The 115,343-nt window shown below is 53.9% G+C and carries 111 protein-coding genes, 3 tRNA genes and 1 riboswitch (1 of these 115 running past the window's edge); of the genes, 57 read left to right on the top strand and 57 right to left on the bottom strand.

Translation table 11 applies throughout. The annotated features are described in order from the left end of the window. The 3 genes in view from hisF to hisE are tightly spaced (at most 2 nt apart) and all read left to right on the top strand, a layout consistent with a single transcriptional unit that may run on beyond the window. A protein-coding gene (hisF, locus tag M1136_03340) for an imidazole glycerol phosphate synthase subunit HisF (protein ID MCL5074673.1) crosses the window boundary here: on the top strand, positions 1 to 199 show its 3' portion. It extends 587 nt beyond the left edge of the window; 199 of the gene's 786 nt are visible here — the last part of the coding sequence; its start codon lies beyond the left edge, outside the window; its stop codon occupies positions 197 to 199. Between the two features lie 2 nt (positions 200 to 201). Then, positions 202 to 549 carry a phosphoribosyl-AMP cyclohydrolase gene (gene hisI, locus M1136_03335; protein MCL5074672.1) on the top strand — a complete coding sequence of 116 codons (348 nt, stop codon included), beginning with the start codon at positions 202 to 204 and terminating at the stop codon, positions 547 to 549. A 2-nt stretch (positions 550 to 551) separates the two neighbouring features. Continuing rightward, positions 552 to 842: a phosphoribosyl-ATP diphosphatase gene (hisE, locus tag M1136_03330; GenBank protein MCL5074671.1), complete on the top strand. Its 291-nt coding sequence runs from the start codon at positions 552 to 554 to the stop codon at positions 840 to 842. 2 nt (positions 843 to 844) lie between these two features. Here hisE and M1136_03325 read toward each other — a convergent pair whose 3' ends face one another. Next, on the bottom strand, positions 845 to 1,837 hold the full coding sequence (locus M1136_03325; protein ID MCL5074670.1) for a hypothetical protein: 993 nt from the start codon (positions 1,835 to 1,837) through the stop codon (positions 845 to 847). A gap of 120 nt (positions 1,838 to 1,957) precedes the next feature. On the opposite strand from M1136_03325, the gene M1136_03320 reads away from it, so the two are divergent. From M1136_03320 to lgt, 14 genes are all read left to right on the top strand, one after another. Next, complete coding sequence (locus tag M1136_03320) at positions 1,958 to 3,106, top strand: glycosyltransferase family 9 protein (protein ID MCL5074669.1); 1,149 nt, start codon at positions 1,958 to 1,960, stop codon at positions 3,104 to 3,106. An 84-nt stretch (positions 3,107 to 3,190) separates the two neighbouring features. Continuing rightward, positions 3,191 to 3,865 (top strand): response regulator transcription factor, encoded by a 675-nt coding sequence (locus M1136_03315; GenBank protein MCL5074668.1) that lies wholly within the window; start codon positions 3,191 to 3,193, stop codon positions 3,863 to 3,865. 6 nt (positions 3,866 to 3,871) lie between these two features. Continuing rightward, complete coding sequence (locus tag M1136_03310; GenBank protein ID MCL5074667.1) at positions 3,872 to 5,254, top strand: ATP-binding protein; 1,383 nt, start codon at positions 3,872 to 3,874, stop codon at positions 5,252 to 5,254. Between the two features lie 378 nt (positions 5,255 to 5,632). Then, on the top strand, positions 5,633 to 6,061 hold the full coding sequence (locus M1136_03305) for a cupredoxin domain-containing protein (protein ID MCL5074666.1): 429 nt from the start codon (positions 5,633 to 5,635) through the stop codon (positions 6,059 to 6,061). Next, positions 6,054 to 6,692: a DUF1295 domain-containing protein gene (locus M1136_03300; protein MCL5074665.1), complete on the top strand. Its 639-nt coding sequence runs from the start codon at positions 6,054 to 6,056 to the stop codon at positions 6,690 to 6,692. The genes M1136_03305 and M1136_03300 overlap by 8 nt, the downstream gene beginning before the upstream one ends. A 68-nt stretch (positions 6,693 to 6,760) precedes the next feature. Further along, positions 6,761 to 6,961, top strand: coding sequence for a hypothetical protein (locus M1136_03295; GenBank protein ID MCL5074664.1), 201 nt, complete (start codon positions 6,761 to 6,763; stop codon positions 6,959 to 6,961). Between the two features lie 68 nt (positions 6,962 to 7,029). Next, a complete protein-coding gene (locus M1136_03290; protein MCL5074663.1) occupies positions 7,030 to 9,627 on the top strand; it encodes a heavy metal translocating P-type ATPase in 2,598 nt (865 codons plus the stop codon). Continuing rightward, positions 9,624 to 9,830, top strand: a complete 207-nt coding sequence (locus M1136_03285; protein ID MCL5074662.1) for a hypothetical protein — start codon at positions 9,624 to 9,626, stop codon at positions 9,828 to 9,830. Before M1136_03290 ends, M1136_03285 begins: the two co-directional genes overlap by 4 nt. Before the next feature lie 204 nt (positions 9,831 to 10,034). Further along, the gene (locus M1136_03280) at positions 10,035 to 10,214 is read left to right on the top strand and encodes a YHS domain-containing protein (GenBank protein MCL5074661.1); all 180 of its coding nucleotides are present in this window, start codon (positions 10,035 to 10,037) and stop codon (positions 10,212 to 10,214) included. Positions 10,215 to 10,393: 179 nt separating this feature from the next. Next, positions 10,394 to 10,663 carry a glutaredoxin family protein gene (locus M1136_03275; protein MCL5074660.1) on the top strand — a complete coding sequence of 90 codons (270 nt, stop codon included), beginning with the start codon at positions 10,394 to 10,396 and terminating at the stop codon, positions 10,661 to 10,663. After that, the gene (locus M1136_03270) at positions 10,656 to 11,201 is read left to right on the top strand and encodes a hypothetical protein (GenBank protein MCL5074659.1); all 546 of its coding nucleotides are present in this window, start codon (positions 10,656 to 10,658) and stop codon (positions 11,199 to 11,201) included. The genes M1136_03275 and M1136_03270 overlap by 8 nt, the downstream gene beginning before the upstream one ends. A 191-nt stretch (positions 11,202 to 11,392) precedes the next feature. After that, positions 11,393 to 11,740: a hypothetical protein gene (locus M1136_03265; GenBank protein ID MCL5074658.1), complete on the top strand. Its 348-nt coding sequence runs from the start codon at positions 11,393 to 11,395 to the stop codon at positions 11,738 to 11,740. A gap of 40 nt (positions 11,741 to 11,780) precedes the next feature. Continuing rightward, on the top strand, positions 11,781 to 12,326 hold the full coding sequence (locus tag M1136_03260; GenBank protein ID MCL5074657.1) for a hypothetical protein: 546 nt from the start codon (positions 11,781 to 11,783) through the stop codon (positions 12,324 to 12,326). 171 nt (positions 12,327 to 12,497) lie between these two features. After that, positions 12,498 to 13,310: a prolipoprotein diacylglyceryl transferase gene (lgt, locus tag M1136_03255; GenBank protein MCL5074656.1), complete on the top strand. Its 813-nt coding sequence runs from the start codon at positions 12,498 to 12,500 to the stop codon at positions 13,308 to 13,310. On the opposite strand, the gene M1136_03250 is transcribed toward lgt, so the two are convergent. Continuing rightward, positions 13,291 to 15,789 carry a mannose-1-phosphate guanyltransferase gene (locus tag M1136_03250; protein MCL5074655.1) on the bottom strand — a complete coding sequence of 833 codons (2,499 nt, stop codon included), beginning with the start codon at positions 15,787 to 15,789 and terminating at the stop codon, positions 13,291 to 13,293. The two genes, lgt and M1136_03250, sit on opposite strands and share 20 nt — an antisense overlap. A gap of 142 nt (positions 15,790 to 15,931) precedes the next feature. Between M1136_03250 and M1136_03245 the strand changes: the two genes are divergently transcribed. From M1136_03245 to M1136_03225, 5 genes are all read left to right on the top strand, one after another. Then, a tRNA-Ser gene (locus tag M1136_03245) sits at positions 15,932 to 16,018 on the top strand. A 30-nt stretch (positions 16,019 to 16,048) separates the two neighbouring features. Continuing rightward, positions 16,049 to 16,138: transfer RNA gene (locus tag M1136_03240), tRNA-Ser, on the top strand. 72 nt (positions 16,139 to 16,210) lie between these two features. Beyond that, the gene (locus M1136_03235) at positions 16,211 to 16,375 is read left to right on the top strand and encodes a rubredoxin (protein MCL5074654.1); all 165 of its coding nucleotides are present in this window, start codon (positions 16,211 to 16,213) and stop codon (positions 16,373 to 16,375) included. Positions 16,376 to 16,442: 67 nt separating this feature from the next. Beyond that, complete coding sequence (locus M1136_03230) at positions 16,443 to 17,003, top strand: ferritin family protein (GenBank protein ID MCL5074653.1); 561 nt, start codon at positions 16,443 to 16,445, stop codon at positions 17,001 to 17,003. Positions 17,004 to 17,041: 38 nt separating this feature from the next. After that, complete coding sequence (locus tag M1136_03225) at positions 17,042 to 17,209, top strand: hypothetical protein (protein ID MCL5074652.1); 168 nt, start codon at positions 17,042 to 17,044, stop codon at positions 17,207 to 17,209. A 40-nt stretch (positions 17,210 to 17,249) separates the two neighbouring features. On the opposite strand, the gene nuoN is transcribed toward M1136_03225, so the two are convergent. The 11 genes from nuoN to M1136_03170 form a co-directional block, all read right to left on the bottom strand. Beyond that, entirely contained in the window at positions 17,250 to 18,689 is a 1,440-nt protein-coding gene (nuoN, locus tag M1136_03220; protein MCL5074651.1) for an NADH-quinone oxidoreductase subunit NuoN, read from the bottom strand. A gap of 3 nt (positions 18,690 to 18,692) precedes the next feature. Beyond that, positions 18,693 to 20,168: an NADH-quinone oxidoreductase subunit M gene (locus M1136_03215; protein MCL5074650.1), complete on the bottom strand. Its 1,476-nt coding sequence runs from the start codon at positions 20,166 to 20,168 to the stop codon at positions 18,693 to 18,695. Positions 20,169 to 20,229: 61 nt separating this feature from the next. Then, positions 20,230 to 22,191 (bottom strand): NADH-quinone oxidoreductase subunit L, encoded by a 1,962-nt coding sequence (gene nuoL, locus M1136_03210; GenBank protein ID MCL5074649.1) that lies wholly within the window; start codon positions 22,189 to 22,191, stop codon positions 20,230 to 20,232. A 25-nt stretch (positions 22,192 to 22,216) separates the two neighbouring features. Continuing rightward, a complete protein-coding gene (nuoK, locus tag M1136_03205) occupies positions 22,217 to 22,522 on the bottom strand; it encodes an NADH-quinone oxidoreductase subunit NuoK (GenBank protein MCL5074648.1) in 306 nt (101 codons plus the stop codon). 9 nt (positions 22,523 to 22,531) lie between these two features. Next, on the bottom strand, positions 22,532 to 23,029 hold the full coding sequence (locus M1136_03200; GenBank protein MCL5074647.1) for an NADH-quinone oxidoreductase subunit J: 498 nt from the start codon (positions 23,027 to 23,029) through the stop codon (positions 22,532 to 22,534). Beyond that, positions 23,026 to 23,463 carry an NADH-quinone oxidoreductase subunit I gene (locus tag M1136_03195; protein MCL5074646.1) on the bottom strand — a complete coding sequence of 146 codons (438 nt, stop codon included), beginning with the start codon at positions 23,461 to 23,463 and terminating at the stop codon, positions 23,026 to 23,028. The genes M1136_03200 and M1136_03195 overlap by 4 nt, the downstream gene beginning before the upstream one ends. 68 nt (positions 23,464 to 23,531) lie before the next feature. After that, positions 23,532 to 24,521 (bottom strand): NADH-quinone oxidoreductase subunit NuoH, encoded by a 990-nt coding sequence (gene nuoH, locus M1136_03190; protein ID MCL5074645.1) that lies wholly within the window; start codon positions 24,519 to 24,521, stop codon positions 23,532 to 23,534. Positions 24,522 to 24,574: 53 nt separating this feature from the next. After that, complete coding sequence (locus M1136_03185) at positions 24,575 to 25,684, bottom strand: NADH-quinone oxidoreductase subunit D (GenBank protein ID MCL5074644.1); 1,110 nt, start codon at positions 25,682 to 25,684, stop codon at positions 24,575 to 24,577. A gap of 10 nt (positions 25,685 to 25,694) precedes the next feature. Further along, the gene (locus M1136_03180) at positions 25,695 to 26,114 is read right to left on the bottom strand and encodes an NADH-quinone oxidoreductase subunit C (GenBank protein ID MCL5074643.1); all 420 of its coding nucleotides are present in this window, start codon (positions 26,112 to 26,114) and stop codon (positions 25,695 to 25,697) included. 92 nt (positions 26,115 to 26,206) lie between these two features. Then, positions 26,207 to 26,773 (bottom strand): NADH-quinone oxidoreductase subunit B, encoded by a 567-nt coding sequence (locus M1136_03175; GenBank protein MCL5074642.1) that lies wholly within the window; start codon positions 26,771 to 26,773, stop codon positions 26,207 to 26,209. Beyond that, on the bottom strand, positions 26,764 to 27,120 hold the full coding sequence (locus M1136_03170; GenBank protein ID MCL5074641.1) for an NADH-quinone oxidoreductase subunit A: 357 nt from the start codon (positions 27,118 to 27,120) through the stop codon (positions 26,764 to 26,766). Before M1136_03170 ends, M1136_03175 begins: the two co-directional genes overlap by 10 nt. A gap of 187 nt (positions 27,121 to 27,307) precedes the next feature. On the opposite strand from M1136_03170, the gene hisS reads away from it, so the two are divergent. The 4 genes from hisS (at position 27,308) to M1136_03150 (ending at position 31,724) form a co-directional block, all read left to right on the top strand. Next, on the top strand, positions 27,308 to 28,669 hold the full coding sequence (gene hisS, locus M1136_03165) for a histidine--tRNA ligase (protein MCL5074640.1): 1,362 nt from the start codon (positions 27,308 to 27,310) through the stop codon (positions 28,667 to 28,669). Between the two features lie 2 nt (positions 28,670 to 28,671). Beyond that, positions 28,672 to 29,988, top strand: a complete 1,317-nt coding sequence (locus M1136_03160; protein ID MCL5074639.1) for a nodulation protein NfeD — start codon at positions 28,672 to 28,674, stop codon at positions 29,986 to 29,988. A 119-nt stretch (positions 29,989 to 30,107) separates the two neighbouring features. Next, the gene (locus tag M1136_03155) at positions 30,108 to 30,935 is read left to right on the top strand and encodes a slipin family protein (GenBank protein ID MCL5074638.1); all 828 of its coding nucleotides are present in this window, start codon (positions 30,108 to 30,110) and stop codon (positions 30,933 to 30,935) included. A 105-nt stretch (positions 30,936 to 31,040) separates the two neighbouring features. Further along, complete coding sequence (locus M1136_03150; GenBank protein ID MCL5074637.1) at positions 31,041 to 31,724, top strand: response regulator transcription factor; 684 nt, start codon at positions 31,041 to 31,043, stop codon at positions 31,722 to 31,724. Positions 31,725 to 31,834: 110 nt separating this feature from the next. Here M1136_03150 and M1136_03145 read toward each other — a convergent pair whose 3' ends face one another. Together M1136_03145 and M1136_03140 are read right to left on the bottom strand one after the other, a co-directional pair. Beyond that, positions 31,835 to 32,197, bottom strand: coding sequence for a LysM peptidoglycan-binding domain-containing protein (locus M1136_03145; protein MCL5074636.1), 363 nt, complete (start codon positions 32,195 to 32,197; stop codon positions 31,835 to 31,837). 26 nt (positions 32,198 to 32,223) lie between these two features. Beyond that, positions 32,224 to 32,673: a hypothetical protein gene (locus M1136_03140; protein MCL5074635.1), complete on the bottom strand. Its 450-nt coding sequence runs from the start codon at positions 32,671 to 32,673 to the stop codon at positions 32,224 to 32,226. Positions 32,674 to 32,734: 61 nt separating this feature from the next. Beyond that, a riboswitch (cyclic di-AMP (ydaO/yuaA leader) is annotated at positions 32,735 to 32,868 on the bottom strand. A 116-nt stretch (positions 32,869 to 32,984) separates the two neighbouring features. On the opposite strand from M1136_03140, the gene M1136_03135 reads away from it, so the two are divergent. From M1136_03135 to M1136_03110, 6 genes are all read left to right on the top strand, one after another. Further along, positions 32,985 to 33,719, top strand: a complete 735-nt coding sequence (locus tag M1136_03135; protein MCL5074634.1) for a ComF family protein — start codon at positions 32,985 to 32,987, stop codon at positions 33,717 to 33,719. Positions 33,720 to 33,761: 42 nt separating this feature from the next. After that, positions 33,762 to 34,472: a DUF72 domain-containing protein gene (locus tag M1136_03130; GenBank protein ID MCL5074633.1), complete on the top strand. Its 711-nt coding sequence runs from the start codon at positions 33,762 to 33,764 to the stop codon at positions 34,470 to 34,472. Then, a complete protein-coding gene (locus tag M1136_03125; GenBank protein ID MCL5074632.1) occupies positions 34,469 to 34,912 on the top strand; it encodes a DUF488 domain-containing protein in 444 nt (147 codons plus the stop codon). Before M1136_03130 ends, M1136_03125 begins: the two co-directional genes overlap by 4 nt. Before the next feature lie 196 nt (positions 34,913 to 35,108). After that, positions 35,109 to 35,579 (top strand): PspC domain-containing protein, encoded by a 471-nt coding sequence (locus tag M1136_03120; protein ID MCL5074631.1) that lies wholly within the window; start codon positions 35,109 to 35,111, stop codon positions 35,577 to 35,579. A 4-nt stretch (positions 35,580 to 35,583) separates the two neighbouring features. After that, on the top strand, positions 35,584 to 36,510 hold the full coding sequence (locus tag M1136_03115; GenBank protein ID MCL5074630.1) for a toast rack family protein: 927 nt from the start codon (positions 35,584 to 35,586) through the stop codon (positions 36,508 to 36,510). Positions 36,511 to 36,535: 25 nt separating this feature from the next. Next, on the top strand, positions 36,536 to 37,177 hold the full coding sequence (locus M1136_03110; GenBank protein MCL5074629.1) for a hypothetical protein: 642 nt from the start codon (positions 36,536 to 36,538) through the stop codon (positions 37,175 to 37,177). A gap of 154 nt (positions 37,178 to 37,331) precedes the next feature. On the opposite strand, the gene M1136_03105 is transcribed toward M1136_03110, so the two are convergent. From M1136_03105 to M1136_03090, 4 genes are all read right to left on the bottom strand, one after another. Beyond that, on the bottom strand, positions 37,332 to 38,354 hold the full coding sequence (locus M1136_03105; protein MCL5074628.1) for a hypothetical protein: 1,023 nt from the start codon (positions 38,352 to 38,354) through the stop codon (positions 37,332 to 37,334). Positions 38,355 to 38,364: 10 nt separating this feature from the next. Continuing rightward, positions 38,365 to 39,819: a hypothetical protein gene (locus M1136_03100; GenBank protein ID MCL5074627.1), complete on the bottom strand. Its 1,455-nt coding sequence runs from the start codon at positions 39,817 to 39,819 to the stop codon at positions 38,365 to 38,367. Positions 39,820 to 39,956: 137 nt separating this feature from the next. Next, positions 39,957 to 40,553 (bottom strand): hypothetical protein, encoded by a 597-nt coding sequence (locus M1136_03095; protein MCL5074626.1) that lies wholly within the window; start codon positions 40,551 to 40,553, stop codon positions 39,957 to 39,959. Between the two features lie 43 nt (positions 40,554 to 40,596). After that, positions 40,597 to 40,791 (bottom strand): hypothetical protein, encoded by a 195-nt coding sequence (locus M1136_03090; protein ID MCL5074625.1) that lies wholly within the window; start codon positions 40,789 to 40,791, stop codon positions 40,597 to 40,599. A gap of 199 nt (positions 40,792 to 40,990) precedes the next feature. On the opposite strand from M1136_03090, the gene M1136_03085 reads away from it, so the two are divergent. The 4 genes from M1136_03085 to M1136_03070 all read left to right on the top strand — a co-directional run bounded on the left by M1136_03085 (position 40,991) and on the right by M1136_03070 (position 46,991). Beyond that, on the top strand, positions 40,991 to 41,356 hold the full coding sequence (locus M1136_03085) for a metalloregulator ArsR/SmtB family transcription factor (protein ID MCL5074624.1): 366 nt from the start codon (positions 40,991 to 40,993) through the stop codon (positions 41,354 to 41,356). Between the two features lie 6 nt (positions 41,357 to 41,362). Next, on the top strand, positions 41,363 to 43,975 hold the full coding sequence (cadA, locus tag M1136_03080; GenBank protein MCL5074623.1) for a cadmium-translocating P-type ATPase: 2,613 nt from the start codon (positions 41,363 to 41,365) through the stop codon (positions 43,973 to 43,975). A 64-nt stretch (positions 43,976 to 44,039) separates the two neighbouring features. Beyond that, positions 44,040 to 46,070 (top strand): hypothetical protein, encoded by a 2,031-nt coding sequence (locus M1136_03075; GenBank protein MCL5074622.1) that lies wholly within the window; start codon positions 44,040 to 44,042, stop codon positions 46,068 to 46,070. 9 nt (positions 46,071 to 46,079) lie between these two features. After that, positions 46,080 to 46,991 carry a nitrilase family protein gene (locus tag M1136_03070; GenBank protein MCL5074621.1) on the top strand — a complete coding sequence of 304 codons (912 nt, stop codon included), beginning with the start codon at positions 46,080 to 46,082 and terminating at the stop codon, positions 46,989 to 46,991. 33 nt (positions 46,992 to 47,024) lie between these two features. Here the strand turns inward: M1136_03070 and M1136_03065 are convergent, their stop codons facing one another. Then, positions 47,025 to 48,245 (bottom strand): 6-phosphofructokinase, encoded by a 1,221-nt coding sequence (locus tag M1136_03065; GenBank protein ID MCL5074620.1) that lies wholly within the window; start codon positions 48,243 to 48,245, stop codon positions 47,025 to 47,027. 132 nt (positions 48,246 to 48,377) lie between these two features. Between M1136_03065 and M1136_03060 the strand changes: the two genes are divergently transcribed. Then, positions 48,378 to 49,499, top strand: a complete 1,122-nt coding sequence (locus tag M1136_03060; GenBank protein ID MCL5074619.1) for a glycosyltransferase family 4 protein — start codon at positions 48,378 to 48,380, stop codon at positions 49,497 to 49,499. A 21-nt stretch (positions 49,500 to 49,520) separates the two neighbouring features. Here M1136_03060 and M1136_03055 read toward each other — a convergent pair whose 3' ends face one another. The 22 genes from M1136_03055 to M1136_02950 form a co-directional block, all read right to left on the bottom strand. Beyond that, entirely contained in the window at positions 49,521 to 49,808 is a 288-nt protein-coding gene (locus tag M1136_03055; GenBank protein ID MCL5074618.1) for a DUF4367 domain-containing protein, read from the bottom strand. 10 nt (positions 49,809 to 49,818) lie between these two features. Then, positions 49,819 to 50,241, bottom strand: coding sequence for a hypothetical protein (locus M1136_03050; GenBank protein MCL5074617.1), 423 nt, complete (start codon positions 50,239 to 50,241; stop codon positions 49,819 to 49,821). A 93-nt stretch (positions 50,242 to 50,334) separates the two neighbouring features. Beyond that, positions 50,335 to 51,360 (bottom strand): beta-lactamase family protein, encoded by a 1,026-nt coding sequence (locus tag M1136_03045; protein MCL5074616.1) that lies wholly within the window; start codon positions 51,358 to 51,360, stop codon positions 50,335 to 50,337. Between the two features lie 160 nt (positions 51,361 to 51,520). Next, on the bottom strand, positions 51,521 to 52,393 hold the full coding sequence (locus M1136_03040; protein MCL5074615.1) for a carbohydrate ABC transporter permease: 873 nt from the start codon (positions 52,391 to 52,393) through the stop codon (positions 51,521 to 51,523). Then, a complete protein-coding gene (locus M1136_03035; protein ID MCL5074614.1) occupies positions 52,390 to 53,322 on the bottom strand; it encodes a sugar ABC transporter permease in 933 nt (310 codons plus the stop codon). The genes M1136_03040 and M1136_03035 overlap by 4 nt, the downstream gene beginning before the upstream one ends. A gap of 181 nt (positions 53,323 to 53,503) precedes the next feature. Next, entirely contained in the window at positions 53,504 to 54,871 is a 1,368-nt protein-coding gene (locus M1136_03030) for a sugar ABC transporter substrate-binding protein (GenBank protein ID MCL5074613.1), read from the bottom strand. Positions 54,872 to 55,005: 134 nt separating this feature from the next. Next, positions 55,006 to 56,118, bottom strand: a complete 1,113-nt coding sequence (locus tag M1136_03025; protein ID MCL5074612.1) for a C45 family peptidase — start codon at positions 56,116 to 56,118, stop codon at positions 55,006 to 55,008. Positions 56,119 to 56,210: 92 nt separating this feature from the next. Beyond that, on the bottom strand, positions 56,211 to 57,050 hold the full coding sequence (locus tag M1136_03020) for a carbohydrate ABC transporter permease (protein ID MCL5074611.1): 840 nt from the start codon (positions 57,048 to 57,050) through the stop codon (positions 56,211 to 56,213). A gap of 28 nt (positions 57,051 to 57,078) precedes the next feature. Beyond that, complete coding sequence (locus M1136_03015) at positions 57,079 to 57,984, bottom strand: sugar ABC transporter permease (GenBank protein ID MCL5074610.1); 906 nt, start codon at positions 57,982 to 57,984, stop codon at positions 57,079 to 57,081. A gap of 215 nt (positions 57,985 to 58,199) precedes the next feature. Further along, entirely contained in the window at positions 58,200 to 59,594 is a 1,395-nt protein-coding gene (locus M1136_03010; protein ID MCL5074609.1) for a sugar ABC transporter substrate-binding protein, read from the bottom strand. A gap of 76 nt (positions 59,595 to 59,670) precedes the next feature. Further along, on the bottom strand, positions 59,671 to 60,885 hold the full coding sequence (locus M1136_03005; protein MCL5074608.1) for an acetate kinase: 1,215 nt from the start codon (positions 60,883 to 60,885) through the stop codon (positions 59,671 to 59,673). Next, positions 60,882 to 62,150, bottom strand: coding sequence for a DUF1116 domain-containing protein (locus M1136_03000; GenBank protein ID MCL5074607.1), 1,269 nt, complete (start codon positions 62,148 to 62,150; stop codon positions 60,882 to 60,884). Before M1136_03000 ends, M1136_03005 begins: the two co-directional genes overlap by 4 nt. After that, positions 62,151 to 62,372 carry a fdrA domain protein gene (locus tag M1136_02995; protein MCL5074606.1) on the bottom strand — a complete coding sequence of 74 codons (222 nt, stop codon included), beginning with the start codon at positions 62,370 to 62,372 and terminating at the stop codon, positions 62,151 to 62,153. 13 nt (positions 62,373 to 62,385) lie between these two features. After that, positions 62,386 to 63,945, bottom strand: coding sequence for an acyl-CoA synthetase FdrA (fdrA, locus tag M1136_02990; GenBank protein MCL5074605.1), 1,560 nt, complete (start codon positions 63,943 to 63,945; stop codon positions 62,386 to 62,388). Positions 63,946 to 63,955: 10 nt separating this feature from the next. Further along, positions 63,956 to 65,620 carry an FAD-dependent oxidoreductase gene (locus M1136_02985; protein MCL5074604.1) on the bottom strand — a complete coding sequence of 555 codons (1,665 nt, stop codon included), beginning with the start codon at positions 65,618 to 65,620 and terminating at the stop codon, positions 63,956 to 63,958. A 34-nt stretch (positions 65,621 to 65,654) separates the two neighbouring features. Continuing rightward, the gene (locus M1136_02980) at positions 65,655 to 66,758 is read right to left on the bottom strand and encodes a C45 family peptidase (GenBank protein ID MCL5074603.1); all 1,104 of its coding nucleotides are present in this window, start codon (positions 66,756 to 66,758) and stop codon (positions 65,655 to 65,657) included. 129 nt (positions 66,759 to 66,887) lie between these two features. After that, complete coding sequence (locus M1136_02975; protein ID MCL5074602.1) at positions 66,888 to 68,558, bottom strand: dihydroxy-acid dehydratase; 1,671 nt, start codon at positions 68,556 to 68,558, stop codon at positions 66,888 to 66,890. Between the two features lie 17 nt (positions 68,559 to 68,575). Beyond that, a complete protein-coding gene (locus M1136_02970; protein ID MCL5074601.1) occupies positions 68,576 to 69,610 on the bottom strand; it encodes a zinc-binding dehydrogenase in 1,035 nt (344 codons plus the stop codon). A gap of 24 nt (positions 69,611 to 69,634) precedes the next feature. Continuing rightward, positions 69,635 to 70,609: a transketolase family protein gene (locus M1136_02965; protein MCL5074600.1), complete on the bottom strand. Its 975-nt coding sequence runs from the start codon at positions 70,607 to 70,609 to the stop codon at positions 69,635 to 69,637. A 1-nt stretch (position 70,610) separates the two neighbouring features. Next, a complete protein-coding gene (locus M1136_02960) occupies positions 70,611 to 71,471 on the bottom strand; it encodes a transketolase (protein ID MCL5074599.1) in 861 nt (286 codons plus the stop codon). Next, complete coding sequence (locus tag M1136_02955; GenBank protein ID MCL5074598.1) at positions 71,459 to 72,490, bottom strand: LacI family transcriptional regulator; 1,032 nt, start codon at positions 72,488 to 72,490, stop codon at positions 71,459 to 71,461. Before M1136_02955 ends, M1136_02960 begins: the two co-directional genes overlap by 13 nt. 9 nt (positions 72,491 to 72,499) lie before the next feature. After that, the gene (locus M1136_02950; GenBank protein MCL5074597.1) at positions 72,500 to 73,249 is read right to left on the bottom strand and encodes a 3-oxoacyl-ACP reductase FabG; all 750 of its coding nucleotides are present in this window, start codon (positions 73,247 to 73,249) and stop codon (positions 72,500 to 72,502) included. Between the two features lie 496 nt (positions 73,250 to 73,745). Here M1136_02950 and M1136_02945 point away from each other — a divergent pair. Beyond that, positions 73,746 to 73,820, top strand: a tRNA-Ile gene (locus tag M1136_02945). 76 nt (positions 73,821 to 73,896) lie between these two features. Here the strand turns inward: M1136_02945 and M1136_02940 are convergent. From M1136_02940 to M1136_02930, 3 genes are all read right to left on the bottom strand, one after another. Beyond that, positions 73,897 to 75,813, bottom strand: coding sequence for an aldehyde ferredoxin oxidoreductase family protein (locus M1136_02940; protein MCL5074596.1), 1,917 nt, complete (start codon positions 75,811 to 75,813; stop codon positions 73,897 to 73,899). A gap of 301 nt (positions 75,814 to 76,114) precedes the next feature. Then, positions 76,115 to 76,642, bottom strand: a complete 528-nt coding sequence (locus tag M1136_02935; GenBank protein ID MCL5074595.1) for a GNAT family N-acetyltransferase — start codon at positions 76,640 to 76,642, stop codon at positions 76,115 to 76,117. Continuing rightward, positions 76,614 to 77,768 carry an AI-2E family transporter gene (locus M1136_02930; protein ID MCL5074594.1) on the bottom strand — a complete coding sequence of 385 codons (1,155 nt, stop codon included), beginning with the start codon at positions 77,766 to 77,768 and terminating at the stop codon, positions 76,614 to 76,616. The genes M1136_02935 and M1136_02930 overlap by 29 nt, the downstream gene beginning before the upstream one ends. 162 nt (positions 77,769 to 77,930) lie before the next feature. Here M1136_02930 and rpsT point away from each other — a divergent pair, with 162 nt between their 5' ends. Beyond that, positions 77,931 to 78,212, top strand: a complete 282-nt coding sequence (gene rpsT / locus M1136_02925; protein ID MCL5074593.1) for a 30S ribosomal protein S20 — start codon at positions 77,931 to 77,933, stop codon at positions 78,210 to 78,212. 119 nt (positions 78,213 to 78,331) lie between these two features. Further along, positions 78,332 to 78,769, top strand: coding sequence for a cyclic nucleotide-binding domain-containing protein (locus M1136_02920; GenBank protein ID MCL5074592.1), 438 nt, complete (start codon positions 78,332 to 78,334; stop codon positions 78,767 to 78,769). A gap of 56 nt (positions 78,770 to 78,825) precedes the next feature. Here the strand turns inward: M1136_02920 and M1136_02915 are convergent, their stop codons facing one another. The 12 genes from M1136_02915 to M1136_02860 form a co-directional block, all read right to left on the bottom strand. Continuing rightward, on the bottom strand, positions 78,826 to 81,087 hold the full coding sequence (locus M1136_02915) for a DNA translocase FtsK (protein ID MCL5074591.1): 2,262 nt from the start codon (positions 81,085 to 81,087) through the stop codon (positions 78,826 to 78,828). Between the two features lie 116 nt (positions 81,088 to 81,203). Beyond that, complete coding sequence (locus M1136_02910) at positions 81,204 to 82,862, bottom strand: ribonuclease J (protein ID MCL5074590.1); 1,659 nt, start codon at positions 82,860 to 82,862, stop codon at positions 81,204 to 81,206. Between the two features lie 69 nt (positions 82,863 to 82,931). Then, positions 82,932 to 83,552, bottom strand: coding sequence for a uracil-DNA glycosylase (locus M1136_02905; protein MCL5074589.1), 621 nt, complete (start codon positions 83,550 to 83,552; stop codon positions 82,932 to 82,934). 66 nt (positions 83,553 to 83,618) lie between these two features. After that, positions 83,619 to 84,815 carry a peptidylprolyl isomerase gene (locus M1136_02900; protein ID MCL5074588.1) on the bottom strand — a complete coding sequence of 399 codons (1,197 nt, stop codon included), beginning with the start codon at positions 84,813 to 84,815 and terminating at the stop codon, positions 83,619 to 83,621. Positions 84,816 to 84,945: 130 nt separating this feature from the next. Next, the gene (gene rpsR / locus M1136_02895) at positions 84,946 to 85,206 is read right to left on the bottom strand and encodes a 30S ribosomal protein S18 (protein MCL5074587.1); all 261 of its coding nucleotides are present in this window, start codon (positions 85,204 to 85,206) and stop codon (positions 84,946 to 84,948) included. A 152-nt stretch (positions 85,207 to 85,358) separates the two neighbouring features. After that, positions 85,359 to 85,760: a single-stranded DNA-binding protein gene (locus M1136_02890; protein ID MCL5074586.1), complete on the bottom strand. Its 402-nt coding sequence runs from the start codon at positions 85,758 to 85,760 to the stop codon at positions 85,359 to 85,361. Positions 85,761 to 85,819: 59 nt separating this feature from the next. Next, positions 85,820 to 86,128 (bottom strand): 30S ribosomal protein S6, encoded by a 309-nt coding sequence (gene rpsF / locus M1136_02885; protein MCL5074585.1) that lies wholly within the window; start codon positions 86,126 to 86,128, stop codon positions 85,820 to 85,822. Positions 86,129 to 86,385: 257 nt separating this feature from the next. After that, on the bottom strand, positions 86,386 to 87,516 hold the full coding sequence (gene ychF, locus M1136_02880) for a redox-regulated ATPase YchF (protein ID MCL5074584.1): 1,131 nt from the start codon (positions 87,514 to 87,516) through the stop codon (positions 86,386 to 86,388). Positions 87,517 to 87,521: 5 nt separating this feature from the next. Continuing rightward, positions 87,522 to 89,378: a DNA primase gene (gene dnaG, locus M1136_02875; GenBank protein MCL5074583.1), complete on the bottom strand. Its 1,857-nt coding sequence runs from the start codon at positions 89,376 to 89,378 to the stop codon at positions 87,522 to 87,524. Between the two features lie 66 nt (positions 89,379 to 89,444). After that, on the bottom strand, positions 89,445 to 90,605 hold the full coding sequence (locus M1136_02870) for a deoxyguanosinetriphosphate triphosphohydrolase (GenBank protein MCL5074582.1): 1,161 nt from the start codon (positions 90,603 to 90,605) through the stop codon (positions 89,445 to 89,447). 31 nt (positions 90,606 to 90,636) lie between these two features. Next, positions 90,637 to 93,420 (bottom strand): pyruvate, phosphate dikinase, encoded by a 2,784-nt coding sequence (gene ppdK / locus M1136_02865; protein MCL5074581.1) that lies wholly within the window; start codon positions 93,418 to 93,420, stop codon positions 90,637 to 90,639. Positions 93,421 to 93,824: 404 nt separating this feature from the next. After that, positions 93,825 to 95,219, bottom strand: coding sequence for a glycine--tRNA ligase (locus tag M1136_02860; protein MCL5074580.1), 1,395 nt, complete (start codon positions 95,217 to 95,219; stop codon positions 93,825 to 93,827). A gap of 615 nt (positions 95,220 to 95,834) precedes the next feature. On the opposite strand from M1136_02860, the gene larB reads away from it, so the two are divergent. From larB to M1136_02775, 17 genes are all read left to right on the top strand, one after another. Beyond that, complete coding sequence (larB, locus tag M1136_02855) at positions 95,835 to 96,668, top strand: nickel pincer cofactor biosynthesis protein LarB (protein ID MCL5074579.1); 834 nt, start codon at positions 95,835 to 95,837, stop codon at positions 96,666 to 96,668. A gap of 1 nt (position 96,669) precedes the next feature. Next, complete coding sequence (gene larC, locus M1136_02850; protein ID MCL5074578.1) at positions 96,670 to 97,848, top strand: nickel pincer cofactor biosynthesis protein LarC; 1,179 nt, start codon at positions 96,670 to 96,672, stop codon at positions 97,846 to 97,848. A gap of 78 nt (positions 97,849 to 97,926) precedes the next feature. Then, a complete protein-coding gene (gene alaS, locus M1136_02845) occupies positions 97,927 to 100,536 on the top strand; it encodes an alanine--tRNA ligase (GenBank protein MCL5074577.1) in 2,610 nt (869 codons plus the stop codon). A gap of 17 nt (positions 100,537 to 100,553) precedes the next feature. Further along, entirely contained in the window at positions 100,554 to 101,990 is a 1,437-nt protein-coding gene (locus tag M1136_02840) for a baseplate J/gp47 family protein (GenBank protein ID MCL5074576.1), read from the top strand. Positions 101,991 to 101,999: 9 nt separating this feature from the next. Beyond that, complete coding sequence (gene ruvX / locus M1136_02835) at positions 102,000 to 102,431, top strand: Holliday junction resolvase RuvX (protein ID MCL5074575.1); 432 nt, start codon at positions 102,000 to 102,002, stop codon at positions 102,429 to 102,431. A gap of 47 nt (positions 102,432 to 102,478) precedes the next feature. Next, positions 102,479 to 103,558, top strand: coding sequence for an endolytic transglycosylase MltG (gene mltG, locus M1136_02830; protein ID MCL5074574.1), 1,080 nt, complete (start codon positions 102,479 to 102,481; stop codon positions 103,556 to 103,558). Further along, positions 103,555 to 104,130 (top strand): ATP-dependent protease subunit HslV, encoded by a 576-nt coding sequence (gene hslV, locus M1136_02825; protein MCL5074573.1) that lies wholly within the window; start codon positions 103,555 to 103,557, stop codon positions 104,128 to 104,130. Before mltG ends, hslV begins: the two co-directional genes overlap by 4 nt. A 163-nt stretch (positions 104,131 to 104,293) precedes the next feature. Further along, positions 104,294 to 105,817: an ATP-dependent protease ATPase subunit HslU gene (gene hslU, locus M1136_02820; protein ID MCL5074572.1), complete on the top strand. Its 1,524-nt coding sequence runs from the start codon at positions 104,294 to 104,296 to the stop codon at positions 105,815 to 105,817. 285 nt (positions 105,818 to 106,102) lie between these two features. Then, complete coding sequence (gene rpsB / locus M1136_02815) at positions 106,103 to 106,948, top strand: 30S ribosomal protein S2 (protein ID MCL5074571.1); 846 nt, start codon at positions 106,103 to 106,105, stop codon at positions 106,946 to 106,948. Between the two features lie 150 nt (positions 106,949 to 107,098). Further along, positions 107,099 to 107,545, top strand: a complete 447-nt coding sequence (locus tag M1136_02810) for an elongation factor Ts (GenBank protein ID MCL5074570.1) — start codon at positions 107,099 to 107,101, stop codon at positions 107,543 to 107,545. 85 nt (positions 107,546 to 107,630) lie between these two features. After that, entirely contained in the window at positions 107,631 to 108,344 is a 714-nt protein-coding gene (pyrH, locus tag M1136_02805; GenBank protein ID MCL5074569.1) for a UMP kinase, read from the top strand. A gap of 158 nt (positions 108,345 to 108,502) precedes the next feature. Then, a complete protein-coding gene (gene frr, locus M1136_02800) occupies positions 108,503 to 109,066 on the top strand; it encodes a ribosome recycling factor (GenBank protein ID MCL5074568.1) in 564 nt (187 codons plus the stop codon). A gap of 85 nt (positions 109,067 to 109,151) precedes the next feature. Further along, a complete protein-coding gene (locus M1136_02795; protein MCL5074567.1) occupies positions 109,152 to 109,883 on the top strand; it encodes an isoprenyl transferase in 732 nt (243 codons plus the stop codon). 122 nt (positions 109,884 to 110,005) lie between these two features. After that, the gene (locus M1136_02790; GenBank protein MCL5074566.1) at positions 110,006 to 111,178 is read left to right on the top strand and encodes a 1-deoxy-D-xylulose-5-phosphate reductoisomerase; all 1,173 of its coding nucleotides are present in this window, start codon (positions 110,006 to 110,008) and stop codon (positions 111,176 to 111,178) included. A gap of 95 nt (positions 111,179 to 111,273) precedes the next feature. Beyond that, the gene (locus M1136_02785; GenBank protein MCL5074565.1) at positions 111,274 to 112,341 is read left to right on the top strand and encodes a site-2 protease family protein; all 1,068 of its coding nucleotides are present in this window, start codon (positions 111,274 to 111,276) and stop codon (positions 112,339 to 112,341) included. Continuing rightward, entirely contained in the window at positions 112,341 to 113,435 is a 1,095-nt protein-coding gene (gene ispG / locus M1136_02780) for a flavodoxin-dependent (E)-4-hydroxy-3-methylbut-2-enyl-diphosphate synthase (protein ID MCL5074564.1), read from the top strand. The genes M1136_02785 and ispG overlap by 1 nt, the downstream gene beginning before the upstream one ends. 12 nt (positions 113,436 to 113,447) lie before the next feature. Further along, complete coding sequence (locus M1136_02775; GenBank protein ID MCL5074563.1) at positions 113,448 to 115,163, top strand: proline--tRNA ligase; 1,716 nt, start codon at positions 113,448 to 113,450, stop codon at positions 115,161 to 115,163. Positions 115,164 to 115,343: the final 180 nt, after the last annotated feature.

Here is a 115,343-nt window from a genome sequence, read left to right as displayed (position 1 = left end):
CACTCGGGCCGTGGCCGAGACTGTGCGTATACCAGTTATTGCCTCGGGAGGAGCAGGATGCCTGGAGCATTTCTACGCTGTGTTTACAGAGGGAAAGGCCGATGCTGCCCTGGCCGCTTCCCTTTTCCACTACCGACAGTTGGCCATCGGACAGGTGAAAGAGTATCTGGTCGCCAAGGGCGTGCCGGTGAGGCAGTAGCAATGACTACCCCGACAACGTCATGGATCGATCAACTCCGCTGGGATAAGCACGCCTTGCTGCCAGCCGTCGTCCAGGATGCCGCCTCCGGCCAGGTGCTTATGCTGGGCTACGTGGATCGTGACGCCCTGGAGAGGACGCTTGAAACTGGTAGAGTGCACTTCTGGAGTCGTCGGCGGCGCCGTCTTTGGCTGAAGGGCGAGACCAGCGGCCACTTTTTGCATCTGCAAGAGATTTGGGTTGACTGTGATGCTGATGCCCTGTTGCTGAAGGTGCATCCAGAAGGGCCGACCTGTCACACCGGTGAGGTGAGCTGCTTCTATAGGCGAGCCTATGGTCCAGGAGAATAAGGGTGAGGGAAGGGAGTATCATCGAGCAGGTCTACGACGTAATCATGGATAGAAAGAGGAATCCGCGGCCGGATTCCTATACGAATCGTCTTTTAAGCGAGGGACAGGACCGCATCCTGCAGAAGGTTGGAGAGGAGACGATCGAGTTCATCCTGGCGGCCAAGAGTGATGGCAAGGAAAGGGTCATTGCCGAGATGGCCGATCTCGTCTATCACCTGCTTGTGGCCATGGCCTACCACGATCTCACCCTAGCTGAGGTCTCAAGCGAACTGCGACGCCGGATGAAGTCCTAGGTTCAATCCTCAACGGCCCGGCGCATGGCCCAAAGGTTGACTTCTGGCGTTTGGGTGGGCACTGAGCAGCCTGGAGCCAGCAGGAAGCGGCGTCCAGCGGTTTGTTCGATGGCCTGACGTGCCTCCTGTTTCACTACCTCTGGCAAGCCGTCTTTCAAAGTGATCTTCTCAGCGATGCCCCCCATGGCTGCCTTAGTCATCCGCCGCAGTCCATCAGCCAGGCTGGGATTCTCCGCTAGGGTGGCGGCCCAACTGATGGCCTGTACCGGATAATCGGCCAGGAGATCAAACATGATGTTGCGACCACAGTTATGCAGGACGTTGAAGACACCCTTGTCCTGGATCGCCTTCAGGACGATCAGATCGTATGGCCGCCCAAACTCACGATACTGCTCTTCGCTGAGCAGGTCGTAGCTGGCCCAACCGGTGGTGGCGAAGAAGATGCCAGCTGCGCCGCACTCCAGACAGAGCTGAGCGTAAGCGGCGAGAGTCTTGGCGATGACGGAAAGGGCGTGATGAAGATTCTGTGGATTCTCCTTCATGTGGGCGAGGATCACCTCAGGACTATTCCCGACCAGGTATTTGGTCACGGAGAGGGGTGAGAAGACGGTTTGAATGAAGAAGGCTTCGTCTTTCAGCTTGTCTCTTATCAGCTGCAGGGCTTGCAAGTGCTCGTTTAGCACCCCCTCGGTGGGATCAAGGACCGTAAGCTTATCCCAATCAGCACTGTTCTTCACCGCTGTGGTGAGACATTCGGGCCCTTTGTGGGGATCTGCAGAGGGAATGTACTGATTGCCCCAAGCCTCGGCGTAGTAGGTAGCCCTGGGGTTGACCTTAATGAAATCCAGGTTGTATTTCCAATAGCGCTCTAGGGTGGCCGTGGCCAGGTCTGCGGCCGACCATTCGCGCTGGTAGTCGTGTCCCCAGATGCTCAGGGGCACACGATCCGGCAGATTTCCTTGAAGAGCAGCTAACACTCGCTCAATTTTATTCATAAAGCGCTCCTTTAAGTCTGTGGTGAGGGTTCATTACAGGGGTTTTGCCCCTGGCTTCGCCGGACATGTTTTAGGGCTAGTATACATCTTACTTAAGTGAGGCTCAACTTTGACAAGTAGGTGGAACACCTGTTAATCTTCCCTCAAAACCGCTGTCGGCATGAGCGAGGGTATGGGGTGGAACGGTTCACCGGCCAGGAGCTACGGCCTAAGCCACATATAGCTGTCCTTTTCTATGATTCGATCGGGGACTTCGTGGTGATCACCCCTCTGCTGCGGGGGTTGCGCCAGAAGTATCCAGGCGGTACGATCGATTATTTCAGTGGCGAGCGGACGAAGGAGCTTGAGGAAGCCTTGCCGCTTATTGATTCGCGCTTCTCCATTTATGGACGGGAGGGACTCTGTCCTCGGTTGAGCGTCTACATCCGCCGCAGGCAAGCTGCGGCTGGTCCTTATGATCTGGCCATCAACTGTGAGTCTCACAAGGTGAGCAGCCTCGTCACCACCCTGTTAGGGGCGAAGTACATAGTGGGCGGCTGTTACGAACCGGAGCTACGGCGAGAGATGCCTCGCGCTGAGAGCCGCATCGAGGCCATCTACGACGAGAACTGGGCTGACCCCTCTTTTTTAAGGCGCTACAGCGATATTCTCTCCTCTAACTTCATCGGGGAGGTCTTCTGTCGGTTGGCGAGGGTAGAGACCGACTTCCAGCGGACGGAGGTGCCCCTGGCGGCTCCGTCTATCGCCATCCCACCGATCCTTATCGCCATAGGGGGACGCCGTCGGGCCAAGATGTGGCCGGTCGAATACTGGAGGGAGTTGATCTCCTGGTGCTACTCTCAGGGCTTGGAGGTGGGGCTTTTGGGCGCTCGTCTCTCCGAGCAACAGCGCTTTTATCACTCTGTTCTGGAGGAGAGATGCTTGCTGGAGCACACCCCCTTGCGTGACCTGCGGGGGAAGATGACCCTTCCCCAAGTAGCTGGGGCGTTACAGCAGGCGATGGCCTGCGTCACCATTGATAACGGTATTATGCACATGGCCACGGCCGTGGGCACGCCCACCCTGGCTTTATTTGGAGCCAGCCCCTGGCGGTTGTGGACGCCGCAAGCGGCTAATCTACAGGTAGTCCTGCCGGAGGAGGAATGTTGCCTGTGTGCGCAGAACCACTTCTCTAACGATGAGTGCTTACAGGTGAGGCATATATGTATGGAGAGTATCCAGCCCCAGGTGGTTATAGGACGCTTAGAGGCTATCCTGGGTCGGGACTGAGATGACAGACCCCAAAAATTTTTCAAAAACCTCACGCGTACGCGTGAGAACAAGGGCTAGAATATTGTAAGCAAGGGATACGCCGTGAAAGCTCGCGTTCTGGTTATTGATGATGACAAACGGATAACCGACTTGCTGCGCCGAGGACTCACCTATGAGGGGTACGTGGTTGACGTGGCGTATGAGGGGAGACAAGGCCTGGATATTGCGCGAGAAACGCCCCCTGACGTGGTCATCCTGGACATTATGATGCCCGGGATGGATGGCCTGGAGGTGTGCCGTCGACTGCGGGCTGGGGGAAATGTGCCTATCCTCATGCTTACTGCCAAAGACACCGTCTCTGACAGGGTTGTCGGACTGGAGACTGGCGCCGATGACTATCTGGTGAAGCCCTTTGCTTTCGAGGAATTGTTGGCTCGGGTGCATGCCCTGCTGCGGCGCCGGGAACCTGAAGCCCACGAAGTGTTGCGCTATTCTGACCTTACTCTGGATACAGCCAGCAGGCAGGCCAAACGCGGCGACCGCGTCATCGAATTTTCTACAACAGAATACAAGTTGCTGGTCCTATTTCTCCGTAACCCTGAGCGGGTGCTAACACGTGACATCATTATGGAAAGAGTATGGGGCTACGATTTCGGGGGTGAATCCAACGTGCTGGAGGTCTATGTCCGGTATCTTCGCAACAAACTGGAGGTTGAAGGGAGAAAACGCCTCATTCACACCGTGCGCGGCGCTGGATATGTCCTCCGGGAAGAGTGAATTGCCTTGTCCATCCGCTTGCGACTGGCCCTTTGGTATACCCTCATTCTTGGGGTGAGCCTGTTGGTCTTTGGACTAGGGCTTTACTTCTTGATGGCCCGGCACCTAAACACTATGGCTGAAAGGAGCATAAAGGACCGGGCGGAACATATAGAGGTGGCTCTGGAGATTGCCAGCTCCAGCCGCATGCCGTTCATCCTGCCTCCTCTAGATGCCTTCGAGTCGCCTGGGGTATATGTGGTGGTTCTAGACCCCCAGGGTGCCACGATGGGTAGCTCTACTAACCTGGAAGGACGGTCCCTCCCTCTCTCTGTCCAAGCGCTAACCGAAGCCCGTTCGGGCAAGGCTCTTACCTACGAAGGTGAACTCCAGGGGAGCCATCTCAAGATTTATCTCAGGCCAGTGAGTACCGATGGCCGAATAACGGCCCTGGTGCAAGTGGCCACTTCCACGGCCGTGTATGAGGAGGCCCTGGATCGTCTCCTGGTTATTGTAGTGGGGGGCGGCATTGGCGCTCTGGTACTGGCTGGGCTGACCGGCTGGGCCCTAGCGGGGAAGGCTCTCGAGCCAATCTCCGATATTACCGAGACGGCCCGGGCCATCGCCCTGTCTCAGGGCTTCAGTCGTCGACTGGAGGAGAAGGGGTCACGTGACGAGGTGGGATTGCTATCGGTTACCTTCAACGAAATGTTGGCTAGCCTGGAGTCTGCCTATGCTGCCCAGCGTCGCTTCGTGGCTGACGCCTCCCACGAACTTAGGGCACCGCTGACCACTATCCGAGGAAACTTAGATCTGCTAAAGCGCGTGGGACAAATGCCGCCTGAGGAACAGGCACGGGCCATCGACGATGCCCGCCAAGAGGTGGAGCGCCTCTCCCGCCTGGTCTCTGACCTTCTCTCCATTGCCCAGGCCGATGCCGGACAGAGGCTTGATGTCCAGCCGGTTGAGCTGGATGTCCTGGTAATGGATGTGCATCGTCAGGCCTTGTCCATGACCTCAGATGTGCAAATATCTATCAGCGATCTGGAGCCGATTATGGTTTCCGGAGACCGTGACCGGTTGAGGCAGCTTCTCTTGATATTTGTTGACAACGCGCTGCGGTATACGCCCGCCGGTGGTAGAGTGTCTATTTCCCTCTCTCGCCAGGGAGATTGGGCTGTGCTCGGCGTGCAAGATACGGGGATCGGCATTGAGGAAGAAGACCTGCCTCATATCTTCGACCGCTTCTACCGGGCAGATAGAGCACGAGCCAGAGATCCCGGCGGTAGTGGCCTTGGGCTATCAATCGCAAGGTGGATAGTTGAAGAGCATGGCGGGGAGATAGATGTATGGAGCAAGCCCGGCCAGGGTAGTACCTTTACAGCGCGACTACCCGCTTTGCCAGCCTAGCTTTGACTAGAGGGCATACCGCTCAAAACGTGTGGACTTTTTGGAGAGAGCCTCATGGGATGAGGCCCTCTTTTTTGCTAGGGAGCTAAACCACTCAAATTCTAAGCTATTTCTCAGCTAGGGCTCAGATTGGTTTAAGCCCAGTTGTTTAGCATGACGACAGGAAGGAAAGGAGGATGCTATGGTAGGTTTGATGCCAGGTTACATCGCCTTGGGCGTTCTTCTCATAGCGGCAATGAGATTAGGCCAGAAAAAGCTAACATTAAGGCTTGTAAAGGTTCGTTAAAGGCAGCACACTGTCCAGGTTCGCCGAAGGGTTTAGGAGCAAGAGATAGCCCTCTCTTGTCCGGCCAAGCGGCAGCCAAAGAGAGGAAACCTATGAGCACCTGGCTAATCCTGATGGTCCTTGTGGTAGCTAGTGTTGCCAGCGTAATCGTCCTCTTGGCGTTCCGAGGCCGTCGCCCTGCTAGAGCTAAACTCAACCAGGAATCTGTCCAGGAGATGACTATCGTGGTCAATGGTCGCTACCAGCCAGATGTTGTCCTTGTTCAGCAGGGTGTCCCTGTGAAGCTCAACTTTGCCAGAAACGAGGACAACCCATGTTCGGAGTGGGTCATTTTTTCCGAGCTCAGCGTAAGGCGTCGCTTGCCTGCCTACAAAACCACGCCAATAATGTTCACCCCAAATAAGGCTGGCCAGTTTCTCTTCACCTGCCAGTTTGGCATGTATCGGGGCAAGCTCATAGTGCAAAAGGGCAACGGCAGAAAGGCAAAGGCCACTTCGAAAAGGGAGCTTTCACATGCATGATACCTATGCTTATGGACTTTGGGGTGCAGTGATCTTTAATGTCCTTTTCTTCCTCCTGTTCGCCTTGAGCTTCCTCACACCCCGCAGAAAGTGGGAATGGCGCTCCCTGGGTCTGTTCGGTGCTTTTTTGGTGGCGCTCTTCACTGAGATGTACGGCTTTCCCCTGACCATCTATATCTTGACCTCAGTCTTGGGCAATGTCTATCCAGCATCTAATCCGTTTGCCCACGGCAGCGGTCATTTATGGGGAGTACTGCTTGGGGGCTGGAGCCTGTTGCTCTGCACCCTTGGTAGCCTACTTATGATAGCTGGGCTTGTGGTAATGGGCATCGGCTGGAAGAAGATACACCGAGCCAGGGGTGAACTGGTGACCGAGGGCATCTATAGTCTGGTGCGCCACCCTCAATACCTTGGGTTGCTCTTGATCATAGTAGGCATGCTTATTCAGTGGCCTACTATCATCACTATACTGATGGCACCCGTTTTGATGCTAACCTACTACTGGCTGGCCAGGAAAGAAGAAAAGGAGTTAGAGGAGAGATTTGGCGACAGGTACAAAATCTATAAGGAGAAGACACCAGCATTCTTGCCTGTGTTAGCTACGAACGCTAAATTCTCAGCCCATTCTTAGGCAAGACTCATAGACCTTTAAGACGGGCGTTTTAAGATGAGATTAGGAAAAAGGAGGGGAAAACCAATATGGGTGAGTTTCTGCAAGGTTACGGTATATGGATAGTCTTCGGCCTGTTCTTCCTGTTCATGATGTGGGGTCAGTCCCGTGGCCATGGGGGTATGGGGTGCGGGATGGGAGGCCACCAGCACAACCCACCACAGAATCCCGAGGTGGGTAAGGAAGAGGACCAACAGGGATCGGGCAAACATAACGCCGGGTGCCATTAGCCAAGATTGTGATGAAGTATGGCAACCTTAAACCGGAAAGTGGTAAGATTTTAGAGGGGATTTAGGAAATGACAACTAAGGGTTCGAAGAAGGTGTCCCTGTCTATCGGGGGCATGACCTGCGCCTCCTGTGTGTCCAATGTGGAGTTGGCCCTTAAGGGGGTGCGCGGCGTAAAAGCGGTGGTGGTCAACCTGGCCACGGGGAAGGCGGCGGTGGAGTACGACCCTGTCCAGGTGACCCTGGCGGCCATGAAGAAGGCAGTGGATGAGATAGGATACGAGGTGGTCTTGAACACCGCTAACCTCCAGGTCACGGGCATGACCTGTGCCTCCTGTGTGGAGAACGTTCAGAAGGCAGTGGGCGACCTGCCCGGTGTAGGAAAAGTGGTGGTCAATCTGGCCTCGGGCAGCGCCCGGGTGGACTACGTGCCGGAGATCACTTCGGTAGCGGAGATAAAGGAGGCCATCCGGGAGATAGGCTACGAGGCTGTGGAACGGGCTGAGGGGCAGGAGGCCCTGGACCGGGAGAAGGAGGCCCGCCAGCAGGAGATCCGCCGCCAGCTCATCAATATGCTTATCGCTTGGTCAATAGGCCTGCTGGTGATGATAGGCACCTTCCAGCCCTACTGGGTCCTGCCCAACATCATACCATCCTGGATGAACAACAAGATCCTTCTCTTCTTTCTGACCACGCCCATCGTCTTCGGACCGGGCCGCCAGTTCTTTATCAATAGCTGGAACGGCCTGAAGAAGGGCCTGACTGACATGAACCTCCTCTATGCTACAGGAATCGGCGCTGCTTATCTTATCGCTGTCATTAACACCTTCTGGCCTGACGCCGGCTTTGGCGGTCGAGAGGCCACTTTCTACGAGGCAGCGGCCTTGCTTACGGCCTTCATCATCCTAGGCCGCTACCTGGAGGCGATCACACGGGGCCGCACCTCTGAGGCCATCCGCCGTTTGATGAAGCTCCAGCCTAAGCGGGCGAGAGTGCTGCGCGATGGCCAGGAACTGGAGATTCCTGCCGAAGAGGTGGAACTGGACGATATACTGGCAGTCCGCCCTGGCGAAGCTATCCCGGTGGACGGGCTGGTCTTGGAAGGATACTCTTCTGTGGATCAATCCATGATCAGCGGGGAGAGCATGCCGGTGGAGAAGAAGGCTGGCGATGAGGTCATCGGCGGCACCATCAATAAGACCGGTGCCTTCAAGTTCCGTGCCACCAGGGTGGGCAAGGATACTGCTCTGGCCCAAATCATCAAGCTGGTGGAGGATGCCCAGCTCACCAAGGCTCCCATCCAGAAGCTCGCTGATCAGGTAGCTGGACACTTCATCCTGGGGGTGCATGCCCTGGCCCTGATGGTGTTCCTGTTCTGGTTCTTCGTTGGGTACGGACTGTGGTTCGCTCCTGAAAGCCGTCTTATCCTTACCCCTTACCTCCTTACTGGCATGGGGGTCTTTGGCTTCGCCCTGCTTACCTCCGTCACTGTGCTCATCATCTCCTGCCCCTGTGCCGTGGGACTGGCTACGCCCAGCGCTATCATGGCTGGAAGCGGCAAGGCAGCAGAGCACGGCATTCTCTTTAAGGGGGCTGATGCTATGGAGGCCACGGCTAAGATTCAGGTGGTGATCTTCGACAAGACCGGCACCCTGACCAGAGGGGAGCCTTCAGTGACCGATGTGGTGACATTGGGCCACCTGACTCAGGAGGAGGTGTTACATATGGCAGCGGTGGCTGAGAAGAACTCCGAGCACCCCCTGGGCGAGGCCATCGTCCGTGGTGCCCGGGGACGGGGGATGGAGCCCGAGGATGCCGACAGCTTCAACGCCATACCAGGGCATGGCGTGGAGGCTCAGCTTAATGGTCGCACTATCCTGTTGGGCAACCGGAAGCTTATGGCGGAGCGAAAGGTGTCCCCAGACAGGCTGCTGCCCGAGGCAGAGCGCTTGGAGAGCGAAGGTAAGACCGTCATGTTTGTAGCGGTGGATGGGGTACCTGCCGGCATCGTGGCCGTGGCCGATACTCTAAAAGAGACCTCAGCCCTGGCGGTAGAGGAACTCCATCGCATGGGCCTCCAGGTGGCCATGATCACCGGGGACAACCGACGCACCGCCGAGGCCATCGCCCGGCAGGTGGGCATTGACAGAGTGCTGGCCGAGGTGCTGCCGGAGGACAAGGCCAACGAGGTTAAGAAGCTCCAGGACGAGGGCTTGCGGGTGGCCATGGTAGGGGATGGTATCAATGATGCTCCTGCCCTGGCTCAGGCCGACGCCGGCATCGCCATCGGATCAGGCACCGATGTGGCCAAAGAGACTGGCCATGTTATCCTCATCAAGGATGACCTGGTGGACGTGGTGGCAGCCCTCCAGGTAGCCAGGCAGACATTGCGCCTGATAAAACAGAACCTAGGCTGGGCCTTTGGCTACAATACGCTGTCTATCCCTATTGGGGCCGGGCTCCTTTATCCCTTCTTCGCCCAGATGGTGAGCCCGGAGCTGGCAGCTTTGCTCATGGCTACTAGCTCCCTATCGGTGACCTTGAACACGTTACGGATGCGGGGCTACATCCCACCTGTAAGGCGGGTGGGACGCCCGGGGGCATTGCAGCCGGCCCAAGTGGTGGTGCCTGCCAGCCATCAGATTGAACGTAGGAAGGAACTACTATGAAGATCGGCGGTGTAGGCTTCATAAGCGCCTTAATCTATACCAGCATATCCTTGGCGGCGTCGGGACTGTTTCTGGCCATCACCCTGATTGGGGAATATGATTGGGTAACCCGCATAGGCGGTGCGGGCTGGGTGTTTCTGCTCTCCATGATTGTCCTCATACCCATCGTTACTCCGCTGGTGAAAAAGAAGCGCGGGGTGTAGGCTACCCTACTAGGGAAGAGCAAGAACAATGGGGCGAGAAGAGGTGACGATAGGAACTCCGAGGCAAGCATCTGGTGGTCTTGACAAGGAAGAATGGGATATCCTGGTGGGGAAGATAAGGTCGGGCGAGCTTAAGGCACTATGAAGAGTGCCTGCTCGGAGTCCCTGGAGGAACGAAAAAGAAACAAAAAAAGGAGGCAACAGATGGCAAAAGATCCAGTGTGTGGCATGGAAGTAGACGAGAAGACGGCGCCGGCCAAGTCCGAGCATATGGGCAAGACCTACTATTTCTGCGCCGTGGGCTGCAAGAAAGCCTTCGAGAAAAATCCAGCCAAGTACATCATGGCCAAGGGTGAGATGGAAGGTGGCAGGCACGGGCATTAGGCTACGCTACCTGTCTTAGCAGGTCATCTATGGCTAGTAGAGGATATGCCAGAGGGGGGAGATAGGCCGCAGAAAGGGTGTGAAAGAGCGAGAATCACCAAGATGGTCAAAGAGCATAACAACAGGCTATGCGAGCTAGGGCGGCATTGTAGAGGGAAGGTGATGGCGCTGAGAAGAAGATGATGGACGAAGAGCATCACATTCTGTTCTATACTAAGGAGGGGTGCTGCTTGTGCGATGAGGCCAGGGAGATACTTCATCGCCTCAGGGGCAGGTTCTCTATTACTATACAGGAAATCGACATTACAACCGACAGCGCCCTCTATGAGCGCTATAGGAACATCATTCCGGTGGTTATCATCGATGGGCAGTTCAGCCTGGGAGCTAGGATAGAAGAGGAAGACCTATGCCGCTATCTGCAAGAGGGGGCCGAAGGCTTCCATGAATAGGATTGCCAGCGTCACATCATCAAGGAGAAAGAAACAGCGTGGCCTGGTTCTATCTCAACTGTTCATTGTTGCCGGATTCCTGGCCCTGGTGTGGTTCAGCTTTGGGCAAAACGTTCTGGCACCCCGAGAGCAAGTGCGTGTGCCTGGGCGTTTTGGGCCACTGGAACTTGTAAGCAAGGTTGAAGGCTCTGAGACCCTGGCTCAAGTAAGGAGACTCCACGGCACCGATGTCAACCTGGTGACTGCCTACATTGCGGAGTATGCCCACGGTGGCGAACGGGTTACCGTATGGGTCGGTGGAGCGGAAAGTGAAAGCGTCGCGGCGGAGCTTACTAGGAGGATGATTGAGGGTATAGAAAGGGGAGGCGCAGGCTTTGGCAACCTCCAGCGGCTAACTATTGCAGGCCACGGGATTTTCCAGGTTGAGGGCCCTGGCGGGAAGCATTTCTTCTATAACTCTAAGGAGAAGGTTGTCTGGCTGACCGTAGAAGCAGCGGATGCCATGGTCGTTGTAGAGCGGGCACTCAAGACCTTCTGAAAAGGAAACAAGGAATGACCAGATCTTCCAAAGGCTTAGGCTTAGCCATCTTTGTTCTTGTTGTGGCCGTCATTATCACAGGATGCTCCTCACCTCCTGCGTCCCAACAGCCTCAGCAGGAAGAAGGCACTGCTCTCCCCTCACCCTTGGTTCCGGCTTCCCCGACTGTTCCTCAACCTTTTAGGGGGCCCATGAATGGGCTAATGCAGTCCAGCACCGGGGGAGATGTAACTATCGATGTAGAATGGATTGGGGTAAGGAGTGGTTTTTTGGTATTTGATGTGGCCATGAACACTCATTCGGTGAACCTGGACCAGTATGACCTGGGGGAATTGGCTGTGCTACGAGACGATGAAAGTAAAGAATATCGCCCCGCTGCCTGGCGCTCTGCTCCAGGAGGTCATCACCGCAGCGGCACCCTCACCTTCCCTGTTCCCGCTTCCCTGAGCCAGGGGAAGGCTAAATACCTTAATCTCATCATTCGATATGGGGCTGGGGTTAAGGAAAGGGTTCTCAAATGGGAGCTGGGAGGGGACTAGGACAAAATTTCTGAGGCGAGCAGTTGACTGGAGGTGACAAGTGAAAAGGCACATTTTAATCGGGGTAGGAGCTGCCGTCCTGCTGCTTCTGGTCTACCTGGGTATCATTATCCTGGCGCAGGGCCTGAAGCATGCCCTGGACCAGACCCTCAGGCTATGGTACTGGGTGGTGGCCCTGGCTGGCGGGTTCGGCGTTCAGGCTGGCCTGTTCTCCTTCATCAGGCAGGGCGTGCGGGAACGACGTAGTGCTGCTACGGCCTCTGTAGCCGCCTCCGGTGGCGTCTCCGCTGGTTCTATGGTAGCCTGCTGTGCCCACCACCTGAGCGATATCCTACCCCTCCTGGGCTTGTCTGGGCTGGCTGTCTTTTTGGTGAACTACCAGCTGTTCTTCATCATTGCTGGCGTCCTCTCCAACGCTGTGGGCATAACTATCATGCTGGAGATCATCCAGAGCCATGGCCTGTGCCCGCGGCTGGCGCATTGGAAATGGGACATGGGCCAGGTAAAAAGGGGGGCGATGATCTCAGCCACGCTCATCCTTGTTGCTGCCTTTTTTCTTAACTTCCTGACACCACGGGGGGCCTAAAATCGGCTTAAAGTTAGAGGCGATTTGGAAAAGAGTAAGAGATGGCTTCTCATTGCAGCGGTAGTAGTGTTGGTTGCGGAGCTGGGTTACGGGGCTTACTCGTTAGATCAAATCCTGTCTCTTTCCCACCAACCTGCCTAATAAACACTATACAGGATAGGGAGGCATCAAGTGAATGGCATTACCATAAACATCGATCCTGTTATCTTTCACCTTGGCAATTTTGCGCTGCGCTGGTATGGCCTGGCCATCGTTGCTGCTATCTCTGTGGCCATTCTGGTGGCAGTGAGGGAGGGCCAGCGTAAGGGCATCGCCGCAGACGATATCTACGCTGTAGCGATGTGGGGAGCGGTGGTGGGGATTGTTGGTGCCCGGCTTTTTCACGTGGTGGACAGGATTGGCTACTACCTTGCCAATCCGACCTCCATCCTCTCCTTTCAGCAAGGTGGACTGGCCATCTGGGGAGGGGTTGCTGGGGGCTTCGTCGCTGGAGCAGTATACGCCAGATCCAAAGGCATACCTCTAGCCCGCCTGGCCGATGTGGCCGCCATAGCACTATTATCTGGCCAGATCGTGGGCAGGCTGGGGTGTATCGTTAATGGCGATGCTTACGGGGGGCCTACCGACCTACCCTGGGGGTTCGTCTATACCCATCCCGCTGCGCTGATACCGCGCTCCCTGTGGGGCGTCCCTACTCATCCTTACCCTGTCTATGAGATGATATGGAACAGCGCGGCCTTAGCTCTGCTCTGGCAGCTGAGGACGAGATTGCGGACCGATGGCTTGCTCTTCTGTGGTTACCTGTTCCTCTACTCCCTGGGGCGTTTCTTCCTCACCTTCGTCCGGCAGGAAGAGGTGTGGTTCTGGGGACTCCAGGAGGCCCAAGTGCTGGCCCTGGTTGGCCTTTCGATCTCGGTTTTGGTTACAGGATATCTGATCAGGAAGAGGCGAGCACGCAAAACCCTCAGTGCTGCAAGCTGCTGACCAGCGCAGCATACTTCTCTGAGAGTACCTTTGCCCCCTCACTCGAAGTAGCTTCAACTATAATGTGAAAGAGGGGACGATCGGTATCCGGCAGTACTAAGACCCATTCTTCGCCCAGCTCGATCTTGATTCCATCAATCTGTCTCACACGCTGGTCCTTGTATTGCTCACTGAGCAGGCGCATGACCCGCCCCTTGTCCTCCCAGGGACAAGGCACCTTCGTCCTTGTTATGTAATAAGGGGGCAATGACCGTACCACTTCGGCCAGTTCTGTATTCTGCTTGAGCAGTAATTCGTGGATTTTAGCTATAGCATGTAGGCCATCCATAGCCGGTTGAAAGTGGGGAAAGACGAGTCCACCATTCTCATCACCAGCCAGTATACAACGTTCATGTGAAGCCGCAGTGGTAAGGCTATGCGTGCTGGCCTTCGTCCGGATGACGTTGCCACCATACATTGCCGCAAGCGCCTCAAACACATTGGGGGCTGTAACTGGCACGGCGATATTGCCTCCCGGATTCTCCTTCAGCATCAGTAGAGCGACCGCTGCCAGAAGCGTCCATCCCGGCAGCAGCTCTCCCTGGTCATCGACAACAGATACTATCTCCCCACCAGCGTCCAGGCGTGCACCAAACTTAGCCTGCAAGCTCTTGGTGATAAGCCCTAATTTCCGCATGTCCTCTTGAAACTCCTCCGCTGAGCGTGAGAGCTTATCCTCCTCGACGGCGGCATTAATGGGAACGACATTACAACCAAATTGGTTGAGTATCTGCTGTAGGATCGACGAAGCAGTGGAATTAGCATAGTCTATGACTAACAGGCACGGATGTCCAGGGTGTAGGATAGAGCTGTCGATAGACTTAACCAGGTGTTTAACATAGAGGTCCACTAACTGGGGGGCTTCGGTGATGCGGCCAATCTCATCCATATAGACGCGGCGGAAGTCTTCCCTGAAGAAGATGTTCTCTATCTTGCGCTGGGCGTTGCGATCTACATCAAACCCATGCTGATCGAAGAATTTAATATCGATGGCCCGATTATCGAAGGGTGATATACGCACATGTACCCCACCAATGGTGTCGCTCACCCTCGTAACGTAACGGGCAACGGGTATGGGCATTGATTTGATATCCAGCACATGGACACCCGCAGAAGGTAAGCCACTGATCATCGCCCTCTTAAGCATCCGGGAGCTGCGATGTGGATCGCGATTCATAGCGACCGTCGCCCCCCTGGGCAGAGTAGCCCCATAGGCAGCCCCTAACTTGGCCACAAATTCGGGGGTTAAATCGATGTTCACTAAGCCAGCAACGCCCCATCGCCCGAATAGAACTCGACGTCCCTGGGCTCCCCAAACGATGCTGGAGGAGACCCTGGTGCCAGCTTCGATCTCCTTATTTGGCCAGATCTTGATGTTGGGCTGAATGATAGCTCCCTGCCCAACCGTCGTCAGGTCTCCAATCACCACCCCTTCGAAGATCATCACCTTGCTCTTAAGACTGCACTGTTGTCCGATTATCGCTCCCTGTACCTCGCTGTGTTCCCCTATATAAGAATTGCGCCAGATAATGCAGCGATCAATATGGGCGCGCGAATCGATGATACTATAGCTATGAACAACACTAGGTCCATGGATGATTACACCCCCCTTCACCTTACTGGAGTTGCCCAACCAAACGTGGCCATAGAGCTGTGCATCGGGAGCAATCTCAACATCATCGCTCTCACACCAGACATCTCCACCCAGATGCTTACCGAGCGGTTCCAGATTGACTTTACCCATCAAAAGATCAGCGTTAGCCTGCATATACTCAGCGATATTGCCTACATCGCACCAGTAACCCGAAGCTATGTATCCGTAGAGCGCTTCTCCCTGCCTGAGAAGCTGGGGAAATACGTCCTGACTGAAATCAACCGATCGGCCACTCTCGATATAGTCAAAAATACCTGGCTCTAGTACATAGATGCCGGTGTTGACTGTGTCGGAGAAGACTTCGCCCCAGCCGGGCTTTTCCAGGAATCGTCTGATACATCCATCCTCATCGGTGACGATTACACCGTAATCTAAGGGATTAGGGACGTGATACAGCGTCAAGGTGGCCATGGCCCGCCTTTGCTTGTGGAAGTCGATGATGGCTGTGAGATCAAAATCAGTCAGGGCATCACCGCTGATCACGATAAAGGTATCATCGAGTTCTTTTTGGGCGTTTTTAACGCTTCCGGCTGTCCCCAAGGGCGTATCCTCAACTGAATAGGTGATCTTCAAGCCCAGATCGCTGCCGTCGCCGAAAGCGTCCTGGATGCTGGAGGCAAGATACTGAACAGTGACGACAACGTCGGTTATATGGTGTCGCTTGAGGAGATCGAAGATGTGCTGGATGACGGGCTTGTTGACGATGGGCACCATTGGTTTGGGGCGGGCCACAGTTAATGGGCGTAGCCGCGACCCTTCGCCACCGGCCATGACTACTGCTTTCATGTGCTCCCCCCTTCCTGACGGGCAGCTCAGCAGCCCTTATCCATCCGGCTTAAGTGTGCACTTATAATATAATACATAACAAGAGCAGCTGTCAATCACTTGAGCCAGACGAGTTGACCGTGCTATAATTTCGGACGGACGGGGAGAGGTGTCCGAGTGGTTGATGGTGCCGCTCTCGAAAAGCGGTGGGCGCTGAGCCTCGTGGGTTCGAATCCCACCCTCTCCGCCAGTCACATCTATCGTACATATCGGGCTAGATGGAGAGGTCGCATAGTCTGGTCTAGTGCGCACGCCTGGAGAGCGTGTAGGCCGCAAGGCCTCGTGGGTTCGAATCCCACCCTCTCCGCCAACCCCAGTTTGATTCGCCCGGTTTGGTCACCCTTACTCAGATACCTAAGCATCTCTGAGGGAGGAAGACGCTTTGGGAAAATGGCAATGCTCAATTTGTGGCTATATCTACGACCCAGCGACAGGTGATCCAGACCATGGTATAGCACCGGGTACCTCTTTTACAGACTTGCCTGATGACTGGGTCTGTCCCGAATGTGGGGCAGCAAAGGACCTGTTTGAGAAGATAGAGCCATAGTCGCTGGGTGTGGCCGGGGAAAACGGCCAACAAGGCCTCCCTAGCAGTTCTAGTTCTGAGGTACAGCGTGCCAGACGATTTAGAAGAAGATTTTATCGCCTTACAAACGGCTATGCAGATTGAGCGTGATGGCTACGCCTTTTACACCAGCGTGGCCACGACAACCGCTGATGCGCAAGGGAAGGCAGTGTTCCGCACGCTAGCAGAGGATGAGCTGAGCCACCTTCGTACATTAGAGTCCGCTTACCAATCACTCGCTGAGGTTAAGAGGTGGCCTCCTCTAGAGCAAGGTATAGCTGACCGTAAGGTGAGAACACCCCCCATCTTCCCTAAAGCTGAGAAGGGTGAGGATGACATCACCCCTACCTCTACTTCAGCGCCAGCTAGAGGAGAGGGCGATCACGAGCTGTCTGCTCTGCGGCGAGGCATCCAGGCGGAGCGGGATTCCATCGCCTTTTATACGGAGGCCGCTGCCCAGGCCTCTGATCCCTCCGGCAAGGTGATGTATCAATATCTGATCGAAGAGGAGGAAGGCCACTTGTTGATCCTCCAGGGAGAATACGATTATTTGACCAGGACCGGACATTGGTTTGGCATCCCCGAATTCGATCTGGAAGCCGAAGGTTAGACTTTGAGTCATTTGCAAGGCATACTGGAGGGCAAATAGTGGGTCATTACTTTATGTCTCCTATATCCACCGGGAAGGTCAAGGAAGGATGGAAATGCCCTTACTGCGGGTTAGAAATGTGCGGCAAGGTCGAAGAGGTTGAGCTGGCTGCAGCTATGCACAAGTGCGAATATGGCGCAGCCTCGATGATGAGCAAACACGACTGATAGCAGCGCTGGTTCCAAGGCGTCTCACTCCCTCAGGTATCTATGCCTGGATCGCTAAGAGGAGTAGAGCCTGTACGGCCGACTTAGCCCCTTCCATAAATGGAGCTGGATATAGCCCCAGCAGCAGCATACCGCCTATAGCTACCCACATGGCCAGCCGGAAGGGAGGCGAGACGTAAACCATCCCCTCCACCACCGGAACATTAACGTACATCGTCCTCACTACCCGCAGATAATAGTACATGGACACCACACTGTTGAGCAGGCCGAGTACGACCAGCCAGGAGAGGCCATGTCCCAGCGCTTCTGCAAATAGATATAGCTTGCTTGTGAAGCCAGCCATCGGGGGGATACCCGTTAACGAGAGCAGGCAAAGAGTCAGACCGAAAGCAAGCAACGGAGCACGTTTGGCCAAACCATTATAGTCCTCTATCTCATCACCACCCGCTTGAGCGGAAAAGGCGATGACCGCAATGAAAGCACCAAGGTTCGTCAGGGTATAGGCCAGCAGAAAGAAGAGAAGGCTTGCGGTCACCGAGGGAGAGAGCGCCGAGAGTCCGACCATCGCATACCCAGCCTGAGCGATGCTGGAGTAGCCAAGCATGCGCTTAATGTTGGTTTGCCGCAGGGCTACCACATTGCCGAGGGTCATCGTCACAGCTGCCAGGATGGCGAATAGCGGAAGCCAAATGCCTTGCATAGCCGGGAAGGCGGTAGTGAACACCCGCAGGACGATGACGAAGCCAGCTGCTTTGGATCCGACGGAGAGGAAGGCCGTCACTGGTGTCGGAGCCCCTTCATACACATCAGGCACCCACATATGAAACGGCACAGAAGCCATCTTGAAGCCGAATCCGGCCACGAGAAAAACCAGGGCCAGGATCAAGGCCGGCTCCTCGCCGGTCGTCACCAGCGCTGTGCGGATATCGTCCAGGATTGTGCTTCCACTTAAGCCATAGACTAAGGCCATCCCATAAAGTAGCGCTGCTGAGGATAGGGCCCCCAGCAAAATATATTTCAGTCCTGCCTCGGTCGACTTAACGTCCCTTTTTAAAAGGCAGGTTAGGATGCACAGGGCGATGGTAGTAAGTTCCAGGGAGATATAGATGGTGATCAATTCACGGCTGCTAGCGAGCAACATCATACCTATAGCCGCAAAAATGATGGAGGCATAGTACTCACCTGCGGGTAATCCTGTATACCGTACGTAATCTATGGAAGCGAGAACGACCAGAGCCGTCCCCGCCAGGAAGAGCAGCCTGAAGAAAATCGAAAGATGGTCAACAATCAAGGCGCCGCCGAAGGAGACACCCTGCTGACCACTAAGGGCGAGGGTGAAGCCGGCTGCTATGATTAGACCAACCAGGGCTACGTAGGGCAAGAGAGATTTACGCTCTCTTGGGAGCAAGAGATCAAGGGCGATGAGAGTGAGCCCAAGCATACAAAGGACCAGCTCTGGAGAGAGCAAGAAGAGATTCAATCCTTATCCTCCTGGGTGTGATCCAACCAGAGTAATCAGCGGCATTACCCCACTCTGAATGACGTCAGTGAGAATGGCCGGATAGACCCCAACAAGAACAATGATGGCCATAAGAGTAACCAAGGGAACGAGCTCCAGGGCGCGAGCATCTCCCACATCAGCTAGCTGAGGGCGCGGTGGACCGAAGAAGACGCGTTGGAGCATCCAGAGAATATAGCCCGCCGTAAGCACAATGCCGGCTGCGGCAAGGATGGTGAAGACCTTCCATGTGCCAAAGGAACCCACGAAGATCAGGAACTCAGCAATGAACCCGCTCATCCCGGGCAAGCCGAGCGAGGCTAACCCGGCCATGGAGAAGATGACTGCTAGCCAGGGCATGCGAGGGGCCAATCCGCCCATCTCGGAGATGAGCCGAGTATGAGTCTTCTCATAGACGCATCCTACCAATAGGAACAGTAAACCGGTGATGGTGCCATGGGTAAACATCTGCAATACAGCGCCATTGAGGCTCAGCTCATTCAGGGCAGCTATGCCCAACAACACATAGCCCATATGACTTACGCTGGAATAGGCTACCATCTTCTTCAGGTCATTCTGAACCATAGAGACACCAGCCCCGTAGAGCACGTTGATCACGGCCAGTATGCCGATGAGAAAGGCGTAATCGTGGGCCGCTTGAGGCAGGATGGATAGGCACAGGCGGATCATTCCATAGCCACCCATCTTCAGCAATACCCCGGCCAGGATCACGCTCACTGCTGTAGGCGCCTCCACGTGGGCATCAGGCAACCAGGTGTGTAAGGGGAAGACGGGCAGCTTAATAGCGAAACCGAAGAACAGGAGCATGAAAACAATGGCCTGAAAGACGGCCGGGTAATGAACCTTTCCTATCTCTAACATATCGAAGGTATTCAATCCTGAGTTGAAGTAGAGGGCAAAGATGCCGACTAACATGATGGCACTGCCCGCGAAGGTGTAAAGAACGAACTTGATGGCAGCGTATTCCCGCCGCGGACCTCCCCAAATGGCGATCAAAAGGTACATCGGTATCAATTCCACTTCCCAGAAAAGGAAGAAAAGGAAGAGATCAAGCGCCGAAAAGACACCCAGTATCCCCATCTCAAGGACCAGTAAAAGAGCAAAATACTCTTTCACTCGCAGGGCGATGTTCCAGGAAGCGAGCACGGACAGAAAGGTCAATAATGCCGTGAGCAGAACTAGTGGTAGGCTCAATCCATCGACCCCCAGAAAGTAGGAGACGCCAAAGGTAGGAATCCAGGGGCTCTTCTCCACAAATTGGGGTCCGCTGTGAGATACATCGAATTGGGCGAACAGTAGTAGGGCTAATAGTAGACAGGCCAAAGAAAATCCCGCTGCAGTCAGCTTTATGGCCCGCCCGCTTTCTTTTGGTAGTATGGCGATCATGATGGCACCGACCAGCGGCAAGAAGATGATGAGGCTCAAATAACCCGGGATCATCGGGAGCCTCCCATCCGTTTTATCCTTTCAACACAGGTGATCCTTCTGAACATAGTGCACCTCAGCGAATTACCCCGGTCAAGAACAGCCAACCTACGATGACCGCTACGCCGGCGAATATGGCTAGAGCGTAGTTCTGTAGACGCCCGGTCTCGATTCTGCTCAAGCCCCGGCCTGTCGCTAAGAGAGCGTAGCCTAGCCCATCGGCGATACCGTCAATGACAACCAGATCGAACCATTGGGCCGCAAAGGATAGCCCCAACACCACCTTATCAATGATGGCCTGATAGAAATCGTCGAACCAGTACTTATGGGAAAGTGTGTTATAGATGGGAGCAAAGGTACGCCCCACCCGCTCGGCAGAAACCCAGCGGGCGCTGTACATCGCATAGGCGAGTAAGATGCCCAGCAGAGCCGCCGACATCGAGACCCCAACCACGACTGGGTCTACCGCAACATGCTTGCTCTCGCCCATGAAGCGAGCGAAGTCGCCATTCACGTTGATTAGACCGGATAGAATGGAGGGGATGGCCAGCAGGATAAGAGGGATGGTCATCACCCAGGGCGATTCATGCAGTCGCCCAAGATGCTCTGTGTGGGTCTGATCCTTTTTCTCCTCTAGCGTCTGGGCTAAAGCACTGAAACGGCGACTCGTGTGCTCCGCTGTGGCTGGTTGGGCCACTACACCGTGGCCCCGATAGACGCCGAAGAAGGTGAGGAAGATGATCCGAAACATATAGAAGGCCGTCAGGCACGCCCCAGCTATTCCCATAGCAAACAGTAGCCATTGCCCACCGTGCAGAGCATCAGCCAGGATCTCATCCTTACTCCAGAATCCCGAAAATGGAAATATGCCAGCCAGGCTGAGAGAGGCGATGGCGAAAGTCCAGAAGGTGATGGGCATCACCCTGCGCAGGCCTCCCATTGAGCGCATATCGGCTGTCCCTGTACTGTGCATAACGCTGCCAGCGCCCAAAAAGAGCAGGGCCTTGAAGAAGCCATGGTTCATCAGGTGAAATATGCCGGCCACAGAACCACCCATCCCTAACCCTAGCATCATATAGCCGAGCTGGCTGATGGTAGAATAAGCCAATACCCGCTTGATATCGTTCATTACTAGTCCCATTGTGGCGGCGAAGAGGGCGGTGAAGCCGCCGATGCTGGCTACCACTAACATCGCTTCAGGCGATTGGGCGAATAAGGGCATAGTACGTGCCACTAAATATACACCAGCCGCCACCATCGTCGCCGCATGAATAAGGGCGCTGACGGGGGTTGGGCCTTCCATAGCGTCTGGTAGCCAGACATGGAGGGGGAATTGGGCTGACTTGCCGATAGCCCCGCAAAAAATCAACACAGCTGTCAGTGTCAGAACAGTGCTGCCGAGCCCGGCTGCCTGTCGAAAGACCTCCGTGAAATTGAAGGTGTGCGTGTAATAGAAAAGGATAAGGATGCCAATCAAAAATCCTAAGTCGCCGAAACGGGTGACGATGAAGGCCTTTTTGGCTGCGGCAGCAGCCTCTGGTTTAGCATACCAGAACCCGATCAGTAAATAGGAGCAAAGTCCGACCAACTCCCAGGTAATGTAGATCATAAGAAAGTTATTGGCCAGCACCAACCCCAGCATCGACATAGTGAAAAGGGACATAAAGGCGAAGTAGCGACTATAACCTGGATCAGCGGCCATGTATCCCTGAGAATAAATCTGCACTACCAGACTAACTGCACTAACGACGATGAGCATTACTGCTGTTAGTGGATCCAGCAACAAGCCAAGATGAAACTGGGTCTGGCCAATGGTGAACCAGGCGATGCTCGTCTCCAAAACGCGACCATGTTCGCCTCCAGAGCCAAACTGGCCGGTCAACATAAGCCAGAGCACGAGACAGGATAAAATGAAAGAGCCAAAAATGGAGACGATCGTCACGTACCCACTGAGGCGAGGCCGCTTGAGGGTAAAAAAGGTAATGATTAATAGCGAGAGCAGCGGAAATAAGGGAATCAGCCAAAGATAGGAAAGCATCGCCTTTTAACCCCTTCGCTTCCGGCTACCATTTCATCAAGTTGATCTCATCGATGCTTATCGTCTCACGCTGGCGATAGACGGCCAGGACGATGGCCAATCCCACAGCCGCCTCGGCCGCAGCGACGGTCATGACGAAAACGGCGAATACTTGTCCAACCAGGTAGGCCGGCGTCGTGTAATGAGCAAAAGCTACCAAAGCGATATTGACGGCGTTAAGCATCAGTTCGATACACATCAGGATCGCTACTGCGTTGCGCTTGGCCAAAGCGCCGAAAAGCCCAATGCAGAAAAGGAGCGCGCTCAAGATCAGGTAATGTTCCAGTGAGATATTCATCGTTCAATCTTCCCTGGCGATAATGATCGCCCCAATCATGGCTACTAGGAGAACGATGGAGGCTATCTCGAATGGAAGGGCAAAATCGGTAAAGAGCAACCGACCGAGAAGGGCTGCGGTTGGCCCTACCGTGACTTCTGGACTAACTACCCAAGGTGTACGAGCGATAGCCACCACCATGATACCCAACAGGATCAGAATCATTAGGGCAGCTGCGATGGACTGACTACTGAATGGGTTGCTGCGCGGTGAATGGACTTGCTCGGTCAGCATCACAGCAAAGAGCACGAGCACCATGACCGCGCCTACATAGATTACGATCTGCACAGCAGCAATGAAGTCCGCTCGCAAAAGTATATAAAGCCCGGCCACACTGAGAAAAGACAAGGCCAAAGAGAAAGCGCTGTAAATTAGGCTGCGGAAGAATACTACGGCTAAGGCCGATCCGAGGAGGATGGCTGAGAGTATGTAGAAAGAGACTGTCATAACCGAGTCCGTCATTGGCTCCGCTTATCCTTTCGCCCCAATTCGAGAAGACGTTCTTTGTCATAGACGAGAGGCTGGCGATCTTCCACCGCTAGTTCGTAAAAGTGGCTCATGTGCACTGCTCGGACCGGCCGAACAGGGCAGGCCTCCTCGCATAATCCACAGAAGAGACAGCGTCCGATGTCTATCTCGTAAGTTAATAGACGCCGGCTCCCATCTGCCTCCACAGTGCGCGTGATGGCGATGTTGCCGTGAGGACAGGCCCGTGCACAAAGTCCGCAGGCGATGCATAACTCCCTACCGCTGACCGGATCGGAAGAGAGTACCGGCGGCCCCCGAAAGCGGTCGGCGACAGGGAGCCTTTCCTCTGGATATTGAACCGTGATCGGTTTGCTCAGAAAATGCCTGAGGGTAACAAGAAGCCCTCTACCAATACCTAAACCAAGCATATGTTCAGCAGCTCGTCTTCATCGCCTCAGTTCACGAGGTCCTGCCTGGCGAGCTGTTTCCTCCCTGATCAAACACTGGCCTGAGAAATGGAAAGTCCAACCCCCGTGATCAAGATGTTCACTAGTGCAAGTGGCAATAAGATCTTCCAGGCAAATCCCATCAGATGATCCACACGTACTCTGGGCAGGGTGCCACGCAGCCAGAGCAGAATGAAGAATAGACCATAGGACTTAATTAGAAACCAAATATATGGCGGTAAAAATGGCCCAAGCCAACCACCCAAAAAGAGGGTAGCGGCCAAAGCCGCTATGGCGAAGGCATTAAGGTATTCAGCCAGGAAAAACAAGGCGAAGCGAATGCCGCTATACTCGATGTGATAACCGGCCACGATCTCTGAATCAGCCTCCAGAAGATCGAAGGGGGAACGATTAAGCTCGGCCGTAGCCGCCGTGAAATAGACGAAAAAACCTAGGAACTGGGGCACAATATACCAAAGATGGCGCTGGGTATTCACAATATCCACCATAGACATCGATCCGGCGAGCATGATTACCCCCACCACTGATAGGACAAGAGGCACCTCATAACTGACCATTTGGGCCACCGCCCGCATCGCAGCTAGAAGGGCATACTTGTTATTTGAGGACCAGCCGGCCATAAGGATGCCAATGGTGGTCAGAGTACCGATAGCAATGGCATAGAGGATACCGATATTCACATCGGCGATGGTCATCCCCTGACCAAAAGGAATGACGGCGTAGATCAACAAAGCGGGTACAAGTACTATTATAGGGGCGAGACGGAACAAGATCCTATCAGCCTGGGAGGGGATAATATCCTCCTTGGTGAGGAGCTTCATCACGTCCGCCACCGGCTGAAGCACACCAAAGGGACCAACGCGATTCGGTCCCAGTCGATCTTGCATGCGGGCGATGACCCGTCGTTCCAGATAAACCTGACTCATCACCACAATGACCAGAAAGACGATCAGCACGGCGATGGCCAGCACTGTCAACAAAAGATCTACCAGCCAAGCGGGTAAGAACAGAAGGAGCAGTGAAGCCAGGAGATCATGCAGATTGACAAAAAGGTTATTGATATACTCCAGCGTCACCGATCCACCTCACCCATTATGATGTCCAGACTGCCCAGGATGGCTATAGCGTCCTGCACCTTACCGCCGCGCACGATCTCGCGAAATACGCCGATATTAATAAACGATGGAGAGCGCACCTTGAAACGCCAGGGGTTTAGCGAGCCGTCGCTGACTAGATAGAAGCCGAGCTCGCCACGTGAGGCCTCGATTCGACTGAGCACTTCGCCGGCCGGCAGCCGCAGGATGCGGGGGATCTCACTGGCTACAGGGCCTTTGGGCAGATGGTCCAGGGCCTGGCGAATGATCCGCAGGCTTTGGCGCATTTCAGCCACACGCACCATATAACGATCATAGCAGTCTCCGTTCATCCCAACCGGTATGATGAAATCGAAGCGATCATAGATACTGTAGGGGACTGCTCGGCGCACATCATAGCGCACCCCAGAAGCCCTCAGGTTAGGGCCGCTGACGCTATAGTTGATGGCCATCTCTGCTGGGAGGACACCGATACCTTTGGTGCGCGAGAGGAAGATTTCGTTTCTTGTTAGGAGGGCTTCGTACTCATCTATGCGAGGTGGCATATAGTCCACGAATTGACGGGCTTTAGCGATGAACTCCTCTGTGACATCACGACTGACACCACCAAAACGTACATAGTTGTAGGTCAGGCGTTGACCACAGGCCATCTCGAAGAGATCCAGGATATACTCGCGGTCGCGCAACATATAGAGAAATGGGGTGTAGAAGGCGCCCAAATCGGAGGTGAAGGTGCCTATGGCCACGAGATGGCTGGCAATACGATTGAGCTCGGCCATGATGACGCGGAGGTATTGCGCTCGCTCAGGCACGGCAATATCGGCTAATTGCTCAACAGCCAGGGCGTAGGCCAGGTTATTGGGCATAGCTGAGACGTAGTCGAGTCGATCAGTCAGCGGCATGCCCTGAAGGTAGGTTCGCTCTTCCCCCAATTTCTCGATGGCCCGATGTAGATAGCCAACGATCGGCTCAGCATCGACCACAACTTCGCCTTCAAGGGTAAGTATCGCCCGAAAAACACCGTGTGTACTGGGGTGTTGCGGACCAAGGTTAAGCGTGATCTGTTGAGTCTTCAAAGCCTCTACCATTGTAGCTCTATCACCTACTCGCCCTGGGAGGTAGTCCTTCGGGAATGCTAGCTGGCATCTCCTCTGCGTGCATACCGAAATCCTTGCGGAGAGGGTGACCAGGATAGCCTTCCCACAGCAGGATACGTTTCAGGTTTGGGTGCCCCGAAAACTCTATGCCCAACAGGTCGTAAACCTCACGCTCCTGAAAATCGGCGCCCCACCAGATGCTGCTGACAGAGGGAACAACAGGCTTATCACGTTCGACTCTCACCTTCAAAGCGATGGCCTGATTCAAGCCTATGGAGTGCAGATTGTAAATGACCTCAAAGTAGTCCAGGTAATCTACACCAGTGACGCTGACAAGATAATCGAATTCCAAGCCAGGGGTATTCCTGAGAAAATGGCAGATCTCAATAAGCCACTCGGCCGGTACCAGGATGAATGCCATCCTATCCGAGATGTAGCCAAGCGGTGCTTCTGGGAAAGCCAATGTTAGCTGTTCAAACAATCGCTTTGCTAATGAGGTTTGAGCCATAATGCTCACGCTTTGTCCCGTCCCCCCATCTTCGCTAGAGTCTGTCTCAAGGTAGCCTGCCTATCGATCTTCTTCTGAAGGGTGATCAATCCATGTAGAAGAGCCTGCGGTCGGGGGGGGCAGCCTGGCACATAGACGTCTACCGGCACAATAGCGTTAACCGGTATTACATTGTACGAACTAGCAAACGTCCCCCCTGAAGTAGCACAGCTGCCCATAGCGATCACATATTTGGGTTCAGCCATCTGATCATAGATGCGCTGCACGGCTGGAGCCATCTTCTTGGTTACAGTTCCAGCCACAATCATCAGATCGGCCTGGCGGGGAGAGGCGCGAAACACCTCTGCTCCAAAGCGAGCGATATCATAGCGTGCTGCTCCGGTCACCATCATCTCAATGGCACAACAAGCCAGTCCGAAGGAGACTGGCCATAACGAGGAACGACGCGACCAGTTATAGAGGTGATCAACGGTGGTTAAAAGAATGTTCAGGGGAAGTGGCCATTCTAGCTCCTCGCTGCTGCCCACTACCCCCTTGTCGCTCTTTATGGCTGAGTCTTGTTTCATATCCATAGCAACGCCTTCTTCCTCCAGGCATAGATTAAGCCAACAATAAGTATGCCGAGAAAGATGGCCATCTCTACAAGAGCGAACACCCCAAGGTGATTGTAAGCCACCGCCCATGGATATAGAAAGACCGTCTCGACATCGAAGATAACGAAAATAAGGGCATATAAATAGAAGCCAATGCGGAATTGAACCCAGGTTGGCCCAATAGTTTCCAATCCGCACTCATAGGTTGAGAGCTTTGTCTGATTGGGCTTCTTGGGACGGATGAGGAAAGATAATAATAAGGGAATAACGGCAAAGATCAGGGCGATAATAAGCAGTACGGCTATGTAACCATAGGCAGTTAACACCGTTGTTACGGCCTCCCCAGCGGGCTGGATTCTTGCTGAGCAGATGATATAGGAAATTTCTATCAGAATATCTCTGTTGCTCCTACAAGGCTTGGCTGACACCGGCCAAACCTTGTAAAGTATAGCACACTGCTTTAAGAAAGCAAAATAGTATATAATGAAACTGTCAAAGAGTGGGAGGAAAGGATTGAAGGCTGGGCCACGAATATTAAAGGGAACGCGGGATTTTCTTCCTCAACAGATGATCCTGCGGCAATACATCATCGGGACACTGAAGGAGCTCTTCGAGCGCTACGGGTTTGAACCACTGGAGACTCCGGCCATCGAATATGCCGAGACCTTAGAGGGTAAATCGGGCGAAGAGGCGGATGAGCTCATGTATAAGTTCGAGGATAGGGGGGGACGTCGCATAGGATTGCGTTATGAACTGACCGTATCCTTAGCTCGAGTTGTAGCGATGTATCCCGAGCTGGTCAAACCCTTCAAGCGCTACCAGATGGCCCCCGTTTGGCGGGCTGACAAGCCTCAGAAGGGGCGCTACCGCGAGTTCTGGCAATGTGATATAGATACGATCGGTACGCCCAGCGTGCTCGCCGATGCGGAAATAATCAGTATTATCTACGAAGGGCTCAGAAGGCTGGGGTTCGACCACTTTACCATTAAGATCAATAATCGCAAGATTCTCAATGCGCTGGCTGAATATGCCGGCGTGCCGGCGACCCAAGCCGCTGGCATTTACCGGGGAATAGATAAACTGGCTAAAATCGGGCCTGAGGGCGTGCGGCGAGAGCTGGCTCGTGAGGGGATCTCTCCCCATTCGATCGCTAAGCTGATGGATTTGCTGCAAATCAGTGGGGATACGACCACCATTCTGACCGAGCTAAGGGGTAGGCTTGCAGCTTGTCCCAGCGGACTCGAAGGGCTAAACGAACTGGAAGAAATCATCACTTACCTGCGAGCGACGAACATCCCCGCTGACTACTATAAAGTAGACCTATCGATGGTGAGAGGTCTCGAATATTATACCGGTCCGATTTATGAGACGGTCATCACCGAACCACGTATCGGGAGCATCACCGGTGGTGGACGCTATGATAAGCTGGTAGGTATACTGAGCGCCCGCGATTATCCGGCCACAGGGTCATCCTTCGGGTTGGAACGTCTCATTGATGTCATAGAGAAGAGACATACGATTCCTGAGACAGTCAGGCGGACGGTCACCAGCGTACTTGTAACGGTTTTCAGTCAGGAAACCATCGCTGCATCTCTGCGCTTAGCCCGGGAGTTGAGAGAAGCAGGTATCAATACGGAGATATATCTGGAGACGGACAAGCTGAGAGAACAGATGCGCTACGCCGCACGTAAGAGTATCCCCTTTGTAGTTGTGCTCGGCCCTGAGGAGATCACGAAAGACGTCGTTGTTCTGAAGGAGATGGTTTCCCAGGTGCAACAAAAGCTGCCACGTAAGAATGTTGTTACGGTGATACAGCAGAAACTCGGTCAGACGGACCGTCTACCGGCCTTACTGCCGGTTAGTTTAGAAAGGTGAAGATGCCATTCTGGGGGATAATACGCTCCACGGCAGCTAAATTGCGCTTGTTCTTAATCTTATTGGGGCTATTGGGTCTGCTGATCCCTGCTAGAGGTAGCGCTGAAGAGAACCAGGTTGATGTCTTGAGCGTGAAGGGCGTCATCAATCCCATCGTGGCTGGTTACATCGGGCGAGGCATCAACACTGCTGAGAGGGATGGGGCCCAGTGCCTGGTAATCGAATTGGATACCCCAGGGGGCCTAGACGTCTCCATGCGCGAGATAATTCAAGCAATAGTTAGAGCCAGGGTGCCCGTAGTCGCTTACGTCGCACCAGCAGGGGCACGGGCTGCCTCTGCCGGAACCTTCATCGTCATGGCCGCGCACATAGCCGCTATGGCCCCCAATACGAATATCGGCGCGGCTCATCCGGTCAGTATCAGCGGTGAGGTCGATAAAACTATGGCTGAGAAGGTCACTAACGATGCTGTAGCGTTAATTAAAGGACTGGCCGAACAGCGCGGACGTAACGCAGCGTGGGCAGAGCAGGCAGTTCGCCAAAGTGTGTCCGTCACAGCAAAAGAGGCCCTCGACCTGAGAGTCATCGATCTGACGGCCGATGACCTGACGGCCTTGCTCAACAAAATTGATGGTCGAGAGGTCATCCTTCCTCAAGGCTCCGTGACATTGCATATGCGTGGGGCGCGTCTTAATTGGATTGAGATGAATTTCATTGAGAACCTGCTGCACACCATCAGTGATCCCAACATCGCCTATATCCTGCTGATCCTGGGCATCAACGGCCTAATCTTTGAACTAGCCAATCCTGGGGCCATCTTTCCTGGTGTAATAGGAGCGATCTGTCTGATCCTGGCCTTTCTGGCCCTGGGGACGTTACCCCTTAGCCACACGGGATTGGCTCTGATCATCCTGGCCTTTGTCCTGTTTGTCACTGATCTTTTCGTTACCGCCCATGGTATCCTGACTGCTGGCGGAATTGTCGCCTTACTACTGGGATCACTATTACTGATCAACTCTCCGGCACCCTATATAGCGATCTCCACGAATGTGATCATCGCCGTCGTGGGCTTCACTGGACTCTTCTTCGCCTTCGTCATCGGGAAGGTAATTCGGGCCCAGCGACAGCGCGCCGTAACCGGCTATGAGGGTTTAGTAGGCGCACGAGGCGTAGCCAGAACCGACCTGAAGCCAGAGGGGGTCGTCTTTGTCCAGGGTGAGCATTGGGAGGCTCTGTCTGAGGAAGGGGAGATCGGTCGCGGAGCCCCTGTCCAGGTTGTAGGGGTCAAGGGATTGAAGGTGATCGTGCGTAAAGCTTAAAGAACCACCCAACGATCAGCAGGAGAACGTTTAAGGAGGAGGTGCAAAGCGGGAAAAGGTTTCCCTTGAACGGAGCATTGTCGGTATCTCTAACCAATATTTTTAGGGAGGAATAAACTATGAGAGTACTTGCGGATCTAGCCTGGATCGTCGTCATTGTGGTCGTCATCGTCATACCAATACTGAGTGCAGCGATCAAGATCGTTCAGGAGTATGAGCGTGGCGTCATCTTCAGGCTGGGACGGCTGATGGGAGCCAAAGGACCTGGCTTGTTCTTCATCATTCCCTTCGTAGATCGCATGCAAAAGATGGATCTACGGGTGGTAGCTATGCAGATACCGGCCCAGGAAGTGATTACACGGGACAACGTAAGTATTCGAGTTAACGCAGTAGTCTACTTCCGGGTGATCAGCCCGACAGATGCGGTGGTAAAGGTAGCCGATTACACTCAAGCTACCTTCCAGATCGCTCAAACGACACTGCGCAGTATATTGGGACAATCCGAACTGGATGAGCTGCTAGCCCAACGGGAAAAGATCAACATCAGGCTGCAACAGATCATTGACGAACAAACCGAACCATGGGGCATCAAGGTCAGCCTGGTAGAGGTAAAAGATGTCGAGCTTCCCGACACAATGCAACGCGCGATGGCCCGCCAGGCCGAAGCTGAGCGAGAAAAGAGGGCTAAGGTTATCCATGCCGAGGGTGAGTTTCAGGCTGCGGAGAAATTGGCCCAGGCGGCCCATATCATTGCGGGGGAGGGATCTGCACTCCAACTGCGTTACCTGCAAACACTTACGGAGATCGCCGCGGAAAAGAACAGTACCATAATATTCCCGTTGCCGATAGATCTGGTGCGGCCAATCTTAGAGCTGGTCGGTGCTCCTGTTGCGGCCGCGGCTGTAAGCGATCCTACATCACCACAGGGAAGGCCGGGGAAAGAATAAGTCCCCCGACCTTTCCCAATACATACAAAGGACGCCTGGTAGATAAGGGCGTGTATCCTGGCCCTGATGGTTAAATTGGGCCAGAACCCTTAGGGTAAGAATGGGATGGAGAAGATACGTGTCCTGATCGCTGATGACCGTCCGCTTTTCCGTCAGGGGATTAAAGGGGTGCTCAGGTCCGAGCCTGATATCGAGGTGGTCGGTGAGGCCACTGATGGACAACAGGCCGTCGCTTTGGCCCGGGCTATCGCCCCAGATGTCGTCTTTTTGGACTTCGACCTGCCGGCCATACAGGGTATCGAGGCGGCCAGGTTAATCAAGCTTCATCTACCACGAACAGGGATCATCATAATGACGGATCAGGACGATGAGGAACAATTGTTCCAGGCGATCCGGGTCGGGGCAGCGGCATTTTACGTCAAAGATGTTCAACCAGATGAACTTCTCGATGGTCTTAGACGCGTCAACAATGGTGAATACTTAATCAACGAGAGCTTGTTAACAAAACCAGCGGTCGCCTCACGCGTTCTTAAGCAATTTCGTGATTTGGCCATGCTCACTCAGGAGATAGAACCACTCTTCGCCCCGCTCTCTGCTCGTGAGATTGAGATTCTCGATTATATCGCTCGTGGGAATAGCAATAAGGAGATAGCTAGAGCTCTGAAAATAAGCGATCAGACAGTTAAAAATCACATCACCTCTATTCTACGCAAGCTGGCAGTCAACGACCGCACTCAAGCGGTGGTCTATGCGATACGACGGGGCTGGATCAAGATAGAAAGCTTGTAAAACTCTGCTTGGGCGACTTCTCTCCCTGGGGATAGAAGAGAGCTATAGAAAGCCAACCGATAAAATACAGTCGTGACCTGGAAGGGACGCCTGGCCACTACAGGAGTTGACTATGGTTCCGTTGGAATGATCAACTTCTGCCCTGGTTGGATGCGGTCCGCATTCTCGATCTGATTGGCCTTGACGATTGCTCCCACAGTGACCTTATACTTTTGGGCTATGCTGCTCAATGTATCGCCAGACTGGACAACATAAATGGTTGGCGTACTGGTGGCTGTTGGCACCGCCAGGGGAATTATAGTTGGTGTTGCCAAGGCTGGTGTAGGTGTGCTTGGCTTACCAGTTGGGGGAACGGCCGATTGGGTGCAGCCAGCAGCCAAAAGTTCCAGTACTAAAAGTACAATCAATGCGGGATAGAATGGTTTCCTCTCCGCCTGAGGGAGCCCTCGTTCAGATGGGTTCTTTCCAAACATTTGCCTAACCTCTAATTTTGATTATCTTATGCGGGGCCACCCCGACCACGACGTAGCGGAGGGGTGGGGTGATCTTTATTTCTACCTCTGGGCTTTACGTGATCAACAGATCGCGAGGCCAACTGGCGCAGTATCTCAGCATGCTCTGGCGAACCCGGCACTACAGCCCAGAGCTTCATCAAACGTCGGCGTGTGACCTCATCATCAGATAGGCTATAGACCGCAGAGCGACTACTGCCAGGCCCACCTCGCTTAAGGATCTTACAATCAACCAATTCATCTAAGGCGGATTGTGTGCGATCGGGAGAATGGAAACCCAGCGCCTTAGCATAGAATTGGGCATCACCGACCGTGTCAGGGTTGTTATACAAGAAACTAACTATGTTGTACTTGACGAGATCATTCACCTCGACTTCCAGTAGGTCACTGAGCTCTTGATCGAGAAAACAGCATACGTTCACCTTTGATACCTCCATAATCAGCCTCACCAGACAGAAAAGACCAGAGGCTATAGCCTCTGGTCTTTTTCACCGCTGCTATTCCTCCTTCTGAACGCCTGCGAAGTTAGCTGACGGATTCGGGTCGAAAGAGAAACCCTACCTGCCCTCTGGCAGGATTCACCCCGGAAGTGGTTCCCCCGCTTCTCCTGGAGAATTAGGCTGCTTTGTTGTTTTGGGATTACATTAGTAATATAGGCGACCAGCAATACACTTGTCAAGCGCTCAAAAAATGTAAAATTAGCCCCAGCGGTAGATGCCCAGAGTGATATAATGTTTGGGGGACTCGTATGTTTGAAAGATGGCCATATTGGTCACGCGGCTTTCTCCAACAGCATAGGCACCGAGGCTGGCAGGGCCTGTTGCTGGACCTCCTCTTCCCTTCCCGCTGCCAGGGTTGTGGCCGCTACGGAAGTTGGCTGTGTGACGCATGCCGCGAGGCGCTGCCTCAAATACCAAAGCCCGTTTGCCGTCACTGCGGACGCCCCAGTGGGGTGCAGACATGCCCGGCCTGTTGGCGATCCCCGCTGCACATCGATGGTATCAGGGCCAAGTACTATTTCGGTGATACCCTGCGTCGTATGATCCACCGCTTCAAGTACAGGCGAGCCGAACATCTAGCTGACCCGTTGGCTGAATTGCTCATGGCTTGCCTTGGTGAGAGTGACATAGCCGCCACTGTGATCGTTCCTGTACCCCTTTCCCCCAAGCGTCTCCAGGAACGGGGCTATAATCAAGCAGCTCTCTTGACTGCCTGTTTAGGTGAACATGCTGCCCTGCCCATTGTGGATGATTGTCTTTCTCGTCTCAAAGATACGTCACCTCAAATGAGCCTACCAGCTAGTCAGCGGTGGGGTAATGTGCGGGGAGCATTCCAGTGTCTTGATCGCCGTCTGTCCAATCAGGATGTGCTCCTTGTCGACGACGTCTGCACCACCGGGGCTACGCTCGATGCTTGCGCTATCGCCTTAAAGAGAGGCGGGGCAAAATCAGTCTGGGGGCTGGTGGTAGCACGGGCCAAATAGCTATGTGTAGTGAGATGGAAGCGTTGAAGAGGCTGCCCTATTATGAACGGCATTAAGGTGGGATGCTGTGGTTTCCCCAAAGGTAGGCCACAATACTTCGCTGAATTCAGGGTAGTGGAATTGCAGCAGACCTTCTATAAGCCACTCCAATTGGAGACGGTGCGGCGCTGGCGGGCCCAAGCCCCGGCTGATTTTGAGTTCACCTTGAAGGCCTGGCAGCTCATCACCCACGAGCCCACCAGTCCTACTTACCGTAAGGCAGGAATCCATCCGCAGAACCCGGACAATTATGGCCACTTCAAGCCTACGGAGGTGGTGAGAGAGGCCTGGCAGAGGACAAGGGAGATCGCTGCTGCCCTGGGAGCTTCGGTCATCATTTTCCAATGTCCGGCCCGCTTCAAGCCATCTATGGAGAATATCGAGAATATGAGATGCTTCTTCACGGAGATAGAACGGGAGGGACGTCTCTTTGTGTGGGAACCACGGGGTGCGTGGGATGATGAGACGGTCGGGGAGCTATGTAGAGCACTGGATCTGATCCATGGGGTTGATCCTTTTGAGCGTGAGCCTCTATATGGCCGCATCAGGTACTTTCGCCTCCATGGTGGTCCTGGCTACCGGCACCGCTACTCTGAGGCAGAGCTGCTGACTCTTAAGGATTGGTGCGAAGGGTTTGCAACCTATACTATGTTCAATAATATCTCGATGTACGATGATGCGCTGCGTTTTAGAGCCCTTCTGGAGGCAAGATGAGTTCTAGGCAGGGAGTGATATTCACGGTGGGCTCGAGTACCAGAGACTCTGGGGAGTTCATTCATCTTCTTAAAAGCTATGGCATCGAGGTGGTGGTGGATGTGCGGCGTTTTCCCACCAGCCGCATCGTCTCCTACAAGAAGGATAATCTGTCCCGCCTGCTGGCTGAATTCGGCCTCAGCTATCTCTATCTAGGGGAGGAGCTGGGTGGCTATCGCTCAGGTGGCTATGAGGCTTATACAGCGACAGGGTCCTTTCAACAGGGGTTACGGCGGTTGGAGGAGGAGGCGGCGCAGCGAGGGGTGGTGGTTATGTGCGCTGAACGTTTCCCCTGGAAGTGCCACCGCCGTTTCATCGCCGCGGAACTGCAAAAGAGGGGTTGGGAAGTGATTCATATCCTGGAGGTGAATAGAACCTGGGTGCCAGCCAGGCGGACTTGATACGGTGGATGCGACGTGTAATAATTGCACCTGTACCTTGCAACGGGGGTTCCAAGGGGGCGGCGCCCCTTTGGCAGGGGTCTGGGGATGTGCCCCAGAGTGCAAAAAGCCCGCAGGGCTACCTTGAATCCGCCGAAGGCGGATTTGGGGGAGGAGCTATTCAAAGAAGTGAAGCCAATTTAGAGGAGGATATTCGATGGAAAAGCGACTCTACCGCAGCCGGACTGACCGCATGCTTTTTGGTGTTTGTGGCGGCCTCGCTCAGTATTTTGATCTCGATCCAACCCTCGTCAGGCTTATCTTTGTCCTTATCGTTCTCGCCGGTGGAACGGGTATACTGGCCTATATCGTCCTGGCTATCGTCATGCCTGAGGAATCCAGCGTCGCGGTCCATCCCAGGGAGGTACTCAGGGAGAATATCGCCGAGATCAAAGAGACGGCCAAGGAACTTGGGGAGGAGCTAAGGGCTGGTTTCGGTGGCCAGGCTGGGGTTCCCACTGAAAGGCGTACCCGAGGCGCTTACACGGCTGGGCTGATCTTAATCCTTCTGGGGGTCGTTTTTCTTATGTCCAATTTCCACCTCTTCTGGTGGTTTAATTGGCATCTGCTCTGGCCGCTAATTCTGGTAGCCATCGGCGTGGCCCTACTTTTCCGAAGGAGGGCCTAGAGAGATGTCTGACAACGTTTCCAATGGCGGTCCCCGCAGGCATATCGTTGGACCGCTAATTTTAATCGTCTTAGGATTGCTCCTTCTTCTGCAAAATCTTGGTCTTTTGCCCTGGGGTCTCTGGAGTACGCTCTGGCGCCTTTGGCCGCTCCTGCTCATCCTGCTAGGGATGGAGCTGGTTTTTGGTCGATCCAATCCCTGGACTATGGCCGTAATAGCACTTGTAGTAGTCGCATTGGCTATCGGTGGTGCCTTTCTCTACACCAGCTATTACTATGTCGGTTGGGTCGGTAGTCAAGGTGGCGTTCAGCATCTGAGCCAGGACTTAAACGGCTTACAACGGGCGAGGGTGGAGATAAGGTTTGGGGCTGGTGATTTGACCATCGCTAGTCTTAGTAATGAGTCTCCCCTTCTAATGGAGGGGGATTTCCAGGGACGTGGCCCTGGTCGCCGCGTAGACAGAGAGTTCCAGTCATCAGCTGGCGAGGGTACATTGCGTCTCAGCAGTCGGAGGGACGTCTGGTTGCCTTTTGAGGATGGTGCCGCCAATTGGGATGTCAAGCTCACGCCTCGCCTTCCCCTGGATCTACGGCTTCAAGTGGGGGCCTGCCGGATGAACCTTGATCTCAAGCAACTGAACGTGCAGAAGATGCGTCTTAATGTAGGTGCTAGTTCGGGCGAGATCAGGCTACCGGAGCAAGCGGGGCAGACGATGGCCAACATCAAGGCCGGCGCGGCCGATTTGACCGTAGAGATACCAAAGGGCGTAGCGGCCAGGATCAAATCCAAGGAGGGGTTGAGCTCGATTGATGTTGACGAGGGACGGTTCCCCAGGTCAGGGGCTTATTATATCTCTCCGGGATATGATCAGGCGCAAAATAGGCTTGATCTGGAGATCGACAGTGGTGTAGCTCACATAACCATTCGCTGAGCGTTTGGATGAGGGGGTAAACAGAGTGAATAGTTTACGGCGCATCTTCCAGGTGGCCACACGAACAGTGGCCCAATACCGCCAAGCCTACCTGGTTTTGAACGTGCTCTATTATAGTCTTATTCTCCTGGTGGCTTTTTATTTGTTCCTTAACCCATTGCTGCAAACCCAGTTGTCGCATTCCTTATTGAGGGAGATCGGCGGGGCGTTTAAGACGATGCCATTCAGGGTCGTCGCCGAAGCCTACCTCAGCGGTAACTTCCCTCTGGCCGCCACGCTGACCTTCCTGTTCAATTTGGCGATGGGAGCCATTCTTTACATAACATTACCATCTTTGATCGTACCCTTCGCTGGTATCATCCTGGGCTGTTTCCGGGCTACCGCTTGGGGGGTGCTGCTGTCTATGGTTGTCTTGGCTGGTGTGGTTAAGACGGCTGGTTTTCTGGTCATACTTGTCCTAGAAGGGCAGGGTTACGTTCTGGCTATGCTCGCAGCCTGGGCCTTGGGCAGGGCTGCTCTGCGGCCAGCCGGGGTAGGTGCTAGAGGTTACTGGGGAGGCTACGTTGTTGGGCTCAAACATACAGCCCTGATCTACGTGTTTGTAGTTGTTTTCTTAGCTATCGCGGCCATCTGCGAATCCTTCGGCGTCATCTATCTGGCTTCGTAGTTGAGCAGCGGGTAGAGAACTATAGTCACAAAGTGGAGGGTTGGTGGCATCAGACAGAAGCCACACCGCATAGCCATCCAGTTGGCCTAAGAGGCGCACGTAGTCGTTGTAGTCTCCCCAGGAGCTGATACCTGTGTGAGCTCCGTTGATAGGACTACGGGCAGCCAGTGTCCGGCACGTCCTGGATAGGAAAGTAGGTGCGACCATCAGCCCCATGCACCCAGATGTTGGAGCCCTCACTTCCGGAGGTTTTGACCTGGAAGAAGTATTTGTTACGAGGGTCTCTGGCTGCTGAGACATCGATGTTATTGAACTCCCAGACCGGATAGGTGATCCCCCTGGCCATCACGATGCGCTTCTGACCCAGAGCCACGGGCCGCAACGGCTCCTGGTTGAGGCCCTGATAGAGCTGTACGGATCGGGCGTCTTCTGGTGACACCGAGATGAGCGTTCCGTGGTGGAAGACGGTGACGCCAATATTGACCAGATCCCCTTGTGTCACCGGCGCCTCCCTGCCCTGCCGGTCGTGCGGCCAGACGATCTGGATTTTGGGGTCTATCCGGGGTAATGGTCCGGGAGGTGGTGCGGGGGCAGTGCCTGTAGGAACGTCCTGAGTGGGGAAGAAAGTGAGGGCGTTTGCCCCATGGGCCCACACGTTGCTGTTTACGTTAAGATATCCAGGGACCTTCCCCCCAACCAGAGTTTTCGAGGGTGGCACCGACACGAAATCGCGCACGATAAAATAGAGCCGATTCTCTGGGTTACGGGCCAGGCTTACATCAACATCATTGAAATCCCAGGCAAAGAAAGATATATTACCCTGCGTCACCCGGCGAGGTGTGCCTGCCCCCGGGACCTTAAGATATAATGGGACATCGTTATTTGCGGCGATCATAAGAAAAACGCCGACTCCCCCTGCTTCATCCGGACAGAAGGCATTTCGGGTGCCCCGCTCAAAGAGGTAGACCCTGACGTTGGCTCTATCGGCCTGGGTCAGCGGCACCTCATTGCCTGCCAGGTCGTGCGGCCAGACGATCTCGATACGGGCATCAAGCTCAGGGCGAACCTGTGCCTGCTCAGTACGGGCGTCAGGTTGAGGGAAAACCTGCGCATGCAATGGCGGTATCGATGCCACAAGAACCGTGACGATAACTACGAAAGGTTTAACAAGGCGCATAGCCCACCCCCTAAGGCTGCCATGTTTTGAATCTCTGGTACCAGGGCCTTTGGGCATCTCGAACCGCAACGTGGCGATCAAATTTCGGATCGAGGGTGCTCAGGAGCCAGACGGCCACGCCACTAGCTGGCGGCAGATTCCCAGCCCGGCTTTGGGTAATGAACCAGATCAGATCCTGTGGGTAAGTACCTTCGGATGCTGAGACCGGATTTGCATCATCGCAGTCATATTGGAGGTAGGTTCCGGCACTACTATCCCGATCTCGATGTTCCCTGTTGTCAGGCCACCAGCCGCACTCGGTGATGCGGCTGGGGAAGCCCGCCACGTACAAGTCATCCTTGAGCCATTGAGGGAAATAGTTGGCGACGCAGCCTTCAGCGGCGTGCCAGGAGAAGAAATAATTATGCCAGGTGAAACGGCCATACAATTCAATGGATTGCTGGAGGTGGGTGTAACCTATGCTACCATCATCTAAAGTACCTGGTTGGGTATCTCCGTTATCGCAGTACCGAATTTTACCCTCCGCTGCGGCGCTCTGAGCCATAGGGGGGTAGTAGAGTTCGATATCAGTCGGTGCCTGACCATTTGCCTTCCTCTTATTAAGCTCATCAATAATCTCCTTATAGTAGGCATTCATAGCCTTGTAGAAATTAGCCTGGTAATGGTTAGTCCAGCTAACTGAGTTACCCGCCGAGTCATGGTAAGTGCCAGACTGTGGCCATTCACCATCTGCGTTTGGCTCGTTGCCCGGGATGATTCGCCGGAAGTTCGCTCCCCTTGCATTTCGCAGAGCCACGATGTCGTCCATAACCTGAGAAAAGGTCTTCTGGATATAGCTTCCTCCACTGGGTGGCACTGGTCCCGGTCCAGGGTACAACCGGACGAAGAGCTCGGTACCACGGTTATTGGCATACCAGTTCATGACTGTGGCCATGCTGACGCTGTTGCCGCTCTGCGTCTGGTAGGAGGCATCCAGGTCCTGGTCCTGACTTAGGGCCACCAGCATCCCAAAGGAGGGAACGGCCTCCTCTAAGGCCCAGGCATCCACCTGGCGAAACTGGCTCCCCCCTCCCGCAGGCATATGCATGCCCTTGAGCGTTTTCACGGTCACCGTGGCTGGCGCATCCTCATACTGGTTCAGCCAGCGGCGCACGTCCAGCAAATCTTGGGCATAGATGGGCTTACCAGGTCCTGGTTCTTGTCCCGGTGTGTCAAGGCCGTAGGCCCGCCAGGGGGTGATGCGCCCCATGCCTTTCTTGTTCCAAAGATCCTGTGTAGCGGCGCGCATCTTCGTGAAGTGGACGGCCTTAACCGGTGTACCAGCCAAAACCGTGGGGTCAGTCCACGGAAAGGATGGCAACCCAGCAGCGCTCCGATTGCTGTTGATGGCGTTGATGACCTCCTGGATATCAAAGGCCCTTACGGGGCTGCCAGGGGCGATGGGATTAGTCCACGAGGTGGCCATAGCTCATCCTCCAAGCAAGAACAGTTTACTGATCTGGAGCCCGATAGACCTGCTACGCCTTATTGATCGTTTGCTGCAGCGAGGCGATAGCAAAACTGGGCTGCTTTCACTTAGTCATCCTTCACGGTCATCCATCCTCAAACGTACAGACAGGCCCCACTACTGTTGATTGCCTCTCGCCCGCCCACAGTCACCTTGCCACTTACGCTCAGATCCCCAGCAGCATTCAGCGTCAGCGGGTTGCCCACCCCACCATAGAGGCTCAATAACCCATTATTGAAGACCAGCCGCACATTGTCAGGCACACCCACATACTTGGCCCAGTTATCCAGCACCAGGTTCCCCGCCACCGTGAGATTGCCCCCAGCATCCACCCAGGCCACCCGCGCCGTGCCAAAGCCATAGACGTTCAGAGGATCGCTCAGGGCGGGGATGCTCGTCCCCCCATAGCCCACGGCCAGCCTCCCTGAGGTATCAATGCTGGCTACAAACGCCCCAGCCCAGATGTACCACCGGCCACCCGAACGCACCACGTTCTCGATGGCGTTGGGAGAGGAGGGATTAGCTGAGCCATAGATGTTGAGGTGGCTGCCATCTGTCGTAACGCTTCCCAAAAGGGAGAGGTAGTCCCCATCGCTATTGCGGGAGAGCACCCGCCCATTCAGGTAGATCTTTCCACCGACAGTAAGCGTATAGTCGTTGCTAATCAGGACATCCTCGTTGAAGGTGGCCATCGCTCACGCTCCTTTCATATAAGTGAGGCGAACCGACAAGTCCCTATGGCCAGGCACCCTCTTCTGGGGAGAGGTCAAACCTAAGGGCAAGGTAGAAGCGCTCCCCCTCATCAAGGGCCTGGATGTCGCTGAGGTTGGGAATGTAGAGGCGCAGGGCCTCGATGAGCTGGGGCTTGCTGAGGACGACCCCTGAGATGCGCAGGGAGGGTAGCGGACTTGGCTCGAGGGGTGGATTCATCAGGTGCCTCCACTCTTATCTTATTATTAACATTATATTACTGCTCCCCCCACTTGTCAAGGTACTAGTTTTTGAGCTAAACAGTTGCACTTCTAGCGGCAATGCTTTATAATGCAGACATAGTTTATCATTTGCGTAACTATTGAAATAAAGATGGGGGAGATAAGAAATGGAGGGAGCCTCCAGGGTAGGAAGGGAGATGGAAGCAGATATTTGTGAGGTACGCAGCATTGATGCGGCTAAGGTGGCCAAGGGGAAGGCGCTGCTTCTGGAGGACAATGTCTATTTCCAGCTGGCCGAGACATTTCGCACTTTGGGTGATTCGAGCCGAGCTAAAATTATTTACAGTCTCCTTCAGCAGGAGCTTTGTGTTTGTGCTCTAGCGGCGATAGTGGGACTTTCAGAGGCGGCGGTGTCTCAGCACCTGCGTGTGCTGCGCAATCTCAGGTTGGTTAAGAGTCACCGTGAGGGCAAGATGGTTTATTATTCCCTGGATGATGCGCACATTCGTACCCTCTTAAATGTCTGCCTGGACCATCTGCGACACGGTGAGGAGAGCGGATAGTAGGATATGGAGACAAAAACCTTAAGCCTACCACTGATCCTTTCTCAGAATGGGGAATGCGAACGTTGCGTCAATCGCTTACAGGAATCGTTGACTCTGATCAAGGGCGTCGAGTCTGCCACGATAAATGTGGAGAGAGCGACCCTTATGCTCTCCTATGATCCCAACCTGGTCTCCTTAAGCCGTCTTGAGGGGCTAGCCAGGGACTTAGGGGCGGGTATCAGCCGACGCTTCATCCATGAGACGCTAACCATCACCGACATTGATTGCGCTGACTGTGCCGCGAAGCTGGAGGGGGCTATTGCCCGTCTTCCAGGCGTGTTGTACGTCTCTGTGAACCCTGTTACGGCTGGGATGCGCCTGGAGTACGAAGCGGACCAGATAAGCCGGGGAGCCATTGTAGCCTGCATCCAGGAGCTAGGCTATCGTGTGGTTGAACCTTCAGCAATGGTTGGGGCCGGGCAGCGCATCTCGGTCTTCCGCATCAGCGGCATGGACTGCGCCGATTGCGCCCTCACCATCGAGAGAAACGTCGCTGCTATGCCGGGAGTGCGCAAGGCGAAAGTCAACTTTGCCGCAGCCAGACTTACGGTATGGCACGCTCCCCAGGTGGTGCCTGAAGAGGTAGCACGGGCGGTGGAGCAGACTGGCTATGGCGCGAGCCCGGAAACGTCACAGGCTGTGGCTGCGGAAGCGCCCTTCTGGCGACGGAACCGCCGGGCACTCCTCACCGCTGGCTCTGGTCTGTCCCTCGTCCTTGGTTTCATCCTCTCTCTGCTTGGGGTCTCGTCGCTACTAAGTACGGCGGCCTACGCCCTGGCGATGGTTCTCGGGGGCTACCTCATCGCTCGCAGTGGGCTCTACAGCCTCTGGCGTAGTCGGACGATAGATATGAATCTGCTCATGACCATCGCTGCCCTGGGTGCTGCGGCTATTGGTGAATGGGCTGAGGGAGCGACGGTCGTTCTCCTCTTCTCCCTGGGTAATACGCTTGAAGGTTACACAATGGATCGAGCGCGGGGTGCTATCCGGGCCATCATGGAGCTCGCCCCCAACACAGCCAGGGTACGGCGGGGTAATAATGAGCTCACCTTGGCGACTGAAGAAGTACAAGTTGGCGATGTGGTGGTTGTGCGCCCGGGGGAGAAGATTCCCATGGATGGGGAAGTGGTGGGGGGAAGCTCAGTAGTGAACCAGGCGTCAGTTACTGGCGAATCAGTGCCGGTAGAGAAAGGCCTCGGTGACGAGGTCTTTGCCGGTACGCTCAACGAACGGGGCTATCTCGAGGTCCGCGTCACCAAGCCCTACCGGGAGACGACGCTGGCTAAGATCATCCAACTGGTCGAGGAAGCCCAGGCTCAGAAAGCACCTTCACAGCGTTTTGTGGATAGGTTTGCCCATTACTACACACCGGCTGTCATCGCTATCGCTGTAGCCCTGGCCCTTGTCCCCTGGCTTCTCTTCGGGCAACCCTTCGGGTTCTGGTTTTACCGTGCTCTGGTGCTTTTGGTCATCTCCTGCCCTTGCGCCCTGGTTATCTCGACGCCGGTTTCTATCGTGTCTGGCATAGCCAGTGCGGCCAGAGCCGCTGTGTTGATCAAGGGAGGGGCCTACCTGGAGGCGGCTGGTGCGCTCAAGGTGCTGGCCTTCGATAAAACCGGGACTCTCACCGTGGGTCGCCCACAGGTGACCGATGTGGTATCGCTGGGGAAGTACGCTGCTGACGAGATCATACACTTGGCAGCGGCAGTGGAGGGCCGCTCCGAGCATCCCCTGGCCGCAGCCGTGCTTCGCCGCTCCAACGATGTGAACAAGCGGAGCGATCACCGCCACGAGGTGACCGACTTTGAAGCGGTAACTGGCAAGGGGGTTCAGGCAACTCTGGACGGCGAGACATATTACGTTGGCAGCCCCCGCCTGTTCCAGGAGCTGGGGAAACTGTCGTCCGAAGCTGAGAGGATCATTGAGCGTTTTCAATCTGAAGGTAAAACTGTTCTTCTGGTCGGTACAGCCCAGGAGCTATTGGGCATCATCGGGGTGAGTGACCACCTGCGTGCCGGGGCAGGCACAGCCATCGCTGAGCTACGGCGGGACGGTATCCAGCGATTGGTGATGCTCACTGGGGATAACGAGGGTACGACGCGGGCCATCGCCCAGCAAGCCGGTGTTGACGAGTATCGGGCCGGACTCCTGCCAGAGGCGAAGGTTGAGGCTGTAAAGGAGTTGCTCAGTCGCTACGGTAAGGTGGGGATGGTGGGCGATGGGGTGAACGATGCTCCGGCCCTGGCCGCAGCGACGGTGGGCATCGCCATGGGCGCAGCAGGTACTGATGTGGCCCTGGAAACGGCCGACATCGCTCTTATGGCCGATGATCTGGGGAAGCTTCCTTATGCGATGGGCCTGAGCCGAAAGGCACTGGGCATCATCAAGCAGAACATCGCTTTCTCGCTGGTCATTAAAGCCCTTTTCTTAGCCATGACTTTCCCGGGTTGGATAACCCTTTGGCTGGCCATCGTGGCTGATATGGGGGCCTCGCTTCTGGTCACCCTCAATGGGATGCGTCTCTTGGGATATGATGGGGCAAAAAGGCGTGACAAATCCTCCTCAGATGTTGTATGATGGCGGGCGAGCTTGGGCGTGAATGGCTCTTCGCTCACATCTATGAGGAGGTTCAGTCGCGTCGATGAGATGGAAGACGTATGCCCTCAGCCATTTGTCCGCCGTTTTCTCTTGCTTGCTCCTGGTGTCAGTCATCCGCGGACCTTTGCCCTCAGCCACTGCCGCCGAGCCAAAAGGCGATCCGCGCTTTGGGGCGGTAGAAGCATTCCGAGCGCCTAAGGCGGCGGGCGAGGCCGCTGTGCGCTGGCAGCGGATCCTCTTTTGGTGGAATAGTATTCAACCTACCTCAGCAACTGATTGGAACTCCTCCTATCTCCCTGACGGCTTATTGAAAGCGGAATTGGGGGCAGGGCGTTCGGTGGTGGGTTGCCTGATCAACACGCCGCCCTGGGCCAACGGCGGGGGCCACCCTTTCGATCCCCCGAAGAATCTCTATCTGCCCTATGACCATCCTGATAACTATTGGGGGCAGTTTGTGAAAAGGATTGTATCCCATTACAAAGGACGTATCGACACCTGGGTCATTTGGAATGAACCGGATGTCTGGGACCCGGGCCGGGCTGGCTATACTTGGAGTGGCTCGGTGGCTGATTATTACCAGCTCTTGAAGGTAGCGTATCTGGCAGCTAAGGCGGCCGATCCGCAGACGAGGGTGTTGCTGGCTGGGTTGACCTATTGGTGGGATGCAGAGTATGGGCGGCAGCAGTACTTTGAACGCTTGCTGGAGGTGGCTAAGGCTGATCCAACAGCAGTGGCGAACAACTGGTACTTCGATGCGGCCGTTCTCCAGTTATATAACGATCCCAAGTCCCTCTATGATATTCCCCTTCTTTTCCATCAAATCATGGCCAAATATGGCTTCGCTAAGCCCATCTGGATCAACGAGACGAACGTGGCTCCCTGGGATGATCCTCTGGCCCCTTTACCCCGCGAACGCTTCCGGGCCACCCTCGATGAACAGGCTTCCTTCGTAATTCAGGCCTTCGTTTATGCCCTGGCTGCTGGTGTAGAACGCATCTCGCTCTACAAGATGAGCGACGATCCAATTCACCAGCCGGGAACAGAATCGTTTGGGCTGATACGGGGCGATGGCTCGCCGCGGCCGGCCTATACCGCTTTTCAGGTCGTCACCCGCTATTTTGCGGGTGCCAAACATGTCAGTGTAGAACGCAGGGGCGACGTTGTACGGGGGATACTGGAGAAGGAGAAGGAGCAGGTGACTGTGCTCTGGAATCAGTCTCCTAAACCAACTACAGTCTATTTGCGCGCTAAGACCTCCGCAGCTACCATGGTCGATAAATACGGCCGGAGCGTGTCTGTCCGGCCGCAGAGTGGTTACTACATGTTGCCGCTGACGCCGGCGACGCATAATACGGCACCTGGGGAGCCGAACCGCTATCTTAGCGGTGGCTCGCCCCTGCTTCTCGTTGAGCCGAAGGGACAGGGTAATCCGATTGCTCCGCCGTCCGTGGGTACGGATCCGAACAACAGATGGGTTTGTCCTGAGACAGGGGGAGCTGTTTCGGGAGATTGGCTGAAGTTTCTGCGGGAGCACGGTGGCACGGATAATCTTGGTTACCCCCGTACAGGAGTCATCAATGATCCGCTGAATGGTGGACAGACTGTGCAATACTTTCAACGCGCCATCTTGGAATGGCACCCGGAGAACCCTCCAGCGCATCGTATCCAGCGCCGTCTTCTGGGGGATATACTTTATCCAGGGGCCGATCCCCCGGCCGATCCTAAGGATGCTCCGCTTGGGCCACACACCTACTTTCCTTTCTCTCCAGAGCGTCCCACCGGGCTGGGGCACTTTGTGGCCGATTTCACCCGCTCTGGACAACCCATCTATTTCAAGGAGTATTTTGATGCCCATGGAGGGATGGAGGCTTTTGGTTATCCTAAGGAGGAGCCCAAGCTACGCAACGGATGGTGGACCCAGCGCTTTCAGGCGGCCGTTTTTGAGTACCATCCGGAGAACGATAGGGATGGTTTTTTGCCTGGCAGCAATGTTCCCTATCGTAACTTTCGGGTGCTGTTGGAGTTGCTGGGTGATGAATACCTCGCTAAGGAGGGGCTGATTTTAGACTGGTAGAGGTGAGAGATGAGTACGTATCCAATGGAGCGGATACGGGGACAGGAAGCCTCCCTACGTTTGGCTGTTGTCCAAATGGAGGTGAGCTTAGGAGAAAAGGCGGTCAATATCCAAAAGACGTTGCAGTTCATCGATGACGCAGCGGCGCATGGTGTCAACCTCATCGTTTTTCCTGAGCTGTGCAATACCGGCTATGTTTTCAACAGCCGCCAGGAGTTGGCGGCCCTGGCCGAGCCTATACCCGAAGGGGAAACGGTGCAGGCGTGGTGGGCTAAGGCAGCGGACAAGAACATCTATATAGTGGCGGGCATAGCCGAGCGACAGGGGGCAAGCTATTATAACTCTGCTGTCCTAGTCGGTCCTCAGGGCTGTCTTGGGCTTTATCGTAAGGCTCACCTTTTCGACGAGGAGAAGCTGTTCTTCGAGCCTGGCGACCTTGGATTCCCTGTATTCAATCTTCCTTTTGGTAACGTCGGGATGCTTATTTGCTACGATATACGCTTTGCCGAACCGCCACGTATCTTGATGTTACAGGGAGCTGATCTCATCTGTGCACCAACCAACTGGGTGGCCCTGCCGCCCAATGTTCATCCTTGGGATGAGCATGGCTATTGTCTGGCGAACTATATCACCATCGCCCAGGCCGCTATCAATCAGGTCTTTGTGGCCTGCGCCGACAGGGTCGGTAGCGAAAGGGGGATACGATTTCTGGGGGCGAGCATCATCGCTGGTCAGAGCGGCTGGCCGCTGGCCGGCCCGGCCAGCCCTGACAAAGAAGAGCTACTCTACGCTGAGGTCAACCTCAGCGATGCCCGTCGGGCAAAGATCATAAATTCACTTAACGATACCTTAAGGGATAGACGCATAGATCTCTATGACCGTATGCTCGGCTATACCTTGCACAAGCCCTTTCCCTTCTGATCACCACGGGGGGTAATTCGTCCACTGTCTCAGTCAGTCGGTCAGTCTAGGGAGGCAGAACTTCCTTAACCTTACATATTGAGGCAAGGGGCTACCGAGTAGAGGTTGAGCATAGGCGACGAAGGCTGAGGTGACGAAATTCTCCTCTGCGTTGAGGTAGGCATCCGGCAGAGGTCTCTCGCTGTTAGCCACCTCTGCCAGATCAGCCAAAGCGGTCGTGCAGCAGTAAGCAGGGCCTGGCTCTCTCATCAATGTCACCATACGGTCGGTGTGTCCTTCCAGGGCGTAGCGAACGGCCATCTGGCCCGTCAGATAGGCCTCTTCCAGGTCTATTGAGGAAACGCAAGTCATAGACATCCTTTGGATGGTACCTGGCTTATCCCAACGAGCACATAGGCCGAGCTCATCGGTGACCAAGCGGCAAAGACGGCTGGCTACTCCCACAATATAGGGATGACCAAAAGCGTCCTTCAGCCGTGTCTCCGATACGGTGCCCAACGGCTGTCCTTTCTCATCCCGCAGCGTCTCTGGAACGATGACTACGGCATAGCCGAGGCGACGGTAAACCATCTCCAGATCAGTCAGCAATTTATTGCTGGCCAGAGGGCGCTCTGGAAAATAGATGAGGTGGGGCGCATCCTCGTCGGTACGCTTGCCCAGGGCGCAGGCACCTGCTAACCAACCAGCATTGCGGCCCATAACCTCGATGAATTTGATCGGATCAGACCTGGCCATAGCCTCCGTATCCCGTCCGGCCTCCTGGGTGGCTATCGCCAGAAAGCGAGCAGCACTGCCATATCCGGGGCAGTGGTCGGTCAGGGGTAGGTCGTTATCGATAGTCTTGGGCACGTGGATGACTCTCAGGTCATATCCCGATTGCTGAGCCAGTTGGGCTATTTTGTGGGCTGTATCGGCGGAATCGTTTCCGCCTATATAAATAAAATACCTGACACTATAATCGTTGAGCGTTTGGAGGACTTTGGCCGTGTCAGCGGGCTGCAAGCGATAGCGACAGGAGCCGAGGGCAGCGGCCGGGGTCAGGCGTAGCCCTTCAATAGTGGAGGGATTTTCGGCTTGCAAATCTACGAGTTCTCCATTTAATATTCCCAGCACACCGTGTAAGGTGCCATAGATCCCACTGATCAGTTTGTGCTTAAGCGCCTCGTGGATGACGCCAACCAGGCTGGCATTCATGACGGTCGTACAGCCACCGGATTGGCCGACAAGCAGGTTGCCTTTCGGGGTGATCGTCATTGAGGTTGCCTCCCGTGTGATGATATGATACTGTAGGCTAGCGAGGGAGTCAACAAACGGGCCTCTCTGGAAATGCTATCCTGTGCGCTTCGAGGCGCTCTTGAGGCGTGAGTCCTCAGTGGTGAGTTTCGCATGCGTGTCTTGATGATCTCTAAGGCCCTGATCGTTGGTGCCTATCAGAAGAAGGCGGAGGAGCTGGCCAGGATGGCAGATGTGCAGCTCAGCGTCGTCGTCCCTCCCTACTGGAGGGATGGTCGCCAGCGAACTTATCTGGAACGGGCCCACCTGGTCGGATACGAGCTGATTGTGGAGAAGATCCTCTTCAATGGGCATTTTCATCTGCATTTCTATCCCGGATTGAAGCGTCATTTTCAGCGTCTTCAGCCGGACATCGTTCATATTGAAGAGGAACCATATAATCTGGCCACCTGGCATGCGCTGCGCCTCGCTAAGAGGAGGGGAGCCAGGTCACTCTTTTTCACCTGGCAAAACATTTATCGCCGGCTTCCCTTCCCCTTCAACCTCTTCGAACACTATAACTATAGTCAGGCCGATTATGCTATTGCCGGAAACGAGGCTGCCAAAGATGTCCTGCGCCGCAAAGGATTCGGCAAACCCATCGCTGTGATTCCTCAATTTGGCGTTGATCCCTCTCTATACGAGCGAGAAGGCCTGGAGCTCACCTGTAGGCCAGCGGATCAACAAGGACGGCCATTTATAATCGGATATATCGGCCGCATCGTTCCTCAGAAGGGGCTTCTTTCGCTTCTGCGGGCGGCGGTCGGATTGGCCGGTCAGTGGCAACTGATCCTTATAGGCGAAGGTGACTTTCGAGCGCGGTTGGAGAAGGAAACGGCTGAATTGGGCATCACTGATCGCCTGATCTTCAAGGGGCCTGTGCCTTCAGTTGAGGTACCTCGCTACCTGACTGGATTTGATGTCTTAGTCCTGCCATCTCTGACGACGCCCAGTTGGAAGGAGCAGTTCGGACGGGTGCTTATTGAGGCGATGGCTTGTGAGGTGCCGGTGATTGGTTCTGATTCGGGGGAAATCCCTAACGTCATCGGAGACGCCGGCTTGATCTTCCCTGAGGGCGACGTGGAACGGCTGCGCTCTTGCCTGCGGCGCGTAAGGGAGGATGACGTCCTGCGCGGCCGCCTGGCCAGGCTGGGGCGTCAGCGTGTGCTTGACCATTACACTCAGGCCAGGATAGCGCAGGAGACCTACCGTGTCTACGCTGAGATGTTAGCCTGAGCTAAGGGCTGGGCACCAACCTTAATGCGGCATACTTCTGGCTACCTTCAATAGCTCCTCTGGGGGATAGATCGTGGTCAGGATCAGATACCTATCAGCGGCTCTCCAACGTAGCTGATTACATGGCGTACCGTCGTCCCCCTTGCCTGTGAGAAGTGTACCCTCTTGACCATTGATGGTTATGGTGGTCCTCTCTAAAATTGTGACCGGTTCAGGCACGGTTGGAGGCGGATCGGCGCTTGTGGTGATTATCTCGTGGATCAGTAGCCCCTGGCGCCAGTCGGCGGAGCGGAAAAGCAGCGAGACCATGCGCACTGGTTCACGTCGTCCGACTATCTCTGCGGCTAGCCAGGCGGTGGTCCCCTTGCCGAGAGAGGCGTTGGCGTAGGAGTGGGATTAATTCCTGAGTTATGAAAAAGGCCGTGGTCATAAACATAAGCACGATAAGCGCATACCACAGGAGAGTGGGAGCTTGGGGTTGGCCGAGCCAGTGGCGTAGGTCAAAAAGGGCGATGTTCGCCCGGAAATGAGGACCACTGCGCCATGGAGAAAGAAGGTAGTAGAGGGGGATGGTTACTGGTGGTAACAGAAGAACCAGAAGGCGGAACCCGAGGACGAGGGAGGGGAGGCGAATGCACCAAACCCTTAACAAGGCCTCGACGATGATAGCGATGAGCGCAGCGTAGACAACGCTTTGGATCAAATATTCACTGAGATAGAACGGCCACAAGGTTGATGGCATAGCGTATCACTGTCTTTCCAGGACTACTACAGTGAGTATAAATCTCTTGGGGAGGCTATGTCTAGTTGCCGGGGGTAAAGGTGATCTTCTTGGCTAGGCCCTCACCGCGCCGGCGATGGCGTTGTGGAAAAGGGGCCTTAGGCAGTCAATCTTATTATTCTCTCTGGATGGATGGACGCGATTGGTGAGGAGGATCACAGCTAAATCCAGGCTTGGACACAGGCACAATGATGTGCCTGTGAAGCCGGTATGTCCAATGGAGAGCGGCCCTAGGAGATCACCAAATTCTGGCATCTGGAGGGCCCATCCCAGCCCACGTGATGCGTTCAGCTGAGGCGTATGATTCTTGAACATCGCTTGGACGGTGAGAGGGCTAAGTATGCGTCTCCCAGCGTACTCGCCTTGATTGAGCATCATTTGGGCGAAGATGGCCAGGTCCCAGGCGGTGGAGAATAAGCCAGCGTTGCCTGATACACCGCCCAAGACGTCGCAGTTTTCGTCGTGAACAGTTCCCCACATCACCTGGCCTCGCCAGCGGCAGTGTTCGGTAGCTACGATGCGTTCCCGTTTCTCCGCTGGGGGTCGAAATCCGGTATCCTCCATCTTTAAGGGGCCGAAGACGTTATTGTGCAAGAATGTATCTAAAGTGACCGCGGAGACCCTCTCTACCACATCGGCTAATAGGTGAAAACCCAAGCATGTGTAGTTGAAGGCCTGTCCGGGTGGTGCCAGCAGGGGCATATTGTAGATAGCAGAGCGTAATTGTGCTGGTTCCGGATAATCGTGATGTAGTTCCGGCTTGAGGGGTAATCCGGAGGTATGCGTGAGCAGATGCCAAATCGTGACTTCGCTTTTCCAAGGACCGCGGAACTGGGGCAGGAAGGACTCGATGGGATCATTCAAGCGCAGGTGTCCCTGCTCCACCAGAGACATGATCGCCGTGGCCGTGGCTACGGCTTTAGTCAGCGAGGCCAGATCGAAGATGGAATCCCGGCGCATAGGACGTCGCTCAGGAGTGGTCATAGCTTCCCCTAAGGCCTCATATAGGGCCACCACCCCATAGCGCATGACCAGGGTGACAGCCCCAGGAAAGGCCCCCTCGGCTACCCCTTTATTCAATACCTCGGTAGCCGAGGCGAGACGGTCGGGGAAGAAGTCGGCCTCTTCCGCAGAGCCAATCCTGATCTGGCGCGTTCTGATGTGGGAACTTATGCCCAGCCTCCTGGCAAGGTTTATTAGACGCTTAAATATCTAGAAGTTGTATCTATCGTCCTTATCCCTAGCCCTTTAATCCGGTGGTGGCGATCGTCTCAATAAAGAAGCGTTGAGAGAAGATATAGATTATTAGGGTGGGGATCATAGCCAGGAAAGTGCCAGCCATCAGCTCACTCCAGTAGACGTGCCACTGGGCCTGGAAAAAGCTCAATCCACCCGTTACAGTCATCGTATCCGTGTGGGTGATGAAGATTATGGGCCCCAAAAAGTCGTTCCATGAGGTCATAAAAGCGAAGACACCGAGGACAGCGAGGTGTGGCTTGGCTAAGGGCAGACAGATACGCCAATAGAGGTCGAAGAGGTTACCGCCATCGATAGCGGCGGCCTCGATTAGTTCTCTGGGAACGGCGAGGAAGGCCTGGCGCAGGAGAAAGATGCCAAAGGCACCGGTGATCCCTCCGAAGAACGGTGGTACCCAGAGAGGGAGTAACGTATCCAGCCAACCTAGCTTGCTCATCAAGATGAAAAGGGGCACCATAATCACTTGGAAGGGGATCATCATGGTGCCTAGTATGATTATCAGTAGCAGGTTGCGGCCAGGGAACTTCAGGTTTGTCAGGGCAAACGCCGTAAAGGAGCAAGACAACAGTTGTCCAATGGTGGCCAGGATGGCTACCTGAAAGCTGTTGAGGTAGAAGCGGGGGAAGGGGTAATTGTGCCAGATGGTCTGGAAGTTGGTGAAGACCATTGGATTAGGAATGATTCTAATGGGCATCAGAAAAAGATCACCGGTCCTGGTCAAGGCCGTCTTGAGCATCCAGAAGATGGGTGACAGGAAGATGATGGCTATGACTGTGAGCAGCAAATAAATGGACAATACTCTTAAGAAGGTACGGTATGTAGGTGGAGCTTGTCTCGATACAGTAATCGTTTTCATTGGTAATAGACCCACCTCCTTTGGACAACGAATTGCACAATAGTAATGACCATGGTCACGGCGAAGAGGATGAAGGCCAGGGCAGAAGCGTAGCCCATCTTGTACCAACGGAAGCCACTTTCGTAGATGAAGTAAACCATAGTGTAGGTAGCATTACTGGGGCCACCACGGGTCATGATGTAGGTTAGGTCGAATACGTGAAAGGCCCAGATCACGGCGATAACCAGGATGAAAAACGTAGTGGGTGAGAGAAGAGGGATGGTCACGTGCCATAGTCTCTTCAAGGGTCCCGCTCCATCCAGGTTGGCTGCCTCATACAGCTCCCCAGGGATGCCCTGTAGACCAGCCAAGAAGATGACCATGTAGTATCCGGCATTGCGCCAAACGGAGGTGAGCACTATAGCTGGCATAGCCCAGGTTGTATTGGCCAGCCAGGTGAGGGTGGGTAGATGAAGGGATTTAAGAGCGTAATTGATCAATCCGAAATCTGGACTGTAGAGCCAGGCCCAGAGCAAGCCAATGGAGGCCAAGGAGAGCACAAAGGGCATGAACAAAACAGCGCGGTAGACCGTGATTCCCCCCAGACTACGGTTGATGGCCAGGGCGAGGAAGAAGGCTAACAGAATCTCCGCTGGAACGATGAGAACGATATAGTAGAGGGTGTTATATAGGGATTGCCAGAATAGTTCATCCTGGATCAGGTTTTGGTAGTTCTTTAAGCCAATGAAAATGGGTGCGGTGAGTATATCCCATCTAGTGAAGCTGATCGCGAAGGCGGCAATGATTGGGCCGGCGACGAAGACGACCAACCCGATCAAGTAAGGGAGCAGGAAGAACAAGGTCCATCCAGCGTTGGCCATTTTTGGACTGCGTATGGCCTTTAGGGCTCGTCCCAACCAGCTCTCAGAAATTTCAACTGTTCTTTCCATAAACGTCATTTTCCTTCCAATCGGCAGCTAGAGACCGATGTCTGTTGGCCATATTGAAAACGCACAGAACCCCCCTCGCAGGGTTATCCCGACGGCGGATACCCGTCAACTATGTGATCGGCAGGTATCCGCCGCCTTATGCCCTTCCGTCCCCAAGATAATAAAGGTGTGTACCCCTACCTCATTGACCGGCCAGAATCTTGTCGATCTTCTCGCTGGCCTTGGCGCATGCCTCCTTAGGAGTCGTCTGGTTCAGCCAGACCAGATCAAATTCCTTGGCGATGACCGAAGTACCCCCGGCCATGATCTGGAACCACTGGGCCGTGAATTGCAGGCTTCGCCCGTAGGCGTAGGAATCGACGAAGACCCGTAAATTATTTGGTGGTCCAGTCAGGTAATCTGGGCTGAGGGCGATGGCCTTTTTGGATGGCGTGGACATCTTCGTCTTGCCCATGGCCTTCTGTCCATCATCGCTGAGCAGGAAGTTGATGAAGGTCCAAGCGGCTTCCTTGTTCGGCGTCTTATTGTACATCACGATGGCTTGCGTCCAGTAGGCTACTGCTCTCTTCTTGCCCTTGGGTAGTGGGGCTAGGTCCCACTTGAAGGCTGTGATGCCCAGGGCTGGATTCACCGAATAGGAACCATCGATGCGCATGGCTATCTTGCCGGTGTGGAATGGATTTACCCCAGCCGGCAGCTGTCCTGGTCCAGGCGAGACCTTATACTTGTAGATCAAATCTTGCATGAACTGGATGGCCTCCACCGCCTCCGGCGAGGTCAGGGTGCACTTGGTCCTATCCTCACTGAGAACCGCCCCCCCGTTTTGAGCGATGAAGGAGACGTAGGATGGATAAAGGTTCTCCGAGTAAAACCCCCATTGAGCCACGTTTTTCGCATCGAAGCCAGGATCGGTGGGGTGTTTGCCATTGGCATCAACAGTCAGCTTTTGGGCTGCCTCCAGGAGCGCTTGCCAGGTCCAGGTATCATCTGGATATTTCACCCCTGCCTTGTCGAAGAGGTCCTTGTTGTAATAGAGGGCCTGAATATCCAACTCGTAAGGCACGGCATAGATCTTGCCCTGATACTCTGAGTTCTCCTTCTCGATGGTATAGTCGCTCAGGTTGATGCCGGCCTTCTGGAGATAGGGCCCCAATTCCTCAAAGACCCCCTTGGGGGCGATATTCTGGAAGTTTGCCCCGCTCATCATGAAGACGTCGTAGACTGTACCAGCGACGATCTGAGCGCTCAGCTTATCGTAGTACTGCGCAAAGGGCGCCGCTTCGATCTTGACGTCAATGTTGGGATGCTTTTGCTTGAAGACAGCTACCTGGGCTTCAGCCGCTTTTCGCCGCCCGGGGTCCTCATAAATTCCCCACCGGATGGTGACCGGCGCCGGTGGCACTGGCGTGGGGGAAGCTATGGCCACCGTTGGGGCGACGGCTGGTTTGGTAGGTGTCGGCGTCGCTGGCGCCGCCGGAGCACAGCCCATCTCTAAAACAGGCAATAGCACCAGTGCCAAAATTGTTGCTAGGAAAATCATCTTTTTCATCTCTTTCCTCCTAACCAAGAATCAACGTGCCTGAGATGGTCATCCTCTGCCGCAGGTTGCCCCTTGACGCTTGCGGTTAGCAGGGTGGCCATCGGCTATCCACTTTGCGATTGCCGTCCTTTTTTCTTGGGGCGTTACCTCCTTCCTAGCGAAAAGGCCTGATATTCCCGTTCACACGGGTTACCAGCCGTCACGACCAGGCTTGGCATAGATGGGTCGATGATTAGTGAGGCTATGGTTTCGGTCAAGAGTGGCTCCTCCACGTGCTCCCCCTCATGGCGGCAGATAGAGAAAGGATAATTGACATGATCCTTAGTGAATGTTTTAAGATCCTCCATCGTGATGTTCCCAACCTTATCTTCCAGCAAATTCTGCATGCGGTTGTAGCGGAAGAGGCTATCGTGGGAATAGGGAAGGCGAAAACGCTCATATCCCCTCAGGATGGGAGTGAGGTAATGGTTTGTATGAGCGATGATACCTTTAGTAGGATACAACGGCTCGTAGTTGGTGGCCGTCGTCTCCAGGCTCAGAACCTGGTCGGTGGCATCGGCCAATAAGTAGTTTATCCCCGACGCTCGCCTAGCACCGCTGATGGCCGCTATGGCATCACCGATGCGTTCTTGCTGAAGAATCTTTCTTACTATGAAGGTATAAGGAACCCCTGATCGGGAGTCGATCGGTACCAGCTTATTGATCACCACCCCTATCCCGGCAGAGTTGACGCCGGCGCAGCCCAACAACCCCGGCATTGACCATAATAACGCCGCTGGTCCTTCATCTGGCTTCAAATGCATCACCATCCCAGCAGTCTTGAAGATGGACCGATAATCATAGTTCTCCCCAATATAAGATTGGCCGTCAGTAGTAGCCTTGCCAGTGACACCGAAGACGGTACAGCCAAAGAGGAGCTGGTCAGCCAACATTGGATAGGCGAGGTCTTCGAAGTCCATAAGACAATTGAAGGCGAATATCTCCGATAGCTCCATCTCGGTCGCCTCAGCCATACCGCGCAGCTCCTCAACAAGGTCTGGGGCATACTCCATGGCATACGGTAGGTATCTGTTGGCTAGAGCCAAATACTTATCGTGAGGTAGGTACGTTAGACTCTTTCGTTTGAATAGCTCATGAAGGTTGGCAAAGTTATCTTCAACCAAGTAGGGAATGAGATTTTTATTCTGCGAACCAAGCGCATATCCTATCTCGTAAGGTGAACCACTGGCCTCGAGCACGGGTGTGACATCTTTCATAGGGCGAAATCTTTTCCTCCCTAATACCTTGGGTCAGGAAATCCACTTAAGGATGGCTATTCCTGGTCCCATCATCTCAGTGCGCCTATCTCTTAACCTTTGACTGCTCCCTGTGTTAATCCAACGATGAATTGTTTCTGCATAGCGATAAAGATAATCATGATAGGAAGGATAGACAAAATGGAGCCAGCCATCAGCGGCCCATACTCTATATTCCACGGATTTGCATATAAGGTAGCCAGACCGAGGGGCATCGTATACATATCAGAAGTATGTAACATCACCAACGGCCAAAGATACGAATTCCAGGAGGTTAACCAGAGGAAGATGGCCAGAGCCCCCAAGGCTGGCCTGACCACGGGGAGTATTACCTGCCAATAGATCTGGAATTCGGAACAGCCATCGATCCGACTGGCATCAAGCAGCTCATCGGGGACCGAGTCGATATATTGCCGCATCAAGAAGATGCCGAAGGCGTTGGCTGCGCCGGGGATAATCAGGGCCTGGAATGTATTCAACCAGCCGATTCGGGCCATGAGAGCGAACATAGGGATGATAGTTACCAGTTGTGGTATGGACACCGAGCTCAGTACGACCCAGAAGAGGAAATCGCGTCCAGCGAATCTATATTTGGAGAAGGCATAGCCAGCAAGAGAGGAGAAGAAGATGCCTAAGAGGGTGCTGCCAGCAGCCACTACGCCGCTATTAAGCATCCATCTGGATAGCTCGGTTGTTTTGAGGAGGTGAAAATAGTTATCCAGGATTGGCTTTTGGGGAATCAGGGATGGCCGTGGTGAGAAGAGCTCCGCTGGTTCTTTTAGCGAAGATACGACTGTCCAATAGAAGGGGGCGATGGTTAGAAGCAGAAAGATTATAAGAATGGTGTAAATCAAAGTATTCAAAAGCGGATTGCTCGTATTTGTTCTAGACATAATCTAAGACCTCAGCTCTGGTCAAGTCTCACCTGGTTAGGATCTTCACCTGTAGATAAGCGATAACAATCATCATTAATGTCATCAGATAGGAGATGGCCGAGGCGTACCCGAACCTCGAAAACTGGAAGGCGTTTTGGTATAGGTATATAGGCAAGGTTAAGGTCGCGTTGGCTGGACCACCCCGTGTCAGAATCCAGGGCTCCTCGAATATTTGGAAGGACCAGAGGGATGACATCACCAGGACAAACAGCAACATAGGTCTTAGCAAGGGAAGGGTCACGTGCCAGACGCGTCGCAGCGTGCTGGCCCCATCGACAGCCGCCGCATCGTAGAGCTCTCGATCGATCGCCTGTAGCCCGGCCAGAACGAAAACCATGTAGTATCCGGTAACCCTCCAGACCCTGGCGCCAATGAGTGACCACATAGCTAGGTTACTATCATTCAACCAATCCGGTTTTAGATTGAACCCCAGGGCCTGTAAGACAAGATTAAGAAGGCCGAAATCTCGACTCAGAATCATGCTGAAGATGAGGGCGGTGACGGCTAGGGCGACGGTAACGGGAATGAAGTAGGCTGTACGGAAAGCCTCTCTGAACTTCACAGCACCTTCATTCAGGATTAAGGCCAAAGGCACAGCGATACCCATCATAATGATGCTGTAGACGATGACAAAGAAAAAGGTATTCTTGACCGAAAGGAGGAAGATTGGATCAGAAAACAACAGTTGTCGATAGTTGCTTAAGCCTATAAATATTGGCGTACCTATGGCTTCCCATTTGGTGAAGCCTAGGTAGAATGAGAACAGGATGGGCCCTATCCAGAAGATTATGAACAGGATAAAGAACGGAGAAATGAACAAGTAAGGGGCCACTTTCCGTCCATTTACTATCCACCTTATCTTTTGTGCTGGTGCTGTTGCTATGCTCGCCATTTAGAGCTCCAACAAAGTACCTTACCCCGCCTTTTCTGCGTGCAAAGCACGGGCAGATGGCTAGCGACAAGCTGTGGCTGGGTTCAGCGTATCTGCGCCAATGGCGCAGATACGCTGAACCCTTCGGATACCTGCTCTAGGAGCAAAACCTCGCCGCAGAGCAGGTATCTGACCACAACTGCTGCTAATTGCCTCTCTGATAGAGTGCAGAGTGGCTATCTTCCAATGCCCTTTTCCTTGATCCGTTTCTCCACATTATCCCAGGCTTGTTCTGGCTCTTGCTTCCCGGCCCACATGGAGTCGATCTCCTCGCCCAGTATCACTGATACCTCAGCCCAACCCAGATAGTTAAAGATAGGTGTGGCACGATCGCGAAGGAAATCACGAAGGGTGCCACCACCGAAGTAGGGATCGGGTTTGTCTATGACCTCCTTGCTCTCAAAGGCTGGCTTGTAAGAGGGGATCTGATTCCCCTTTTCCCAGAGTAGGGTCTGTCCTTCCAGGGAAACGGCGTAGAACTGGACAAATTTCCAAGCTTCCTCTGGGTACTTGGTCTGAGCCGGTATAGCTACCCCCGACGAACCTAGCTCGGCGTTGTACTTAGGGGCATCTTTCGCCCATAGTGGGAAGGGTGTCCTAGCCCATTTTCCAGAGAGTCCCGCACAGTTTCTCTTCATTGAGACGATATCGCCGGAGTTCATCGGCCAGGTAACGAAGGCGTTGGCATTCATGCCGGCGTAAAACTCTGGCTTAAAGAGCTGAGTGAGCCAGCCAATATTGTGTTTGGCCTTTAGGTCATAGTACCAACGCAACGTCTCCTTGGCCAGCTTGTTGTTCTCAATGATCTTGTTACCTTTGTCGAAGATATTGCCCCCGCGCGATTGCAGGTACATGCGGTAGTGATCAGAACCCCAAAAGCCGCCCGGAATCCAAAGGGGAAGCATGGCTATATTCTCTTTCTCGCGCAGCGTCTTACCGATTTGGATGAACTCATCCCAGGTCTCTGGCGCTTTGAACCCGTATTTATCGAAGATATCCTTGCGGTAGAATAGCCCGCAGAGGTTATTCTCCGAAGGAAGTCCGTAGATACGGTCTCCAACGGTCATGAGACTCAACAGGTGTTCTGGGATGTCTTTCTTGAATGGGGCAGCGCGATCAGTGATATCCAGCATGCCCCTGCCCGGGCCGGAGAATTTGTAGAACATCCGCATCACTACTCGGGAAATATCCGGTGCTCCCATGCCCGCCGCTAGGGCGGCTACAAGCTTATCCTGTAGATCCCACGGCCCACCCACGGTGGTTTCAATCTTGATGTTGGGGTTCTTGGCCATGAAGCCCTTGGCTAGCTCCTCGTCGTGCTTCTGCCAGGTCCAAAAGGTCAGCTTCACCTCTTTGGGGGGAGGCGTGGGTACGGGCGTAGCTACGGCTACAGGGGTTAGTACGGCTGGTTTGGTAGGTGTCGGCGTCGCTGGCGCCGCGGGAGCACAGGCAGAGAGAAGGGCAGCTATGCTTGAGGCAGAGAGACCTAAAGCTGTAGTCCGAATAATGAACTCCCGGCGACTTATTCTCCTCTGGGTCAGTTGATCCATCAGTCGATTGATCTCGCTCATCTTCTATTCCTCCTTAGTGTTAAACAGCAATCCACTTTCAACGATGATAATTAATGGTTTATACATCATACATATGTCACTTCCTCCTTGGCTCCTGCAGGATACCTACCAGGCGGGCGGTCTCTCTGGCTACGATGATCTCCTCATTGGTGGGAACCACCAATACCTTCACTCTGGCCCCATCTCTGGAAATGATGGCCTCGACCCGACGACAATTGTTCTTCTGGGGGTCAAGTCGTATCCCCAGAAATTCCAGTCCACTACAGACTCTGCGACGCACCTCAACACTGTTCTCGCCGATGCCCCCAGCGAAGGCCAGAGCATCCACACCGCTCAGGGCCGCCGCATAAGCCCCAATGTATTTCTTGATCTCATAGACAAAAACGTCGAGGGCTAGCGCGGCGCGTTGGTCGCCACTCCTGGCTGCTTCCTCCAGGTCTCTTACGTCGCCGCTAAGCCCTGATATGCCCAAAAGCCCCCCTCGCTTGATGAGACACTCGCGGATCTCCCTTGTGGTTAGTCCTTTCCTCTCCATGATATATGGAATAACGAAGGGGTCGATGTCACCACAGCGCGTTGACATAGAGACCCCGGCCTGAGGCGAGAAGCCCATACTAGTATCGATCGATCGGCCATCCTGTATAGCGCAGATCGAGGAGCTACCCCCTAAATGACAGGCGATGAGGCGTAGTCCTTCTTTGGGTACCCCCAGAATTTGGGGCACCCTTTCGCATATATAGCGGAAGGAAGCGCCATGGAAGCCGTAACGACGTACGCCATACTTCTCATACCACTCGTAGGGGAGTCCATAGGTATAAGCGTGCGCAGGCATCGAGGTATGAAAGGCCGTTTCGAAAAGGGCTACTAAAGGCGTCTGGGGGATAAGACTTTGGAAGATGCACATGGCGGCAATGTATGGCGGGTTGTGGGCTGGAGCCACGTCGTTATACTCCTCCATAGCAGTGATGACCTCATCAGTAACCAGGACGGCGCCGCTGAGACAGCCGGCGTGAACGGCTTTGAATCCAACAGCGCTGAGCTGGCTGAGGTCAGCAATACAACCTGCTCTGGGATCACAGAGTAAAGCCAGGACCTGCTTGATGGCTGCCGTATGGTCAGGGGCATCTATCTCCTGGATTACAGCGGGCATCCCAGCAACCTGATGGCTTAAGGGGGCCTTGGCGCTGCCAATGCGCTCAACCTTGCCTATGGCCAGGGTTTGCTCCCCCTCCATCTCGATCAATTGATACTTGAATGATGTGCTTCCCACGTTGGCTACCAGTATCTTCATAGCTCCTCCAGCGCGTATTTTTGGGCGAAGCTGAGGAAGGCTTTCCTGAAGCACTCCATTGGTATGCTGGCTACGCCAGCCCCGGCCTGCCCACCTCGCTTGTGGATGATACCAGCGTGGCTTTGAGGCTCGATACCCTTTTCCAGGACCTTAATGATATCAATGCATGTCGGTGTCCCCTCGAAGTTAAGGATTGGTATCTGGTAATTGGGGTTCATTCCTATGGTTATCTCCCTCATCAGTCGCGTTCGGCTGATGGCTTCCTGCACCGTGCTGCCAGTGAGGAGGGTTACTGCTGGCGAGGCCGCTGCCGCTAGACCGCCGAGTCCCATCGCCTCTACCACGCAGCTGTCGCCGGAGAAGGGGACGGTGTCTTCGATCGTCCAACTGGGGTTGAGATAGTTCCCTTGGATCAGCGGGGCTGGCGCGGTGAACCATTCTTCTCCGAGGCTGCTCACTTTGATGCCGACCTCAATCCCGTTGCCACCCATCCCTGTGACTACCGTACAGTAGTCGATCCCCTTGGCAGCCTGAAGTACAGCATTACAGCCGGCCATCAGGACGTGCAGAGCGAAGCGTTCGGCCTTGATCAAGAAATCCAGACAACGGACTAGCTCTGCTTTTTCAAGATCTAGTTGAGCCAGATGAGGTGTGAGTTCAGCGAAGATGAGAAGGGTTGAGCCGAGCTCGCGACTGTGGTTCTCATCGCCCATGTGTAAAGAGCGCGCGATGACATTTCTCAGATTGACCCCACCCGTTTCTCTAAGGGCAGTGTCCAGAGCTGGTCCTAGCACTCCCTTGAACCAGGCCCAGCGCTCTTCCACCACCTCATTGTAAATGCCCCAGCGCAGGGCTTCAGAAGAAGGCCCCTCTTGGATGGTGGTATAAGACTCTGTCCCGTGGGCCAAATCCCTGGCTACTTGAATAGGCATGGAGGCAGTAGTAGGAGCCATCCCACCTCCCGGTACCCCGTAATCTAGCCCCGGCGCTAATTCTATCTCACCCCGCCGCACCATCTCCAGGGCCTCCTGCCTTGTTTTGGCTAGGCCCTCAAAGAGGATGCCGCCAATGACCCCATCCCGTTGGGCTGGTACCATCCTATCGATCTCAATGGGTGGTCCAGTGTGTAAGAGTAGGTTTTTCTTCATGCCCGGAATAGCTTCGATCGCTGGTTTCACCCCAACCCATACTGGTTGGCCCTGGACAAAAATATCGAAGGCCCTCTTGTTCGCTTCTTGGATCCTTTGGTGGATGTCCTTTTCCATTTATCTTCCCTTTTCCGTATGTTCATTGGGATAGGGCCTAGATGAATCTTGGTGTAGCTTCTCTAATAGCTTGGCTATCCTGAGGTCACCTCCGGCTGGTGGGTGCCAGTCAACGTGAGCCGTCTCTACCCCCTGTTGCTTTAGGGAAGCGGCCAGTGTTCTCACCCCAATGTTGATCACCTTGACCCTGGCCTTGCATAGCTTTTTGATCTCATTGGACATTCTAGCTTCCCCCTTAGCCATCTCTCTGGGCGGCTCTGATGATCAGTCCGGCCAAATGTGCTGCTTGTGCGCTACTGGGCGTCACGATAACCCCTGCCTCACGCAGCTTCTCCTCCTGGATTTCCAGATTCTGGGGATCACGTTTTGTGCCACACACTGAGGCCACTACCGTTAGATGTCTCCCTTCCTGACGAGCGTCATCCCTTGCTTCGGTGAGACAACTGGCCAGAAACCCGGCTGGGTCGGGATGGACGGCCGGTCCCAGGATGACATCAAGTAACAGGACGGCCACTTCTGGATCTTGTGCCTCTCTGGCCAGGCGTATGCGGTAGGGGGTAGGGTCGAGCACAGGATGGGGTCGTCCGCGCGTAAATTCTTCGTCACCAAGATCGATCAGGCTGTGCCCCTGGCTCTCCTGAGAATTCTTAAGGCGTAGGTGGGGGTATAGAGGTGCGTTGGAATAGATAGGGCCGATGATATCTTTCAGGATGAGCTGCGCTTGCAGGCAGAATGTGCCGCCGCCAAACAGTCCACGGAGATACTTCTGGTTTGCCTTGAACTTGTATGCCTCCTCGGTGATGATTTTGGTGATCTCCGTCTCCGGCAATGAGAAGCATCGCTTTTGGGGGACGCTGCCCTCGATTAGATTGACGGCAACGAAGGCGGCATCGTCCAAGGTGGCTGCTGGATAGGCCCCGGCGGCTATGATCGGCTCCATTGCGCCACCCAAGAAATTCACTACCACTGGCTTTCGGCAGTGTCGGACTCGATCCAAGATCAGCTGAGCCACCGATGGAGCCGGTGGCTTGGCGATCAAGACGATGACTCTGGTCTCCTCATCCTCGTCCAGGGCCTCTAGCCCTTGAAGCATCGTCGCTCCGCCAACCACTTCATGGAGATCACGGCCACCGCTGCCGATGGCTTGGGAGATTCCTAGTCCGGCGCGCTCGATCAAGGCGGCCACTTCTTGGATACCACTGCCTGAAGCACCGACGATCCCGATAGGACCAGGGCCGACGATGCTGGCCAAGGCTAAGGCTACACCGTTGATGTTAGCGACGCCGCAATCAGGCCCCATAACCAGGAGACCTTTCTCCTTGGCCAGCTGCTTTGTGGCCACCTCATCCTCCAGGGGCACGTTATCACTGAAGATAAGTACGTGCAAACCACGACGCAGGGCCTTGCGGGCCTCGGCGGCAGCGAACTCACCCGGTACTGAGATGATGGCCAAATTGGCCTCGGGCAGCGCTTGGAAGGCCGCATCGAGAGAGTGATACGATTCAACCTCTTGTTCGATATCCCTTCGAACGAGGTATTCGTCGATGTTGTTCAGGATCTCCCGGGCGATGTCTTCAGCGGTTACCCGCATGGCCACGATCATGTCATTGGCCGTGGCCGCTTTTGCTTCTGGGGTGAGGAGGCCGAGCTCCTTTAACATGTCCTTATTGGTATCAGTACCTATAACTACTAAAGCCTCGGCGATCCCCTCGATGGCACGGATCCTCTTAGAGGCGTTCATCAAGATCACGGAGTCACGATATTCATTTCGACGAATAAGGGATTTAATGATCATCGCCTTCCATCTACCCCCTAGATAAAGGCGGTGAAGATTTTGGCCAGCCTTGTCGCTCCAGGGATGGTAGTAAATAGGTTATAGTCATGCCAGCGTCTCCTCTTGAGATGGCAATATTTCTCAACCATGATAGGTCGTCTCGTTGAGGATAGTCATGACGATAGTGGGCCCCACGGCTCTCCTGGCGAAGCAGGGCGGCTTTGGCGATCATTTCTCCTACCAGGAGGGCATTTTTGCCCTCAAAGAGGGATAACCATTCCCCCAAATTGGTGGGCTGAAGGCTAGCGCATTTTGCGGCCAAAGTTTTGATCTCTTGTATCGCTTGCTCTAATCCTCCTCGTTCTCTAACCAAGCCAACTTTAGTCCACATAATTTGCCTGAGCCTAGATAAGATCGACCCAATAGGCCAGGTGCGCTCCTCTTGGGGAGATATCGACCGCACGATCTGGTTCCAGTGTTTGTCCAACTCCTCTGGGCTGAGTTTTGGCTCGGCTGTCCTTAAGGCATATGCAGCCGCGTAGTGGCCGGCACGGTGACCGAAGACTAATACGTCCGTGCCGGAATTGCCCGCTAGTCGGTTTGCTCCATGTATGCCTCCTGCCACCTCACCCGCGGTGAAGAGGCCGGGAATAGAGGTCATAGTGTACTCGTTGATACGTATGCCTCCCATCATATAATGTTGAGCGGGAGCGACCTCGAGGGGTATGGTCTTTGGATCCAGGCCTCCTGCCCGGCAAATGGCCAGGAAGCGAGGGTGTTTTTCTAGGGAACTGTTGGTGAGATCAAAGAATACGCCCCCGTTTGGTGTCGCCCTGCCCTCTTGTATTTGGGTATAGACAGACCTGGCTAGTACATCCTTGCCAATGCCTTTACATCTGTCCCTATAATTAGGGAGGAAGTCCTCTCGTTGTCCGTTGTAAACGGCGGCACCCTCTGAAAAGAGGAAGGAGACGCTAAATCCACGACACTCCGCTGGGGTGATGATGACGAAAGGCTCGAATTGGACAAACTCCATATCGATCAATTCCGCCCCCGCACTATAGGCCAAAGCGTATCCATCACCGCTAAGCCTAGGGGGATTAGTGCTAAAGGCATAGATGCCGCCTATGCCTCCTGTTGCCAGGATCGTCGCCTTCGCCGAAAAAGCATGGATGGTTTGCTCCTGAGGGTTGATGGCTAAGGCGCCTTTGACTTGGCCATCGCCCATTAGTAGGGATACAACAGTCGTTCCAGAGTGTATCGTCACCCCGTGTTCTTGCAGCTGCTGTTGCAAGCAATCAACGATCCTTGGTCCCGTTTGATCAGTATAATAGAGGGTTCGCGGACGATTGTTGCCTGCTGTCAGGCGAGGGGCATAGGTGCCGTTGGCCTTCTTCAAGGGTACACCGATCTCTTCTAAGAACTGGACTTGCTGAGTGGATTCGGTGGCAAGGATGGCCACCAGGCGTGGATTATTGATAAATTCGCCACTTAATACGGTATCACTGAAGAAGTCAGCTGGGCTATCGCCGGACTCAGCGAGACAAGCGTTTAGGCCGACTATACCCAAGCTGGCCGGGCCCTTCGTCAGTATAGTAACCCTAACGTTGCTCTCGGCAGCCGCTAGCGCTGCTCGTAGAGCAGCTGTACCCCCACCGATGATCAATACATCCGTTGATGATACTTGCCTTTTCATCCGTCTTGTGTCCCATCTTTCTTTGGTAAAGGCGTTACGTTACTGGTTCTAAGTTATGCCTTTCGTAAGCATTTTGACAAGGATTGCCTGTAGTGATCCACAGCGACAGCCGGCGCAAATCCATAATCATGGAGGAGATCGTATTCCCTGTCTGAAGCTCGGATAGTCCTGGCAGTGGGTGGCGACAGATTGACTGAGGATAACCAACATGGTCTTTAGCGAAGCTCATTAGATCCTGCAGGGTGATATGGCCGCGGCGTTGTCGTAACAGCTTGTTGATTCTGCTCCAGCGCACGTAGCTATCACCGTTATAGGGTCGGCTGGGGGCATCATAGGGCAAAAGGCGTGGATGAACATAGTGGTTGGTATGCCCCACGTATTCCTCCAAGGCGTAGATTATCTCGGCTTTGGTAGCCGTCGTTTCCAGGCTTAAGATCTCCCCATTGGCATCGGCCAAGAGGTAATTGATGCCTGAGGCGCGCCGGCTGGATATAATGACGTTTATGGCGTCGGCCATGGTCCTCTGTTCCAGGGCTTTGCGCAGTACGAAAGTGTATGGCACACCGGGATGGCTATCGGAGGGTGTCAGATTGTTGATTACGATGCCTAATCCAGCCGAATTCATCCCCGCGCAGCCAACGAGGCCAGCGATGGTGAAAAGCATAGTGGTGAGGTTTGGTGCTGTATTTAGCCTGATAAGGAGGATACCTTTTTGGAATAGTCCGCGCAGATCGTAGTTCTGTCCTAGGTAAACCCCATTATCAGCTGTTGCCGAATGGGCCGCAGCGAAGGTGGTGCAGCCGAAGAGCAACTCGGTAGACGATTGAGGGTAGGTGAGATCAAAGAGATCAAGGAAATAGTTTAGGCCAAACACTTGCTCAAATTCTAGCCCTGCTCCTGAGGCTATACCCCTTACCTCCTCGACTAAATCTGAGGCGTATCCCATAGCGTAAGGCAAACCCTTACGTACCAGATTAGCAAACCGCTCATCGGAAAGAGGGGTAAGCCCCTTCTTCTCTACCAGGTTCTGTAAGCTGAGCCTGTTCTTCTCCACCAATTCTGCGGTTATGGTCGCAAAATGCGATCCGTAAGTATAGCCGCGCTCGTAGGGTGAACCGCTAAGGGTGAGCAGCTCCATTTATCGTCTCCTCAAGGCCGCACTACGACCGCAATCACGCCCTGATGTCGGCCAATTACCATGCTGACAGCCGATCTCCCCCAAGCAATGACCGTATTTAAATATGAATCTCATACCATTGACCTATCTTTAAAAGTAGCGCTTGCCCAGCACAGCACCTTTCCCCAGGGATTGCACCATTTGGGCGTAAATAGAGAGATAACTTCCAGGCACAACTGTTCCGGGTTGAGGGGTAAGGGTCGCCAAACGAGCCTCGATCTCAGCGTCATCAAGAGCCACATTGAGCTGGCGGGCTGGTATATCGATGGAGATGATGTCCCCATCCCGAACGGCGGCGATGGGTCCACCTACGGCTGCTTCAGGTGAGACATGCCCGATGCAGGCCCCCTCAGTGGCGCCAGAGAAACGCCCATCAGTGATTAGGGCTACAGAGCGGCCTAAGCCCATACCAACGAGCTGTCCTGTAAAGGCGAAAACGGTTACCAGCCCAGGGCCACCCCTGGGACCCTGATTCAAGATGAGCACCACATCCCCTGGCCTTATCGCACCAGCTTGAAGCGCGGTGGAAGCATCCCCTTCTGACCAATAAACCTTAGCTGGTCCGGAGAAGACATACATTTCGGGGCATACGGCTGATTGTTTCACGATCGCTCCCTCAGGGGCGATATTTCCCCTGAGTATGGCCAGGCCACCCTCCTTTTGCAGAGGGGCGTCGAGAGAGCGGATAACGGCGCGATCCAGCACGGTAGCAGCAGCCCAATGCTGTCCGGCAGATGCCCCAGATACGGTTAAGACGTTGGGGTTCAGCTTGTCCCCACTAGCCAGTTCCTTCATCACAGCCTGTAGGCCACCTGCCTGATCCAGGTTGGGCATGTAATACGGACCATTGGGGGCGATGCCGCAGAGCAAGGGTACCTCTCGGCTACATCGATCAAAGAGGGCTAGACAGTCGATGTCTAAGCCAGCCTCTACGGCGATGGCTGGCAGGTGAACAACACAATTAGTGGATCCGCCGATAGCCATGCTCACCTTAATAGCATTTTCGATCGATTCTGGGGTGATGATTTCTCGTGGCGCAATTCCTTCCGCTAGGAGGGTCATAATCTGTTCTCCGGCGCGGCGCGCCAGATCCAGGAGACGTGGCCCGATGGCTGGCATAGTAGCATTGCCTGGTAAAGACATGCCCAGAGCCTCGGTGACACAACCCATAGTGTTGGCTGTGCCCATAAAGGCACAAGCACCGCCGGGGGCACAAGCCACCCTGAGAATATCGTCCAATTCCTCTTGGGTCAGCCCACCGCTCTGTCGTTTACCAACAGCCTTGCCCACCTCCAGGAAGGTGCAGGGCATGCCGCGGTGCTCTCCTAAGGCCATATAGCCCCCTGTCACCAGTAGGGCAGGGATATTTATTCTGGCTGTGGCCATCAGATGGGCCGGCACAATCTTGTCGCAGGTGGAGAGTAGCACCATAGCATCGAACTGGTTGGCCTCAACGATCACTTCTACTTCAGCAGTGATAAGGTCTCGGCTGGGCAGGATATATTTGGGATTAGCCAGGGCGAGGCCATCACACAACCCCATCGTGTATACTTCGAAGGGCACCCCTCCTGCTTGGCGAATGCCTTCCTTGACCGCACGGGCAACCTCACGGAGATGTAAATGCCCGGGGTTAGCCTCATTCCAGGAGTTGATTACGGCCACGAAGGGGCGTTTGAGCTCGTCTGCGCTTAACCCGCTGCCGAATAAGAGAGCTCGTCGCTCAGCAGCCGCTAACCCTCGGCAGTGTTTGCTTCTCAGCATGTGCCCTCTTCCCCTCATTAAGAGTCTTCCGGCCTGAGGATGATTTTGCATCCCTGACGCTGTTGCATTTGGGTGAAACCGATTTCCCATTGAGAAAGGGGTAGTTCAGTCGTGATAAGGGGGTGAACAGCCACCTTACCCTGGGCCAGGAGCTCTAATGCTCTTTGCCAAGAAACATAGGTAGCGCCGAAAGAACCGACAACCGTCAGCTCCTTGGTAGTAATCTGATTGAAATCGAGTTCTATATTTTTAGCGAAAAGCCCTACTTGTACGTAGCGCCCCCTTTTTTTAACAGCCGCTAGACCTAATTGGGCCGCGGCGGCTGCCCCAGCACACTCAAAAACAGCATCAGCCCCTTGCCCGGCGGAGTAAGCGAGGACGGTTGCCAGAGGATCTTGTTTTTGCCCGTCGATGGTCGCGTCTAGACCGAGCGCCGCGCCGAGGCGCAGCCGTTCGATGTCAGCGCTTGTGCCGCACAGGATTACCCTGGCTCCCTGAGCCCTGGCCACCTGAGATACCAGGAGCCCGATTGGGCCCGGGCCGGTGACCAGCACCACGTCTGCGGCCGAGACGTGTCCATGCTCCAGGACGGCGTGCACGCAGCAGGATAGTGGCTCGGCCATAGCCCCATTTAAAAAGTCGATGTTATCTGGCAAACGGTGTACTTTCTCTTGGGGTACCAGACAATATCTAGCGAAGGCCCCGTTGACTCCACTTCCTAAGGAACGTCGCTCAGGGCAAAGGGCTGGAGCACCCATCCGGCAGTATGCGCATGTTCCACACGTCTGCACAGCAGCCTCACAGGTAACCCGATCGCCGATCTGCCAGCGGGAGACGCCAGCTCCCAAGTCCACGATCACACCGCTAAACTCATGCCCCATGACCACTGGTGGCCAGGAGGGGAAGAGGTCGTGATATATATGTAAATCGGAACCGCAGATACCGGCGGCCTCAACGCGCACCTTCACTTCACCAGGACCTGCTATGGGCTCATCTATATCCATCAGGGTCACGAACCCTTGACCGTGCTGTGTTTTAACCAAAGCCTTCAAAAATTTCCACCTCGTTAATATTCTTTACGACCTTCGGTCGGCTGTAGTCCTCCTGATGGAGGTGAGGCAATAAAGCATCGTCTCCGCCGCCTGGGCTATACTGAGAGCATCAATACCGTATTTGGCGAAGAGGTCGCACGGCTTACCCGAATCGCCGAAGACATCCTGCAAGCCCAAACGTTTCACTGGCACGCTAGGAGTTTCCCCTAGGGCCTCTAACACGGCGCTCCCCAGTCCACCGATGACGTTGTGATCCTCAACTGTGATCAACGCCAGGGAAGAGTGAGCGGCAGCCAGGATCGCTTGAGTGTCAATAGGTTTAATGGTGTGAACGTTGAGAACAGCAGCCCGGATGCCGCGAGCGGAGAGAAGGTCAGCCGCCTCCAAGGCCATGTGGACGGTTACACCAGTGGCAATTAGGGTTACCTCACCGTCGGGTCGCAGTGGCACGGCCTGGCCCAGGACGAAGTGGTGATGTTCATCAGGCAGATCGGGCACGTTTGAGCGCCCGAGACGGATATACACTGGGCCCTTATGCTCCAGGGCGGCTTCCACAGCATAAGTCGTTTCCCGCGCATCGGCAGGGGAGATAACAGTCATGTTCGGGAAAGCGCGCATAATGGCGATATCCTCTATGGACTGATGTGTCGGTCCGGCTTCGCCCACATCGAGGCCAGCGTGTGTGGCTACAATTTTGACGTTTAGGTTAGGATAGCAGATGGAGGTACGCACCTGTTCGCAAGCTTTCATGCTGGCGAAGACGGTGAAGGTGCTGACGAAGGGGACAAGACCGCAGGTGGACAGCCCAGCGGCCACCCCCAGCAGGTTCTGCTCAGCACACCCCATATTGAAGAACCGTTGAGGGAACTCCTTGGCGAAGTGCACTGTTTGCGTCGATTCCGATAGGTCTGCGTCTAAGACTACGATCTTAGGATTCCTTCGACCTAGCTCAACGATGGCTCGGCCGTAGGCCTCGCGGGTTGATCTAAGCTCGCTCATCTCAGGCGTTTTCCTCCAGCTCTTTGAGGGCTTGGGCCAGGAGTTCTGCTCCAGGTGCTTTGCCGTGCCATTCGTACCTATTTTCCATATAAGAAACGCCCTTTCCCTTTACGGTGTGGGCGATAATGATTGTTGGTCGATCCTTGGCTCGCTTGGCCCCTTTTATGGCAGTGATGATTTGGGTGATATCGTGTCCATCGATCTCTCGTACCCGCCAACCGAAAGCTCGCCACTTTGGGGGCAATGGTTCGAGGGCGATTATTCTTTCGGTAGCTCCATCAAGTTGTAGTTTATTGCGGTCTAAAATGGCGATAAGATTATTCAATTTATGATGGGAAGCGGCCATAGCTGCCTCCCAGACTTGCCCTTCTTGAACTTCCCCATCGCCCAGTAATACGAAAACGTGGTATCGTCTCCTCAAGATTTTGCCGGCCAGGGCCATGCCGACACCAGCCGATAGTCCGTGTCCCAGCGAACCAGTGGTCATGTCTAAGCCGGGTGTTTTCTTCATATCAGGATGTCCTTGAAGCATGCCATCAACCTGGCGAAAGGTGGATAATTTCTCTTTGGGGAAAAAGCCTGCCTCAGCTAAGGTGGCGTAGAGGGCAGGGGCAGCGTGTCCTTTGCTGAGGATAAAGCGGTCACGATCTGGCCATTTGGGCTCACTTGGCCTAACGTTAAGCAGACAAAAATAGAGGGAGGCCAGGATATCGGCGCACGAGAGTGACCCGCCGGGATGTCCGGAGCTGGCTGCCCCAATCATTTGTAAGGCTGTGCGCCGGATGAGCCGTGCTTTCTGCTGGAGCTCAAGAATAGTTTTGCATTGCTGGTCTCTCGTCTTTGTCTCTCTCAAGGCATGCATCGTTTCTCCATGTGGCTTGACTTATTGGCTCCGCAGGATGCTCTTATCACGAGCTTAGGTTCCATTGTTACTATCTTCGGTTTTGCCTTCTTCCCAGTCGCCCTATCCAAAAGCATCTTGGCCGCGATAGTGCCCATCTTATAGGCAGAGACAGCCATAGTGGTGAGAGGGGGCGTTATCAGGGAGGCTAGGAGGATGTCATCGAAGCCAACGATGGCCACGTCGTCAGGTACACCGGCTCCGACCTCCTCTACGGCCCTGATGGCCCCAATGGCCATCACATCATTAGCGGCAAAGAGGGCGGTGGGCCATGGTTTCCGTTTCAATAGCCGCTTCATAGCCAGGTAACCGCCTTGATATTGGTACTTCCCATCTTCGATCAAGTCCTCATCCACGGCTAAGCCATACTCAGACAAAGCGTGCTCGTAGCCGCGCCTTCTCTCCTGGCTGGTTCGGATCGACATCTGTCCAGTGATGAAGGCGATGCGTCTGTGCCCCAGGGTAAGCAAATGCCGGGTAGCCTGATAAGCACCCTCAGCGTTGTTGATGATCACGGCATCGGTCATAACCTCTCCGACGTAGCGGCCAGCGAAGACGAGATTAAGTCCCTCCGCCAAGAAGGCGTTGATCTGCTCCTTGTTAACCCCGGTGGAGGCGAGGATGATGCCATCGACCTGCTTTTGCTGCAGAACCCTGATGTAGGTTAGCTCCTTTTCTGGCCGGTTATCGGAATTACAGAGGATGACGTTCCAAGCGCGGCGGTTGGCCACATCCTCAACACCGCGCGCGATGGCTGGAAAGTAAGGATTAATGATGTCAGGGATAACTAATCCGATGGTACGAGTTTCCTTCGTCACTAAGCTGCGCGCTAAGAAGTTTGGTCTATAATCAAGTTGTTTGACAGCTTCTTCAATGCGCTTCTTAGTTTCCTCTCTTGTAATTATCTTATTATTCAGCAGGCGGGATACGGTGGTTGGGGATACCCTAGCGAGGGCGGCTACATCCTTGATGGTGGCCATCGTTTCTCCTTATGTGCCCATCCATATGCCACCGGTAGCATTGATCGTCTCGCCGGTGATAAAGGAGGCTGCTTCTGAGGCCAGAAAGACGGCTACGGAGGCGATCTCCTCAGGTCGCCCTAACCGACCTAAGGGAGTTTCGCTGATCCAGCGCGCCCTTTCACGTGCCTGTCTCTCCGCTTCCATCGCGGTGGCGATGCGGCCCGGTCCTATAGCATTGACGTTAATATTGTATGGCCCTACTTCCTTGGCTAGGGACATAGTGAAGGCGATCACAGCGGCTTTGGAGGCGGCATAGTGGGCGTGCTGATAAGAGCCCGTATGGGCGACGAGGGAAGCGATGTTGATGATCTTGCCCTGTCGCTGTTGGATCATCGTGGGTAGCACAGCTTTACAGCAGAGGAAGACCCCTTTCAGATTAGTATCTATAACCTTATCCCAATCTTCTTCTGGCATGTCCACAACGAAAGAGCCAGTAGCTATACCGGCGTTATTGACGAGGATATCGATTCGTCCAAATCTACTCAGGGTAGTTTCAACCATACGCTGCACAGCCAAACTGTCAGAGACGTCGGCCTGGATGCTTATCGCTTCTCCACCCTCTTGGTGGATCTCTTCTACTACCCTTGTGGCCGCCTCAGAGTTAGAGACGTAGTTGACGACTACCCGTGCTCCCTCCTTGGCCATGGCCAGGCTGATTGCTCGGCCGATACCCCGTGCTCCACCAGTAACGATGGCTACCTTATCCTGCAAGATCATAGGTCACTCCCCTCACCGTAGCGGTTCTTACCCCATCGACCTTGGGATGGCCTTGCGTTCGCCAGAAGTAATGACTGGTGCTCTCCCCTGGCAAGATTCTGTTATACGAGAAGGTATCGTTTCGCGGTGAGCAGCTCACCCCTCTTAATTTAGTAAATCGTTTTAGGCAAACGATTTACTAAATTAATAATAGCATTGGAGCGCAGATTTGTCAAGTCCTTTGGACAAGCAGGAACTTTCATAATGGGGAGTGTCCGCCGAAGGCGGAGCGGGGGTCACAGGGGGTGCCCCCCTATTTAACAAAGGCCCCGAAGGGCTACCTTGAATCCGCCGAAGGCGGATTTGGGGGTCATTCCTCCTTCGGCGGACTTACAGTATGAAAGAGGCTATATTCAAGCACGGATAGAGGTCATACTTTTCAATGGAAAATCCCCCAGAGCCCGCTTATCTTGCAAAAATAGCCTCTCTACGATAAAATTGAAATGTCAATCCAAAAGGGCCCATAGCTCAGCGGCAGAGCGGCCGGCTCATAACCGGTTGGTCCCTGGTTCGAATCCGGGTGGGCCCACCAGCGCCTGAAGAGTATTTTGCCCCCCCTCTCCATATGGCGAGGAGGGCAATTCGTTATTGGAGAACGGTGTCGGTCCTCAAACCAGGGCTGCCCTGCTGACCTGCCTAGACATCTGACGATACTGCTCCAGTGCTTTAGCAACCCACCCTAGTCCTAATTCGTGTAACTTCGCCGCTGTCGGCCAACCGCTAGTCGCATCCCAACCCATCATCTGATAATAGGTCCGCAGAGCCTCTCGCATAGCCTCTCGATCAATGCCGTGTCCTGCTAATGGGCCGGATCGGAATGGCTCATAGATACGGTCGGGGAGACCGTCATCTCGGGCATCGAAGCCCTCTCGAGCATTAAAGGCACGGGCCAGGTTCAACGTCCGTTCACTGACCTTCATTAGTTCCCATACGCTAGTTTCCCAGCCGGTAACGCCGTTGACGAGATCCACCACCTGTTGGCTGCTGTAGGGTAGAAAGATGCACAGGAGCAGGCAGTTGCAAAGGGCCCGCCGCTGGTGCTCGTAGACAAACATTCTTACTTTGGCCGGGCTGAGATCATCCGCTGGCAGCGGTTCCAATATGCCTAAAGGTTTCAAGGATTGGAGGTTCGATCCCTCCTGAGCATAGAGCGTATCGTGCATGCTGTGACAATGATCCGCGCCAGTCGGCGATATGGCATAACCGATCCCTAAGCCATGCTTCAACCTTGGCTCGTGCATAGGTAGCCCTTGCCCTTTTACATGCATAGCCAATTTTTCTGCCCCCGGGCCGATGCTCTGGGCTGCCCGTTGCACGCCCTCGGCCAGGAGATCGCCGATGCTCTCTCTTCTGGCGATCAGTTGAACGAGACTGACCATCGCCTCAGCGTTGCCGAAGGTGAGCCTCAACCCAGCGGTATCACGCTCCGTGAGGAGTCCGTTTTCAAAGCACTCCATAGCAAAGCCGATCACATTCCCGGTTGAAATCGTATCGAGCGAATAGGCCCCGCAGATCTCGTTAGCCTTACAGATGGCCTTCAAATCATCTACGCCACAGTTTGAGCCGAAGGCCGCAAGCGTCTCATATTCCGGGCCACCGTACATAGGATCCACCGTATAGGGCTCCTCTATTTTTACTACCTTCTTACAGCGGATGGGGCAGGCATAACACCCATCCATTCTGAGGCGAACCTGGTCTCTTATGGCTAAGGCAGAGATCTTCTCTGCCCCCTCAAAGTTGCCTTCGCGGAAATTGCGCGTAGGCAAGCCACCAGAAAGCCCCAGTCCAACGAGGGAGGTACCGGTTCCGGCCTCGTGCAATTCCCGCGCTAAATCCTTGTAAGACTTAGCCAACCATTTCGCCAAGGACTGTACCTTTTCCGGGTCAGCCAGTGCTGGCCGTTTATGACCGCGTACGGCGATAGCCTTAAGATTCTTGGAACCCATAACAGCACCCATACCGGTGCGGCCAGCCGCATCCTTCAAATCATTGATGACACAGGCATAGCGCACAAGGTTCTCCCCCGCCGGTCCGATCTGGGCCACCCGGATGAACTGATCGCCCAGCTCGTCTCGAATCGCCTGCTGACAGGCGCCCGTGGTCAATCCCCAAAGGTGGTGCGCTTCCCTAATCTTGACCTCACTATCATGGATCCAGAGATAGACCGGGCGTTCAGCCTTACCCTCCACGATGAGGGCATCGTAGCCGGCGAATTTCAGCTCAGCGCCCCAGAAACCGCCCACCTCCGCTTCGCCCAGAGCTCCAGTTAGAGGCGATTTAGCCCCCACACTGTTGCGGCTAGCGCCACCAATGGGCGCACCGCTGATCACCCCATCAGCAAAGACCAGCTTATTTTCAGGACCGAATGGATCTAGGCCAGGAGCCAACTCCTTAAATAAGTAATGGGAAATAAATCCCCATCCGCCTAAATAAGTCCGATAGAAGTTCTCTGACGGTTCTTCTATGATTACCTTCCGATCGGTCAGGTTTACCCGCAATATGCGGCCGTTAGAACCATAAGGCATCTTCTAACCCTCCCTAGCGCTTGGTTTATGCAATGAACAGTTGGACGTTCAAGATTAAATGAGAGCGTTGAGTAGCTCCCCCCAGACCTCCGCGGAGGTTTCAAGGTAGCCCTGCGGCTTTGGGCACTCTGGGGGCACATCAGAAAGGCCCTTACCAGGCTGTGTCTCCCTGGAACCCCTGTTGTTTAACAGTCTTTATATGTGGCCTGGAAACGTAGTGAATTTATTATAGCATAATCATAATGAGAAATGTCTGGCGGAAGGGAACAGCGATGGCTAGGAGCCGAATTGCCCTGCCAGCCTAAAGGTTAGAGACGAAGAAAACGGCGATGTCCCTGTTAGAGTAGTGATGGTCATCGAACCCACAAAAGAGAAAGCCACATTTCTGACAGAGCCTGATGGCCGGATAATTCTTTGTCTGCGTCTCGACGAACAATGAGCGCAGGCGATGAGCTTTGGCCCATCCCCTAGCCTCCTTTATCAGGGCTGTAGCTACCCCCTGTCTGCGTCGATTTGGCGTAATCACTAAGTTGGCTATAAGTGCGCCTCTTTCCGCCGACCTTGGCCGCAACTCCAGGTAACCCCAAACCTCGCCCTCCTGCTCGGCCATAAGGAGCAGGTCGCTACTGGCCCATTGAGAGAAGAGGGAGGCGGCATCTTTAGTTCGACTTACGCGCAAGGGACGAGGCAATTTTATCGTGCGGAAGTTGACGATTATCTCCTCCCCCTCGGTTCTCTCCTGCATCTGCCAGACATACTCTGTCGTATAGGAATCATCTAGGGCTGCCAGGGACTTCCAATCAACCTGCGTCGCTGGGCGTATTAACACCCTCTCCCTCCATCACCACACGCATGGGTTTCTGTCCTTTGACTGCTGGATATGTCTCCGCTGAGACCGGTAGATCAAGCAATTTATGGTAAAAGTATATCGCCACAACTTTCAAAATGGCTATGGCCGGAACGGCCAAAACCATCCCCAAAATACCAGCGATCATCCCTCCGCTTAATAAGGCAAGGAGCACCACCAGAGGATGGAATTGGACGATGCGCCCCATAACATTGGGGATGACTAGGTAGTCTTCAGCATGGCGTAGCACAATATAGACGATGGCTATCACCGCGGCAAAGGTAAAGTTGCTCCAGCCGAAGGGATTCGGCTGAAAGAAGCCCACCGTACAAGCAATGAAGCCAGCAACGATGGGCCCAACGATGGGGAAGAGTTCTAGTACACCAGTCATTATGGCCAACATGAGCGCATAGTGCACATGCAGCAAGGAGAGAGCGATCATAGTGGCCGAGCTCATAATTAGTACTAGCACAAGCAGTCCACGCACATACCGCCCGAGCAGACCGTCTATCTCCCTGCAGAGGCCAACGACTTCGCCGCGTGCCGGCTCGGGAATAAGCCCACTCAGGAACCGGCCGATTTTATCCGCATCAGCGAGGAAATAAAAGGTACCGAAGAGGAATACCAGCAGCTTCGTTAGGGCTCCCAGCACCCCAAAAAATGCCGGCACGCCCTTGCTCGATAGATAGGCTGCTATGGAATATATTACCTCACTTGTAGCATTGCTGATTGCTTGGGAACTGATGTGGAATCCGAAGACTTCGATTGCCTCATGTCCTAAAAGGCTGGTATAGACCGAGGAAACTAGGCCTGGAAAATTGTGGCGCAAGTGCATCATCTCCCGAGAAAGCCGCGGGATAGCATAGAAAAGTCCCCCGGCCAAGCTGGCCACTAGGATGACAAAGAGGATGGTTGCCCCCCAGATACGGCGTCTGCCGGTGCGCGCCGTAAAGGCGGAGACCAGGGGGTTAAGGACATAGGTCAGTATGGCCGCCCAAATTAGAGGGCGGACCAAATCCCATGTGGCGTGGATAAATAAAATAGCCAGGACAAGGAAGACACAGACGGTAACTACCTTGGCCTGATAAGAGAACTTGATCCCATTCATCAGAGCACTTCCCCTTGAACTGGAGCAATTGTAACATAGAAAGGCGACTTTTGACACGACATTCGCAATCTTTTGCTGGACAAAATCACCCCAATAGTATATATTTGTGCACGGCGAGGGTTAGCAGAACCCTCTCTATAGTTCAAGGAGGAGGTGAACTGGTTGGCGAACACCAAATCTGCCCTGAAAAGGATCAGGGTTGCTGAGCGGCGACGAGAACGCAATAAGCCGATACGTTCAGCGGCGAAGACGTATATTAAGAAAGCCGAGAGGCTGATTGGTGGCGGCGACGTTGAGGCTGCAAGGGCAGCGGTGATTCAGGCAGTGAGCGCTCTGGATAGGGCTACCCAAAAGGGGGTCATCCACCGTAATAACGCCGCTCGCCGCAAATCGCGTCTGACGAAGAAATTGAACATTCTGGCCAGTCCTTCGCCGTCCCTCTGAGCAGCGGGGTGATAGGCGCTCGCGTCGGCAGGGGTATGCCCTAGACCACGGAGGCAGGGGATACGGTCGGACATAGGCCAAGACGAGCCCTCTTAGTGTAAGCCATATGAGGTCCGAGATTGGGTACTGAAGAGCTTTTAGGAAATATATCCCTGTTCAAGCACCTGAGGCAGGAGCAGCTGAGTGAGCTCGCCAGATTGCTTACTCAGTGTACCTTTGCACCTGGCGAGGATATCTTGAGGGATGGTGATCCAGGTGATGGCCTGTACATCGTCACCTCTGGCTTGGTCAAAGTGACCAAGAAATCGCCGAGCGGACAGAAGGAAGCACCGCTTGCCCTGCTAAAGAGAGGAGAAGTGTTTGGGGAAATGGCCTTGCTCGATGACCAACCCCGTTCAGCCACGGTGACGGCTATGGGGCCGACAGAATGCCTCTTCTTGAGTCGAGGCGATTTTATAAACGCGCTACAGCGCTACCCGGAGATCGCTGTAGCGATGTTACCAGTGCTGGCTGAGAGGATACGCACCGCCGACCGTTGGATCGAGCATCTAGTTTGACTTTGGCCCATCTCAAGTGCTAAAATAAGGATGACTACCAGTCAACGCGCTTGTCCTTAATGAGGAGCCTGTTCTTGCGCCTCAGTTGCCTCAATGTGTAATTGTTCCTTTAGTACATCTCCCTTCTCGTCGATATATCCCTCTTCCCGCAACCGCTCCATCAAACGGGCTGCCCGGCGGTAGCCGATACGCAGGCCGCGTTGCAAAAATGAGGCGGAGATATGGTTATGCCTCTCTGTCAAATCAACTGCCTTCCGATACAGGTCCTCAGGTATCTCGTCACCAGCAGAGCCGGGCTCCCATGCGGGCAGGCTAAGCAGTTCAGCCGAATACTGGGGATCGCCCTGTCTCCTCCAGTACTGCACCACACTTTGGATCTCCTCGTCGGATACATAGCTCCCTTGCACCCGTGTCGGCTTAGCTGCATCTGTGGGCAGGTACAACATATCGCCTCGTCCCAAAAGCTTCTCTGCTCCAGCTATGTCTAGAATGACGCGCGAGTCTATCTGGGAGGTGACTGCAAAACTGATACGGGTGGGGAAGTTGGCCTTGATTAGCCCCGTTACCACGTCCACGGAGGGGCGCTGTGTGGCTACCACCAGATGAATACCGGTCGCCCGTGCTAACTGGGCTAAACGACAAATGGTACGTTCTATCTCCTCTGGGGCCGTCATCATCAAGTCTGCCAGCTCGTCGATAAGTACGACTATGTAAGGCATCCTCTCCCAGCCAGCTCGACCAGCTACCTTCCGGTTGTAGTCATCGATATGCCGTGCCTGAATCATCTCGAACTGCTTGTAACGCCTGTCCATCTCGTGCGTCATCCATTTGAGGGTACTCACCACCTTTCCCACTTCGACCACTACGGGCGACAACAGGTGAGGGACTCGGTTAAAGAGCGACAACTCCACCCTCTTGGGATCAATTAAAACGAAGTGCAGCGTGTCCGGCTTGAGGTGGAGGAGGAGACAGGTGATGATGGAGTTTATACAGACGCTCTTACCTGAGCCAGTCGCCCCAGCGATGAGGAGGTGGGGCATCTTGGTTAGGTCATCCACTACCGCCTCGCCGGAGACCTTCTGCCCCAGGGCGATAGGCAGTTTCAACTTCGCCTTCGCCTTCTGGAAGGCTGCGGATTCAATTACGCTTCTTAGATTGACTAAAGTGGTCGAAACATTGGGCACTTCGAGCCCCACCACTGTCTTGCCTGGAACGGGCGCTTCGATACGAATAGTTGGCGCTGCCAGAGCAAGAGCCAGGTCGTTTGCTAATGAGATTATTTCACTTACTCTGATCTTTTCGCGCTTGACTATAGCGCCGGTCCTGTCCCTCCGTTCACGAAAACCTGGCTCAATATTGAATCGCGTCACGGCCGGACCGGGATTGGCGTCCACTACTCGAGCATTCACGCCAAAATCGGCCAGCGTCTCTTCGATGAGCTTTGCCCTCTGGCGATTATCTGCTCTACCCTGATCAGCTGCACTGGCCTCCTCCAGCAGTGTTATAGGTGGCAGTTGCCATTTCCCCTTGTCTGAAATAACTGCCGGCTCGGTAACCTGCGGTTCCAGCACCTCTACCGGCGGTGGTGGAGCAGGGTGTGTTATAGGGGAAGAAGGTATGTTAAGCACAGGGGTCTCTTTTGGCTCCGGAAGCGGGAGTTGCTCAAGCCGCGACGACCGACGCGAGGATGGCCAGGCTAGTTTGAGACCTGGCCGATAAGCCAAGAGGCGATTGATCCTGACACGCGCAGAGAGGAGAACCTTGAACCAGGAGTTTACACTATTCCTAAAGGAACTTAATCTGACCAAGAGATCAGGAGGTGCTGGCTTGAAACTGAGAACCAGCCCAAGGATGGCCAGGACGAATAGAATGGTGATAGCGCCGACTGAACCTATAACTAAGTTCAAAAGATGATAGATCCAATAGCCGGTGTGACCACCCCCTTTAGTGACAGTTGGACCTGGCTCTGGATTCCCCGCCAGCAATTGTAATAGAGCCAGGCAGGTACCATACAGGAGAAGCCAGCCGGATGCTTCTCCCCAGCGCAGCCGGTAGCCTTGCTTGAGATTTGACCAAACGTAACCAAGCCCTAAGACCCCCAACAGGAAAGGAAGCAAATAAGCCCCCCACCCAAATCCGGCGTGTAGCAAATTGCTCCATTGACTGCCCAAGATGCCCTCGGGGAAAAGGAGGGCGAGGAGGCTTAAGCCGCCTGAAAATAGCAGCACCAAGCCAAGGATTTCCCGGCTAAACCGCAGGTTGAGCCTAAATAAAGGTCCACTCCTTTTGGGTTTAGTAGACTTTTTCCTTTTTCTCATCCCGCTCCCGCGTAGGCAGCCCCTTATGGCTTCGGGTGAAAACAGCGTAACATAAGGGGTCTATCCCCATCTTATTCAGTCCCCAAACCCAGCTGCACACATGGCCGAAGAGGCGACTAAACCTCGGTTACGACCGGCAGGATCATCGGCCGACGTCCGGTGCGCTCGAAGAGGAACTGACTCAACACCTCTTTTATCTTTTGCACGATGAACCCATACTCTACCCCACCGCGTGCCCCCTGATCCAGCGTCCAACGTACTTGCTCCTGCGCTGCATCGAAGAGGCCCTCTGCATCCCGCCGCAGGAGAAAGCCCCTTGATATGAGATCAGGCCCGGCTACTATCTTGCCAGTCTGCTTATCGAGCGCGACAACAGCGATGACGACGCCATCGCGCGACAGGTGTTGTCGATCCCGCAGGATGATTTCGCTGATGCCCCCTACAGTGAGCCCATCCACTAGTACTGAACCAGCTGGAACCTTACCAGCGATCCTTCCAAAATGGTCTCCGAATTCCAGAACCTGGCCGATTTCGGGCAGCAAGACGTTGGACTCGGGGATACCAACCTCTTCGGCCAACTTTCGGAATAAGGACATATGGCGATACTCACCGTGTATTGGTACACAGAAATGGGGCTGCAAGAGATTAAGCATCAACTTGAGCTCCTCTTGGCTGGCGTGTCCCGATACATGCACAGTTTTCATCTCACCATAGATGACCTCTGCCCCGCGTTTGAAAAGATTATCAATTGTGCGGGCTACAGTCTCCTCATTGCCGGGTATAGGTGAAGCCGAAATGATCACCGTATCACCCGGGATGATGCGGATTTGGGGGTGCTCATTGCTGGCAATGCGGCTCAAGGCAGAAGTGGGTTCACCCTGGCTTCCGGTCGTAAGCAAGATAACCCTTTCTGGGGGTAAGCGTCGTACTGTCTCAAGACTCACCAGCGTACCATCCCGATCAATGAGATAACCTAGTTCGGTGGCTACACTAACGCTGGTCTCCAGACTGCGGCCGACAACGGCTACCCTTCGTCCATGTTTCCAGGCTGTATCCAGGACCTGTTGCAATCGCGAGATATTGGAAGCGAAAGTGGTGATGATCACTCTGCCGGGGGCTTGATAGAGGATGGTATCAAATGCATCTCCTACCAGATGCTCCGATGGGGTATAGCCCGGGCGTTCCACACGGATGCAATCACATAACAAAACGAGCACACCTTGACTGCCAACTTCGGCCAACTTCCGAAAATCGGTCAACAGCCCATCCACTGGCGTCTGGTCGAACTTAAAATCACCCGAATGAACGATCGTACCAGCTGGTGTGCGGATGATCAATCCAACGCCATCGGGTATGCTATGGCTAACGTGGAAGAACTCCACCTCAAATGACCCCAGATGCAGCACATCCCCAGGCTCAATGAGGCGTTGATCTACCACCCCAGCCAAACCGTATTCCTTTAGCTTAACCGAGATTAAACCCTGGGTGAGTTTTGTACTGTAGATGGGAGCTTCAAATCTGGATAGGATGTAGGGCAAGGCCCCCGCATGGTCCTCGTGACCATGCGTTATCAGGATAGCCCGAATCTTATCCTTCTTAGCCTCCAGATAGGTCGTATCCGGGATGACCAGGTCAATGCCCAGCATCTCCTCCTCAGGAAATTTGAGCCCAGCGTCGATGATGAGGAGATCATTCTTGTATTCCACAACGAGCATGTTCTTGCCAACTTCATCCACTCCACCAAGAGGGATGATCTTAACCCTATTTCGTGCCAAGTCTACACCGACCTCCTTAGTCAATTCCACATACCGCTGAACCGGGGACCTAAGACTAATGATAGCTGATCAAAACAGTGTCAATTGCTCCGCCGTTCTTTCCTCTTCACCTTCGTCAGGCATTTGCTTGGCTTCAGCAAGAATGGAGGGGATCTTCAGCATATCGGTTTCTACGATCCGTCGCAGACTCGGTTGGTGCAAGGCTGCCGCCGGGTGGTACATAGGCAAGTAGACGACACCACCCCTCTTGCTGGGCCGCCCGTGAACACGGCTGATCGATTGTCCGGGGAAGTATTTAGCCATTGAGTAGCGTCCTAGAGTCACCACCATCCTGGGTCCAATCAGTTCTAACTGGCGTTGGAGGAAGGGAGCACAGGCCTCCATCTCCACTGGTAGGGGGTCACGATTGTTCAGGGGACGGCACTTAATCACGTTGGTTATATATACATTGTTCCTCTTTAGGCCGATGGAGGCGAGAAGTTCATCGAGAAACTGCCCGGCCGGCCCCACGAAGGGTAGTCCCTGTTGATTCTCATGCCAACCAGGGGCCTCACCGATAAATACGATCTCAGCCGTTGCTGGTCCATCACCAGGTACGACCTTCAGGCGTGATTTGGCCAGAGAGCAGCGCTCACAGAGAGCGATCTCTCTATATAATGCTGCCAGTTCAGATGTAGCATCTTTGGACACGGCCTTCTCCCCCTAAAAAGAAACCGGTTCGACCCAGCGGTGAGTCAAACCGATTTTACCCCATCATTACCTCGCCTTCAAGTGTTTGGCAATGTAATCTCTGGCCCACTTGGTCTTCTCCCAAGAGAGAAAATACTCAATGCTCTTTCCTTCGGGTGGCTTCTGGCTCTGCAACCATCTAGAGAGTGCGGTGGACTTGAGTTGGCTAAGATGTTCAGCGCTTATCTCTCGATTCTCAGCCCGTTCCTCAACCTTGAGCACATAGAATTGACCGTAGCTGGAGACTACCTTGGGATATATCTCACCTGGTTTCAAGCTGAAGAGGGCCTCATCGATCTCCTTTGCCTCCACTCCTCTAGGCAACCAGCCTAAATCGCCGCCCTTAGCCTTCGTTGTCGCATCCTTGGACAGTTCGGTGGCCAGGGTAGCGAAATCCTCACCCCTGAGGGCTCTTTCCAGGGCCTGCTTAGCCTGCTCTTCGGTCTCCGTTACGATCTCGCTGGCTCGCACCTGTTCTCCAGAGCGAGGGACCTCTTCCTCCATAACCTTCTCCAATTTCTCACGCCACAGCTTTGGCTCTATAATCCAGCGGCGGAATTCCTGTTCAGAGAGAATGCCTATACTTGATAGGCTCTTCCGCAGCTGCTCGTTAGCCATAGATGCCGATGGTGTTGCCGTTGGCGTGGGGGTTGCCTGAGTGGTGTTTGTGATGGGTGTCCCCTGCTCTGCCTGAGAGGAGGCATACTCCCGCGCGATCTCGGCATCGACCTCCTCTGCTGTGACGGTGAGTCCTCTCTTGGTCGCTTCCTGCCTGCTCAATTCATCATCGATTAATTGTTCGACAGTGTCGCCTTCTAACCTTGCTCTCTGCTGCCCTAAGAACTGCACCTGTTGCTGGGCATATTGGGCCAGCAGCTTTTCGTTGGGATCCTCCTTACCTGCGCTGGATGTCGACTGAGCACGGCCGGCGATCCTCTGGAAGTATTCGATTTGCTGATCGAGCATATACTGTTGAAAGCCAAGTACCTTGGCGTAGGTTGTTACCGAGACGGGCTGTCCGTTTACCTTAACGATCGGCTCACTGCCCTTGTGAATGGCCTCACGCCAATAGCCAAACAGCAGGATGCCCAAGACAGAGACCAATACAACTGCACCAACGACAAGTAGGATTCGTTGCTGTCTTTGCTCTCTCTGATGACGTGAGAGTTCCCTCTGCGTCATGCGTTTTACGGGCTTCTCTATGGCCTGTTTAGTCTTTTTCAAAACCTTTTATCCCTCTTGATTGCCCCCGAGCCCCCCGCTAAGACAGGGGAACATCTTTGATTTATATCATGCAGTAAGCAAGGGCATAGACTGGCCAGCCTATGCCCTTGCTGAAAGCTCGCTGAGGCCCTTACCCCTTAGCAGCTGATGGTAGACCACCCATCTGGCGTACATGTTCAGGGGTAAAAGGAAGCAAGGCGATGTGCCTGGCCCGCTTCAGGGCCACGCTTAACCTCCGTTGATGCTTAGCGCATGTTCCCGTTTTGCGTCGAGGATCGATCCGTCCGCGATCCGAAAGGAAACGGCGAAGACGTCCAATATCCTTATAGTCGATCTCATCTATTTTATCCACACAGAAAGCGCACACTCTACGCTTGAGGAAGTATCTGATCTTGCCGTACGCCTTCGCTCTACTCTTACCTTGCCTTGTCTGCCTAGCCAAAAAACACTCCTCCCTTGTAGACTGGTCTCACTAGAGGCTTTTGAAACCTCTCTAAAATTATCTGTCATTTTCAGATTCTTCTGCTTTCTGAGCACACTTCGTTAGAATGGTATCTCCTCTGCTTCGATCTCTTCGGGGTAACTTTCCTCAGCCGGCGCCGGGCCTCTTTGTCGACTATCCAGCATGATCATCGTATTAGCGACGACCTCTGTGCGGTAGCGCTTCTGCCCCTCAGGTGTTTCCCAAGAGCGTGTCTGTAGTCGTCCCTCGATGTAGACCTTGCTGCCCTTGGCCAAGTATTGGCTGCATGTTTCGGCTAACTTGTTCCAGGCAACCACGTTGAACCATTCTGTTTCATCTCGCTGTTCCCCTTCGGGTGTAGTCCACCTTCGACTGGCGGCCACACTGAAGGTGGTCACAGGATTACCATTTGGTGTATAACGCATCTCTGGTTCCCGTCCCACATTACCGATGATCATGACCTTATTGAGTGACATTGCCATTCAAACATCTCCTTTCCCGCACTCTCGATTATTCTCTCGTCTCTCAACTCACTCTTGGCTTACTCATGCCGCACCAGCAAGTGGCGAAGAATGTCTTCAGACAGCAGCAGATTTCGCTCCAGATCCTTGATAGCCTCTGGCTCGGCCTGAAATTGTAAGAGCACATAGGACCCTTCACGAAATCCATCAATGGGATAGGCCAGTTTACGGCGTCCCCAGGGATCCACCTTGGCTACTTCGCCACCACCATTTGTAACCAGATGGCTGACCCTCTCAATGACGTTGTCTATATTATCATCAGCCACCTCAGGGCTAATGATAAACATCAGCTCATAGTCGCGCAAATGCACACCTCCTTTCTCTGGCATGGATCCTCTTAGAGAATCCAGCGAACCTTCCCTATAGGCGGAGCTCAAAATAGCATCCGCCCTTTCAGTGATTCGCTGATGGACACTCTGAGAGCACTCTCCTATTGCTCCAAGCTACCCTCCAGTCGGTGTGACTACTGTGGACACCTGGAGCAGAAAGGTCATTTTATAGCGGCAAGTGACTTAGACCGATCATCACTTGCCAACAGTCATCTTAGCGGCATTATAGCACCAATTACTACGGACGACAAGCACCGCTAGACACTGAACCGGAAATGAATTATGTCACCATCCTGCACGATATAATTATGCCCTTCAAGGCGGATCAAAGCGTGCTCACGAGCCGCGGCGAACGAACCAGCCTGGGCTAGATCGCGATAGGAAACGACCTCAGCGCGAATGAATCCTCGCTCCATATCAGAATGTACTTGCCCGGCTGCCTGTGGAGCCTTCATTCCAGCTGCCACCGTCCAAGCGTGTACCTCCTTACCGCCCGTTGTGGTGAAGAAGGTGACCAGACCGAGCAATTTGTAGCTCACTTCTACCAATCTTTGTAGGCCCGACTGATAGACACCCATAGCGGCCAGGTAGTCCTTGGCCTCATCCTCGGGTAGCTCGTTCAGCTCAGCCTCTATTTTCGCCGACACGACTACCATCGGTACCCCTTCTCTCTCCGAGAGCTCCTTGAGGGCCTGAATATCGGGTAAGGCCTCGTAGGGGCCATTCACAGCAGCGGCAAATCTTTCCTCATCAACGTTGGCTACATAGAGGATGGGCTTTGTGGTCAATAAACCGACGGTAAGATCCAAGCTTTGGGCCAGTTCAGCGCTCCTAACATCGAAGGGGAATGATCGAAGAGAACGCCCCGCATCTAGATAGATTTGGAACTGTCCCAAAAGGTCAAGCGCCTTTATGAACTGCTTGTCGCCCGATTTGGCTGCCCTGTGTATCCTCTCCATTCGACGCTCAAGCATAGCCAAGTCGGCTAGGCAAAGCTCTGTGGAAATGACCTTCGCATCGCGCACCGGATCAATGGTATTGTATATATGGGGCACATCGGCATCGCTGAAACAGCGGACGACGACGGCTACAGCATTGACATTACGGATGTGACTCAAGAACTGGTTGCCTAAACCTTCACCCTTGCTGGACCCGCGTACCAGCCCAGCAATATCCACAAACTCGATAACAGTGGGCACTACACGCTGTGGACGGACTATTTCAGCTATATGCTGGAGGCGTTGATCGGGAACCGGCACAACCCCAACGTGCGGCTCAATCGTGGTAAAGGGGTAGCTGGCTACCGGTACACGTAGGCGCGTAAGGGCATTGAAGAGGGTAGATTTCCCTGAGTTAGGTAGCCCCACTAACCCCAGTGATAGAGTCACAGCTCTTACCCTATTTGCAACGCCCGTGTTCTGCCGTGTTCGTATGGTTCGAGTTGGACTCGCAGTTGTTCTTTCTGCTGGATGAATTGCCTCAGAGTTTCCACATCACCGTCCTCCTCAGCATCGCGCATCAAGAATTCGAGCAACTTGATCTGCTCCCTGATATTGCGCCGTCGTATCTCTGTCTGACAGAGAGATAGCTCCCTCTCCAAATCAGTGTCAGATAATACAGGCTCTCCTCTTGTTCGTTCCTCCAATCCACGGGCGAACTCCTGTAAAGATGGCTCTAGCTCATCCAGAAAATGCTCCAACTCAAGTGCCCCATAGCGCGCCACGAAGTTCTGAAGCGCAGCCAATACCTGACGGGTTAAGGGATGTTTGATTTCATCGGCAGCGATGGAATCGACTTGACTCAAAGCCGTCGGGTAGCATAAGAGCAATGATAGAAAATATTCCTCTATGGATAAGGGCAACCTGCCCTCTGTCCGAGGGCTAGTTTGAGTCTTCTTACCGCTGATAACCCCTCGCACGCGCTCCAATTTGGCGGCCAAGTCTCGTTCATTTCCTTGAATGAGGCGAGCCAGCTTCTGTAGATAATGCCACTGATGGACCTTATCTGGCAGCTCGACGATAACCGGAAGCAATCGCTCAACGGCCGCCGATTTGTCTCTGGGAGAGGACAGGTTGAGCCGGGAGGTGATGATATCGAAATAGTAATCGACGACGGGCAAAGCGTGCTCAACAAGCTGCCGCCATTCGTTGGGATTCTGTCGAATAATCTCATCTGGATCTTCCCCGCGGGGCAGGGTGATGATCCTGATATCGGCATCAAGCTTATACTCATAGCGAATCAGCCCACGCCAGGTAGGGACAGGGACCGCCTTTCGATCGAAGACCTGCTTGGCTACCTCTAACCCCCGTATAGTCGCTTCATCACCCGCCGTATCGGCGTCGAGAGCTAAAATCAAGTTCTTAGTCAGCTTTTTCACGATGGCTATTTGACGCTCGGTCAAGGAGGCACCCAGCGAGGCTACCACATTATTTATCCCGAACTGATGCGCGATCAACACATCGATATATCCTTCGACAACGATAACCAGATTTTCGCGCTTTATTGCTTCCTTAGCCAGATCGATGCCATAGAGACTGGCACCCTTATCGAAGAGAGGTGTTTCGGGCGAATTGAGGTACTTAGGCTGAGAGTCATCAAGAGCCCGTGCCCCGAAGCCGGTGATGTTCCCTCGCATGTCTCGGATAGGGAACATCAGGCGCCCCCGGAAGCGATCATAATGGGTACCATCCTCCCTCTCCACCAGAAGCCCAGCGACCACAACATCAGCCAGCTCGTGGCCCTTATCTGTCAGATAACGCAAGAGCGCATCCCAGGAATCCAGGGCGTAACCGAGCTCAAACCTCTCAATCGTCTCATTACTTACAGCGCGTCCCCCTAAATACTCCTTAGCCTTTCGCCCTACCTCCCTGTGTAATAGCAGATTATGGAAGTACTGGGCAGCGGCTTCATTGATCACCCTTAAGCGTGCCCGATGCTCATCCTCGGCCATAGCCTCCCGTTTGGCCGGCAAGGTTATTCCGGCCCTCTCCGCCAAAAGGTGCAACGCCTGTCCAAAGTCAATATTTTCCATCTTCATTACGAAGGTGAAAATATCCCCGTTGGCGCCGCAACCGAAACAGTGGTAATTGCCTTTGTCCGGAAAAACGATAAAGGAAGGTGTCTTTTCGGCGTGAAAAGGACAGAGCCCCTTGAAATTGCGTCCTGCTTTCTTCAAGGACACCCGTGGCGAGATTATATCGAGTATATTGAATCTATCTTTAATCTCTTCTACCGGGCTACCACTGGACATCGCTACTCCTCTCAATCGCCGAGGAGATGAAAACCTATCACTTCTGTTCGATCAGATGCATCTTTGCTACAATCTGCCTTTCAGATCAAGTGGGGAACTGGGAACTGACCACAATCTGGGGACATATATTTCTTCAAAGACCCTCAACGCATACCAGTCGGTCATTCCCGAAACATAGTCGCAGACGATTCGTTCAATGGGTTCGCCCCTAGGATTCGCTTGCAACTCCTGAGGCAACTGCTCCGGATGCTTACAAAAGTGACCATAAAGCGTCTCCACCAATTGTTGAGCCTTATCTACCTCCTCCTTAGCGGCTGAATCAATATATACTTTTTGGAACATGAATTCGCGTAGTTCGTCCAGGGCTTCCAATACTCGCTCGCCCATTTGAACCAGTGGTTTATTCTGATCTGCCAAGTCCTCGATAAACCGTCTGGTCTCTGCGTACTCTGCCTGTGTTTGGTGGGCGCTATCTTCGCCGGATCTGACCATATCCCAACTTGTCTCGATGATATTGCAAACGACATTATTGATCCGCTCCGCATGCGTTTGGCCCAGAATGGCCACACTTCTAGCTGGCAAATCTTTGTCGGTAATCAGTCCGGCGCGAATGGCGTCGCCTATGTCGTGGTTAACATAGGCGATACTGTCGGCGATCTTGACGATCTGCCCTTCGATGGTGCGTGCTACACCCCAGGCCTCGGCCACAACGCTATCTCGTGCTTTAGAATGGCGTAGGATGCCATCGCGCACTTCCCAGGTCAAATTCAAGCCCTGGCCATTCTTCTCCAGAAGATCGACTACCCGTAAACTCTGCTCATTGTGATGAAAACCATCCTGGTAGATGCGATTCAGCGTCTCCTCGCCGGCGTGCCCAAAAGGGGTATGGCCCAAATCGTGTCCTGTAGCTATGGCCTCGGTAAGGTCCTCATTGAGGTTCAACGCCCGGGCGATGGTACGGGCGATTTGGGCCACTTCTAGCGTATGGGTCAAACGGGTGACATAATGGTCACCCAGTGGAGCGATAAAGACCTGTGTCTTATGCTTTAGACGGCGGAAGGACTTCGAATGGATAAGACGATCCCGATCACGCTGAAACTCCGCCCGAACAGGGGATGGCTCCTCAGGTGTAAGCCGCCCACGGCTGAATCGACTCTTGGCCGCGCATGGTGATAACCGCCTCTCGCTCTCTTCGATGCGGAAGCGGATGTCGGAATGAATCATCATCGAATTTGCTGCCCTCCTCAGAGGGGCAATTCTATCTGTCCCTTTCGACCGAAGCTAGCGCGACGTGGGCGGCTGCGAGCCTGGCGACCGGCACCCGATAGGGCGAAGCACTGACGTAATTGAGTCCTATCTGGTGGCAAAATTCGATCGAGCTGGGGTCACCACCATGCTCACCGCAGATGCCCACCTCAAGATCAGGCCTGGTCTTACGTCCTAACTCCACGCCCATCTTCATCAGTTTGCCCACCCCATTATGATCCAGTACCTGGAATGGATTCTCGGGCAGGATATTGCGCTCAACGTATTGGAGAAGGAATTTCCCTTCAGCGTCATCTCTACTGAAACCAAAGACGGTCTGAGTTAGATCGTTCGTCCCGAAGCTAAAGAATTCAGCATATTCAGCGATCTGATCGGCCGTCAGGGCAGCGCGGGGTATCTCAATCATCGTTCCAAACTTATAAGAGAGCTTCGTCCCCACTGTTTGCTCCACCTCCCTCGCTACTGTCACCAACTGCTCCCGTACTACCCGCAGTTCATTGACGTGTCCAACCAGGGGGATCATTATCTCTGGATGGACCTCTATACCCTCCTTCTGGACCTCGTAGGCTGCTCTAAGGATGGCTTTTACCTGCATCACATTTATGGCCGGGTAGATCAAGCCCAGTCGGCAGCCTCGCAACCCAAGCATGGGGTTCATTTCGCGCATTCCTGCTACTGCTTTCAAGAAGGTTTCCTTCTCCTTCAACAGCTGGGGATTAGCCTTGTTGAGACGCAGCTCTGTCGTTTCCACCAATAGATCCTCGTAGCTGGGCAGGAATTCGTGAAGAGGCGGGTCTAGCAGGCGGATAACTACAGGCAGCCCAGCCATGGCGCGGAAGATGCCCTTAAAATCCTCCTTTTGAAACTCCAGTAGTCGATCAAGCGCCTCATGGTAGGTATGCCAGGCTTTCGATGCCTCACGTTTCTGCTCGGCTTGACGTAGACTTTCTTCCGCAGCCTCTTTCTTATCCGGAGAAACTGTCTTCACTTCCTCACGCAACTTAGCCAGCTCGTTATCGATCGCTGTTGCCTCCGCAGCGGCGAGGATCATCTGTTGAACGTGAGGCAAACGCTCCTCTTCGAAGAACATGTGCTCCGTACGGCAGAGTCCGATCCCCTGAGCGCCATTCTCCCTGGCTTTCAGGGCATCTCGTGGGTAATCAGCGTTGGCCCAGACCTGCAAACGCCTAATTCCATCGGCCCAAGAGAGCAACTTCCGTAGCTCTGGGCTCATCTCGGGCTCGATCAGCGGGACCTGGCCGAGGATCACCTCACCGGTGCTCCCATTGATGGAGATAGTATCCCCTTCTTGTATGGTGACCCCATTGACTGAAAGCATTTTGGCGTTCAGATCAATCTTGATCGCTTCACAGCCAGCCACGCAGGGTTTACCCAAGCCTCGCGCCACGACCGCGGCGTGACTGGTTGCTCCTCCCCGTGCGGTCAAGATGCCCTGGGCTACCAGCATACCGTGAACGTCATCCGGGTTGGTTTCTGGACGAACGAGGATTACCTTCTCGCCGGACTTACCCAACTGTTCGGCTAAATCGGCATCAAAGATGGCCTTACCGCTGGCCGCCCCTGGCGAGGCATTCAACCCTCTGGCAATTACCTGCACAACGGCATTGGGGTCAATGCGTCGATGGAGTAGCTGCTCTATCTGCGCTGTCTCTACACGCTGCACGGCCTCATGCTTAGAGATAAGCCCTTCCTCGGCCATATCCACGGCGATCTTTACAGCTGCCTGCGCTGTGCGCTTTCCAGCCCTTGTCTGTAACATCCAGAGCTTGCCAGCCTCAACAGTGAACTCCAGATCTTGCACATCTCGATAATGTCGTTCCAAGCGCTCGGCGATCGTGGCAAACTGTTGGTAAACCTGGGGCATCTCCTTGGCCATCACGGCGATCGGCTGAGGCGTCCGGATACCGGCGACTACATCCTCACCCTGGGCGTTCAGGAGGTACTCCCCGTAAAGTTTCTTCTCTCCGGTGCGCGGGTCACGGGTGAAAGCGACGCCGGTGCCAGAACGATCGCCTATGTTGCCGAAGACCATCGTTTGAACATTCACCGCTGTGCCCAGGTCGTGGGGAATCTTGTGGAAGTTACGGTAATCGATAGCGCGCTTATTATTCCAGGAACGGAAGACAGCCTCAATGGCCCTGCGGAGCTGTTCATAAGGATCAGAGGGAAACTCCTCTCCTATTTCCTCCTTAACTAAACGCTTGAAAGCGAGAACTATCTGTTGTAGATCCTCGGCGGTAAGATCAGTATCAAACTTAGCCCCGACGCTCTTCTTCTGATTTTCCAGGATAGATTCGAACTTCTCCCCCTCGATGCCAAGGACGATCTTTCCGAACATTTGCATGAAGCGTCTGTAAGCATCATAACCGAAGCGAGCATTCCCGGTCAGTCGAATCAATCCCTGGATGGTCTCATCATTGAGGCCCAGGTTTAATACGGTATCCATCATCCCTGGCATGGAGAACTTTGCTCCAGAGCGGACGGAGACCAATAGAGGGTTATGGGGGTCACCAAATCTTTTTCCTGTCTGTTTCTCTACCTCCCGCAGGGCTTCGAGGGCTTGCTCCCACATCCCTTCCGGAAATCGCCCATCGCGGGCATAGTATTCATTACAAGCCTCGGTCGTAATAGTGAACCCTGGTGGCACAGGTAGGCCGGCGTTGGTCATCTCTGATACCCCAGCCCCTTTGCCTCCGAGCAAGTCACGCATAGCGGCGTTTCCTTCACTAAAGGAATAAACCCATTTCTTTGTCATCACAAAACAATCCTCCAGTCGAAGTATAGAATGAGCTATAATTTAGCCTTTTTATTATAGCACTTTTGTCTGGGAGGTGCCCTCATCCCCCCTGACCCCCCTTCTCCCACAAGGTGGGAGAAGGGGGGATAGAGGCTAGGGCAGAGCCCTAGAACCCTCCAAGGAGGGTGGTCCCTCCTTGACCTCCCCTGCGGGAGAAGGGGGGATAGAGGCTAGGGCAGAGCCATATCTTTCTTCGAAGGACTCCCAGAAGGGGGGCCGGCCTCCTTCTGGACTACCCCTTAAGAGAAGGGGGATCGGCCCTGGGCTGTATTCCGATTCACTCCCAGTAGTGGGGCGGTGCCCTCCCTCCTTGACCTTCCCTTTAGCCACCTAGCCGTAGGGGAGCAGAGCGAATGGCCTGATCAACTACAGGAGCTCTCTGCGAGCTTGGCTGCAAGGATCTGCTTCAGCTCGGCGATGGGCACACGTATCTGGGCCATCGTATCGCGATCGCGGATGGTGACGGCCTGGTCCTCTAAGGTTTGGAAGTCAATCGTCACGCAATAAGGTGTCCCAATCTCGTCCTGTCGGCGATAACGACGTCCGATGCTCTGAGCATCATCATACGCCGTCATGAAGTGTGGGCGTAAGAAAGACCAAACCTGCTTGGCGACCTGTATTAAAGATTCCTTTTTCGATAAAGGCAGGATAGCCACCTTAATCGGCGCAATCTGCTTATCGAGATGGAGGATAATGCGTACCCCCTCCTTATCCGGTTCCTCATCATAAGCATCGACGAGGAGGGCCAGGACAGAGCGATCCACTCCAGCGGAGGGCTCGATCACGTAGGGCAAGATATGTTCATCGCTCTCTTCATCGAAATAAGTGAGCTCCTCTCCGCTGAAGGCTGAATGTTGTCGCAAGTCGAAGTCGGTGCGATTGGCGATCCCTTCCAACTCTGCCCAACCAAAGGGGAATTTATACTCGATATCCGCACATGCCTTAGCGTAATGAGCCAGTTCGTCCTGTGTGTGGTGACGCAAGCGCAGGTTTTCTGGCTTTAATCCGCACCTTTTATACCAACTCATCCGCTCCTCGAGCCAATGCCTATGCCAATGCTCATCGGTTCCTGATTTGACGAAGTACTCTATCTCCATTTGTTCGAATTCCCGTGTTCGAAAGATAAAATTACCGGGAGTGATTTCGTTGCGAAAGGCCTTGCCGATTTGGGCAATACCGAAGGGCAATCTGCGGCGACTCACCGTGAGCACATTCTTGAAATTAGTGAAGATACCCTGGGCCGTTTCTGGGCGCAGGTAAGTTACATTGGCTTCGTCTTCGACCGGCCCCACAAAGGTTCGAAACATCAAATTGAAACGACGAGGTTCAGTGAGCTCGCCATCACAATTAGGGCAGCGCAATCCCTTAACAGCTGTCTCAATAGCCAGGATCTCTTCCTCAGTCTGAGGCCCGTTTACAGTTGAGATCCCCACTGTGATAGCACTGGCCTCGACCAGATCATCAGCCCGGAAGCGCTGCTTGCAGGACTTGCAGTCTACCAGTAGATCGGCGAAGCTAGCCACATGGCCAGATGCCACCCACACCCGAGGATGCATCAAGATGCTGGCATCGAGCCCCACCATATCATCCCGCTCCTGTACCACTGCCCGCCACCAAGCATCCTTGATATTGCGTTTCAGCTCGACACCAAGAGGTCCATAATCCCAGGTGCTGCCAAAGCCCCCATAGATTTCGCTACTGGGGAAGATGAAGCCCCGCCGCTTACACAATGAGACCAACATATCCATACTAACCATCTGGACTACACTCCTTCATTACCGATACTTGGAAACTCCTCGGCCATGGCCTATCTCTGGTAAACAAAAAACCTCACCATCCTGTTTAGGGACGAGAGGTTTTTCCCGCGGTTCCACCCTACTTGATCGACCAGCTTTGATGCATCCCAATATGGCTGATGCATCGACGCCGGCCGGCCCACTCAATTTACCTTTTGGCTCGGAAGCGCCTTCACCACACGGGCCAGCCCCAACTCACACCAGACCGCTGGGTTCTCTGTCTGGTCACGTCGTGGCTACTCCTCTCCCTCAAGGCCATCTATTCCGTTGTTGAACAAAAGGTTAGCATCTCTCAGTCCAAAAGTCAAGAAATGGGCGAGTGCTTGAACATCCCCCCAAACTTTGGCAGGGGGGTTCAAGAAGAGATTGTGCTCAAGGCTTGACAGTTATCTAGGGAGATAGTCTTAGGATATGTCCCATCTCAGGTCTGAAGGTCAGTGATAATCTTCCCAAGGTGTATGCCCTGGGTTATAATAAGCGCACTTGGAGTCCTTGTAGACTGATGGAGAGTGGAAGATTGCTCCTCTTCCACTCTCCCAGTTTCTGAATGTTTTGTAAAGGGAGAAGACTGCCGAATTGACGTATAATACCAATAGAGACAGAGAGGGGATGACCTTGGCCGGTGCATTGGATGATCTGTGGAGGAACATTTTGATCGCTGTTGAGCAAATAGAGGGGATGGGCCTTGGGTCTGGGTCCCAGATGAACCTCGATTTCAGGCGCGAGGCTAGAAAGGGTGTTCCGGAGGTCATAATGGCCGGTAACAAGCGCCCGGAGCAGATCGTTGAAAGCGCGCGCTCATTCTTAACCGCCAATGGTCGGGCGTTGATCAGTCGGGTAGACTCGGAGCTTCTCGCCCTGCTTCAGAAGGAATTTGCCGAATATTGTATCGATGCATATCCCGTTTCAGGGATGGTCGTTTTGCGGCAAGTGCCGCGACAGGTGGAAAAGAGCGGTGGCAGGGTTGGCATCATCACGGCCGGTACCTCTGATGTAGCGGTGGCTGAGCAGGCGCAGATTATCGCTAGTGAGATGGGTTGTGAGGTCTTAACTGCCTACGATGTGGGGGTAGCTGGCCTCCACCGGCTATTTCGCCCTTTGAAAGCAATGCTGGAGGCTTCGGTAGATGTCCTAATAGTGGCGGCTGGGATGGATGGTGCCCTTCCATCGGTGGTGGCCGGGCTAGTTGATATACCGGTAATTGGACTACCCGTTTCCACAGGTTATGGACTCGGCGGTGGAGGCGTGACGGCCTTGCTCTCAATGTTGCAAACCTGTTCGCCTGGCTTGGCCGTGGTGAATATTGATAATGGTATCGGAGCCGGGGCTATCGCCGCCCTGATCGCCAATCGAGTGGCCAGGGCACGGGGCCAATCCTCTGGCCAACAAACGAAGAATGGATCGTCTTAACATGATTGCTTATTTTGACTGCTATTCAGGTATAAGTGGCGATATGTGCTTGGCGGCCCTATTGGATGCGGGGGTGCCGGCGGATGTCTTACGGGCGGCCTTAAGCAATCTGGAGCTGGGTGGCTATGAGCTGACAGTGGGGAAGGTTGTGAAGGGCGGCTTGCAGGGGACGCAGGTCTGTGTTAGGGTGCCAGGGGAGCAGGCGCATCCTCATCGCCATCTGGCCGATATTCTTGAATTGATCGACCGTAGCAATCTGGAGATACGGATCAAGGAAAGAAGCGGCCGTATTTTTCAACAGTTAGCCAAGGCGGAGGCGATGGTTCATGGTATCAGCCCGGAGGAGGTACATTTTCACGAGGTTGGCGCGGTTGATGCCATCATTGATGTTGTTGGCACGGCCATCTGCCTGGATCTCCTGGGAGTCGAGTCGGTCTATGCCTCATCTTTGCCCCTGGGCTCTGGCAGGGTTAAGTGCGACCACGGCATCTTGCCTGTGCCGTCTCCAGCCGTTTTAGAGCTGGTAAGGGCAGCTGGGGCGCCCGTCTCGCCCGGTGGGGCGGAGGTCGAGATCGTGACCCCCACCGGCGCGGCTATCCTCTGCGAATTGGCTACCTTCTCTCAACCATTGATGCGGGTGGAGAAGATAGGCTACGGATTTGGGCAGAAGGAACTGTCCTGGCCGAACGCCTTACGTGTCTGGCTGGGAGAGCCGCTAGCGGACGCTCGAAAGCAGGACAAGATCATCCTGATCGAGGCCAATATCGACGATATGAGCCCTGAGCTCCTGGGCTACACGATGGAAAGGCTGTTCGCTCTGGGGGCGCTCGATGTCTACTTCACCCCCATTCAGATGAAGAAAAATCGACCAGGAGTCAAGTTAAGTGTGCTCGCGGCTCCGGAGATGGCTGGTGAGCTGGCTGAAAAAATATTAACAGAGACAACCACGCTGGGTGTGCGCTACGCTGAATTTCAGCGGCTGAAGGCGATGCGTTGGCAAGAGAAGGTAGATACACCCTGGGGTCCTGTTGGAGTGAAAGTAAAGTCGTGGGCGAACAAGATCAGCCGTACTCCAGAATATGAAGATTGTCGAAAGATAGCCCTTGAGCACGGTTTGCTCTTAGAAGAGGTTTATCGTATTGTTCAAGAGAGGGCTCTACGCAGTCAACAGGATGGATGAAATTCTTGTGGAGCAGCTCTTCAGCAGTCGGATCAGGGCGCTAGAGGAGGGATGGTGTCTATCAGGAGCGGTGCACTAATGTTAAGCGCTGAAATTAGGAGGACCTTCCTCGAGTTCTTTGCAGAGAAGGGACATTTGATTATCCCTAGCTCGTCGCTAATACCGGAGGGTGACCCTACCTTGCTCCTTACTAATGCAGGAATGGTGCAGGTAAAACCATACTTCATGGGCGAAATCGCACCACCGCATCAGCGCCTCGCTTCCGTGCAGAAGTGTTTTCGCACCAGCGATATCGAGTCGGTGGGCAATGAAAGAAGCCTGACCTTCTTTGAAATGCTGGGCAATTTCTCGGTAGGTGATTATTTCAAGGGTGAAGCCATCGCTTTTGCCTGGGAGCTGGTTACCCAACGTTTTCACATGCCGGTGGATAGGCTTTGGGTAACCATCCACCCGGAGGACAATGAGGCCTACCAATTGTGGCAAGAACTGACGCCGTTGCCTGCGGAACGCATCGTGCGACTCGAAGAAAATTGGTGGGGGCCGGCGGGTGAAACTGGGCCGTGCGGACCTGACTCTGAATTGTATCTTGACCGGGGAGCAGGACTCGGGTGTGGTCGTCCTGATTGTAAGCCCGGCTGTTCTTGCGAGCGATTCCTGGAGTTCTGGAATTTGGTATTTATGCAATACTACCAGGATGAGCGTGGACAGCGAACACTTCTGCCCAAGAAACACATTGATACCGGGCTGGGCATAGAACGGGTGGCGATGTTATTACAGGGCCGTGCCTCTGTCTACGAGACAGACCTGTTTGCTCCCCTCATCCAAAAGGCGGCTGACTTAACGCGGGTACGTTATGGCAGCGATCCTCGCCAGGATTTCTCCCTGCGCGTCATCGCGGATCACAGTCGGGCCATAACCTTTCTTGTGGCCGATGGGGTTTTACCCAGTAATGAGGGGCGCGGCTATATTCTGCGCCGTGTATTGCGCCGAGCGATACGACATGGGCGATTGCTTGGACTTCAGCAGCCATTCCTGGTAGAGACGGCTGAGACGGTTATCGCCCTGATGCAGCATGCCTACCCAGAAATGTCCCAGCGTCGCGAATTCATATTGACCGTAATCGCCCTGGAGGAAGAACGATTCAATCAGACCTTGGGGATGGGCTTAACCGTCCTCGATGAAGTTATTCGTGAGACGAAAGCACAGGGATGGTCGGTTATCCCCGGTGAGAGGGCCTTTAGGATCTATGATACCTACGGCTTCCCCAAGGAGCTGACTGTGGAGGTAGCGGTAGAGCATGGGCTGGGCGTCGACCTGGAAGGCTTCGAGCAGGCGATGGAGCATCAACGGGAAACGGCTCGGGCTGCACATAAGTTCTCGCTGGCTCGAAAGGAAGAATGGGAGGCTTACCAGGCATTGGGGGACGTTCAGACCAAGTTTGTGGGCTACGAACAGTTAGAGTTATTAACTCAGATCGTGGCCCTACTCATTGATGGTGCCCTGGTTGATACAGCCTCAGCTGGTGAGGAATTAGAGATAGTTTTGCGAGAGACCCCATTCTATCCGGAGAGTGGCGGACAAGTCGGCGATACTGGGCTTATTCAGGGTGACGGTGGCCGTGCCGAGATCGAAGATACCCAGCGTCCTAAACCTGGACTAATCGTCCACCGCGGCCGGGTCGTTGAGGGACAGTTGCAGATAGGCGATGTGGTGCTTGCTCAGGTGGCCCAGCAGCGTCGCCACGATATTGCGGCTCATCACACGGCTACCCATCTTCTCCAGTGGGCACTGCGCAATGTTCTTGGCTCCCACGTCCATCAGTCGGGCTCTCTTGTGCTGCCGGACCATCTGCGGTTCGACTTCTCGCACCCGCGGCCATTATCCGAGCAAGAATTAGACAGTATTGAGGATTTGATTAACCAAAAGATTCGCGAGGATACCGTGATAGGTGCCGCTGAGACCAGCTATGCTCAGGCTATCGCCAGTGGGGCTATAGCCCTCTTTGGGGAGAAGTACAGCGATATTGTACGGATGGTGAAAGTCGGTGATTATAGCCTAGAGCTGTGTGGCGGCACCCATGTGCAGCAGACAGGGGAAATCGGTTATTGTCATCTCATCAGTGAGGTGGGCATCGGTACTGGTCTGCGGCGCATAGAGGCCGTGGCTGGACGGGCCGCACAGCAGTATGCTTCCGAACGGCTGCATCTGTTGGAGCGTTTGGAAAGGCGGTTGCAAACAGATGATGTGGAGAGCAAAGTGGAGACCCTGTTGGCTGAATTGCAGAGTCAACAACGACAGATAGTACAGCTCCAAAGGTCCTTGGCCCTGAAGCAGGTGGAGGCGCTCTTGGGCTTGGCTGAGGATGTTGATGGGATAAAGGTGGTGGCAGCCAAGGTGGACGCAGCGAGCATGGAAATACTGCGTGAGATGGGTGATATGCTGCGAGAGCAACTAGGGACGAGCGTCGTCGTTCTGGGGACAGTCATTGGCCGCAAACCGAGCTTTGTGGCCATGGTTTCACCGGATTTGCCCTTGCATGCTGGGCAACTGCTAAAACAGGTAGCGGCCATCGTTGGTGGGAGTGGTGGTGGACGAGCAGATATGGCTCAGGCTGGTGGGAAGGATGTGAGCAAGATGCAGGAGGCATTACGACTGGTGTCTAAACTGGTGAGGAACCAGAGGCATTGAGCTATCGGAGAGGTGAGGTGGCCACAGCTGGTCGTGAGGAGATCATCTATCTTGATGCCGATGATGATTTATCCTCCGTAAGGCGGAGACTGGCCAAATTGGAAGCCGAACAAGTGGCCCTGGTGCTGCCGGCGGGTAGGGATGTGTTATCCAGCCCAGCGGCCATGCGTATACTGCGCCGGCAGGCAAAGAAGCTTTCTATACGGCTGTCAATCATCAGTAACGATCCTACAGTCAGACGCCTCGCTCGTCAAGAGAGCTTAGCGGTATTTGGCTCCGTAGAAAGCTATCGGCATGCGGTGGTCAGGCACCCTATTCCCTCAACTCAGGGAAGGGTCAAGATATTGTTAGGTCTTAGCTTGACGGCCGTTTTCATCTCCCTTGTTGCCCTCACCGTTTATCTTTTAGTGCCTGAGATGACCGTCGTCCTCGCCCCGGCCTCACAACCTTTATCTGAAACAATGGAAATCAGGGCCGATCCATCTGTAAGCGTAGTGGATTACAAGGCACGGCGAATCCCAGCCCGAGCGGTCTCTCTACTTTTGGAGGGGTCAGAGCAGGTGCCAGTTACCGGTAAGAAATCGACTGGAAGCGCTAGGGCTGAGGGATATGTGACCTTCTCGAATCGCACAAACAATCCGATCGTCATCCCGAGTGGTACTTTAGTAAGCACCAACGATGATATCCGCTTTGTTACCTTAGGGGATGCTAATCTGGCAGCGATGCCCGGCCGCATCGCCCAGACCAAAATTGTGGCCGTCGAGCCGGGCAGTCGAGCAAACGTCGGTCGTCTTCAGATCACGAGGATTATTGGGAATCTAGGTTACCAGGTGGCTGTGTTCAACGAGGAGGCGATCAGTGGTGGAGGGGAGAAGGAGATCACCGTGGTAGCTGAGCGAGATAGGGAACAGGTAAGAAAAAAGCTGTTGGAAAGGATGAGGCAGGAAGCTCTTACCCAACTGAAAATGGGGCTAAGGGAAAATGAATCGATGCCGGAGCAGTCCGTCGAGCTGATCCCCTTGGAGGAGGAGTACGATAAGAAAGTTAGTGAAGAGGCAAGGGCCTTGAACTTAAAGGCCAAGCTACGCGCTAGCGGTACGACGTTCTATGTTAAAGACGTCGATAATCTAATTCGGCAGGGGTGGCAGCCGAGGCTACCACCGGGCTTTGTTATATCCAGTAGCACGCTCAAAATCTGGCCGGCGGAGATGATCAGACTTGATGGCCGAGACCTGGTCTTCCTCGTGCGAGTACAAGCGAAAGCAGTGGCCCAAATCAATGAAGACCGTATCCGACAGAGCCTGCGTTGGAAGACAGTATATGAAGCGAAGTATTATTTATCCAGATCTGCAATCTTGGCCAAGGAAGCGGAGGTTCGGATCGAGCCAGGTTGGGGGAAGAGAGCTTTACGGATACGAGTGCTGGTCGAGGGTGAGGCCACGGGTGTGGAATAGGATAGAACAGTGCGTCTACTGGGATTAGATGTCGGTGACAGGAGAATAGGCGTGGCAGTCGGCGATGTTGTGCTCTCCTTTGCTCGGCCCGTAACGGTGATCCAGCGCGTTTCTCTCAAAAGGGACCTGGCGCTGATCGCCAATTTGGTGCAAGAATATGGGATTGAGGCGATTGTCATCGGGGTGCCCAAACATATGAAGGGGACGATTGGCGAACAGGCGGAAAAGGCCCTATCTTTTGGTGAACATCTGCGACAGCATCTGGGGATAGAGGTGGTCTTTTGGGACGAACGATTGACTACAGTGGCGGCGGAGAAGATGTTGATTGCCGCTGGTGTCAAACGAACCGAACGTAAAAAGAAGATTGATGCCGCCGCGGCCGCTCTTATGCTCCAAAGCTATTTGGATTATTTGAATAGAATCACTAAACAGCCAGATTGAGGCTATTCGATGCAGCCGTAAAGGCGCTTTGTCTAGAGGGATTCCGATTGAAAAAAATTACCGTCATCCTTCTTTTCTTGATCACCTTTTCGCTGTGTACGATCAGTGCTCTCACTGTCAGCCGCTGGCAAGCGACGATCGCCGAATCCGCTCTTCTACATCTTAGTAGCTGGCTCGATTCTCGCCCCAGTACTGATCAACACCCAGTAAAATTTGTAGTCAAGGAGGGTGAAACGGCTGCGGCTATAGCCGAGAATCTGGAGTCGCAGGGATTGATCAAAAATCGCTGGCTATTCCGCTTGATGGTGAAGGTGCGCGGTGTAGAGAACCGTCTGGAAGCTGGTGATTACGAGCTTCGTGCTAACATGACGGTAAACGAGATTATTGATCGCTTACAACGGGGTCGCTACGTGGGTTCTCTGATCACCTTTCCGGAGGGCTGGCGGGCGCTGGAAATGGCTGATGCCGTAGAAAGACGAGGTATAAGCTCACGTGGTGACTTCATGCGAATCGTCACCGATGGACGTTTTGAGGCCGACTTTCTGGCCAGCCGGCCGAAGAACGCTTCCCTGGAAGGTTATCTATTTCCTGACACTTACCGCATCCCACCTAATATCACCCCTGAGCAGCTGGTGCAAGCTATGTTGGACAACTTTGGACGACACTTTACGCCAATGATGCGCCAACAAGCGGCTGATATGGGCTTAACTATCCATCAGGTGATAACCCTTGCCTCCATAGTGGAGCGGGAGGCACGTATGCCCAGCGAGCGGGCTACTATTGCCAGCGTTTACCTCAATCGTCTCAAAAGAGGTATGTTGCTTCAAGCAGATCCGACCGTGCAATATGCGTTGGTCAAGGGCAGCTCGACGGAGAGGGGTAGTTATTGGAAAAAGGCACTTCTCTATAAGGATTTAGAAGTTGATTCCCCTTATAATACGTACAGGTATGGTGGATTGCCCCCAGGGCCGATTTGTAACCCCGGGCTGGCAGCCATAAAGGCGGTTCTCGAACCGGCCCAAACTGATTACCTGTATTTTGTAGCTAAGGAGGATGGTTCCCATATTTTCGCCAGGACCCTGGAAGAGCACGCCCAAAACGTGCAGAAGTATAGAGGTGCACAATGATCAGAGCGACGACGGTTGTGGCTGTAAAAATCAAGGATCACATAGCTATGGCCGGTGATGGTCAGGTTACGATTGGCGAGGTCATTATGAAGCGCACGGCGAGAAAGATTCGTACCCTCTACCATGATCAGGTTCTAGCCGGTTTCGCGGGGGCCGTAGCTGACGCCCTGACCCTCTTTGAGAAATTCGAAGGCCACCTGGACAAGCATAGTGGTAATCTGAGGAAGGCCGCTGTTGAGCTGGCCAAGGAATGGCGGACGGATCGCTATCTACGCCGCCTGGAGGCATGGTTGATCGTTGCCAATGCCGAGCATCTATTGGTGCTTTCCGGTGATGGGGAGGTCATTGAGCCGGATGATAATGTCGTAGCCATCGGTTCCGGTGGCCCATATGCCCAAGCGGCGGCTAAAGCCTTACTAACCCACTCCGATTTAACAGCGCCGGAGATAGCTCGTAGAGCGATGGAGATCGCTGCTTCGCTTTGTATATACACCAATGACAATATCACCGTCTTGGAGCTACAACCGAACCGCGTGGCTGTTGGGGAGGAGTCTCGATCCAGCGATGCTTGACCATACTCCACCAGATCTACGATGCGGTTGTCTTTTTACCATCTCTTGTGCTAAACTGATTAGGGGAATAACCGTTATCCGTGATTGGACAAAAGGCACGGCCGTATCCGTAAGGATAAGGCCGTGACTTTTGGCTAAATGCTGGTTCACGGAGGCTGGAGTGATGGAGAATTTAATACCGAGAGTAGTAGTACAGGAATTAGATAGATATATCATCGGCCAAGCGGAAGCTAAAAAGGCCGTTGCTGTGGCCCTGCGTAACCGCTATCGCAGACGCCAATTGCCGGAGGATCTCCGGCGGGAGATTGCCCCAAAGAATATCCTTATGATTGGTCCGACCGGCGTCGGTAAGACAGAGATCGCTCGCCGTGTTGCAAAATTGCTGGACGCACCTTTTGTGAAGGTGGAGGCAACTAAATTCACAGAGGTAGGCTATGTAGGACGCGATGTGGAATCAATCATCTATGATTTAGTGGAAACTAGTGTGGAGATGGTTCACGAGCGGAAGATGCAGGAGGTTAAAGTGAAGGCTGAGAATCTGGCCACAGAACGGATCATCAGTTACCTTTGTGAACAATCGGTCCTGCCCGGTCAACGGGTGACGGCGAAGGCACAAGCGCAGTCGTCAAAAGCCATGGCTGGTGCCGGTGGCGCAATAACCGTCAGCGGCGAGCCTTACTCCTCTGGACAGGTGGAGGCATATCCAAGAGAGCGTACGGCGGAGCCAACATGTCCCGTTGCAGTTTCGGACAGGCGATCCGGACAGAGACCAGTCTCCTCCGATAAGAGGCATTTTATGCGTGAGCGGAAGCGAGTGGCCGAGCTGCTTCAGAGGAAAGAGCTGGAAGACGCCATCATCGAGATTGAGACAAACGCTGAGTTTGACACATTTAATTCAGTATTAGAGTTCTCCGGCGCTATGACCGTCGAAGAAATGACTGACGCCTTCCAGGAGTTTATGCAGAGCCAGAGTGCCTTGTCACAAAAGCGTCAGCGTAGGGTATCGGTCAAAGAAGCGCGGCGGATTCTTACCCGTGAGGAAGCAAATAAGCTCATCAACTTAGATGCGCTAGTCGAGGAAGCCTTGCAGCGTGTGGAGGAGACTGGCGTCGTCTTTATCGATGAGTTAGACAAGATTGTTGGTCCGCGCGTAGAGGCAGGGGCCGATGTCTCTGGTGAGGGAGTGCAAAGGGACCTGCTGCCCATTTTGGATGGTACACTGGTGCAAACTAGATATGGTCAGGTGCGTACTGATCACATCCTCTTTCTCGCTGCAGGATCCTTTCACAATAATAAGCCTGCGGACCTTATTCCCGAACTACAGGGTCGTTTTCCGTTGCGTATCGAGCTGCAAAGCTTGACCGAGCGTGACCTGGAGCGCATCTTAATAGAGCCGGAGAACGCTTTAACGAAGCAATATCAATCTCTCCTATCAACGGAGGGCGTTGAATTGGTTTTTGCGCCCGATGGGATTAGAGAGCTCGCTCATGTTACTGCTTCGATGAATGAGAGGATGGAGAATATCGGGGCTAGACGACTTCAAACGGTTATGGAGCGTGTGTTGGAGGACATCTCTTTTAACGCTCCGGAGTACAAAGGAGAGAAAATCATCATAGACGCTAGTTATGTGCAGGAGCGTCTACATGGCATCTTGGAGGATGAGGATCTAAGCAGATATATCCTTTGATCTTTATCTCGGCCATAAGGCGGTGTTACACTGTCTAGGCCGATGTTCGCATTCCACACACCTGTGGACCGATGGGGACGTGTCGGCCCCTCATCTTGGTGGGGATGATTGAAGGTTCCTCTGATGATGAGCCGATGCTCAGCGGGACGAAGCGGGTGGAAGGGAGTCTAGCGGGTCTTGATACGGCGATGGATAGCGAAGGTATCAGGACAAGGCAGTTCCCAAGCCCTTGGGAACTGCCGATGTCAATGAGGACTCGAATAACGTAATTAAAGGGGGATTCAAATGGCCAATTTGGTGTCAATGAAATTGCTTCTGGAAGCTGGGGTGCATTTTGGTCACCAGACGAGACGCTGGGATCCTAGAATGAAGCCCTATATCTTTACGGAGCGTAATGGTATCCATATCATCGACTTGCAACAGACTGTTGCCAGTCTAAACACAGCCTATAACTTTGTACGTGACCTCGTCATGCAAGGGGGGACGATCCTCTTTGTCGGCACCAAGAAACAGGCTCAGGAGTCGATAGGGGAGGAGGCAAAGAGATGCGGAATGTTCTATGTTAGTCAGCGTTGGCTTGGCGGTATGCTCACTAACTTTCGGACAATTCAAGGGAGAATAAGGCGCTTAGAAGAGTTAGAAAGGCTGAGGGAACAAGGCGAATTCGAGCGTCTACCCAAGAAAGAGGCGAGGCGTCTTGAGGAAGAGATGGCCAAGTTGGACCGTCTCCTCAGTGGTATTAGGGGAATGACCGATTTACCTGGGGCGGTTTTCGTTATTGATCCGCATCGAGAGAGGATCGCCGTTGCTGAGGCAAGGCGCTTAGAGATACCAATCATCGCCCTTTGTGATACTAATTGTAATCCGGACGAGATCGATTATGTTATTCCGGCGAATGATGATGCGATTCGGGCCGTTAAATTAATGTGTAGTAAAATAGCCGATGCGGTCCTGGAGGGAGCCCGAATTCGTGAGGCGCAGCTAGGCGAGGCTGCTTCCGAGGAAGTTGAACCGGTGGAGATCGCTGTTACCGAACAGATTGAGGAGGTCGAACCCATAGAAGCCGTTGAGGAGTCCGCTGAGGGGATCGAGATGGAGGGCTCTACTGAAGAAGCAGAAGCTTTTTCCTAGAGGGAAAGCGGTTGCTGAAGGCGCGGCTGATAAAGTCGTGTGTTTTTATATAATAACCTGATAATAGATTGTGGTTATCTAAGGAGGATCCAGTTGCACATAGCGGTGTCATCCATCAAAGAACTTCGCGAGAAGACAAGCGCCGGAGTCATGGATTGTAAAAGGGCGCTGGTTGAAGCGAATGGCGATTTTGACAAGGCCATGGATATTTTGAAACAACAAGGCTTGGCCCAAGCAGAGAAGAAGTCCGCTCGCGCTGTGCAGCAGGGCCTGGTCGAAGCTTATATTCATGCTGGTGGTCGCATTGGAGTCCTGGTGGAGGTTAACTGTGAGACGGATTTCGTGGCCAGGACGGATGAGTTTAAGTCTCTAGCCCACGATATAGCGATGCAGATCGCAGCCACGGCGCCATTATACCTCTCTCCTGAGGATATGCCAGCCGAAGTTGCGGCAGATGGGGCAGAAGTCTGTTTGCTTGCTCAGCCATTCATCAGGGAACCAAGTATAACGGTTGGGGAACTGATAACCTCTAAGATAGCTACCCTGGGCGAAAATATCAAGGTGCGCCGCTTCACCCGCTACGTGCTTGGCAGCTGAATGAAAAGGATGGTTATACTGCAATTTAGGTCACTGCTCCATAGGCTGCTAGGGCAGTAGCTATCGCCAGAGAGAAGAGGAGAAGGTGGTTACGTACAAACGAATCGTGCTTAAGCTGAGCGGGGAAGCTCTGCTGGGCGAAAGGCCTTACGGGATTGATCCAGATGTTCTTTCCGCCATTGCCAGGCAGGTGAGGCAGCTGGTTAATGAGCGGGGTATCCAGGTGGGTATTGTGGTGGGCGGTGGCAACATCTGGCGGGGTATGGCTGCTAGTGAGCAGGGGATGGATCGGGCCCAGGCTGATTATGCCGGGATGCTAGCCACAGTGATCAATTCTCTCGCCCTCCAGGATGCCTTGGAGAAACACGATATCGTCACTCGGGTACAATCGGCCATCAGCATCTTTGCTGTGGCGGAGGCCTACATTCGCCGTCGAGCAATCCGACATTTGGAAAAGGGGCGCGTGGTTATTTTCGCTGGTGGTACTGGCAATCCTTACTTTACTACTGATACGGCAGCAGCACTTCGGGCCGTGGAGATCGGGGCTGATGTTCTACTTATGGCCAAGAACAAGGTAGATGGCGTCTATGAGGATGATCCCCGTAAAAATCCCCAAGCGAAAAAGTTCGAACACCTCAGTTATATTGAGGCCCTCAATATGGGGCTGAAGGTGATGGATAGTACGGCGCTCTCCCTCTGCATGGATAATAAGCTACCCATCATCGTCTTCGATCTGGCAGTGGAAGGCAACATTGAACGGGTTCTTGCCGGAGAGAACATAGGGACGATAATCAGCTAATAGGCAATGTTGCTTCAGTCCGATCCTTCTGGGCTTCGCTGTGGATCTCGGAGAAGAACTAATCAAGGGGTATCAAATCCTACGGTGCCTCTTGACCAAGGGGCACAGGAGATGTTGTTCGGCAGTCTCAGTACTAGGCGTGATAGGGGGTGATCGTTGTGGTAGACGAAGTTTTGGCCGAGGCTGAAGGCAAAATGCACAAAGCGATTGAGTCTCTCCGCAGAGAATTGGCCGCCATACGTACCGGAAGAGCTAGCCCAGGGTTGGTCGAACGGATTCAGGTGGAATACTATGGTGTTCCAACACCTCTTATCCAGCTGGCGAGCATAACCACCCCTGCGTCAGAGCCCCACGTGTTAGTTATACAGCCTTGGGATAAGAATGCGTTCTCGGCCATCGAGAAGGCTATTCTCAAGTCTGATCTGGGATTGAACCCCGTTAATGATGGTAGGGTGATCCGCCTAATATTTCCTAAACCAAGCGAGGAGCGACGGAGAGAGTTGGTGCGCCTGGCCCGAAAGAAGGTGGAAGAGGGAAGGGTGGCCATTCGTAATTGTCGTCGGGACGCCCTGGAGGATCTGAAAGATCTCGAGAAGGAAAAGCTCATCTCTGAGGATGACTTGAGGCGGGACCAAGAACGGCTCCAAAAGTCCACCGATCGCTCTATCGAGGAATCTGATCATATCGGCGCGAAGAAAGAGGAAGAGATACTGGAAGTCTAGGCAAGCTAGGGATATAAAGCCTCATGCTTATTCCCTGGCCGCTTAAAGTACCTACTGGTAACAGCAGAATCAAGAAGGTAACAATTTGTTTAAACGTAATCAGAAACCAGCCAATCAGACCAGACAATTAACCAGAATTCCTCATCACGTAGCTATCATCATGGATGGTAACGGACGCTGGGCCAAGAAGAGGGGATTACCCCGTTTGGCTGGGCATCGGGCGGGTACCGAAAATATCCGTCCGATCCTAGAGGCGTGTGTCTCCTATGGGATAAAAACGCTGACCATCTACGCCTTCTCCACTGAGAATTGGTCAAGGCCACGCGCTGAGGTTGAGGGGTTAATTCGTATCCTGGCCGATGTCATTCAGAGGGAAACCCAGGCCCTACACGAGGGTGGGGTGCAATTACGTCATCTCGGTCGGCTTGATGGGTTACCCCCAGAGCTACAAAGGTCTATCCGTGCGGCCATCGAACTGACCAAAAATAATAGCCGTATTACTTTGAACGTCGCCTTCAATTATGGCGGGAGGGTAGAGATCCTAGAGGCGTTCCGTCGTATGATAGGGGACAAAATCGATTCCTCCCTTCTGAATGAGGAGGTGATGAATCGTTATTTATATACCAGTGGCCAGCCTGATCCAGATCTGATCATTCGGACGGCGGGTGAGATGCGCCTAAGCAACTTCCTTATCTGGCAGGCTGCTTATGCGGAATTTTATTCGACGCCGACCTACTGGCCAGATTTTGACAAAGAGGAGCTCTATAAGGCACTACTAGCCTACCAGCAGCGTGAGCGCCGTTTTGGTGGGATTTAGTTTATCTCCATGCATCTATTCAAACATAATGCTGAATTCTTATGCCAGCCCCTTGTCCTGCCAGAGGGGCTTCTCTATCAATCAACAGTATTGGCCGCTGAGCTCTCCATCAGGAGTTGGCTGTGAATCAGACAAAGCGGGTAGTTGTTCTTGGTAGTACAGGCTCTATTGGGAGACAGACCCTGCAAGTGGCCAAGGCGTTAGCAGACCATCTGCGGGTGATAGGTCTGGCTGCTGGAGGTAACGCAGAGTTGCTCCTCCAACAGGTCCAAGAGTTCAAACCACGCTTCGTTTATAGCCCTTCTTTGGTCCAGAATAGGACCCTCTTCCGGGAGAGGCTGTCGAAGGTCAATTGTCAGCTGTTGACCATGGAGGAGATGGTCAGCCAGGGTGAAGTTGACCTTGTGGTCATCGCTACTGCTGGTAAGGTTGGCCTTCCCTCCACCCTGGCAGCGATTCGGGCCGGAAAGAGGGTTGCTCTGGCCAATAAGGAGGTGCTGGTCATGGCTGGTGAGATCATGATGACGGAGGCCGCGGCCCATGGCGTAGATATTTGGCCGATTGATAGCGAGCATAGTGCTATTTGGCAATGCTTGCGCAGTGAAGCGGTTATGGATGGCCTGCGTGGTAATGATAAGATAACTCGTCTCGTTCTGACCGCCTCGGGCGGTGCCTTACGTGATTACGACAAGCCCAGGTTGGCTGCGGTGAGCCCCGAAGAGGTGTTACAACACCCTACCTGGTCTATGGGTAAGAAGGTGACCGTGGATTCGGCGACCCTTATGAATAAAGGTCTAGAGGTGATCGAGGCCCACTGGCTTTTCAAGGTGGATTATGAACGGATCACGATCGTGCTCCACCGGCAGAGTATAGTTCACTCTCTAGTGGAGTTCATAGATGGCTCAATGAAAGCCCAATTGAGCTTACCTGATATGCGTTTGCCAATCCAGTATGCTCTTACTTACCCGGAGCGTTTGCCTAATGCGCTGCCGCGCCTCGATCTTATCGAGATCAAACAATTGACTTTTGAGCCGATCGATCTGGATCGTTTTCCCTGTTTGCGTCTGGCCGGTCAAGCAGGGCGATCGGGAGGCACCTATCCGGCCGTACTAAGTGCGGCAGATGAGGAATCTGTCCAGATGTTTCTGTCCAAAAGAATCGGCTTTTTAGAGATCGCGACGGTCATCGAGGAAGTGTTATCCCAACACCAGTCCATAGCTAACCCTACCTTGGATGAGATCCTAGAGGCCGATAGGTGGTCCCGTCGTAAGAGCCAGGAGATAGTAGGTTGCTGAGCCCTATGCGCCCAAATAGGATGAGTGATTACTTAGTGCCTGTGTTACATGGAAGACAGAGACCACCGGCCAATCTTTCAGGGTGAGTAGATAAGGTGATCGTTATACTCGTTTCGCTATTTGTTCTTAGCGTGTCTCTTATCGTCCACGAATTGGGCCATTTCATTATGGCCAAGCTAGCTGGCATTAAAGTGGAGGAGTTCGGTATCGGCTATCCTCCGCGCCTTGCCGGGGTGAGACGGGGGGAGACCGTTTACTCAATTAATCTTATTCCCTTCGGAGCCTTCACGAGGATGCTCGGTGAGGAGGACCCGTCCCACCCACGCAGTTTTGCGCGGGCCAGCAAGCTATGGCGAACAGGCGTGCTGATGGCCGGTTCTGGCATGCATCTCCTCTTGGCTGTCCTGCTTTTCTCTGCGGCCTTTATGGCTGGTTGGCCTACGCCAATGGGCACACAGGTCGAGGTGCAAAAGGTGCTCCCCGATTCGCCGGCAGCAGCAGCAGGGATGAGGGAAGGCGATATTATTTTAGCTGTGGCTGGGCATCCAGTTTCCAATGTCGCTGAGCTGCGCCATTGGACTCGCGCTAATATTGGCAACCCTGTGACCATCCAGGTCGGGCGTAGTGGTCAAGACCTGGCGCTAACTGTTGTGCCCCGAGCGGCCAATGGCCCTTTAGGCATAGCCATCGTGGAACGCCCCCTAAAGATTGAGCCGGTATCCTATGGACCGTTAAAAGCCCTATGGCTTGGCAGCGGCCGAACATTTGAGGTGATCGTACTTACTGTATATATCCCCATTCTGATCATTCGTGGGCTCATCCCCGCCGACTGGGTGCGACCGATCGGTATCGTTGGCCTCTATCAGCTCACCAGTCAGGCGGCCGTCGAGACGATAACCACCGGCTGGTGGTTCCCTATATTGGGCTTATCGGCTGTACTCAATGTTGGCTTGGCCATCTCGAATCTATTGCCGATACCGGGATTAGATGGAGGGAGATTGCTCTTTGTGGCCATAGAGGCAATAAGATCAAAAAGGGTCAGCCCAGAGAAAGAAGGTTTGGTTCATTTGATCGGTATGACCGTGCTTATCGCCCTTATGCTGATTATAACCTATTTTGATCTCTTGCATCCCCTTCCAGCCATCGACTGGGGAGCTAAATAATGCTAAGGCGACGACCAGCGCGACAGATTTATATTGGCGATGTGGCCATTGGTGGGGATGCACCCATTGTGGTGCAATCGATGACTAACACCGATACCAGAGATGTAGAGGCGACCGTAAGACAAATCGAGGAATTGACCGAGTTGGGCTGCGAGGTGATCAGGGTAGCTGTGCCTGATCGGCAGGCTGCGGAGGCCATCGCTGAAATGAAGAAGCGGATTCGCATACCATTGGTGGCGGATATTCACTTTGATTATCGTCTGGCCCTGTTGTCCCTTGAGAGTGGGGCTGACGCCTTGCGACTTAATCCAGGTAACGTTCGTCGCCTTGAGCAGGTGAAAGCCGTGGTCAAGGCGGCCAAGGAACGCCACGTGCCTATACGGATAGGCGTTAACGCTGGGTCTTTGCCCCCCAGTGAGGGCTCTGCCCTTGGAAGCGACGCCATGGCTGAGGCCCAACCTATTGCTAATCGGATGGTTAATGTAGCTCTGGCGCAGGTGCGCCTTCTTGAAGAGATGGATTTTGACCTAATCAAGGTATCTCTTAAAGCCTTCGATGTTCCCACTACAGTAGAGGCCTACCGACAGATCGCTGCTAAGATACCATATCCGTTACATCTGGGTATTACGGAGGCGGGGACACCTCGGGCTGGAACGGTCCGTTCGGCGGTGGGCATCGGCATCTTGTTGTATTCTGGCATAGGAGATACTATCCGCGTGTCCCTGACCGATCGTCCCCACGAAGAGGTCAAGGTGGCCTATGAAATCTTGAAGGCGCTGAATCTAAGAGAGCGCGGCCCCACCCTTATCTCCTGCCCCAGCTGTGGACGGGCAGAGATCGATATTATCAAGTTAGCTAATGAGGTAGAGCAGCATTTACAGCAAGTGGAGGCGCCGCTACATGTGGCCGTGATGGGCTGTGTGGTTAATGGCCCGGGTGAAGCGCGCCAGGCAGATGTGGGGATAGCTGGTGGTGCTGGGCGAGGTGTTATTTTCCGTAAGGGAAGGGTGATACGTACAGTCAAGGAGGATGAACTACTGTCAGCCTTGCTGAAGGAGATTGATTTAGTAACCAGGGAACTTAAGTCTCAATAGGGAGGATCCGACTTGCGCTTATCACATTTATTCGGCCGGACCTTACGTCAGCCTCCGAAAGAGGCTGAGATGGTAAGCCACAGGCTACTGGTGCGGGGAGGTTTCGTTCGCCAGATTGCCGCGGGCGTTTACACCTTTATGCCTTTAGGCTGGAGGGTTATCCGTCGTATCGAGTCCATCATGCGCGAGGAGATGGATCGCATCGGTGGGCAGGAGATGTATATGCCAGTATTGGCACCGGCGGAGTTATGGCAGGAGACAGGGCGGTGGTATGAGATTGGGCCAGAGCTGGTGCGTTTCAAAGATCGTACCGAGCGTGATTTTGTCTTAGCAATGACACACGAAGAGACGATAACAGCGATCGCCCGCAATGAGATTCGTTCTTACAGACAGCTACCATTTATGTCCTATCACATTCAAACGAAGGTGCGTGATGAGGCTCGCCCGCGGGGAGGGTTGGTGCGCTTACGAGAGTTCATTATGAAGGATGCCTACTCCTTCCACCCCGATGCAAGCGATCTTGATGCTTTCTACCCCGAGATTTATCAAGCATATCATAATATCTTTCGCCGTTGTGGGCTGGAGGTGATAGCGGTAGAGGCCGATCCCGGTATGATGGGGGGCACCGGTTCCCATGAGTTTATGGTCGTCTCCGAAGCCGGTGAGGATGCCCTGGTAACTTGTGGAAAATGTGGTTACGCGGCCAATATAGAGAAGGCTCAAGCCGCTAAACGGCCAGCCATGGTGTTAGCTGAGGAAGATCAACGCCCCATCGAGGAAGTCAGCACGCCAGGTATAAAGACTATCGATTCTCTTGTAGAGTTCTTCAATTTGCCCCCTGAGCGCTTTCTGAAAACCGTAGTCTACACGATGGAAGGTTCCCTTATCCTGGTCGTCATCAGGGGGGATCTTGACATCAATGAGGCCAAGCTGGCTCGGGTGCTACGATCAGCCGACCTGCGGCTGGCTGACGAGGAGAATCTGCGGGCGGCGGGCATAGTGGCCGGTTTTGTCTCACCCGTGGGGTTAGATGGGGTAAGGGTGGTCCTGGATGATTCGGTATCCAGGAATAACTTCATTGCCGGTGCGAACAAGCCGGATACGCATTTGCGCAATGTGCGCTTCCCCCGTGATTTTCGGGCCGAGCTCGTCGCTGATATCGCTATGGCCAGGGCGGGTGACCCATGCCTGCATTGTGGATCGCCTCTTCAAGTGGGCCGAGGCATCGAAGTTGGTCACACCTTTAAGCTGGGTACGAAGTACAGTGCGGCTATGAAGGCCACTTATCTCAGGAGTAATGGGCAAGAGGCTACCATCGTCATGGGCAGTTATGGGATCGGTCTGGATAGACTATTAGCGGCTATAGTGGAGCAAAATCACGATGAGTTCGGCATAATTTGGCCACCTTCGGTGGCGCCGTATGGAATCTACCTTTGTGCCCTGGGCATGGACAATCCCCAGGTGGCCGCTGAGGCAGAGAGGGTCTATACGCAGCTGATGTCCGCTGGTTATAAGGTTTTGTTTGATGACCGCTTGGAGAGCCCGGGCGTTAAGTTCAATGATGCTGATTTGATCGGTATACCATTGCGGTTGACAGTAAGCCAACGGACACTCAAGCGGAGTAGTGTAGAGGTGCGGTGGCGCCGAACGCGTCAGGAGAAGTCGATCAATCTAGAGAACCTGGCCGAGACGATGCTCACTGACGTATTGCCTCGGAATAGGTGTTAATGCGTAATCATAATAAAAAGAGATATTCAACGCCCACCCCGCACACGCTGCGTTGTTGTTGTCCAGTGAAAATGTCACCCTAATTGTTCAGTGATTTTGTCACCATTACCTGCCTACGCCAAGGATGATTAGCTGCAGGCCGCCAAGGACTGGCCTTAGTTGCCTTCGGCAGCGAAACTG

It is taken from the genome of Chloroflexota bacterium (assembly GCA_023475225.1).
Taxonomy (GTDB): Bacteria; Chloroflexota; UBA6077; order FW602-bin22; family JAMCVK01; genus JAMCVK01.
The sequence above is the reverse complement of the archived record's forward strand: the minus strand, read 5'-3'. Positions and strand labels throughout refer to the sequence as shown.

Excerpts from the sequence above, each read along its gene's own strand:
- hisI (MCL5074672.1), top strand. The coding sequence starts at position 202 with ATGACTACCCCGACAACGTCATGGATCGATCAACTCCGCTGGGATAAG.
- M1136_03325 (MCL5074670.1), bottom strand. The coding sequence starts at position 1,837 with ATGAATAAAATTGAGCGAGTGTTAGCTGCTCTTCAAGGAAATCTGCCG.
- M1136_03305 (MCL5074666.1), top strand. The coding sequence starts at position 5,633 with ATGAGCACCTGGCTAATCCTGATGGTCCTTGTGGTAGCTAGTGTTGCC.
- M1136_03300 (MCL5074665.1), top strand. The coding sequence starts at position 6,054 with ATGCATGATACCTATGCTTATGGACTTTGGGGTGCAGTGATCTTTAAT.
- M1136_03295 (MCL5074664.1), top strand. The coding sequence starts at position 6,761 with ATGGGTGAGTTTCTGCAAGGTTACGGTATATGGATAGTCTTCGGCCTG.
- M1136_03290 (MCL5074663.1), top strand. The coding sequence starts at position 7,030 with ATGACAACTAAGGGTTCGAAGAAGGTGTCCCTGTCTATCGGGGGCATG.
- M1136_03285 (MCL5074662.1), top strand. The coding sequence starts at position 9,624 with ATGAAGATCGGCGGTGTAGGCTTCATAAGCGCCTTAATCTATACCAGC.
- M1136_03280 (MCL5074661.1), top strand. The coding sequence starts at position 10,035 with ATGGCAAAAGATCCAGTGTGTGGCATGGAAGTAGACGAGAAGACGGCG.
- M1136_03275 (MCL5074660.1), top strand. The coding sequence starts at position 10,394 with ATGATGGACGAAGAGCATCACATTCTGTTCTATACTAAGGAGGGGTGC.
- M1136_03270 (MCL5074659.1), top strand. The coding sequence starts at position 10,656 with ATGAATAGGATTGCCAGCGTCACATCATCAAGGAGAAAGAAACAGCGT.
- M1136_03265 (MCL5074658.1), top strand. The coding sequence starts at position 11,393 with ATGAATGGGCTAATGCAGTCCAGCACCGGGGGAGATGTAACTATCGAT.
- M1136_03250 (MCL5074655.1), bottom strand. The coding sequence starts at position 15,789 with ATGAAAGCAGTAGTCATGGCCGGTGGCGAAGGGTCGCGGCTACGCCCA.
- M1136_03215 (MCL5074650.1), bottom strand. The coding sequence starts at position 20,168 with ATGATCCCGGGTTATTTGAGCCTCATCATCTTCTTGCCGCTGGTCGGT.
- nuoL (MCL5074649.1), bottom strand. The coding sequence starts at position 22,191 with ATGCTTTCCTATCTTTGGCTGATTCCCTTATTTCCGCTGCTCTCGCTA.
- M1136_03200 (MCL5074647.1), bottom strand. The coding sequence starts at position 23,029 with ATGACGGACTCGGTTATGACAGTCTCTTTCTACATACTCTCAGCCATC.
- M1136_03195 (MCL5074646.1), bottom strand. The coding sequence starts at position 23,463 with ATGCTTGGTTTAGGTATTGGTAGAGGGCTTCTTGTTACCCTCAGGCAT.
- M1136_03185 (MCL5074644.1), bottom strand. The coding sequence starts at position 25,684 with ATGGTAGAGGCTTTGAAGACTCAACAGATCACGCTTAACCTTGGTCCG.
- M1136_03180 (MCL5074643.1), bottom strand. The coding sequence starts at position 26,114 with ATGGCATTCATCCTGGTACCGGCCGAGTGGCTTATTGAGATCTGCCAT.
- M1136_03175 (MCL5074642.1), bottom strand. The coding sequence starts at position 26,773 with ATGGATATGAAACAAGACTCAGCCATAAAGAGCGACAAGGGGGTAGTG.
- M1136_03160 (MCL5074639.1), top strand. The coding sequence starts at position 28,672 with ATGCCATTCTGGGGGATAATACGCTCCACGGCAGCTAAATTGCGCTTG.
- M1136_03155 (MCL5074638.1), top strand. The coding sequence starts at position 30,108 with ATGAGAGTACTTGCGGATCTAGCCTGGATCGTCGTCATTGTGGTCGTC.
- M1136_03150 (MCL5074637.1), top strand. The coding sequence starts at position 31,041 with ATGGAGAAGATACGTGTCCTGATCGCTGATGACCGTCCGCTTTTCCGT.
- M1136_03145 (MCL5074636.1), bottom strand. The coding sequence starts at position 32,197 with ATGTTTGGAAAGAACCCATCTGAACGAGGGCTCCCTCAGGCGGAGAGG.
- M1136_03140 (MCL5074635.1), bottom strand. The coding sequence starts at position 32,673 with ATGGAGGTATCAAAGGTGAACGTATGCTGTTTTCTCGATCAAGAGCTC.
- M1136_03135 (MCL5074634.1), top strand. The coding sequence starts at position 32,985 with ATGTTTGAAAGATGGCCATATTGGTCACGCGGCTTTCTCCAACAGCAT.
- M1136_03130 (MCL5074633.1), top strand. The coding sequence starts at position 33,762 with ATGAACGGCATTAAGGTGGGATGCTGTGGTTTCCCCAAAGGTAGGCCA.
- M1136_03125 (MCL5074632.1), top strand. The coding sequence starts at position 34,469 with ATGAGTTCTAGGCAGGGAGTGATATTCACGGTGGGCTCGAGTACCAGA.
- M1136_03120 (MCL5074631.1), top strand. The coding sequence starts at position 35,109 with ATGGAAAAGCGACTCTACCGCAGCCGGACTGACCGCATGCTTTTTGGT.
- M1136_03115 (MCL5074630.1), top strand. The coding sequence starts at position 35,584 with ATGTCTGACAACGTTTCCAATGGCGGTCCCCGCAGGCATATCGTTGGA.
- M1136_03105 (MCL5074628.1), bottom strand. The coding sequence starts at position 38,354 with ATGCGCCTTGTTAAACCTTTCGTAGTTATCGTCACGGTTCTTGTGGCA.
- M1136_03100 (MCL5074627.1), bottom strand. The coding sequence starts at position 39,819 with ATGGCCACCTCGTGGACTAATCCCATCGCCCCTGGCAGCCCCGTAAGG.
- M1136_03095 (MCL5074626.1), bottom strand. The coding sequence starts at position 40,553 with ATGGCCACCTTCAACGAGGATGTCCTGATTAGCAACGACTATACGCTT.
- M1136_03090 (MCL5074625.1), bottom strand. The coding sequence starts at position 40,791 with ATGAATCCACCCCTCGAGCCAAGTCCGCTACCCTCCCTGCGCATCTCA.
- M1136_03085 (MCL5074624.1), top strand. The coding sequence starts at position 40,991 with ATGGAAGCAGATATTTGTGAGGTACGCAGCATTGATGCGGCTAAGGTG.
- cadA (MCL5074623.1), top strand. The coding sequence starts at position 41,363 with ATGGAGACAAAAACCTTAAGCCTACCACTGATCCTTTCTCAGAATGGG.
- M1136_03075 (MCL5074622.1), top strand. The coding sequence starts at position 44,040 with ATGAGATGGAAGACGTATGCCCTCAGCCATTTGTCCGCCGTTTTCTCT.
- M1136_03070 (MCL5074621.1), top strand. The coding sequence starts at position 46,080 with ATGAGTACGTATCCAATGGAGCGGATACGGGGACAGGAAGCCTCCCTA.
- M1136_03065 (MCL5074620.1), bottom strand. The coding sequence starts at position 48,245 with ATGACGATCACCCCGAAAGGCAACCTGCTTGTCGGCCAATCCGGTGGC.
- M1136_03060 (MCL5074619.1), top strand. The coding sequence starts at position 48,378 with ATGCGTGTCTTGATGATCTCTAAGGCCCTGATCGTTGGTGCCTATCAG.
- M1136_03055 (MCL5074618.1), bottom strand. The coding sequence starts at position 49,808 with ATGGTCTCGCTGCTTTTCCGCTCCGCCGACTGGCGCCAGGGGCTACTG.
- M1136_03050 (MCL5074617.1), bottom strand. The coding sequence starts at position 50,241 with ATGCCATCAACCTTGTGGCCGTTCTATCTCAGTGAATATTTGATCCAA.
- M1136_03040 (MCL5074615.1), bottom strand. The coding sequence starts at position 52,393 with ATGAAAACGATTACTGTATCGAGACAAGCTCCACCTACATACCGTACC.
- M1136_03035 (MCL5074614.1), bottom strand. The coding sequence starts at position 53,322 with ATGGAAAGAACAGTTGAAATTTCTGAGAGCTGGTTGGGACGAGCCCTA.
- M1136_03030 (MCL5074613.1), bottom strand. The coding sequence starts at position 54,871 with ATGAAAAAGATGATTTTCCTAGCAACAATTTTGGCACTGGTGCTATTG.
- M1136_03025 (MCL5074612.1), bottom strand. The coding sequence starts at position 56,118 with ATGAAAGATGTCACACCCGTGCTCGAGGCCAGTGGTTCACCTTACGAG.
- M1136_03020 (MCL5074611.1), bottom strand. The coding sequence starts at position 57,050 with ATGTCTAGAACAAATACGAGCAATCCGCTTTTGAATACTTTGATTTAC.
- M1136_03015 (MCL5074610.1), bottom strand. The coding sequence starts at position 57,984 with ATGGCGAGCATAGCAACAGCACCAGCACAAAAGATAAGGTGGATAGTA.
- M1136_03010 (MCL5074609.1), bottom strand. The coding sequence starts at position 59,594 with ATGAGCGAGATCAATCGACTGATGGATCAACTGACCCAGAGGAGAATA.
- M1136_03005 (MCL5074608.1), bottom strand. The coding sequence starts at position 60,885 with ATGAAGATACTGGTAGCCAACGTGGGAAGCACATCATTCAAGTATCAA.
- M1136_03000 (MCL5074607.1), bottom strand. The coding sequence starts at position 62,150 with ATGGAAAAGGACATCCACCAAAGGATCCAAGAAGCGAACAAGAGGGCC.
- M1136_02995 (MCL5074606.1), bottom strand. The coding sequence starts at position 62,372 with ATGTCCAATGAGATCAAAAAGCTATGCAAGGCCAGGGTCAAGGTGATC.
- fdrA (MCL5074605.1), bottom strand. The coding sequence starts at position 63,945 with ATGATCATTAAATCCCTTATTCGTCGAAATGAATATCGTGACTCCGTG.
- M1136_02985 (MCL5074604.1), bottom strand. The coding sequence starts at position 65,620 with ATGAAAAGGCAAGTATCATCAACGGATGTATTGATCATCGGTGGGGGT.
- M1136_02980 (MCL5074603.1), bottom strand. The coding sequence starts at position 66,758 with ATGGAGCTGCTCACCCTTAGCGGTTCACCCTACGAGCGCGGCTATACT.
- M1136_02975 (MCL5074602.1), bottom strand. The coding sequence starts at position 68,558 with ATGCTGAGAAGCAAACACTGCCGAGGGTTAGCGGCTGCTGAGCGACGA.
- M1136_02965 (MCL5074600.1), bottom strand. The coding sequence starts at position 70,609 with ATGAGCGAGCTTAGATCAACCCGCGAGGCCTACGGCCGAGCCATCGTT.
- M1136_02960 (MCL5074599.1), bottom strand. The coding sequence starts at position 71,471 with ATGCATGCCTTGAGAGAGACAAAGACGAGAGACCAGCAATGCAAAACT.
- M1136_02955 (MCL5074598.1), bottom strand. The coding sequence starts at position 72,490 with ATGGCCACCATCAAGGATGTAGCCGCCCTCGCTAGGGTATCCCCAACC.
- M1136_02950 (MCL5074597.1), bottom strand. The coding sequence starts at position 73,249 with ATGATCTTGCAGGATAAGGTAGCCATCGTTACTGGTGGAGCACGGGGT.
- M1136_02940 (MCL5074596.1), bottom strand. The coding sequence starts at position 75,813 with ATGCCTTATGGTTCTAACGGCCGCATATTGCGGGTAAACCTGACCGAT.
- M1136_02930 (MCL5074594.1), bottom strand. The coding sequence starts at position 77,768 with ATGAATGGGATCAAGTTCTCTTATCAGGCCAAGGTAGTTACCGTCTGT.
- M1136_02915 (MCL5074591.1), bottom strand. The coding sequence starts at position 81,087 with ATGAGAAAAAGGAAAAAGTCTACTAAACCCAAAAGGAGTGGACCTTTA.
- M1136_02890 (MCL5074586.1), bottom strand. The coding sequence starts at position 85,760 with ATGGCAATGTCACTCAATAAGGTCATGATCATCGGTAATGTGGGACGG.
- rpsF (MCL5074585.1), bottom strand. The coding sequence starts at position 86,128 with ATGCCAGAGAAAGGAGGTGTGCATTTGCGCGACTATGAGCTGATGTTT.
- dnaG (MCL5074583.1), bottom strand. The coding sequence starts at position 89,378 with ATGTCCAGTGGTAGCCCGGTAGAAGAGATTAAAGATAGATTCAATATA.
- M1136_02870 (MCL5074582.1), bottom strand. The coding sequence starts at position 90,605 with ATGATGATTCATTCCGACATCCGCTTCCGCATCGAAGAGAGCGAGAGG.
- ppdK (MCL5074581.1), bottom strand. The coding sequence starts at position 93,420 with ATGACAAAGAAATGGGTTTATTCCTTTAGTGAAGGAAACGCCGCTATG.
- M1136_02860 (MCL5074580.1), bottom strand. The coding sequence starts at position 95,219 with ATGGTTAGTATGGATATGTTGGTCTCATTGTGTAAGCGGCGGGGCTTC.
- larC (MCL5074578.1), top strand. The coding sequence starts at position 96,670 with ATGATTGCTTATTTTGACTGCTATTCAGGTATAAGTGGCGATATGTGC.
- alaS (MCL5074577.1), top strand. The coding sequence starts at position 97,927 with ATGTTAAGCGCTGAAATTAGGAGGACCTTCCTCGAGTTCTTTGCAGAG.
- hslV (MCL5074573.1), top strand. The coding sequence starts at position 103,555 with ATGATCAGAGCGACGACGGTTGTGGCTGTAAAAATCAAGGATCACATA.
- hslU (MCL5074572.1), top strand. The coding sequence starts at position 104,294 with ATGGAGAATTTAATACCGAGAGTAGTAGTACAGGAATTAGATAGATAT.
- rpsB (MCL5074571.1), top strand. The coding sequence starts at position 106,103 with ATGGCCAATTTGGTGTCAATGAAATTGCTTCTGGAAGCTGGGGTGCAT.
- M1136_02810 (MCL5074570.1), top strand. The coding sequence starts at position 107,099 with ATGGATTGTAAAAGGGCGCTGGTTGAAGCGAATGGCGATTTTGACAAG.
- ispG (MCL5074564.1), top strand. The coding sequence starts at position 112,341 with ATGCTAAGGCGACGACCAGCGCGACAGATTTATATTGGCGATGTGGCC.